Source organism: Mycolicibacterium vinylchloridicum, from assembly GCF_013404075.1.
Taxonomy (GTDB): Bacteria; Actinomycetota; Actinomycetes; order Mycobacteriales; family Mycobacteriaceae; genus Mycobacterium; species Mycobacterium vinylchloridicum.
In genome coordinates this window covers 55640-169346 of the sequence record NZ_JACBJQ010000005.1, presented here as the reverse complement: position 1 = coordinate 169346, position 113707 = coordinate 55640, and the positions used below count along the sequence as shown (strand labels likewise).

Here is a 113707-nt window from a genome sequence, read left to right as displayed (position 1 = left end):
CGGAGACACCGCGGATGAAGTCGATGTTGACCCCCAGCGCGGCCGCCCCGCGGGCCACCACGCCGAAGGCCGCCGCGGTGATGGGCCGCCCGAGCACCACGATGGTGTGGGTGGACGGCTCGCGGATGATCGGCATGTCGTCGCTGCGCTCGATCGTGACGTCCAGCCCGACCCGATGGATGGCGTCAGTGACGTCTTCGCGTAGTTGGACACCGTCGGCGACGTCGGCACGACCGGAAACCAGCACCCCCAGTGTCAGACGCCCCCGGATCACCACCTGCTCGACGTTGAGCAGATCCACCTCGTGACGGGCCAGCACCTCGAAGAGCGCTGAGGTGACCCCCGGCTGGTCGACACCGGTGACGGTGATCAGCACCGACACCTTGGACATGGTCATACCAGGAAGACTGCGTTATCCCGCGCTAGGTGCGGACGTGCTCGTCGTCGAGGCGCGTGACGTCCCCGTCGTCGGGACCGTGCGCCCGGCCGACGTGAGCCTCCCTGCGCATCCGCTCGATCATGTGCGGGTAGTGCAGCTCGAAAGCGGGCCGCTCCGAACGGATCCGGGGCAGTTCGGTGAAGTTGTGCCGGGGCGGCGGGCAGGAGGTCGCCCACTCCAGCGAGTTGCCGTAGCCCCACGGATCGTCGACCGTGACGACCTCGCCGTAACGCCAGCTCTTGAAGACGTTCCAGGTGAACGGCAGCACCGAGACGCCGAGGGTGAAGGCACCGATGGTCGACACGATGTTCAGCGTCTCGAAGCCGTCGGACGGCAGGTAGTCGGCGTAGCGGCGGGGCATGCCCTCGTCACCCAGCCAGTGCTGCACCAGGAACGTGGTGTGGAAGCCGATGAAGGTCAGCCAGAAGTGGACCTTGCCCAGCCGCTCGTCGAGCAGCCGGCCGGTCATCTTCGGGAACCAGAAGTAGATTCCGGCGTAGGTCGCGAACACGATGGTGCCGAAGAGCACGTAGTGGAAGTGCGCGATCACGAAATAGCTGTCGCTGACGTGGAAGTCGATGGGCGGGCTGGCCAGCAGAACACCGGACAGACCACCGAGCAGGAACGTCACCAGGAAGCCGATGGAGAACAGCATCGGCGTCTCGAACGTGAGCCGGCCCTTCCACATCGTGCCGATCCAGTTGAAGAACTTGATGCCGGTGGGCACCGCGATCAGGAACGTCATGAAGCTGAAGAACGGCAGCAGCACCGCACCCGTGACGTACATGTGGTGCGCCCAGACCGCCACCGACAGCGCCGCGATGCTGATCGTGGCGTAGATCAAGGTGGTGTAGCCGAAGATCGGCTTGCGGGAGAACACCGGGAAGATCTCCGAGACGATGCCGAAGAACGGCAGCGCGATGATGTACACCTCGGGGTGCCCGAAGAACCAGAACAGGTGCTGGAAGAGCATGGTGCCGCCGTTGGCGGGGTCGTAGATGTGCGCACCGAGGTGGCGGTCGGCGGCCAGGCCGAACAGCGCCGCGGTCAGCAGCGGGAAGGCCACCAGCACCAGGATCGACGTGACGAAGATGTTCCAGGTGAAGATCGGCATCCGGAACATGGTCATGCCGGGGCAGCGCATACAAACGACAGTGGTGATCATGTTGACCGCACCCAGAATCGTGCCGAGACCACCGACGGCCAGGCCGAGGATCCACAGGTCACCGCCGGCACCGGGGCTGTGCATGGCGTCCGAGAGCGGGGTGTAGGCGGTCCAGCCGAAGTCGGCGGCACCGCCGGGGGTGATGAAGCCGGCCAGCGCGATCATCGCGCCGAACACGAACAGCCAGAACGACAGCGCGTTCAGCCGGGGGAAGGCGACGTCGGGGGCGCCGATCTGCAGCGGCAGCACCAGGTTGGCGAAGCCGAACACGATCGGGGTCGCGTAGAACAGCAGCATCGCCGTGCCGTGCATGGTGAACAGCTGGTTGTACTGCTCGTTGGACAGGAACTGCAGGCCGGGCACGGCCAGCTCGGCGCGGATGAACAGCGCCATCAAGCCGCCGAGGAAGAAGAAGATGAAGCAGGCGACGCAGTACATGATGCCGATCAGCTTGTGATCGGTCGTGGTCACCAGCTTGTAGATCAGATTGCCCTTGGGACCCATCCGTGCAGGCATGGGCCGAGTGGCCTCGAGTTCTCCCTGCGAAGGCACAACGGCAGTCAACGGTCCTCCAAAATCAGTAATCGCACCCGAGAACGTGCTCTTGATCCTAACCGCCCGTCGGCGCCGATGGGGTGTGGGTCCTACATTCTGTCGTAATTGACAGCTCGACGCCCTGCCCTGCAGCTCAGCGGCCCTCTCGTGGCCGGATGTTACGGTCGGCGTCGTGTTGATCGGCGGGAAGCGTTCGGGTGTCGCGATGGCGGTCGGAGCGGTGCTCGCAGCGGTCGCCATGACGGTTGCGAGCGGGTGCTCCGGCTCGTCCAAGGATCCCGCGCCGGCGGCGCGCAGCGTTGTCACGAGCACCACCAAGATCGCGGGCGCCGGCGTGCTGGGCAATCAGCGCCGCCCCGACGAATCGTGCGCACCCGAACCGGCCCGGCTCGACGCGGGGGGCCCCGACCCGCAGCGGATCGTGGTGCTGGCCGGTGACGAGCTCGACGCGTTGTGCGCGCTGGGGCTGCAGTCGAGGATCGTGGCAGCCGCACTGCCCGATGGTTCGGCCAGCCAGCCGTCGTATCTGGGCACGGTCATCCACAACGTGCCCGGCGCCGGGACCCGCAGCGCACCCGACCTGAGCGCGATCGCAGCCGCCAAACCCGACCTCATCCTCGGCTCGCAGGCGCTGACGCCGCAGTCTTATCCGGCGCTGGCAGCGATCGCCCCGACGGTGTTCACCGACGCGCCCGGCGCCAAGTGGCAGGACAACCTGCGCACCGTGGGCGCGGCGACCGGTCGAAGCGAGGCCGCCGACGATCTGGTCGGCGGTTTCACCGAGCTGGCCAAGCAGAAGGGCGTGGCCAACGACGCCCCGCACTTCCAGGCGTCCATCGTGCAGTTCACCGACACCACGATGCGGGTATATGGCGCCGAGAACTTCCCGGCCTCGGTACTGGCGGACGTGGGCGTGGATCGCCCTGCCGCACAACGTTTTACCGACAAGCCGTATATCGAGATCGGGATATCCGATGCCGATCTCGACCGCTCGCCAGACCTGTCGGCCGCCGACGGCGACATCGTGTATCTGTCGTTCGCATCGCCGGCGGCCAAGGACCGGGCGCCGGCCGTCCTGGACGGCCCGGCGTGGCGCAAGCTGTCGGCCAACCGCGACAACCGCGTCTTCGTCGTCAACAACGAGGTGTGGCAGACCGGCCAGGGCATCGTCGCCGCGCGTGGCATTGTCGACGACCTGCGCTGGCTCAACGCCCCGATCAACTAGTTCTCTGCCGCCGAATTTCACGTTTCACAGGAGAACTGCGAGTGCGGCGCGACAAAACGTGAAACTCGAGGGCCCGTGTAGCGTTCGTCACTGTGTTCCATGTGTTGATCGGCACGTATACCCAGCCCGCCGAAGTTGTCGAGAAGACCCGTCCCGCCCATCTGGCGTGGCTGCAGGAAGAGGTCGACGCCGGGCGACTGCTGATCGCCGGCCGTCAGGAGTCCGGTGCTGGTGGCCTGCTGTTCACGGCGGACATAGATACCGAAGCCGTCCAGGACATCATCGACCACGATCCCTACACGCTGGCCGGGGTCGCCACCTATCAGCGGGTGTCTTTCAACGGCGCAATTCGCGCAGCCGGGTTATAAATCTCCTCAAGCGGGATTAGGCACCCGCCGCGCCGGGTTGTACCCACTGGTCGCAGCGTCGCGACACTTCCTTATGACCAGAACGCTGAACCAATCAGTGCTGCCTAAACGCGAATTCGAGGACACCGATGAGCACAGTCACCGCTTACGCCGCCACATCCGCCAAGGATCCCCTGACCAAGACCACCATCAACCGCCGCGATGTCGGCCCCCACGACGTCATGCTCGACATCCACTTCGCGGGTATCTGTCACTCCGACATTCACACCGTGCGCGGCGAATGGGGTGAAGTCGAGTACCCGATGGTGCCCGGACATGAAATCGCTGGTGTGGTAACGGAAGTCGGCCCCGAGGTTACGAAATACAAAGTGGGCGATCGTGTTGGCGTTGGCTGCTTCGTCGATTCCTGCCGCGAGTGCGCGGCCTGCCTCGCCGGTGTAGAACAGTACTGCACCAACCCGGGCATGGTCGGTACCTACAACGGTGTCGGCAGCGACGGGCAGCCCACTCAGGGCGGCTACAGCGGCGCGATCGTCGTCGACGAGAACTACGTGCTGCGCATCCCGGACAGCATCGCGTTGGACGACGCCGCTCCCCTGCTGTGCGCGGGCATCACGCTCTACTCGCCGTTGCGGCACTGGAATGCCGGGCCAGACAAGCAGATTGCCGTCATCGGCCTCGGTGGTCTCGGTCACGTCGGCGTGAAGCTCGCAAAGGCGATGGGTGCCCACGTGACGGTGCTGAGCCAGTCTCTGAAGAAGATGGAGGACGGTCTGCGGCTGGGCGCCGACGAGTACTACGCCACCAGTGACGCAGCGACTTTCTCGAAGCTCAAGGGCAAGTTCGACCTGATCCTCAACACGGTCTCGGCCAACCTCGACCTCGAGGCGTACCTCGGCCTGCTCGCGCTGGACGGCACACTGGTCGAGCTCGGCATGCCCGAACACCCGATGGAGGTGCCGGCGGCCGCCCTGATCTTCGGTCGGCACAGCTTGTCCGGCTCCTTGATCGGCGGTATCGCCGAGACGCAGGAAATGCTGGATTTCTGCGCCGAGCACGGTGTGACACCCGAGATCGAGGTCATCGCGCCGGACTACATCAACGAGGCCTACGAGCGGGTGCTGGCCAGCGACGTGCGGTACCGCTTCGTCATCGACACCGAATCGCTGCGCACCGCCTAACGGCTAGTTGACCGTGTCCTCGGTCACGCCGGCCAGCGGCCAACCGGCCGCGGCCAGCGTGGCGGCCACCCGCTTGATGTTCTCCGGGCCCGCGTCGTGGTGACTGACGTCCTTGATGAACTCGGCGATCTCGTCCTCGTCGATTCCGCCCGCCAGCGCCGGTGAGTCCTTCGCCGTGAGATGGGCGACCACCTCTTTGATCTGGTCCTCGGTCAGCGGAGTCGAGCGAAGCAGCGCCAACAGCGGGACCCGGTCCGGACCGGGAACACCGTTGGGGTAGCCGGCCCGCAGCCAGTTGAGGATCGAATGCAGAAGCGACGTAGCGGTCACCTGGCAAGTCTCTCGGTTGCGCCGAAACTACGCCAGCACCGGTAGGACAGTTCGCCGCCGGTTCACACCACGTTCACCGTCGCTCGGGGCACCGGTCGAGCGGGTCATTGAGCGCCGGCGCCGGCCACGCCGCGCGGCCGTCCGCGCGCCACCCACACCCGCCACAGGTAGGTCGCCACCGCCGCAGACGCCAATAATGCGACCAGTCCTTCGACACGACTGGCGTTGATGACCAACACCGCGGCCACCAAGACCGCTGCGACGACGTTGAGTATCAGAGCCGTCCACCGATGGTCGCGGTAGGACAGCCGTGCACAAGCGATCGTGGCGGCCAGGAAGCTGGCGAAGACCGCCACGGCGTAGAAGCCGACCAGCCGTTGCTCCCGGCCGCTGGCCCCGATCAGCATCGCCGCCGCCGCAAGGACCAGACCGACCCCCCACTCGGGTATCAGGAATCGGTTCATGCGGCCGAACCGGCTCGGGACCAATCCGACGCCGTCCGCACCGATCGTGGCCAGCGCCTTGAGTACCCCCGAACCGGCAAGGTAGGACGACGCCGCGGCGGCCAACAAGAGCAGAGCACTGACCGCCTGGAAGGCGGTGAACAGGACGCTGTTCCCCGTGGCGCGTTTCGCCAGCTCAGCGATGAGGGTCGAGTCTTGCGGTGGGATATCGATCCTCAACCTGACCGCCAGGACGGTGAAGCAGATCGTCAATGTCCCGACGATGGCGACCATCAACCACAGGGTCAACCTGCCGAGCCGCCGTCGGGCGCGATCACCGAGTTGGGGCAACTGGGCGATCGCATTCGACGGCGATTCGACGCCCGTCGCCAACGCCATCCCGAGCGGGATGGCGAACAGTACCGACGCCAACCCGGCGCCTGCCAGCAGCGGGTTGCCACCCGCGGAGTGGCTCACGGCGCTGTCCGGGGCCGGCACTGCGGAGACACCCGCCACGATGACGCAGATGGACAGGACCACGAAGGCAACGGTCGCCGCGGCGAAGACCACCCGGCCACCCTGACCGAGCAGGACCACTCCGGCCACCAAGGCCACGAGCCCCAGCCCGATCGGGGTGCGATACGACTCGAGCGGCGGCAGATACGCGATCAGCGCCGAGGCACCGGCCGCGCAGCTGACCGCAACCGTCAGGGTGAAGTCGACCAGGAGCGCGCCCAGTGGAATGAATGCCCACCCTTCGCCGAAGGCGGACGCGATGCCCTCGGGACCACCACCTCCGCCGGGGAACCGCCCGATCAGCTCGTGATACGTCGCCGAGATCACGGCGATGATCGCAACCACGGCCCCCATGGTCGGAAGCAGGGAGCTGAGGTCACCTGCCAGTCCGCGCAGTGCAGCCTCGATCGCGTACGCCACCGACGAAACCGGATCGGCCATCACCGTGAAGGCGAACGCCAGGCCGAGCACCGCTGTCCGGAACTTCACCCCAGGCCAGCTCACTGGATGCCGGCATGCCTGGCCAGGAACTCCACGACCGCCTCGGCGAAGATGTCGTTGCGATCACCGGCGACCATGTGTCCGGCCCCGGCGACGTCGACGAACTCGATCTGCGGGAACCGTTCGAGGAATGCGTCAGCACGTTCCTGAGTGACAAGGTCACTCATCTGACCACGCACCAGCAGCATCGGGACACCGGCCGCCAGGATCGATTCGACCGCCGCGTTGATGCGCTCGACCTCGGTCACCTCGATGGGCGGGCTGGCCGCAGTCCCGTCGATGAACTTGGGGTCCCAGTGCCAATACCAGCGGCCGTCTCGGTGGCGCAGGTTCGTGCGAAGGCCGTCAAGATCGGACGGCCGGCTGCGGTGCGGGTTGTACTCCTGGATCATGTCGGCCACCTCGTCGAGGGACTCGAAGCCCGTCTCCATCCGGTCGTACATGAATTGGTGGATGCGCTCGGCCCCGGTCGGATTCATATCGGGGACGATGTCGACCAGTACCAGCGCACGTAGCGCCGCCGGTTCCAGCTCTCCGGCGAGCAGCATGCCGGTGAACCCGCCCAGTGACGCACCGACGAGCACGGGGCGCCCCGGCAGCTGACGGATCAGTTGCAGTACGTCGCCGGCGAAGCTGACGACCCGGTAGTCCCCTTCTTCCGACCAGTCGGACTCACCGTGTCCGCGCAGGTCAACGGTGATCGCCTGCCAGCCGCGCGCAGCCACTGCGGTCGCGGCCCGGCCCCAGGAGCGACGAGTCTGGCCGCCGCCGTGGAGGAAGACGACGCTCGGCGCGTCCGGATCGCCGATGCGGTCGGCCGCGATGCGGATGCCGTCCACGCCCAGCGCACTGAACGGTTCGGGTGTGGTCACGCCATTCAGCATCCGCGATATGGGCGCGGGCTCAAAGCACCGGTCCCACCCGAATGAAGCCCTTCTGCGTCGATAGGTGGGACAAAGGGCCCTACAACGCGGTCGGACAGGCGCGGACCGTGAGTGGGTGAATCGGGAACCGTTGTGACGCACCGCAGCGTCTATCCCCGGCTGGCCCGGGCCGCGGAGCGACCGTGGTACGTGTTGGGCCGGATCGGCGATCAGGCGCTGTTCTATGCCAGGGCCATCGCGGGTATCCCGACCGCGGTGCGCTGCTACCGCGTCGAGATCGTCCGGCTGGTCGCCGAAATCAGCATGGGCGCAGGGGTTTTGGCGATGATTGGCGGGACGTTGGTGGTCGTCGGATTCCTCACCGTCGCGACCGGCGGAACGCTGGCGGTGCAAGGCTACAGCTCGCTGGGTGACATCGGCATCGAGGCGCTCACGGGTTTCTTGGCCGCGTTCATCAACGTGCGGATCTCGGCGCCGGTCGTCGCCGGGATCGGTTTAGCGGCAACGTTCGGTGCCGGCGTGACCGCACAGCTGGGCGCGATGCGGGTCAACCAGGAAGTCGACGCACTGGAAGCCATGGCTATCCCGCCGCTGGTGTTTCTGGTGAGCACCAGGATCGTCGCCGGGATGATGTCCATCGCGCCGCTGTATGCCGTCGCGGTCATCCTGTCGTTCCTGGCCAGCCGGTTCACCACAGTGGCCCTGCTCGGCCAGTCGGCGGGCCTGTACGACCACTATTTTTCGACGTTTCTGAGCCCGACGGATTTGCTGTGGTCGTTCGTCCAGGCGATCCTCATGGCGTTGGCAATCCTGCTGATCCACACCTATTTTGGCTTCTATGCCTCAGGCGGACCCTCTGGAGTGGGTGTCGCGACGGGCGACGCCGTGCGGACCTCGCTCGTCGTCGTGGTCTCGGTGACACTGCTCATTTCGTTGGCGATCTACGGCAGCCAGGGTCGATTCAACCTCGCCAGCTAGGCCTCCTGGCCCGACCGTTTCCTGATTGCGGTAGGGCGCTACTGAGTTCCTGTCCGCGGCCCGGAGTGACGATTGCTTCGGTGGACCACAGGGTTGGGGGCAAGCGATGGGCATTTCACGGCACATTGGCATTTCGATCGGCACCGCCGTCCTGGCAGCGGCCGCCACGGTGACGCCGGTGGCGATAGCTGACGAACCGCCGCTGGAGAGAACAGCCCTGGTCCTGTGCGGGACGACGTGCCCGACGCCCGACGACACCTACATCGACATCGTCAAGAACCAGTACATCGAGCCAACACATCCGGGCGAGAACATCGCCTATGTCCCGGTGACCGCTCCCCAGCAGATGTGGCCCATCACCGGATTCACGCGCCTGCTCGGGCTCGCATTCGGGGATCCGCGGCTCTTCGCACCCGGCGGACCCGCGTGGCCGAACGAGCCGTGGTGGAAACTGTCGGGATTCTTCGACGTCACAGCCGCACAATCGCTTCGGATCGGGGCAGCCGATCTCGACTCGGCGATAGCCGCGCACGACGATGACCATCTGGTGGTCTACGGATTGTCGCAGGGCGCCGGCATCGCGAATGTGGTGAAGAAGCGGCTGGCCGGGCAATATCCGGCGGGAACCAGTGCCCCTGACATCGATTTCGTCTTGGGCGGTGACCCCAATCTGCCCAACGGTGGCTTGATGTCCCGGTTCGACGGCGCCTACATCCCGCTCCTCGATTTTCCGTTCAACGGCCCCGCAGTGACTGACACTCAGTTCGATACGGTCGAGATAAACCGGCAGTACGACGGATTCACCGACTTCCCGTTGTATCCGCTGAACGTCATCGCCGATCTCAATGCGGTGATGGGCATCGTGTACCTGCACACCAATTCGTTCGACGTCAGCCTGCCCGCGGATCCGACAACGTCGCCGGCATACCAGGGCACCCACGGCGACACCAGCTACTACTTCTTCCAGACCCAGGACCTACCGCTGTTCGCGCCACTGCGCAGCATCGGCGTGCCGGAGAAGTTCATCGACGTGGTCGAACCGTTCTTCCGGGTGATCGTGGAGGCGGGCTATGACCGGACGATCAAGCCGTGGGTACCCACGCCGGCGCGGTTGTTGCCGTCGTCACTCAACCCAGGACAGCTGGCCGCGGATGTGGCCACCGCGGTCGAGGAGGGCATGAACAACGCCAAGGCCCTTGTCAACCCGTCACCGAAGCTCGCAGCCTTCCGCACCTCGCCACTCAAGGCAGCCAATCATGCTCCGGTAGTGCGTGATTCGCTCGGATCGAACCGCCGGACTCCCGACCGGCCCGGCAACCGCAACATCAATAAGCCGACCAGCCGGACCACCGCGCCGTCGTCGACCGGCAACTCCGCGCGTTCGTCGTGACCAGTCCTGCATGGGGCCGTGGCATCTCGGCTGTCGCAGGCGTGATTGCACTGGGGCTGACGTCGATAACGGGTCTTGCAGACGCGAACGCCTCAGACACGGCCCTGATCTTGGGTGGCAGCGGGGTACCAGTCCCGCCGCCGAGGTACATCGACGCGGTCGGGCAGCTCTACCTCACCCCGAGCGGATTCGGCACCTACACCCCACAAGCCGTGATCGCGCCCGAGCAGTTCTATCCGATCACCGGCGTCAACAGCCTTCCCGTCGACCTGTCCGTCGCCCAGGGCGTGGCCATTCTTGACGGCGCGATCGCCCAGCAATTCGCTGCGGGCAACCGAGTCGTTGTGTTCGGCTACTCCCAAAGCGCGATCATCGCCGCGCGAGAAATGGCCTACTTGGCGACCTCGGATAATCCCCCCAGTCCCGACCAGCTGAGCTTCGTCATGATCGGCGACACGGGTCTCCCCAACGGGGGCATGTTCCAACGTTTCGACGTGCCAGGGGCTCCGTTGTCCCTGCCCAGCCTGGGCCAGTCGTTCAATTACGGCCCCACGACGAGCGACACCTACCCCACTGTCGTCTACACCAAGGAATACGACGGATTCGCCGACTTCCCGCAGTATCCGCTCAATTTCCTGGCCGTTCTCAACGCATTGATCGGCATGTTCACCGAGCACTTTTCGTACACGGGCCTCACTCCGGAACTCGTGAATACGGCGATCGCGCTCCCGACGACCGCCAACACCACCACCCGGTACTTCATGATCCCGACCGAAAATCTGCCGCTGCTGATTCCGCTGCGATTGCTCCCCCTCATCGGCAATCCGCTGGCCGATCTGTTGGAGCCGACCATGCGCGTGCTGGTGAACTTGGGCTACGGCAGCATCACCAACGGATGGAGCCCGGGGCCGGCGGACGTGTCCACTCCGTTCGGGGTCTTCCCCGCCGATGTCGCCCTGGTCGATGTCCTCAACGCGCTGGCCCATGGTGTAGTTCAAGGTATCAACGATGCCCTCGATGACCTGAAACACCCTACTGTGTTTGACATCTCGTCGCTGTCGGGGTTCTTTGCCGGTCTTCACGCGGCGGGCGGCACCGCCACCGCACACCCGTCGCCATTGGAATTCCTGACAGCGTTCGCGGCTCTGGGCAACGGGGGCATGCCGGTCTCCTCCCCTGGCGGCATCGTCAACACGCTCGTCGATGCGGTGTCCGGGGCCGTCGCGGTTGCGAACCCAGTCGTGGACACAGCGCTGTCCATCGCTGTCACGCTCCCGGCATACAACGCGCACCTGTTCGTCAGCCAACTGCGGGAGGGTCATCTGCTCAACGCAATCGGGATGCCGATCGCTGCCGACGTCGCACTGGTCCCCTATTTACTCGTCGCCGATGTGGTTTGCCCATCCTCGAGGCGGCGGCGACGACCGTGACCCATCTCGCCCAACTCGTGGGCTTGCAGCCCAACCCCGCTCCTGATGCCGCCAAAATTGCTGGGCCACAGTTCAAATCACCGAGGCCGCCACGCCATTCAGTACCCGTTTCGAGCGTCGCAGCACCGAGGGTCACCGCGACCGGTCACACCCAACGACGGCCCGTCACAGCATCGCGTCAGCCCGCGCGAGATGTCCCTCGAAACCAAGCGATCTCGCCATCGCACGGTAACGATCACGCTAGTCGCGGTACGTCGCTTCGTCGCCATGGAACCGGGCCAGCAGCGCGCGCATCCGCAGCAGGGTGACATCCCAAATTGCCGAATATCCGGGCAGTTTCGGCACCGTATCGATCACCATCTGCGCTTCGGCCCGGTCGGCGTCAGCGCCATGTCCACATGGTGTCACCGCCGGTCGGCTGTGTCCGGCCTTTCGTCCGGTCAGGTCACCCCCCGGCGGCGAAGTAACGCTGACCCTCGGTCACGACGCGCCCGAGAGCCAATTTCAAGACAGGGGCAAATACTCTGAACGGCAATGCGAATCGGGCTTTCGGTTCTATTGCAACGGTAAAGGTGAACAAGGTCGAGTCACCACTGGGCTGCAGCACGAAATCCTCGGCGTAGCGCGTGAAAACCGGGGCGGTGGACTCGTAGACATACATCGAGTAACCCTTGTCGACATCCCAACGGAAATAGCGGCTACGCCCCCGCGCGCCAAGAGCCACGGATTCTCGCGTGGTGCCGACCCCGTGCGGAGGAGGGGACGTGAACGAGACCTCCTTGACCGTGCGGCCCCATGCCGCGGCAGAGTCCGCCGAGGCCAGAGATTCCCAGACCTGTTCGGGCGCCGCCGCGAACGGCTTCTGGTAGCGGAACACGTACGGCGCCGAGGCGAAGAACCCGGCATCGACTGCCTCGAGCGGATACCAACGGGTCATGGCTCATCAGCATGCGCGCCGACGCGCACCCGTGGGCCGATATCGTCACCAAAATTGGCGCCCGGGTCGCGTTACGGGTGCCGCCGTACGGGTTTCCCCTCGCAGCCACGGCCCAGGTCGTCTACGTTCATGGTTTCAGGCGTTCGCTGCCAACTCGAAGGTCCCGATGACCCTTGACGGCGACCATGACGAACCGGAGATTCCATGCAGATTGAATTCGCTCTGTGTGCCGCAGCGGCGCTTGTCCTCGCCGGGTGCGCCGGCAAGCCGTCTGATGGACATGCCTCGGAGGGGCCCGCTTCGTCGGCGACCTCGGCTTCGTCGGCGACCTCGGCCCCAGCCACCTCGACGGCGGCCGCGACAAGTCCGCAGGCCGCCCCGGCCGGAGGCGGCCAGCCGACCAAGGAGTTCCTGGTCGGAAAATGGGGCACCGATGGCGACTGCACGCTGGCGATAGATCTGCGAGCGGACGGCACCAGTGACGGTCCGTTCGGCAACTGGTCCTACACCGACGGCGCGATCAGTTTCACCGAGGCGCCGGAGTTGAAGATCAACGTCACGGTCATTGATGACCAGACCATGGAATCGCGCACGGACCTCGGCAAAACCGCCAAGATGACTCGCTGTCCGTGAGGTCGTCGCGGGCGCTGCCGCCGAACCCCTACGCGATCAGAAGTCCCAATCCTCGTCTTCGGTGACGACGGCCTTGCCGATGACGTAGCTGGAGCCCGACCCGGAGAAGAAGTCGTGGTTCTCGTCGGCGTTCGGCGAGAGCGCCGACAGGATCGCGGGATTCACGTCGGTCTCGTCGCGCGGGAACAACGCCTCGAAGCCCATGTTCATCAACGCCTTGTTCGCGTTGTAGCGCAGGTACTTCTTGACGTCCTCGGTCAGCCCGACCGCGTCGTAGAGATCCTGGGTGTACTCAATCTCGTTCTCGTACAACGCATACAGCAGTTCGTAGGCGTAGTCCTTGAGGTCCTGCTTGCGCTCCTCGGTCTGGACCGCATAACCCTTCTGGAACTTGTAGCCGATGTAGTAGGCGTGCACGGCCTCGTCGCGGATGATCAGCCGGATCAGGTCGGCGGTGTTGGTGAGTTTGGCCCGGCTCGACCAGTACATCGGCAGATAGAAGCCGGAGTAGAACAGGAACGCCTCGAGGAACACCGACGCGATCTTGCGCTTGAGCGGATCGTCACCGCGGTAGTAGTCGAGGATGATCTGCGCCTTGCGCTGCAGGTTGACGTTCTCCTCCGACCAGCGGAAGGCCTCGTCGATCTCGGTCGTCGAGCACAGCGTCGAGAAGATCGAGCTGTAGCTCTTCGCGTGCACCGACTCCATGAACGTGATGTTGGTCAGCACCGCTTCCTCGTGCGGGGTGAGCGCGTCGGGGATCATGCTGACCGAGCCGACCGTGCTCTGGATGGTGTCCAGCAGCGTCAGCCCGGTGAACACCCGCATGGTCAGCTGCTTCTCGTCGGCGGTCAGCGTGCCCCACGACGGGATGTCGTTGGATACCGGAACCTTCTCCGGCAGCCAGAAGTTACCGGTCAAGCGATCCCAGACTTCCGCGTCCTTTTCGTCAATGACACGGTTCCAGTTGATCGCCGTTGCCCGGTCGATCAGCTTCGTTCCATCGCTCACCGAAACCCCACTTCACCACGCTGTTTGCCCCGTTTCCGGCTGACCATCAAAACACTACCCCTGGGGTCCGACAACACGCCGCAACACAACAACTTGTGTTTCGCGCGGACCGAATCCACAGGTCCGCCGCGCGTGTCGAAATACCCCCGGCGTGTCGGGGCGGTCAGCCCGCGGCTGCCCGCGGCGACGACCCGACCGGCGCCCCGGACGCCACTCCGGAGAAGCGGTACTCCGACCGTTTCAGCGAACGCGTGGTCAGCCAGTACTGCCATGTCATGCCACTCCACAGCGTGCGGTTCTTGCCGTGCTCGTCCAGATACCAACTGCTGCACCCGCCGGTGCTCCACACCGCACCGGTAAGCCGTTGCTGCAGTTCGGCATTGAAGGTGTCCTGGGCCCAGCGGCTGGGCGCCAGCGCCTGCGCGCGGGCCTTGTCGACGGCCTCGATCGCCTGGCCGACGTAGCGGATCTGCGACTCGATCATGAACACCACCGAGTTGTGGCCCAGCCCGGTGTTCGGCCCGAGCAGGAAGAACAGGTTCGGCATGTCCGCGACGGCGATGCCGCGATGAGCCTGCACGCCCTCACGGTTCCAACGGTCCACCAGGTCCTCGCCGCCGGGGCCCTTGATGCCGACGTAGGTGTAGGAGTCGGTGACGTGGAAGCCGGTCGCGAACACGATGACGTCGACCGCGCGCTCGGTGCCGTCCGCGGTGACGATCCCGGTCGGGGTGATCCGGGTGATCGAGTCGGTGACCAGCTCCGAGTGGGGACGGTCGATGGCACGGAAATATTTGTCGGAGAACAGGACTCGCTTGCAGCCCAGCCGATACTTCGGCGTCAGCCGTTGCCGCAGGTCACGGTCGCGGACCTGACGCCGAATGTTCCACTTCCCCGCTTTCTCCCCCAGCGTGAGCAACTCGGGCCGCTGGGTCATGGCGAATCCGAGCGCCTCCTGAAACCAGTAGATGCCGGTGCGCAACGCCGCGCGGGCGCCGGGGACCGTCCCGAACGCCTCGCGCATCCGCGCCGGGATCGGGTTGTTGCTCCGCGGCAACACCCACGCCGGGGTGCGCTGATAGAGCTGCAGACCGCCGACCTTGTCGACGATCTCCGGGACGATCTGGATGGCGCTGGCGCCGGTGCCGACGACCGCGACCTTCTTGCCGGTGAGGTCGACGCTGTGGTCCCACTGCGCGGAATGAAACGCCTCGCCGGTGAACTCGGCCAGCCCCTCGATGTCGGGCACGGCCGGGATGTGCAGCGCGCCGGCGCCGGAGATCAGGAATTGAGCGACGTACTCACGGCCGTCCTTGGTGAAGACGTGCCAGCGGTACTCGGCATCGTCCCAGTGGGCGCGGTCGACGTGCGCACCGAAGTGGATGTAGCGGCGCAGCCCGTGCTTGTCGGTCACGCCCTTGAGATAGTCGAGGATCTCCGGCTGCAGGGACCACATGTAGGTCCAGTCCGGCTTCGGCTCGAACGAGAAGGAGTACAGGTGCGCCGGGATGTCGCAGGCGCAACCGGGGTAGCTGTTGTCACGCCAGGTTCCGCCGACGTCGTCGGCCTTCTCCAGGATCAGGAAGTCAACGCCGCGGCGTTGGAGTTCGATCCCCATCCCCAGCCCGGAGAATCCCGTGCCGATGACCAGCGCCCGGGTGTGGACGGGCTCGGTGGCGATGTCGGCGACGGTCGGTTCGGCAACAGTCATCCCACCAAAGTACCCAATACCGCCGGTATCGGGTAGATGGATTAGGGGCTCAGCCGGCGGCGGCGCGTCGCTGCATGGCGTCGTGGATCGGCCGGTCGGGATCGAGGTGGACGCCGAGGACGTCGGCGGTGCCGTTGACCGTGCCCAGCATGATCGTGGTCAGGTGGTTGACGAACTCGTCGGTCGGCATCCGCCGCTGGCTGTCCGGTTCGGGGCCCAGCCACCAGTCGGTGGCCGCCGAGGCCGCGCCGAACGCTGCCGCGGCCGCCAGTTCCAGTGCTGCGGGGTCGAGTTGCATGCCGCTTAGCTCGTTGTTGAACGTCTCGGCCATCGCCATGGTGATCTCGCGGCCCTCGTTCAAGGCGCGCTGGGTGGATTCCGATTGTTCGGGGAAGCGGCCCTGCAGCATGAACCGCAGCACGTTGGGGTGCTGTTCGACGAGGTTGACATACTCGGCGACGCCGCGCCGGACGACCTCGCGGGTGGGATCGGTGGCGGCATCGATATTCGAGAAGATGGCGGCCCACAACATGTCGCGCAGCCGCTTGCCGATCGCCTGGAACAGGTCGGACTTGTCGGTGAAGTGCCGGTAGATCTTCGGCTTCGCGGTGCCGGCCTCTTCGGCGATCTCACGCAGGCTGACGTCGGGCCCGTGCTTGTCGATCGAGCGGAACGCGGCGTCGACGATTTCGGCGCGCACCTTCTTGCGGTGCTCGCGCCAGCGCTCACTGCGCGCGTCGACCTTGCCCGGTTCCGCGCCGGATCGCGATCGGGACACTCTGCGCACGTCAAGCACTGTACCTGGGCCCGGCCCGGCGTTCGGCGAGGACGATCACACCCGCCCCGCGCCGCAGCGAGCGATCCACGGTTCTCCGATAGCATCGAGGCAATCCGATTACCGAAGTGAGACGAGACTAGTGACCGAGCGATTCGACCTGGTGATAGCCGGCGGGGGGCCCTCAGGGGCCGCCGCTGCGTGGCAGGCCGTGCAGACTGGCGCCAAAGTGGTGGTCCTCGACAAGGCGGAGTTTCCCCGGGATAAACCCTGCGGTGACGGCTTGACCGCCCGGGCCGTGAGCTACCTGCAGAAGATGGGCCTGGCCCATGAGGTATCGCAGTTCCACAAGATCAGCGGGGTGACCGTCTTCAGCCCGTCGGAGTGGGAGCTGTCATTCCCCAAGCGCCCCGGCATGCCCGACTACGGGCGCACGGCGAGCCGCACCGAACTCGACACGATGCTGCTCAAGCACGCCGAGTCGGCCGGCGCGGTGGTCCGCCAGGGTAGCGAGGTCGCCGGTCCCGAGTTCGACGAGCGCGGCCGGGTGGTCGGTGTGGTGCTCAAGAGCGGCGAGAAGGTTTTCGGTGACGCGGTGATCGCCGCCGACGGCGCCTACTCCCCCATCAAGCGGGCGCTGAAGATCGACTCGGACTACAACGGCTACTCGGCGATCGCGATCCGCTCGGAGATGCACGCCAACCGCGCGGACTCCGACCGCTTCGAGATCTATCTCAAGCTGCTGTTCCAGGGCGACCAACTGCCGGGCTACGGCTGGATCTTCCCGATGGGCGGCGGCCGGTTCAACATCGGCCTGGGCTACGTCAACAGCTACAAGAACTGGCAGGCCATCAACGCCACCCACTTCTTCGGCGACTTCCTGCGCACCCTGCCCGCCGAGTGGGAACTGCCGTCGGTCGAGGAACTGAAGAAGAACAAGACGGTTCGGGCCTGGCGGCTGCCGATGGGCTTCACCGCCTGGCCGCCGTGGCGTCCCGGCGTCCTGTTCGCCGGCGACTCGCTGGGCGCCGGTAAGCCGGTGTCGGGAGCGGGCATTTCGAAGGCACTGGAATCCGGCCTGGCCGCCGGCGAGTGCGCGATCGCGGCGCTGGAGAACGGCGGACCCGACGACTTCACCAACTACGAGCAGCGCATGGAGGCCGCGTGGGGGCGCGAGTACAAGCGCGGACGCTTCTTCAACAAGCTGGCCGGCTACCCGAAGGTGTCGGAAACCGGGCTAAAACTGCTCGATAACCACACCTTCCGTGATCTGCTGCTGAAGTCGTTGTACAAGAAGGCGCAGAGCCCCCAACACACCTGACGAGGTGCCCAGTGCACAGCGCGCTCACCCGGATATCGCTCTCGGTGATCGCGGCGCTTCTGCTGGGCTATACGGCGGCGTTGGCGATCTCGCCGCCCCTGCGCGAGCGGTGGCCCACGCAGTGGCAGTGGTTCGGAAATCCCGGCTCCTGGCAGACACTGCTCATTCTGGTGGCGGTGCTCGTGGCGCTGGGCTGGGTCGCGTTCTATTCACCGGGCGCCGGGCGGACGGGCGCGCCAGTGGCGATCGTCGCGAGTCTGCTGCTGATCACCGCCGTGTTGGGCCTGGCGTCGTACTGGCATTGCTTCGACGACGACAACCCGAAGATCTTCACTCCGCTGATCTGGACCGCCGGGCTCGTCAAGGGAAGTACCGGCGACCACGACCTCGCCTTTGGCGCGGTGTGCCCCTACCCCACCCCCATCGCCTTGGACCTGGGCCGGCTGACCGGCACCGCTGCGATATTCCTCAGCGTCGTCGGCATTGCGACGGCGCTGTTCCAATCCCGCATGGACCGGCTGAGGATCTCACTGGCTCGCTCGGTCACGGCGGTGGTTGACATCGACGACGACGCGGCGTCGCTGGTCGACGCCGTTCGGACAACGCTGGATCGCCGGAGCACGCTGGCCGTGATCACGAATTCACCCGAGCGTGAATGCGTCCGCGACGCACGCAACATGGGCGCGCGCATCGTGACGGTGGACTTCACCAAGCCCGAAACGTTGACGGCATTGCCGTTGTGGCGCAAGTTGAACAAGCTCTACCTTCTCTCGCCGGATCCGTCCGCGAACATCCGACGCCTGGCCCTCATCACCGAGCGGCTCGCAACGGTCAGCCGCAGGCAGCGCCTGCCACTGATTGTCCGTATCGACGACCCGTGGCAGGCGGCCGCTTGGCGGGCACAACATTTCGGGGGTGTGGAGACACGCTGGGCCGCAGACACGGTCGGCAAGTACGAGGTGACCGCGCGACGGCTACTTGACGACGTTCTCGGCCCCGCCCCCGTCGACCGCATTCTGGTATGCGGCGCATCGCAACTGACGCTGGCGCTGTGCGCAGAGATGGTCCAGCGGCAACTGGAGTGGGACTACTACTCCGCACCCGACCGGCAGCCGCTGCCTCCGCTGACACTGGTCGCGGAAAGCGCCGAGGAGTTCAAGCAGGACCATCTCTACGCCCACCGGCATCTGGGCCCGTCAACCGAGCATCGGGAACTTGCCACAATGGCCGAAAAGCCTACGGTGCCACTGCTGATGTCACTCATCGACGCCGCACCGAGCAGCACCGCGGTCATCCTTGTCGATGATCTACACGTCGAGGCCAGCACGGGCACGCGGTTGGCCGCCCGCTACCCGAAGACGCCGATCTATGCGTGGCACCCTGACGCGCAGGCGACCGATGACCGGACGCCACTGGTGGGGCAGCTGTACATCTATCAGCTGAGCATGCACATGCCCGCGGGCAAGGCACATGACACGTGGGAACGGGCGGCCCGGCTGATTCACGATCGTTACGTCGCAGACATCGAAACACCCTCGGCCGCAACACTACCGTGGGATCAGCTCAGCGAGTTCTATCGCGGTTCCAACAGACGCCAAGTACAGAACGCGCTCTGGATGGTCGAGGCCATCGGCGGTCATACGTGGAATACGTTCGGCGATGCCGCACAGTCGGTGCCGGCGGTGAGACTTCATGATCTCGCACCCGTGGAGCGGCTGCGGGTGATGGGATTCGACGAGGACACCGCCATCGCCATGGCCCGCAGCGAGCATGAGGATTGGTGCCGCTACTACCGCGCGGCGGGGTGGAAGTACGGGCCCGTTCGCAATGACGCCAACAAGATTCACGACAAGCTGGTCGACTGGGACACCATTGCGGCCGATCCGGCCCTCCTGTCCACCGCGCTGGCCAGCCTGGCCGACACGCTGTCCAAGCTTCGGGAACTCGGCTACATTTCGCGGCGCGTGCCGGACGGCTCAGCTGCCTAGATGTCGAAGCTTGCCGGAAAGTGCCCGGGTTCGATCTGCACCTTCGACGCAGCTCGACCCAAGCGCGTCAGCTCCGGAAGATTCTTCGCGTTGTCCATTGCGTAGAGCGCATCGCATTGGCGGTCACTGCGTTCGATGCCGAGCGTTTTCGACAGCCAATGCGGTTGCAGGGCAAGCTCGTAGCGCAAATAAGACATCATCGCCGGTCCGCCACCGAGTACATCAGCGCTCAGATCGCCGACTTCGGCATCGATCTCCCAGGGCGTCGGGCTGCGCGACATCCATTGCAGCACAGCCTGACCCAGCCAGTTGGCATCCTGCATGATGGACACGACCGACTCCGCGGCCAGCTTGATCGCAGGCATCTTCACCACGTCGGCGGCCGGGACGGACACGGGGCGAAATCCTGTTCCCACCGAGACCAGGAGTAGTTGGTCCTCACCGAATGGCCACTGGAGCCCGTAGCCGCTGCAGGTACCCATCATCAGCACTTGCATCGACGGATTGTTGTACGGGCTGATCCCACCGTCGACAAAGGCGCCCATGATATGCGGGGCCACATTCAGCAGCTCCGGCTCGAAATAATGCGGCGCGGCCGTGCTGGCACGGATGACATTGCGGAGCAGGAAGTGTCGGTTTCCCGTCGCGGCCGCCCCGTCGGGCCCGTCGTAGAACTTGCCGCGGGGATTGTTGTGCAGCAGCCAGGGACTCCCGGTGTCGAGGCGCTTGGTCATCACCATCAAGCCGGTCCTCAGCTTCTTGCTGCCCAGCGTCTCGTCCTTGAAAAATCTCGACAATGCGCGCATCAGTGGCTCTTTGGGAAACTTCGCGCCGAGCACCCCGAACCGCAGAAAACTCTCCTCGAACACTTCGACCCCGAGGGTGTGGTAGACCTCGATCAGTTCCTCCACGGACATCCCCGTTGCCAGACCCGCGGCGATGATGGAGCCGGTTGAGGTTCCGCCGATCAGGTCGAAGTAGTCGCACAGGCGGAAATCCGGATCGTTGCCGAACCGCGCGCGGAGGATGTCTTCGATCCTCGCCAAATAGCCCAGGCTCAGCGCACCCCGAACACCGCCACCGTCCAGGGAGAGCATGCGTTTCGGGCCGTCGCCGAACAGATGATCATCGAGGGTCTTGTAGGCCATGATCGCGCCCGGCCGCTATTGGTCCGTGGCCATTGGCAGGCCGGGGCATGTTGTCCGGTAATCGATGTCGGGCGACACCCACTCATCCCACTGGGCGCGGCTCATGTTCGTGGTCAATTTGGAGCACAGGTCTCCCGCGGTGGCCTTTGTCGACCACAATCGCATCGCTCCGTCGTCACCGGCCGACACCACCAGGTGACGTTCGGAGTTGATCGCGACACCCACGACCAGGGCGGCGTGCCCTTGCAGCGGTGCACCGATAGGGCGTCCCGAGGCGGCATCCCACAAGCGAACATCGCCCTCGTAGCCGCCGGAGACGATCAACCGGCCGTCCTGTCCGTACACGACGGAACCGACGGCGTCAGTGTGGCCGATCAGCGGCTTGCCGATGGGCGCACCGGTCTGGGCATTCCACAGTCGTACGAGTCCATCGCTGGCGCCGGACACAATCCGCGTTCCATCCGGGCTGTAGGCGACGCTGTCAACGGTGTTCGTGTGCCCCGTGATCGGCTTCCCGATCGGAGCCCCGGTGCTGGCATCCCACAGCCGAATCGTGCGGTCGACGCTGCCCGAGACGATGCGTGACCCGTCCGGGCTGAAGGCGACGCCATAGACGTCACTGGTGTGTCCGGTCATCGGATTACCGATCGGTGCACTGGAATTGACATCCCAGATCCGAATGGTCCGGTCCGCGCTGCCCGATACCAGCCTGGAACCGTCCGGGCTGAATCCGATGGCCCAGACGAGGTCCGTATGCCCGATCAGTGGCCGGCCCACCAGCTTTCCGGTGTCCGTGTCCCAGATGCGGATGGTCTTGTCGTCGCCGCCCTCGGCCAACCGGCGGCCGTCGGGGCTGAACGCGACCGCCTCGACCGCTTGCTTGGGCGTGCCGGGCAGCGGTGCGCCCACGATCATTCCGGACTCGGTGTCCCAGAGCCGCACCGACCCGTCGTCGCCGCCGCTGGCGATCAGTCTGCCGTCCGGGCTGAGCGCCACCGTCCACAGCTCGCCCTGCCCGGCCAGAATCATGTCGCCGACATCCCACAGCCGTACCGTCTGGTCGTAGCTGCCGGTGACGATGTAGCGACTGTCGGGGCTGAAGGCGAGGCTGTAGACGTCAAACTCGTGACCGGTCAACGGTTTACCGACGGCTGTGCCGGTTCCGGCATCCCACATCCACACGACATTGTCGCCACCGGCCGACGCGAGCATCCGCCCGTCGGGGCTGAAGGCGATCTCATGAACGATGTCGTCGTGGCCAACCATCGGCCCGACGATCGGCCGGCGGGCATCCGCATCCCAGAGAAACACGTTCTTGTCCTTCGACCCTGATGCGAGCCGGTGCCCGTCGGGGCTGAAGGCCACAGCCGTCACCGCGTCTTTGTGCCCGGTCATCGGCTCACCGATCGGAGTCAGCGCGTTGGCATCCCACAGCCGAACGGTGTTGTCATTGGTACCCGAGGCGATCCGGTGTCCGTCGGGGCTGAACGCAATCGAATTGACGGCGTCCTCGGGACCCACCAGAACTTGCGCCAGTTGCGTGCCGGTGCCCGCATCCCACATCTCGATCATGCCGTCCGAGGACGCGGTGGCGAGCCGGCTCCCGTCGGGGCTGAAGATCACCTGCTTGACGTTGACCGCGTCGATCCGCATGGGTGCGCCACTTGCGGACGCGGCATCGGCATTCCAGACCAGAACGAATTGTTCGCTGGCCGCGGCCAACTGTCGGCCATCGGGGCTGTAGGTGACACTGAACGCCGAGTCCGTCAGCCCGGTGAGGGGTTGTCCGACGAGCGTGCCGGTCACCCTGTCCCAGATCCGCACCAGGTGGTCGTCGCTGGCACTGGCGACCCGGCTCCCGTCGGGGCTGAAGGCCACGCTGTACACCGGAGACCCGGCGGGAATGATCTTGACCAGGTCGTGCCGGCTGACCGCAGCACTGTAGATCGCGTCGTCATCCGGATCGTTGTCGATGAGTCGAGCGGCGAGCACCTGTTGTAACGCCCGCTGGTCGCCCCCGGGCCGCACCTGCTCGAGCATGCCCTGGGCTTCCGATTCCAATCTGGCCGCTGTCGCCTGCCGAAACCGGGCCTGGGCCTGGCTGTGTGCCGATGTGGCCCACACCGACGCCGCGATCGCGAGCACAGCAACGGTTGCCGTACATGCGACCACTACGCGCAGCACTCGGGATCTCTTGCGCAGCACCGCAGAATGCTGCTCGGCGATGGCTTGCTTCTCCTGTGCGTGTTCGGCCCGCTCCTGCGCTGCACGCAGATCCGATTCGCGCTGATGCTCCTCGGCTGCGCGGCGCTGTTCCTCGCGTTCGCTTGATGCGGCAAGATATTCGCCGGCGCGGGCAAGACGCTCGTGAAAGCCCGGCTTGTCCAAGAGCACAACCGCTTCGTCCAGCCGGGTGCCTTCCAGCAGCCAGGCCGGATCCCGATCATTGGCCTCCCAGGCGTGGGCATAGTGTTCGAGGTCGTCGGCGTCCTTGAGGTCTTGCCGTTCTTCACGCAACCAGTCGGCCAGTTCGTCCCATTGCCGGAGCAGGCTCTCCAGCGCCACCTCGACCACGGTCTGCCCGTCGCGGGTGTCCTTCAACATCAGGCGCTTTGCCACCAGCGCGTCGATGAGGGGGCGGCTTGTCTCGGGCAGATCCGACCAGCGTGCCACCCGCCGCATCGGTTGATCATTGTTGGGATTGATCGTGGCCAGCCACGGGATGAACGCCGCGCGCAGCGCTTGGAGCTCTTCTTCCTGTTGCTGCGGATGCGCGGCCAGCACCTCGTCGATTTCGGTTTGCACCACTCGGTGCATGCCGCCAAGCGCCTGGTAGTGCTCGAGGCTGAGCTCGCCCGTATCGCCGTAATCGGTGTAGAGCCGCGAGAGTGTCAGAGCCAGGATGGGCAATGTGTCCGCGCCATCGGCGGCGTCGAGCAGCAAGCGCTCGACGAGATCCGGAGCCACTTTCAACGGCCGGCCCGCGTCGGTCGAACGTTGCGCCGGCCCGGTGATCACTTCCTTGAACTCGGTGGGAGGCATGGGTTTCAGTTCGTCGAACAGCACGGTGCCGATATCGGCCATCGCCGGATGGGTCTGCATCAGCTCATAGCGATCGGTGCGGATGGTGGCCGCCACAACCAGCCCGGTCTGTGTGGTGTTCAGTTGCCGCCCCGCACCTTCCAGCAGCCGCAGGAACCTATCGGCCTGCTCGCCGGCATCGGCGGAGAACAGCTCTTCGGCTTGATCCAAGGGCAGCAACAGCGTTGGCGCTACGGGTGCATCCCCGCGCTCCAGTAGCCGCGCTGCGGCCTCATTGCGAATATCGTTTAGCCACAACACTACTCGGTCGACATCTCCGCTCGAGCAGGCCGCCTTGATCTCGCCGAGGCTCGGCTTGCCAAGCCCGAACGACCGCCGCCCGGCGAAGATCGCCGCGGCCAAGCCGGACTGTCCGGTCAACGCGCTGCGCTCAGGACGAACGATGTCGAGCACCGCGAAACGGCGGTCTTCGCGTCGCAGACGAGGCAGCAGGCCGGCACGCAGGAAGGACGACTTTCCCGTCCCCGACGGGCCGAGCACCACGAACCAGGCGTTCACTCCGGACATGCGCATGCCGCGCAGGGCATCCAGCGCGCGCACGATTTGCGCGTCCCGCCCGAAGAACACTGCCGCGTCGGCGGATTCCAACGGCTCCCATCCGCGATACGGTGCCCGCCCCGGATCATCGCGTGGTGGCCAGGCGAAAGACTCGGCTCCGATTCCGGCGCCACGGAGTCCTTCGCGCAGGCGATCGAGTCCGTCTGTCGCGAACGTCACGGGCGGTCCGGACCCGATATCGATCTGCGTCGTCGGGCCGTCGCCGAACAGGTCACACCGTTGCCACTCCAACGTCAGATCGTCGCCGGCGGACGACTCCAGCCGAGCAACGAAAATCTGCTTGTTCAGGTTCTCCGCGGTGCGATATTCCACCTTGCACTCGTGCGAGGCTTCCCAGTTTCGCGAGAGCAGGCACACAACGGCTTCACAGCGCGCATTGGCTTGGCGCAATGCGTCCTTCCACCGTGTCCCGGCCTTCAACCCGGTGTGATGGTCGACATCGAGAAAGATGTCGTCGGGCAGCGAAGCATCCTGCTCGATCAGCCACTGCTTCAACGCGATCGCTTCGCGGGAGTCCACGCTCGAGTGGCTGAGGAAGATGCGGGACATGGCGTCACCCCCAGCGGCGAATTAACGACCGTGTCACGGTATGTCACGAAACGCCAGCGTGTAGGTAGTTTCGGATGAAAGAACCAGCTTCGACCGTCATACGACCCAACCACGTTCGCCATTGACCCGATCGCCCTGCCGACTACAGTCACTCTGTGGGGTCTGCATCGTTGTCACAAACGCGTCTGAACGGTACCGCCGCGTGAACACCACCCCGCACTCTCCTGGTGGCTCCAATGACGATGAATGGCAGCTATTTCGGCGGATCGGCACCGTGGTGGCCGAACGGCGGACCGAAGACTGGACGTGGACGCTGCGGTCCGGGCAAACCATGGCGGCCGGCGCCGGCGACTGGGCTGTCCACGACACCACCACCGGGCACACATGGTCGGTGCGCGACGACATCTTCCGCTCTCGCTACGAGAACATCGGCGGTCGCATCTGGCGACGGCGAGGCATGGTCAAAGCGCGGCCCACGCACGATGGCGAAGTGGTCGACACCCTCGAAGGCCGCGTAACCACCTCGGCCGGCGAATGGTTGGTGCTCGGCGAGCACGGCGATCGGTGGCCGGTCCCGGGCGACGAGTTCGCGCAGCGATATGACGGGCCCGTTCGCGACTAGGATTTCTCACATGCTCGACGACGGCGCTCGGATCGGCGTTGCGGCCTCCCGCCGGCTCGCGGAACTCAGCGCGGTGACCATGGCCCCCGGTCTCACCGACGATGAGCTGGCACGTATCGAGGGTGATTTCGGTTTCGAATTCGCCGACGACCATCGGTCTTTTCTGTCCTGTGCTCTACCCCTTGGCGAATCGTGGCCGGACTGGCGGTCGGCACCGCGACGGAGCCTGCACCAGCGATTGAGGCTGCCGACGGACGGAATCCTCTTCGCCGTTGAGTGGCAGGAATTCTGGGGTGCCGGGTGGGGCGTCCGCCCGGCTCGGATGAAAGATGCGCTCCGTAGCGCGAACTACCAGCTGGCACGCGTGCCACAGCTGGTGCCGGTCCATTCACATCACTACCTGCCCGCCGGCCGCGGCCGCCACGGCCATCCCGTGTTATCGGTGTATCAAGCCGACGTAAAATGTTGTGGCAGTGACCTTTTCGACTACATCGAGTGCGAGTTCGGACGTGTCGAGCCCGGCCCGGCGCCGCCGACACCGACGGTGGAGTTCTGGTCCGACCTGACATAGTGAATGATCGACTGATGCCCCAGCCACGGTTGAGCCGAATCCTGGAGTGGCTCACCCATCAGAGCGTCCAGTCCCGAGATGCACCCGAATACGGCTCGTGGCTGTTGGGGAGCGTCTCGGAAAGCCAGCAGCGCCGCCGTGTGCGTCTTCAGATCATCCTCACCGTGTTCGTCGTGGTCGCCAACCTCATCGGCGTTGCCGTCGCGATGACGGTCATCACCGTCGCCATCCCGGTCCCCAACATCTTCGAGGGCCGCGCGCACACCGTTACGACCGTCATCGCCCCGGCCTACGTCGTCATCGCCGTGGGGCTGGGCTGGGCGTGGGCCACCCAGCGCATCATGGACACCCTGCGGTGGGCGATCGAGCAGCGCCCGCCCACACTGCGCGATCAGCGCAACACCTTTCGGGCACCCTGGCGGCTGACCGTCATCCCCCTGGTGCTGTGGGGCGTCGGCGCCGCGCTGCTGACCACCCTGTACGGGGTCATCGACACCGGCTACATCCCGAAGCTGCTGTTCGGGATCAGCTTCAGCGGGGTCGTGGTTTCAGCGAGTTGCTACTTCTTCGCCGAATTCGCGTTGCGGCCCATTGCCGCCCAGGCGCTCGCGGCCGGGAAGCGCGAGCATCGCACCGGAGCGGGAGTCTCCGGGCGCACTCTCGCCGCCTGGCTGCTGGGTTCCTGCGTCCCGGTCGTCGGCATCGCGTTGGTAGCCGCGTTCACGCTCACGCTGCGCAACATGACGGTCACGCAACTCGCCGTCGCCGTGTTGTTGTTGTCAGGCGCTGCAGTGCTTTTCGGATTCATTCTCATCCTCATCTCGTCGTCGTTGGTCGCCTCGCCGGTACAAGCGGTCCGGGCCGCGATGCAGCGGGTCGAAGACGGCGATCTCGACGCCCATGTGGTCGTGTTCGACGGCACGGAACTCGGCGAGTTGCAGCGCGGCTTCAACACCATGGTTCAGGGACTACGTGAACGAGACCGTGTGCGGGACCTGTTCGGGCGCCATGTCGGTCGCGACGTGGCCGCCGCTGCGGAGAAGCAGAACATCAACCTCGGCGGCGAAGAATGCCACGCGGCAGTCATGTTCGTCGACATCGTCGGCTCCACACAGGTCGTGGGCAGCCGTCCCCCGGTGCAAGTCGTCGAATTGCTCAACCGATTCTTCGCTGTCGTCGTCGACGAGGTCGAGCAGCAACGCGGCCTCGTCAACAAATTCGAGGGCGACGGCGCACTGGCGATTTTCGGCGCCCCTGTGGCACTGGACAGCCCCGAAACCTCTGCGCTGCGTGCCGCGCGCCGTATCGCCGAACGCCTCCGCGTCGAGATTCCTGAGCTTTCGGCCGGCATCGGTGTGGCTTCCGGTGTCGTGGTGGCCGGCAATGTCGGCGCGCATCAGCGCTTCGAGTACACCGTCATCGGCGACCCTGTTCACGAAGCGTCCCGCCTGTGCGAGGCGGCCAAGAAGACCACCGATCGGGTGCTGGCATCCGCCATCACCGTCGAGGGCGCCGCCGCCGACGAGCAAGGCAACTGGCGCGTCGAGGACGAAGTCGTCCTGCGGGGCCGTCAGGAACCCACGCGACTGGCCGCCCCCAGGGTGTACGACGTCATCGACAGCGAGCCGTAGGCGCAGCCATCGACCAGCACGTCGACGCCACCACCGCCGGCTGCCGCAAGTCCCGCGAAGTACAGCAGCGGCAGAAAATGATCCGGGGTCGGCACCGCGGTGGCGTAGTCCGGGTGTTCGCGCAGCCCGACGGAATCGTGTGGAGCGTTCAACAGCTGTGCCCTCGCCTCGTCGTCGAAGCGTTGAGCCCAGTCGAAGCCCTTGTCCGCCAACGCCGGATCCATCCCGGCTAGGTTATGCACGACGTTGCCGCTGCCGAGGATCAGCACGCCGCGTTCCCGCAGCGCCGCCAGCTTGGCGCCGAGGGCGAGGTGGTACTCCAGCGGTTCGAAGGCGTTGATGGCCAACTGCACCACGGGTACTGAGGCATCCGGGAAAGCGTGCACCAGTACCGACCAGGTGCCGTGGTCGATCCCCCAGCTGTCGACGTCGGCACCCACCCAGGTCGGCTCGACGACATCGGCGATCTCCTCGGCGAGCTCTGGCAACCCCGGAGCCGGGTACTGCACGTCGAACAGCTCGGTGGGAAAACCGAAGAAGTCGTGGATAGTTCGCGGCAGGGCCATGGCGGTGACGGCGGTCGCGTTGATGTACCAGTGTGCGCTGATGACGAGGATGGCGCGGGGACGCGGCACCGCATGGCCGAAACTCCGCCACGTCGCGGTGTAGCGGTTGAGCTCCAGGGCGTTCATCGGACTGCCGTGCCCGATGAACGCCGCCGGCATGAGTTCGGCCATAGACTCCAGTGTTACTCGCTATGGGTGAGCTGGTCGGCGAACGCCGCGCCCGAGTTGCCGTTGAGCTTGGCCGCGTCGAAGCCGTAGGCGACCACGTCGCCGCGGATCGCGCGCAGGGGATCCTCGAAATCGCGGAAGTAGCCCATCGCCCACGCGCCCTCCTGGTAGCCGATCAGCTTCAGCAGGTCGTCGTCGAGTGTGCGCGCGACTTCGGGTGGCACCGACAGGAATTGGTTTTCCTCCTGGCGGACCCAGCCGACGCAGTAGTTGACGTTGATGGCGCGCCGGACGAGGTCGCTGCGATTGGCCGCACCGCTGTGCACGATCTTGCCGGAGTACAACAGCACCGACCCGCGCGACATCTCGGCCTGCAGGCACTCGTCGTCGGCGTAGTCGGTCGGCTTCTTGTCGCCGACCTGACTTCCCGGAACGACACGGGTGGCGCCCATCTCGGCGGTGTAGTCGGTCATCGCCCACAACGTGTTGCACTGCACGTGGTAGTCGTCGGGAAACGGGTAGAAGTCGAAGGCGTTCTGGTCGCGGTGCAAAGCCTGATCGGATTCGCCCGGTTCGATCGAGATGACCTGGGTCAGCATCAGCTGGAATGCGCTGGCGTGGCCCAGGAAGTCCTTGCACACGCCGAGGATGGTCGGATCCTGAATCAGAGTGCGGCAGGCCGGCGAACGGGCGACGAGCGCGCCGGTGCGCCGGGTCTTGCGACCGATCATCGCGTTGTAGCCCATGGGCGTCGCGTCGAGGTAGGGCGCCAACTCGTCGCTGATGGTGTCCATCAACGCGTTCGGCACCAGATCGTCGACGATGACGTAGCCGTCGCGGCGGAGGTGGTCGGCGAGGTCGGCCGGCGACGTGGAGGCCGGAACGTGCGTCAGCGCGGTCATGGCTTCGAGTATCGCGGAGCATGTGTGTTGACCAGGTAAAACAGCGTCACACCGCCGTTACGGTTGTCTCCTGCGGGCCGGCTTACGCGCTGGCTTCCCTGCAGCGGCGCGGGCGGCCTGCTTGGCCAGCGTCTTCTCGCGTGCGGTGCGCTTGGGTGTCGGCTGGGTCTGCCCGCGTGACGAACCGGGCTTACGCCCGCGCACGATGCCGGTGAATTCTTCGACCAGTGCCGACGGCGGACCCTCCGGGAACGCGAGCGCCACCGAGCATGTCGGTGCGTCGGCGATCGGACGAAACGTGAGGTCCTTGCGGTGATACAGCCGGGCCAGCGACTGAGGAACGATGAGCGCGCCCATTCCCGCGGCGACGAGTTCTATTGCATCCTCGGTGGTTTCCGGCCGGTGATCGACCGGGTTGCCGGGCGGATCCGTCCAGGCGACGACGTCATCGAGCGGCAGCAGCGTCGGCTCACCGGTGAGGTCCGCAGCGGTGATCTCGTCGGCTGCGCTGAGTAGGTGGCCGGTTGGCACCACGACGACCGTCGTTTCCTCATAGAGCGGGATGACGGCCAACGCCGAGGTATCGGTGGGGAGCCGGAGCAGCGCGACGTCGACGGTTCCGGCCCGAACCTCGGCCGCCGCGTCTTTGGCAGCGACGACGCTCAATGTCAGCGGAACGTCCCGGTGGCGTTCTGCCCAGATCCGTGCCCACTTCGCGGGTGTCGCCCCGGGGACGTACCCGAGGGTGAGCGAGGGCTGGGTCACCGCCCCAGGTTATAGGCTGATGGGCATGAGCAGGCCTGATGCGCAGTCCATGAAACCCGCCACGGCGGCCAAAAAGCTGGACGTGTACCTGCCCGCGACCCCGGCGGAGTTCCAGGCCAGCACGATCACTCGCGACGAGCTCGCCGCGCTGCAGGCGGACCCGCCGCAGTGGCTCAAGGACCTCCGCAAGAACGGGCCGCACCCGAAGAACCTCGTTGCGGCCAAGCTGGGCGTGTCGATCTCCGGTCTCGCTCGCGGTGGTGTGGTGGATGCACTCACCACCGAGCAGATCGAGGCACTACTAGCCGAGAAGCCGGACTGGCTGATCGCCGAGCGCGAGAGCTATCAGAACGTGCTGGCCGAGGAACGTCGGTTGAAGGCTGCCCGCGCCGAGAAGGCTCGTTGAGTCGACCTCGAGCGCGCGGTTTCATACGCAACTCGCCGTATGTGGCGTATCAGATGGCACAACCGGCGAATGCACAGCTAGTGCAGCCGGTTTCGCGATACCCGTGCAATGACTGGACACGTTCGACATGCATAAGGTCTGAGCAGTCCGCTAAATTACTCCGTCCGGAAAGTCATGCCAGCACCATGGGCCCGGATAAGCTCAGCCCGAGTCTTCCATGCAGTATCGACAGCCCTCTTTCTTGATTCCCCGATTCGTGTGATGTCGGGTGTGCGCGTTTCGTTTACTTGACGGCATGGGACGCCCCTTGCGCACAGCGGACATCTTCGCGCGCGTCGCATCGCTCGCCCGACGTCCGTAATTCGGATTGCCCGCGCCGCGCCGCTGCTCGGCCAGCGCTTCACGCGCCTCTTGCGACATGACCCGACCGAAACCGGGGTGATCAATTCCGAACTTTCCGAAATTGGGGTTAGCAGGGCCCGCGTTCTGCCCCTTTCGCATCTTTGACCATTTCGCACGTTGTTCCGCCGCATGAGTCCGTCCGTAGAAAGGGTTGTCTGCCGCGTATCTGCTGATGCCCTTGCGCCCCGTCGATCGGATTCGCGCGGCCTCTCGCATCTCGGCCGTCCACTCTATTCCCATGGGGCCAAGTCCGCCCTCTGACAGATTGAGTAGCGGGAATCCCTGCCGCCGAAGCGACTTGATCCAGTCGATTTCTGCCTGGCCAAGTTCACCGAGATCTTCTATGCAGTCGAGAAGGTCAACGTCAATGGCTTCGCCCTCATGCGCCCGAAGCCGATCGTAAAACGGCGTCTTTCTACCCGAACGAGCAACTTGCAGATGCTGCCGCAGGCGAGTCTCCGCGGACTTCGTCGTTAGACCTATATAGCGATAGACGAACTCCGACCGCAGCCTGATCCCATAGATCACGCCTCCGGTCGGACGTTCAGCAGCCATGCGGCGACGATAGGCCTGAGGACTGACATGTACGGGTGACCCGACCCGTTGACATAGAACTGAGGGCGAAGATTCCGCGGAATCTTCGCCCTCAATTCTGAATCAATGCGCTACAGCATGCAGCTGACGCAATTTTCCACCTGCGTCCCTTCCAAAGCCATCTGGCGAAGACGGATGTAGTACAGCGTCTTGATTCCCTTGCGCCAGGCGTAGATCTGCGCCTTGTTGACCTCGCGGGTATCGGCGGTGTCCTTGAAGAACAGCGTCAGGCTCAAGCCCTGGTCCACATGCTGGGTGGCCGCGGCGTAGGTGTCGATGATCTTCTCGTAGCCGATTTCGTACGCGTCCTGGTAGTACTCCAGGTTGTCGTTGGTCATGTAGGGCGCCGGGTAGTAGACGCGGCCGATCTTGCCTTCCTTGCGGATCTCGACCTTGCTCGCCACCGGGTGAATCGAACTGGTGGAGTGGTTGATGTAGGAGATCGACCCGGTCGGCGGCACCGCCTGAAGGTTCTGGTTGTAGATGCCGTTCTTCTGCACCGACTCCTTGAGCCGCAGCCAATCCTCTTGCGTCGGAATGCGAATGCCCGCCTTGTCGAACAGCTCGCGCACCCGCTCGGTCGCCGGCTCCCACACCTGCTCGGTGTACTTGTCGAAGAACTCCCCCGAGGCGTACTTCGACTTCTCGAAGCCCTTGAACGCCGACCCACGCTCGATGGCGATCTTGTTCGACGCCCGCAGCGCGTGATAGAGCACCGTGTAGAAGTACATGTTCGTGAAGTCGATGCCCTCTTCGGATCCGTAGAAGATCCGTTCGCGCGCAAGGTATCCGTGCAGGTTCATCTGCCCGAGCCCGATCGCATGCGAGTCGTTGTTGCCCTGCTCGATCGAAGGCACCGACCAGATGTGCGTCTGATCGCTCACCGCGGTCAAACCGCGGATGGCCACCTCAATGGTCTGCGCGAAGTCCGGCGAATCCATCGCCTTGGCGATGTTCAGCGAACCGAGGTTGCAGGAAATGTCCTTGCCCACCTTGGCATACGACAGGTCCTCGTTGAACAGCGAGGGCGTCGACACCTGCAGGATCTCCGAGCACAGGTTGGAATGGGTGATCTTGCCGTCAATCGGGTTGGCCCGGTTCACCGTGTCCTCGAACATGATGTACGGGTAGCCCGACTCGAACTGCAGCTCGGCCAGCGTCTGGAAGAACTCGCGAGCCTTGATCTTGGTCTTGCGGATCCGGCCGTCGTTGACCATCTCGTGGTACTTCTCGGTGACCGAAATGTCCGCGAACGGAACGCCATACACCCGCTCGACGTCGTAGGGCGAGAACAGGTACATGTCCTCGTTCTTCTTCGCCAGCTCGAACGTGATGTCGGGAATCACCACACCCAGCGAAAGGGTCTTGATGCGGATCTTCTCGTCGGCGTTCTCCCGCTTGGTGTCCAGGAAACGGTAGATGTCGGGGTGATGCGCGTGCAGGTAGACCGCACCCGCACCCTGCCGGGCACCGAGCTGGTTGGCGTAGGAGAACGAGTCCTCCAGCAGCTTCATGATCGGGATGACGCCCGAGCTCTGGTTCTCGATGTTCTTGATCGGGGCGCCGTGCTCACGAATATTGGTCAGCAGCAACGCCACCCCGCCGCCGCGCTTGGACAGCTGCAGCGCCGAGTTGATCGAGCGGCCGATCGACTCCATGTTGTCCTCGATGCGCAGCAGGAAGCAGCTGACCGGCTCGCCGCGCTGCTTCTTGCCCGAGTTGAGGAACGTCGGGGTGGCCGGCTGGAAGCGACCGTCGATGATCTCGTCGACCAGCTTCTCGGCCAGGACGGTGTCACCGGCGGCCAGCGTGAGTGCCACCATCACCACGCGGTCCTCGAAGCGCTCCAGGTAGCGCTTCCCGTCGAACGTCTTCAGCGTGTAGGAGGTGTAGTACTTGAACGCGCCGAGGAAGGTCGGGAAGCGGAACTTCTTGGCGTAGGCGCGGTCGGTCAACGTCTTGACGAAGTTGCGCGAGTACTGGTCGAGAACCTCACGCTCGTAGTAGTTCTCGCGAATCAGGTAGTCGAGCTTCTCGTCCTGATTGTGAAAGAACACCGTGTTCTGGTTGACATGCTCGAGGAAGTACTGGCGCGCGGCCAGCACATCCATGTCGAACTGGATCTTGCCGTCCGCGTCGTACAGATTCAGCATCGCGTTGAGCGCGTGGTAATCGGTCTCCCCGGGCAGCGCGTGCCCGGACGTCATTACAGGCTCAGCAGCTGTGACTGTAGGTGCCACGTGTCCTCGTCCTCCCAGAATTTCGCCAATTCCGCACGAACGGCTTCCACGTCCTCTGCGGTTCCCATCATTTCGAAGCGGTACAGCAGCCGAACCTTGCACTTGTGCGAAACCAGTTTGGCCGCAAAGCAGTACTCGGCACCGAATTGTGTGTTGCCGGCCCCGACCACCGCGCGGATGTGGGACCTATTGTGTGGATTGTTCAAAAACGCGATGACCTGCTTGGGCACATACCCCTTGGCGTCGAGTGTCGGGCTGTCCCCTCGACCCCTGCCATAGGTGGGCAGAAGCAGGACGTAAGGCCCCGCTACCTCGATCCGCTCGTGCAGAGGAATCCGGATGGCCGGCACGCCCAGCTTCTGCACGAAGCGGTGGGTGTTCTCCGAAACGCTGGAGAAGTACACCAACCGCTCCGGGCCGACCTGGCTGCCATCCGGATTCATCACTCGCTCCTCGTGGCGCCCGGACTGCTAAGCGCTCAGAACGGCACCGGAGAGGGCCTTGATCCGCTCCGGCCGGAAGCCGGACCAGTGATCACCGCCGGCGACGACGACAGGCGCCTGCAGGTAACCCATCGACATCACGTAGTCGCGGGCGTCCGCGTCCTCCGAGATGTCGACGACGTCATAGACCAGCCCTTCCCGGTCCAGGGCCTTGTAGGTCATGTTGCACTGCACGCACGCGGGCTTGGTGTAGACGGTGATGGTCATCTTCGGTATGGCTCCTCAGCGAAACATGGCGATGGACTCAAGACGGTCACGGGACGGACTGTGCGCAGGCACTCATGTACTTTCAGCGAGCTTTCGGACCGTGGAATTCCTGACCGGCGGGGCCGCTCGGACCGACATCTCAGCTTCGGTTCCGGCGTTCCGGCGGCCCTGTGACTCTCGGGTCTGTCGGCCTCACGAACACTACACCTAGTGGCCGACAGCGAGAAGAGATACAACATGTTCTGAATAACAATTCTGAAATTCCCTGGTCGTAAGCCTCACGATGCCGACCCGCCCGGCGTGTCGCATGTCACAACACGCCGACCGACACCGGTTGCGTCTAGATCTACCAGGAGGCACCGACATCTTCGGCCGAGCGCGGCGACGAACACCCGCCGATAGCAAAACCGCCGGCGCAATCGCACCGGCGGCTCGACAAGCTGGACAGACGCGCTCAGCTCACCTCGGCGGCGAGCTTGCCGACCACATCGCGAACGGCGGCGGCGACCTCGGCGTTCTCCCGCGGATGCTTACCGTCGAGAGCGCTGGCCGGCAATGACAACTTCACCGACTCCACCACCCGCGGCCCGGCGATCCCGAACGACTTGCGCGTCTCATCGTGTGCCCACACCCCGCCGTACTGTCCGAGCGCGGCCCCGATGACGGCCAGTGGCTTGTCCTTGAGCGCGCTATTGCCGTACGGCCGCGACAACCAGTCGATGGCGTTCTTCAACACACCCGGGATGCTGCCGTTGTATTCGGGCGTCACCACCAGCGCGGCATCGGCCTGTGCGGCGGCCGCCCGCAATGCCACCACCGGGGCGGGTGCGTCGTCGGTGTCGATGTCCTCGTTGTAGAACGGCAGGTCACCGAGGCCGTCATAGACGGTCACCGTGACGCCATCGGGCGCCGACTCTGCCGCAAGCTCGGCCAGCTGGCGATTGACCGATGCCACCCGCAAGCTGCCTACCAGCGTCAGCACGTTGATATCCGCCATGTCCGCAATCCTTTCAATCGTCCGAAGATCCTCGCACGACACAACCGGACTGCGGTCCGGTTTATTTCCGGCTGAGCTAAAGTATGGGAGTGAGCGTGATCGGGCCGGCCAATGAGCTGCCGGTTTCCGCGCCACAAGAACGGGGCGATGCAGCCCGCAACAGACTCCTCCTACTCGACGCCGCCCGCACCCTGATTGCCGAACGCGGCGCCGACGGCGTCTCCATGGACGATATTGCCGCAGCGGCAGGCGTGGGCAAGGGCACCTTGTTCCGCCGCTTCGGCAGCCGCGCCGGCCTGATGATGGTCCTGCTCGACGAGGACGAGCGCGCCATCCAGCAGGCTTTCCTGTTCGGCCCGCCGCCGCTGGGACCCGACGCCCCTCCCCTGCAGCGACTTCTGGCCTTCGGCCGCGAGCGGCTGCGCTTCGTGCAGACCCACCGCGACCTACTGCTCGATGCCAACCGTGACCCTGACTCCCGCTACAGCGCACCCTTCGCAGTCATGCACACCCACGTCCGGGTGCTGCTGCAAGCGGCAGGCACCACCGGCGATCTCGGCGCGCAGGCCGATGCACTGCTGGCACTGCTGGACGCCGACTACGTCACCCGTCAGCTCGTCGAGCGCGGCCGCACCATCGACGAGCAGGGCGACGCCTGGGACAGCGTCGCGCGCAAGTTGTGCGGACGGTGAGCACCCCCGAATCCCGCCCCTGGGTCCTGCACGTGGACCTCGATCAATTCCTGGCCTCCGTCGAACTGCGCCGCCACCCCGAGTTGGTCGGCCTGCCGGTGATCGTCGGCGGCAGCGGCGATCCCACCGAGCCCCGCAAGGTGGTGACGTGCGCGTCCTATGAGGCCCGTGGGTTCGGGGTGCACGCCGGGATGCCGTTGCGCAGTGCCGCGCGCAAGTGCCCGGACGCGACGTTCCTGCCGTCCGACCCGGCCGCCTACGACGAGGCATCCGACCAAGTGATGGGTCTTCTGAGGGATCTCGGCCATCCCGTCGAGGTGTGGGGCTGGGACGAGGCGTACATCGGCGCCGATGTCACCGACCCGATGGAGCTGGCCGACCGGATCCGCACGACGATCGCGGCCGAAACCGGGCTGGCCTGTTCGGTTGGCATCAGCGACAACAAGCAGCGCGCCAAGGTGGCGACCGGCTTCGCCAAGCCCGACGGGGTCTACACCCTGACCGACGCCAACTGGATGGAGGTGATGGGCTCCCGCCCGGTCGACGCACTGTGGGGCGTGGGACCCAAGACTGCGAAAAAGCTTGACAGCATGGGTATTACATCCGTTCGACAGCTCGCACACACCGATGCCGAGCTGCTGACGGCCACCTTTGGACCGCGCACCGGCCTGTGGCTGCTGTTGCTGGCCAAGGGCGGCGGAGACGCCGCGGTCAGCGCCGAGCCGTGGATCCCCCGATCACGCAGCCACGTGATGACCTTCCCGCGGGACTTGACCGAGCGCGCCGAGATGGACGCCGCCGTCGTCGATCTCGCCCGCCAAGCCCTCACCGACGTGGTGGCACAGTCGCGCATCGTCACGCGCGTTGCAGTCACTGTGCGCACCAACACTTTCTATACGCGAACCAAGATTCGCAAGCTCGACCAGTCGAGCGTCGACGCCGACGTGATCACGGCCGCGGCGCTACGGGTGCTGGATCTCTTCGAACTCGACCGCCCGGTGCGTCTGCTCGGCGTGCGCTTGGAACTGGCCCCACCGCACTAGCGATTTCGGCGCGCAAACCGCCGCTGAGCGAACGAAAACGCGCCGAAATCGCTCAGGACGGCGGGCTAAATGTCGCGCCGCGGGGTCGCAAAGCGCGCGTGAAGAACACGTTGACCCGCGTCATCGCCACGCTGTAGGGCCACCACGCCAATCGCTTGAATGCGTAGAGCGCGCGGATATCCGGCGAGGTGTAGATCAGGAAGCGGTTCTTGGTGATCCCGGCCAGAATCGCATCAGCGACCTTCTCGGGCGTCACCGCGTGTCCACTGAACCGCTCGACCCAACGCTGCACCTTCGGATGGTCGCGATCGACGCCGGCGATCTGCACGGTCTTAACCAGTGGCGTGTCGACGGCGCCCGGCACCACCAGCGAGACGCCGATGTCGTGGCGGGCCAGATCAAAGCGTAGTACTTCCGAAAGTCCCCGCAGCCCATACTTACTCGCGCTGTAGGCGGCATGCCAGGGCAGCGCGACCAGACCGGCCGCTGAGGAGACATTGACCAGCTGACCGCCACGGCCCGCGGCGAGCATCGGCGGCAGGAACGTCTCGATGACGTGGATCGGGCCCATCAGGTTGACGTCGATCATCGATCGCCAATGCCGGTGGGTCAACTGTTCGACGGTGCCCCACGCCGAAATTCCGGCGATGTTCATCACGATGTCCATCGCCGGATGGTGGGTGTGGACATCGGCGGCGAACCTGGCGACCGCGTCATAGTCCGCGATATCCAGGGCACGGTGTTCGCCGACAACAGCGCCCAGCGCACGGGCATCGGCCACGGTCTGCTCCAGCCCGTCGGCGTTGACGTCGGTGAGATACAGTTCGGCGCCGTCGCGCGCCAGCCGTAGTGCGGTGGACCGGCCGATACCGCTGGCGGCGCCGGTGATGAGCACCCTCTTGCCCGCGAAGCCATCAGCCATGGATCAGGCGCCGACCTGTCCGCCCCAAAGCGCGTGCAGCCAAAGCTTTTCCAGGACCAGCACGGCCTCGTCCATCTTCCGGTCGGGGCCGACGAACGCGGAATCGCCGGACAGCGTGAACGCGGTCGTCGCCGCCAGGGTTCGGACCAATCCCCGGATGTCATCGCTGATCGGGGATGCGGTCCGGTTGCGGAGTTCGGCCTCGACGATCGGCACGATCTGGTTGACGACGGCCTCGTTGTAGGCGTCGAGAATCTCCCGGATCTCGGCATCGGTGTGACGGGCGGCATTGCAGGCCGACATCACCGGGTCGTTGTGGGCGTAGACCGCGGCGGCACTGCGCACCATCCGCTCGGCGAACGCTGTCGGCGTCTCGTCGGCGCCGCGCGGCGCGAACGAATGGGTGAGTTCCTCGAGTTCGTGGGCGGCCTCGCCGACGATGTGGGCCAGCACGGCGTATTTGGAGTCGAAGTAGAAGTAGAAGCCGGAGCGAGCAACCCCCGCCCGGTCGCTGATCGTGCTGACCGAGAGTTCGGCGAATGGTTTTTCTTCGAGCAATTCGCGCACGGCCGCGACGATGGCGTGCCGCTGCTTGTCGCCCCGGCGACGGGGCGCCTCGAAGGGTTCCTGCTGCGCGGTCACCCGTTTACCTTGCACCACGCCGGGGCCGAAACGAAACTTGACATGCGTCAAGAAAGTTGGCCAGGATGGAGGAACCTGTGGCCCTGGCCACACTCCGGGCCCGGCCCGGATGCCTGTCCCCCCGTTTCCGAGGAGCGCCGATGCCCACGATCAGCACCCCGCACTACCTGCTGGACCAGGCGAAGCGCCGCGTCACCACGTCGCCGATGCTGACCCTGCCGGGCATGGGTGTCCTGGAACGGCGGCTCAACGCCCGCGACTGGCCGCAGCACGCCATGGCCCAGCCGCCCGCCGATAGCGACCTCAAAGCCGTGATGGGTGACGCCGGACTGCCGATCATCGGCCACATGGTCGAGATGTTCCGCGGCGGGCCGGACTTCTGGCTGCAGAAATACCGCAAGCACGGCCCGATCATGCTGCTTGACTCGCCGATCATCCCGACGGTCGCGGCACTGGGGCCCGACGCCGGGCAGGCCATCTACTCCAACCGCAACAAGGACTTCTCACAGCAGGGCTGGACCCCCATGATCGGGGCCTTCTTCCACCGCGGCCTGATGCTGATGGACTTCGACGAGCACATGTTCCACCGCCGGATCATGCAGGAGGCGTTCGTCCGGAGTCGGCTGGTCGGCTACACCGAGCAGGTCGACAAGGTCGTCTCGCAGGTCGTCGCCAACGACTGGGTGACCAACGACCCGCGGTTCCTGCTCTACCCGGCGATGAAGGAGCTGACGCTCGACATCGCCTCGATGGTGTTCATGGGCCATGAGCCGGGCACCGACCGCGAACTGGTGACCAAGGTGAATAAGGCCTTCACGGTCACCACCCGGGCCGGCAACGCGATCATCCGCACCGGCATCCCGCCGTTCACGTGGTGGCGCGGTCTGAAGGCCCGCGAATACCTCGAGAACTACTTCGAGGAGCGGGTGCGAGAACGCCGCGGCAAGGACGGCTCGGATCTGTTGTCTGTGCTGTGCCAGACCGAGGATGAGGACGGCAACAAGTTCTCCGACGAAGACATCGTCAATCACATGATCTTCTTGATGATGGCCGCCCACGACACCTCGACGTCGACGGCGACGACGATGTCGTACTACCTGGCCGCCAATCCCGAGTGGCAGGAGCGTTGTCGCGACGAGTCCGACCGGCTCGGCGACGGGCCGCTCGATATCGAGGCGCTGGAGAAGCTGGAATCCCTCGACCTCGTCATGAACGAATCGATCCGGCTGGTGTCGCCCGTGCAGTGGGCGATGCGCCGGACCGTGCGGGACACCGAGCTGCTGGGCTACTACCTGCCCAAGGACACCAACGTCATCTACTACCCGGGCATGACCCACCGGCTCGAGGAGATCTATCCCGACCCGTACAAGTTCGACCCGGCCCGCTTCGCCGAGCCGCGCAACGAGCACAAGAAGCACCGCTACGGTTTCACCCCGTTCGGCGGCGGCGCCCACAAGTGCATCGGGATGGTGTTCGGCCAGCTGGAGATCAAGACGATCATGCACCGGCTGCTGCGCCGCTACCGGCTCGAACTGCCGCGCCCGGGCTATGAGCCGCGCCAGGACTACGGCGGCATGCCGGTGCCGATGGACGGCATGCCGATCGTGCTGCGCCCGCTGCACTGACTTCTGCGGCCAGACGCAAAAACCCCCAGAAAGCCGGCTTTTTGAGGGTTTTTGCGTCTGCTCGCGGTAACTCAGCCGGTGGACAGTAGCCGGTTGGCGCAGGCGATGACGGCGCGCAGCGCCGACTCGGTCGGGTCCTCCGACCAGCCCATCGCCCATTTCCGGCGCCGACCGTCGCTGCCCTGACCTTCCACGAACGTCGCGGTGTGCGCACCGGCGCCCAGCTGGTGGAAGTGGGTCACCTCGACGCCGATCCCGCGCTCGTAGAGCATCGCCGTCAATGCGGCGACCGGGCCGCTGGCGTGCGCGGTGGCCGTCTCGATGCGGTCGCCGACGGCGAGTGTGGCGCGGAAGCAGCGCGGCTGCGGACCGCGCCGGGACACGTCGTCGCATTCCCACGCGCCCAGGCGAATCGGTCCACCGGCCGGGCTGTAGGTGGCGGTGAAGGCACTCCACGGCATCGTGGCGGCATGTTCGCGCAGCCCGGCGGGAAGCGGTGCGCAGAACTGTGGTGAAGGTTCAGAGATTGTGGTGCTGTGCGGAGCCATGAATCGGTCTTCTCGTCGAACGGAGGCTGACCGACGTCGTAGTTTCGACCCACAGCGGGGGGTCGGTCTGGATCAGACCCCGCTGCGGGTAGCTACTACGACGAGCGCACTATGCACGGTGGCGATGGTAGTCCTCGCCGCGCCGGCTAGGCAAACGAGATCAGGAGTTCCAGCGCGACGGCCGCCACCGCCCCGACAGCGCGTCGTTGACTTCGGCGACGCCGCGGTCGAGGCGCGCACGCTCGGTCGCGTCGAATTCTTCGGCTGCTTGCACCCGCTGGAGTTGCGCCTGGACCACACTTCTGTCGGCCGCGCGCCGCGATCGCCACGCCACCTCACGCAGCACCCACAGCAGCCGCGCCAGAACCTCGACGTCTCCGGCCGATTGACGATGACGCGCACGGTGCCCTCGTCGTCGCACAGCGCGGTCGGGCCGAGCCCGTACCACCAGTTCGCCCAGCAGCGCCGCACTGTGATCGAGCACATGGATCGCCGGTGGTGATCGCCGAGGCCAGGCACCGCTGCAGGGTGTCGAACTGATCGTCGTCGAGTTCGGGCGCGTCGCCGGACGGCCAGGCGAAGGCGACCGGCGAGCCGTCGAGGAGGTAGGTACGCCGGCGCCGCAGCGATGACCACACGCCGATCGAACCTCCTGACTGGGCCGCCTTAGTTACTGAGCGCGTCGATCGCCGACCGCAACTTCGCCGTCACCTCATCGGCGACCGGCTGCAGATCCGCCTGACCGGTGACTCCCACCAATAATTGCGGATTCATCGCCTCCACGTACACGGTGTCCGGTTGGTCCGGGTTGCTGCGCACGACCACATTGCAGGGCAACAGCAACCCGATCTGCCGATCGATCATCACTGCCCGCTGTGCCAGCGGCGGATTACAGGCGCCCAGGATCACGTAGTCACCGAGGGCGTCGCCGGCGTCCTGTCCCAGTTTGCCCGCCATCGTCGCCTTCATGTCGATCTCGGTCAGTACGCCGAAACCGTTCTCCGCCAGGGCTTCCCGGGTGCGTTTGACGGCGTCGTCGAAAGTGCCGTTCACGGTTGTCGACAGCGCGATATCCATGCTCACCAGTCTTCCCCCTAAGCGAGGGCGAGGAACAGCTTTTCCAGCTCGGCTTCACTCATCGGAGCGTCACCGTTGGCCGCGGTGCCGGTGACACACTCGCGCAGCCCGGTCGCAACAATCTTGAAGCCGGCCCGGTCCAGCGCTCGCGATACCGCGGCGAGCTGGGTGACCACGTCCTTGCAGTCTCGACCCTGCTCGATCATCGAGATCACGCCCGTCAACTGACCCTGTGCGCGGCGCAGCCGGTTGAGAACCGCTGCGATGGCGTCTTCATCACCAACCATGGTGAACCTCCTCAGGTCTATTGGGTGAAGCTTACCCGCGGGGGTATAACGCGACATCCTGGGGTTTCATGCCCTCACCTCGGCGCCGATGCCACGAGCTGGGCGACGATCTCGTCCGCGTCACACTTCGGTCCGCGGTTGTACGGCAACTTGGCCAGCATCATGCCCATCACACAGGTGTTGGTGGCCGCCGCGGCGGCCAGCCCGGCGCCCATCACGAAGGCGATCCACTGCGCTCCTGGGACGACCACACCGACCAGAACACTCACCGCGACGATCAGACCGGCGATCAGCCGGACCTGTCGCTCCAACTCCCAGCGCTGCGCCCCCCGGTTGACGCCGAATCCACCGGCCTCCCAGGAGTTCATGCCGCCCTCGAGGATGTGGACGTTGGCGAGTCCGGCGGTGCGCAGCGCCTCCTCGGCCTGCGCGGCGCGTTGACCCGAGCGGCACACCAGTACGACCTCCTCGGTGAGGTGGCCACGGATTTCGTCGCGGTGCTCGCGCAACAGGTCCAACGGGACGTTGTAGGCGCCGGGAATGTGGACGGTCTCGAACTCACCGGGCGTGCGGACATCGAGCACGCGGGGCGGGTGCGCGGCACTCAGTTGAGCCTGCAGCGCGGGGGCGGTGATCATCGTCGGCGATGGCGCGGTCATGTCGGATTTCCCTTCCTTCGGGTTGATACCCTATGGGGTATATATCTGCCATGGTAGCAATACCCCGAGAGGTATTAGGCGGTTGAGGAATATATACCCCTAGGGGTATGTTCCCATGAACGTAACCACATCCCCGACGGCACCGAGCCAAGGAGTACAGGCAATGATCCTCGAGCAGTACTACATCGAGTGCTTGTCGCACGCGTCCTATCTGATCGGCGACCAGACCACCGGCCGCGCCGTCGTCGTGGACCCGCGTCGCGACATCGCCGAGTACCTGGCGGACGCCCGGAAATACGGCCTTCGGATCGAAGGCGTCATCAACACCCACTTCCACGCCGACTTCGTCTCCGGGCACCTGGAGCTGGTGGAGGCCACCGGCGCGTGGATCGGATTCGGTGAGGCCGCTGAGACCGACTACCCGATTCGCCGGCTGGGCCATGGCGAGCACATCTCGCTCGGCGAAGTGGATCTGGAGATCCTCTCGACTCCGGGCCACACCTGGGAATCGATCAGCGTGGTAGTGCGGGAGCATCCCGAGTCGGTGCCGACCGCCGTGTTGACCGGCGACTCGCTGTTCATCGGCGATGTCGGGCGGCCCGACCTGGTCAACATCGGCGACAGCTCGACCAGTGACCTGGCCCGCGCCATGTATCACTCGATTCACGACACGCTGTTCGCGTTGCCCGATTCGGTGACGGTGATGCCGGCCCACGGGGCCGGGTCTTCGTGCGGCAAGAACCTGTCGACGGAACTCACCTCGACGATCGGCGAGCAGCGCCGCACGAACCCGTCGGTGCAGCCGATGAGTATCGACGAGTTCGTCGGGCTGATCACCAACGGTCAACCCGCAGCGCCCGCCTACTTCTCGGTCAACGCCGCGATGAACAAGGGGGTCCATCCGCTGCTGAGCGGGTCTCGCGCCATCCCCGCGATGTCCCCGGCACAGCTGCGCGAGGCGTTGGCAGCCGGAATCCGGGTGGTCGACGCGCGGTCGGTCGATGACTTCGCCGCCGGTCACCTGCGCGGTTCGGTGAACGTCGGCTTCGACGGCCGCTTCGCCGAGACCGGCGGCATGGTCGCCGAGGTCGGCGACACGATCGCACTGGTGACCTACCCCGGCGAGGAACAGGATGCTGCGCTGCGGCTGGCCCGGATCGGCTCGGACAATGCCGTGGGCTATCTCAACGTCGAGCACGGTGAACAATTCCCGTCCGAGCTGCGCGACCTGATCCGCACCGCCCAGCGCGCCAGCGTCGCCGACCTGGACCGCCTGATGGCGCAGGATGCGGTCACCGTGATCGACATTCGCAACCCCGGCGAACGGGAAAACGGCGTGATCCCCGGTGCGCTACCGATCCCGCTGGCACAGTTGCGGGTTCGGCTCGATGACGTCCCTGTCGACCGGCCGATTGTCGTGCACTGCGCCGGCGGTTGGCGCTCGAGTGTCGCCGCATCCCTGCTGCGGGCCAACGGCTTCGACAACGTGACCGACTTGGCGGGCGGCTACAACGCGTGGGCGCAAGCCCACGTCGCCGCCTGACGTCCCGACAACCCGAAAGAATAAGAGGAGAATCATGACAACCGTCAATCTGACGTTCGACGATTTCGAGTCGACCATCACCGACAACCCCGTGGTCATCGTCGATTTCTGGGCGTCCTGGTGCGGCCCCTGCCGCGCCTTCGCACCGGTCTTCGACAAGTCTGCGCAGCGCCACCCCGACGTCGTCCACGCAAAGGTCGATACCGAGGCCGAGCAAGAGTTGGCCGCCGCCCTGCAGATCCGTTCGATTCCGACCATCATGGCCTTCCGCGAGGGCGTTCTCGTCTACAGCCAGCCGGGGGCGATGCCACCGCAGTCGTTCGAGGAGCTGGTCACCAAGGTCAAGGCACTCGACATGGCCGAGGTTCGTGCGACTATTGCCGCGCGCAAAGCCGCAGCCGACGCATAGTTAGTCAACGCGAAGGAGTTTGATCATGTGCTATCCCGTTGAGTGCCCGCACTGCCACAAGACGACCTGGGCAGGATGTGGCGAGCACGTCGACCAGGTGATGCGCGACGTGCCGCCTGCTCAGCAGTGCACTTGCGGTCAGGGTGATCAGCCGCGCCGCTGACCCTCCCTCGCGAGCAGACGCAGAATCGCATGAATCGGCCCCGGCCAGTGCGATGCTGCGTCTGCTCGACAATCAGCTGAAGGGGTTGTCGCCCACCGCGACACGCATACCGAGTCCGATCAACCGGGCCGCCGAATCATGCAGGCGTTCACCGGCTTCGCGATGCGCCTGCCCGGCCAGAAACCTCGAGTACGTCCCCTCGATGACGATTGCCAGCTTGAAGCACGCCATCGCGATGTACCAGTCCAGGTTTCGTGTGGACCTGCCGCCGGCATCGGTATAGGCCGCGATCAGTTCGGGTCGGGTCGGCAGGCCGCCGAGGGCGGCCAGTTCACGGCCGGCATTGATCGGGTCGGGATCATCGGGCCAGCACACCAGGATCCAGCCCAGATCCAGCAGCGGGTCGCCGATGGTGCACATCTCCCAGTCGACGAACGCCGCGACCTCGGGTACATCGCGGCGCAGCAACACATTGTTGAGGTGCGCGTCGCCGTGCATGATGCCCGGCTCACCATCGGGTGGGCGATGCTCGTCGAGCCAGCCCGCGAGACGGCCCGCGTCGAGTATCTCGGGCCGGTAGCGGTCGTGCCGGTAGCTCTCGAGTAGTCCGAGGAAGTTCGGAACCTGGCGCGCCAGAAACGATCCCGGGCGGTGCAGCTGCTGCAGCGGGCGGCCCCGCCACTGCGTCGAGCTCAGCCGGGCCAAGTCTGCGGCATAGTTCAGCCCGACCTGATGCCGCATCCGCGGATCGGCGGCATACGCCGGCGCGATCTCGGTCAGCGGATTGAAGCCGTCGACGTCCTCCATGAGATAGAAGACGACGCCGAGCACGTCGAGATCCTCACAGCCGGCGATGAATTCGGGATGCGGCACCGAACTGCCGGCCAGGGTCTGCAGCACCGCGATCTCGCGCTGCATGGTGCGGTTGCTGTTGGGGCGCGGGTGCGGCGGTGGCCGGCGCAACACGACGCGGCGACCGTCGACACGTAGCCGCACGACCACATTCTGGGTGCCGCCGGGCAGCGGTTCGACATCGCTTACCGCTGATCCGATTCCGCGCCGGCGTACCCAGCTGCTCAGCGCCGCCACCGCGGCGTCATCGAGCGTCAACGCTCAGCACACCCCTCGGGTCTCGAACGCGCCGAAGCGCACCGCGACCACGCAGACGTCGTCGTCGCGAGGCGGCGGGGCCAGGGTGTGGGTCAGTTCGCGGCAGGCCTGCGGCAGGGATTCGTCCCCGCTCCATTCGGCGACGAGGTCCTGCACGCGTGCCATGCCGGATTCGATGTCCTGGCCGCGCCGTTCGATGAGCCCGTCGGTGTACATCACCAGGATGTCCCCCTCGCACACCTGCACGTGACCCTCGCTGTAGGAGGCTCGCTCGACCGGGCCCAGCACCGGGCCGTGCGCACCGGCCAGGCGCATGACCGTCCCGGTCGCCGCTCGTCGCAGCAACGGCGGCGGATGACCGGCCGACGCGTAGGACAGGGTGGCCGACGCGGGGTCCAGCACCGCGACACCCATCGTCGCGAACTTGCCATTGCTGGCATGCCGGGTGAACGTGTTGAGCGAGACGAGCAGTTGCGCCGGCGGCAGACCCTGCAACGCCAACGCCCGTCCGGCGCTGCGCAGCTGCGCCATGTCCTCGACGGCGGGCAACCCATGTCCCACGACATCGCCGACCGCGAAATACCGGTACCCGCGCGACAATTCGAGTGCGTCGTACCAGTCACCACCGAGCCCCTGCACCACATCGGCGGGCTCGTAGCTCACCCCAACGTCCACGCCGGCGATCACGGTGGGGCTGGTCGGCAGCACCGCCGCCTGCAACACCGCCGCACGGGCATGCTCGTCGGCGTACACCCGGGCACGGACCAGCGCCTGGCCGATCATCGTGGCGACAGCCGAGGTGTACGCGAGCTGCGCGGTATCCAGCGGCTGCGGATCGGCCCACGCCAGCACCAGGGCCCCAATTGCCTTGCCGCCCACGGTCAACGGCCAGCTCGCTACCGCCGCGCCACCACTGGCGAACATCCACTTGGCGTTGTCGGGGTATCGCCGGCGATACTCGGCGACCGTGCGGATCACCACCGGCTGCCCGGTACGGACCGTGTCGGTGGCCGCGGTGGCGTCACCCAACGCCACCCCCTCGGCGACCTGATTGGCGACGAACTCGGGGTATCCGCCCATCGCCACCCACTCGAGTTTGGTGCCCTCGTCGTTGACCAGCCCGACCGCGAGTGCTTGCGCACCTGCATCGTTGATCACCTGACCGAGGACGGCATCACCGATCTGGTTCTGGGTGAACGCACCCGAGAGCAACTGTCCGAGGTTCGACAGCGTCTCCAGCCGAGCCCGTTCGCGGCGTTCGGCCTGGCGTTGTTGCACCGCGGTGACCCGCCCGGCGGCCTCCTGCGCGGTCAACATGGCGACCAGCACCACGACGGCGATGAAGGCCTGGCCGATCGCCAGCTGCCCAGGCGCACGCAGATCCAGACTCTCGAACGTCGTGTATCCGGCGTTGGCCATGGCGTTGGCGGTGAAGGCCAGCACCCCGCCACCCAGAACGGCTCCGATCATGTCGAGCCGCAACGCCGCCCACGCCATCACCGGCAACAGGAACAACGCGGGCGGCAATTCGAGGCGGAACGACACCACCGTCAGCCCACCCATGGCCACCAGAACCCCGACGGTATCCAAGATCCGGGCGCGCAGCAGGTGAGATTGGAAGCGCCACAGCAGAATCGGTGCGCCGATCAACAGCACACCGACCCCGTCGCCGGCCCACCAGTGCAATACCGCGATCGTCGACCAGACGTCATTGGTGATTGCGGCGGTCACCCCACCGATGACGCCACCGACCAGCGGGCCAAGGATCATCGCCCCGGCGACAAAGCGGGCCAGGTCGGCTCGCTCACGCAGGTCCGGCGGTCCCTTGCACCAGGCCAGCACCAGCGATGCACCGACCAGAGGTTCCACCGAATTGGCCACCGCGAAGCCGATCGACGTCCCCAGAGCCGCCCCGTAGCGCATGTCGACGGCCAGTTCGGCCACCACGATCGCGGCCACGATCACCGGCCACAGCGCGCGCCGGTTCAGCAGCATGGCCGCGACGGTCACGCCGGCAGGCGGGAAGAACGCAGGCCCGATACCGGCGCCGAACGTCTGCCACGACAACACCGAGCCGGCCAGATAGGGCAAGGCCACCCAGCCGAACAGGCCAGCCGCGTATCCGATTCGATCGCGCACGCTCGGCTCGTTCATGAGTGCCGTCCACGTGATCGGTGGATGAACCGGCCCGCGCGCACGTGACGAGCGTAGTCACCCGCCGCTCAACCGGCGGGCTTCTCAGTGATCGCGAGCAAACCCGTCGTGGTCACGTCGGCGTTGGACAAAGAATTCAGCGGCCTCCCGGATCGACTCGTGCACGTCGCGCGGCTGCCAGCCCAGTTCCCGGACCGCCTTGCTGTGATCCATCGGTGCCATGATGTCCATCAGCCGCACCGTCGTGGGATTCAACGGCAAATCACGACGACTGACGGCAGCGACAATTCCGCCGAGGACCCCGAGGGCCTTCATCACCGGCTTCGGGATGCCCAACCGGGGCGCCGGCCGGCCGGCCGCGCGTGCTGCCGTCTCGTAGAGCTCGCGGTAGGTCAGGTAGCGCTCGGAGACGATGTAGCGTTCCCCCACCCGGCCGTGATCGGCGGCCAGCAGCAACGCCCGGGCGGCATCGGAGATTCCGACCACCTCGGTGGCCATCCCGGCCATGTAGAACGGCAGCTTGCCGGCCGCCGCGGCGGCGACCAGCGAGCCGTGCGGGGTCGGCTGCCAGTCACGTGCGCCGTAGGTGTTGGACACGCACATCGCCACCGCGGGCAGCCCCTTGTCGCGGCTGTAGTCCAGGACCAGCTTCTCGGCCGCGACCCGCGACCCGATGTAGCCGCCGGCGTTGGCGCCCCAGTCGAACGGTGTGTCCTCGTTGACGACTCCGCCGGTGCCGAGCCCGATGGTTCCGATGGTGCTGGTGAAGACGAACCGGCTCAGGTCAGCGTTCACTGCGGCGTCCAAGACGTGCCGCAGCCCCTCGACGTTGGTCCGGTAGAGCGGTGCGGGATCGCGCAGGTTCGCGCGCGTGTCGACGACGCAGTAGTAGACGACATCGCAGCCGTCCATTGCCTCTTTGAGGGCGGCATCATCGAAGATGTCGCCGTAGAAGCGATGCACCGGCAGGTCGTCGATGCCGCGGGTCGAACTGCTGGCACGCAGCATCACGCGCACCGCGTCGCCGCGTTCGACCAGCTGCCGCGTCACGTGCGAGCCGAGGAATCCGCTCGCTCCCAGAACCAGTTTGTCTGTGCCTGCCACGCCCGCAGCATGCCCGATGACAAGGGAGAAGACAAGATTGCCAAAGTGTTCACAGCTGTTTTTCGGGCAGCGTGGTTAGGATCGCCGCCGAACTGGAAAATCCGGAGGTCAAGCGACAGAGATGGACACGACAAGAGGGCCTGCCGCCATCGCGAATCGGAACTGGTTTTCGGCGGTTCTGGGTGCGCTCGGCATCGTCGCCCTGGGTGTCCTGGTCGCCGCCGTCGTCAGCATGTCCCACGAGTCGGCGCACCCCGTGGGACAGCCTCGGCCCGCAGCGACGACGACCGCCTCGGCAGTGCCGGTACACAGTGCCGCGCCCGTCCCGTCGCCTTCGGCGCGGCCGCCCACCTCATGGAGCGCGACGGCCGTCGCCTCCACTCTCTCGACACCGCCGCCCGCGGCGCAACCGCGTGAACCCAGTGTGCGACAACGCCTTCACGACATGTTCCCGCGGCTGATTCCTGCCCGCTGACGGCGCGGCCCGCGAAATCGACGTCATGGTCGTGAATTCGACTCGATCGCGACCATACGGTCGATCTCGATACAAGCAAGATCGTGACCGGTATCGCTCGCATCAGTCCTTGAGGCAGGCTTCGGCGCCGTTGAGGACGCCGTTGCGGTAGTGGCGGATCCGCTCGAAACCGGCACCCTGGCGTTCCACGTCACCGTCGCCGCGGAACACCAACAGCGCAGTGATGGCCTCGTCGAGGTCGCCGGGCGAGATACCGAAGCTGCTGGTGTCCTTGCGGTTCTGCAGCAGGACGCTGGCCGTGTAGGCCCCAGCGAAGCAGTCCCCGCGCAGTGACTGGGTCTTGTCGTCGGAGTCGTCTTGGGCCCGGGTCATCGCGGCCAGCCCGAACTGCGTGGCCAGCAACGTGGCGACCGCGAAATCGCCGCCCTTGCGGTACACCGTCGGCATCGCGTCGACGTTGTCCCATCCGATGTAATCGTCTGGGACACAATAGAACAGCGCGTAGCCCTCGGCACGAGTGCCGCCGCACATCGGCGGGTTGGACGGGTCAAACGGCTCCAGGCCCTTCACCGGCACCCAGAGCTCCCCGTTGGTCAGCTCGGGATACACGTGGGCCCAATAGTCCTCGATGTCATAGGGCACGTCGTTGACCATCGCGTCGTAGGGCATATCGCCGCCGGCGGCCTCGTCCTCGGCATTCTGGAACGGAAGCTCGAGGACCACCGGGTCGTCGTCGCGGTAGGCCTTGCACGCCGCGGTCCCGTTGTCGTAACCGTCCTGGAACGCGCTGACCCGGTCGAAGCCGCTGCCATGCGCCGAGGTGTCGATCTTGCTGGTACCCGGGGAATCCCGCAGTTCCAGGATGCCCGCCAGGGCGTTGTCCATCTCGGCGGCGTTGACCTTGTACACCCCCGCGTCCTTGGCATGCTTGGCCCAGCCGCCGGCGAAGCAGTCGGCCTGCAGTTCCTTGGTCACCGTGCGCGCGGTGAAGTTGGACCGGGCCTGAATCGCGTGCCCCCACTCATGAGCCAGCACGATCGGGATGACGAAATCGCCGAATTTGGACTGCAATTCGGGCAGCAGGGTCTCGGCGTCCCAGGCCACCACGTCCTTGCTGGCGCAGTAGAAGGCGTTGTGGTCGATGTCGCTGGCGCTTTCGGCGCACGGCGGCAGCTCCCCCGAGGACGGGATTACCGCGTAGAAGCCACCCGAGACCGGCTCGTAGTCGCTGCCGTAGAGCTTCGGATATTCCTCGGCCCAGTACTTCTGTAGGTCCTCGATCGCCGCGATCGCCAGCTTGTTGACCTCCGCGGACGAATCGCCGGTGATCGTGACGTCGCCGGGTGCCGGCTTGGCGGTACCCGGGTTGGCGATATTCGTCGGGGTGGGGACGACGGGCTTCGGGCCCCCGCAGGCCGCCAGGGCGACGGCCAGCGCAGCCACTACCAGACCTCTTGTTCGCATGGACGAACATTAGCCAACAACCGCTGCGCCTGCGGTGTATAGCTCAAAAACAGTTTGCCAACTGTGCAAACGCTGGGTGAGCTACCTGATCAGCGGATCGCGCGGCATGCCCAGGATGCGCTCGGCGATCTGGTTGCGGGTGATCTCCGAGGTGCCGCCGGCGATGGACAGAGCGCGCGATCCCAGTGCCGTCCGGCCCGCCATTTCGCCCTCGCCGCCATCGAGCGCGACATCGGGACCGACCAGCGCGGCAGCAATCGTGCCCTGCTCCTGGAACTGCTCGGCCAGGATCAGTTTGGTGATGTTGCCTTCCGGGCCGGGCCCCGCACCTTCGAGGGCACGGACCACGCGGCGCAGGTTCAACAGTCGCAGCGCCTGGTCCCGGGCGAGGAACTTGCCGACCCACTGAACCGCGCCCGCGTGCCGGTCACCGTGCTTCTTGGCCAGCGACACCAACCACGCCGCGGCAGGCGCGATGGTGCCTGCGCCACCGCCGATGCTGACCCGCTCGTTGCCCAGCGTGGCCCGCGCGACGGTCCAGCCGGAGTTCGGCTCCCCCACAACGTCTTCGTCGGGGACGAACACGTCGTTGAAGAACACCTCGTTGAAGTCGGCGCCGCCGGTGATCTGGCGCAGCGGCCGCACCTCGACGCCGGGCGCCTCCATGTCCAGGATCACCGTCGTGATGCCGGCATGCTTGGGCACGTCGAAATCGGTGCGGACGGTGGCCAGCCCGCGCTTGCAGTAGTGTGCCCCGCTGGTCCACACCTTCTGGCCGGTGATCTTCCAGCCGCCGTCCACCCGAACCGCGCGGGTCTTGACCGCCGCGGCATCCGAGCCCGCCGACGGTTCGGAGAACAGCTGGCACCAGATCTCGTCTTTACGCAACGCCTTCTCGACGAATCGTTCGATCTGAGAGGGAGTTCCGTGCTGGATCAGGGTCAGGATCACCCAGCCGGTGATGCCGTAGTCGGGCCGCTTGACGCCGGCGGCGGCGAATTCCTCTTCGATCAGCAGCTGCTCGACGGCACCCGCGGCACGGCCCCACGGCTTGGGCCAGTGCGGCATGACGTAGCCGGTCGCGATCAGCTCGTCGAGCTGCGCCTTCTCGTCGAGCGCGGCGAGTTGATGCGCGTCGGCTCGGATCTGCGTGCGCACCTCGTCGGCCTCGGCCGGCAGGTCCAGACTGTTGGCCCTGCTGACACCCGACTGCGTCAGGTCGAACACGTCGGTGACCGGGCCGTCTCCGCCGAGTAGCGCCTGCACGGTCAGCGCCCGCCGCAGGTGCAGATGCGCGTCGTGTTCCCAGGTGAACCCGATGCCACCGTGCACCTGAATGTTCAACTCCGCGTTGCCGACATAGGCGGGGAAGGCCAGCGCCGCCGCAGCAGCGGCCACCAATTCGAACTGCTTCCCGTCATCCCCGAATGCACGGGCGGCGTCCCACACCACCGCGACCGCCGACTCCGAGGCGACGATCATGTTGGCGCAGTGGTGCTTGACCGCCTGGAATGTCGCGATCGTGCGACCGAATTGCTCACGGACCTTGGCGTATTCGACGGCGGTGTCGACGCAGTCCGAGGCCCCGCCGGCAGCCTCGGCACCGAATAGCGTGCGGGCCAACGCAACTGCCACCGGCCGCGCTCCGGCCAGCACATTGCCGGCTACCGACACGTCACGAAGCGACACCCGAGCCGAGCGCCGAGCGCGGTCGAGGCTTCCCGGCGCGTCGACCGACACCCCGTCGGCACCCCGCTCCACCAGCAACACGTCTGCCCCGCTGGTCAATACCAGCAGATCGGCCAGCCCGGCACCGAGCACCACACCGGCATCGCCGGTCGCCGCATCTCCGGAAACCGTGATGTCACAGGCGAATCCGACCGCGGCAGTGACTGATCCGTCGACAAGGCCGGGCAACAGGCGCGCCTTCTGCTCGTCGCTACCGGCCGCAGACACCAGGGCGGAGGCGACGACGGTCGGCACGAACAGGCCGGGCGCGATCGCCCGGCCGAGCTCGTCGATCACCACCACAAGCTCCGGCAGGCCGAAACCCGAACCGCCGTACTGCTCGTCGACGTGCAGCCCGAGCCAGCCCAGCTCGGCCAGCTCCGACCAGAACGGCGGGCGGGTCTCCTCGACATCGTCGGCGAGGAGGTCCCGCGTTGCCGCCCTGGCCTTCTGCGCAGCCAGGAACGAGCGCGCTATCTCGCTGAGTTCGCGGTGGTCGTCGGTCAGTGCGATACCCATCGGGTCCTCCTCGAGGCGGCGGTGCCTATTCCTCTAATGCCTTACCACAGAACGGATTACTTGGGGGCAAAGCGCTGTCCGGCGTCCAGACGGATGCACTGGCCGTTGAGCATCGGGTTCTCGACGATCGCGGACACCAGCTTGGCGAACTCCTCGGGCCGGCCCAGGCGCTTCGGGAACGCGGCGTCCTTGGTCAGCGCCTTGGCGAACTCGTCGGGAATGCCCTTGGTCAGGCCGGTGGCGAACAGGCTGGGCGCGATCGCCAACGCGCGGATCCCGACCGGACCCAGATCGCGGGCCATGGTCAGGCACATGCCCGCGATACCGGCCTTGGCGGCGGTGTAGGCAACCTGGCCGATCTGGCCTTCGAAGGCGGCGATCGACGCGGTGTTGATGATGACGCCGCGCTCTTCGTCCTCGGGCTCGTTGTTGGCCATGTGCGCGGCCGCCAGCCGGCTGATGTTGAAGCTGGCGATCAGATTGAGGTTGATCGTGCTCTGGAAGGTCTCCAGGGCGTGCGGGCCGTTCTTGCCGAACGTCTTCTCCGCGACACCGCCGCCGGCGGTGGTCAGCACGACGTGCAGGCCCCCCAGCTTCTCGACGGCTTCGGCCAGCACCTTCTCGGTGCCCGCGAAGTCGGTGACGTCAACCGGAAGGAACGGGCCGCCGACAGCCGCCGCGACCTCGGGGCCGTCGGTGCCCTCGCGGTCGAGAATCGCCACCTGAGCCCCGCGGGAGGCCAGCAGTTCCGCACTTGCCCGCCCGAAGCCCGATGCGCCGCCCACGACGACTACCTTCTTGCCCGAGATCTCCATCCGATACTCCTGTCGGTTGATGCCGCAGCCACGCTAACCGTGCGGCTTACAGTTCGCTGTTCCATTCGCGGGACACCCCGGTGGCGCCCGAGCCGGTACGCACGTTACCGGCCGTCATGAATCGGTAATGACCAAGGGTGTCCACCGGGCGGTACTTTGGGCCTCATGGCCCGATCCACCACCGGTCTGCACATGGGGTCCGGGGTGGCCGCAGCGGCCGCCGCCGTCGGCGTCGTCGAGCTGGCCGCCGCCTTCTTCTCACCGGCCGCCGACGCTCGCACCGCGGTGGGCACCGCCGTCATCAACCTCACTCCGGGGCCGGTCAAGGAATGGGCGATCCAGACCTTCGGCACCGCCGACAAGCTGTTCCTGTCGGTATCCGTGCTTGCCGTCATCGGCGTGCTGGCCGCCGTCGCCGCGATCTGGGAACGCTCCCGCATCCCGGTGGGCACGCTGGCGTTCGTGGCCGCCGCGGTGGCCGGCTGCGTCGCGGTGTTGGCGATTCCCGGTGCGCGCGGCGTCGACATCATCCCGACCCTTCTCGGCGCCGTGTGTGGGATCGCGGTGTTGCGTTTCCTCACCGGCCGCATCGCCGCGAGCGAAGCGCCCGAGACGACCGACGACGCCGACGTCGATCCGGGACGCCGGCTCTCGCTGCTGACGTTCGGCATCGGCGGGCTCGGGCTGTTGAGCGGCGTCGCCGGTGCGGTGATCAGCCGCCGGCTGCACTCGGTGTCCGGCGACCGCGAGAGCTTCGCCCTACCGTCGGCGCCGCCGCCGTCGCCGATTCCCGCCGACGTCACGCCCGCGGGCGTGCAGCTACCCAGCTTCATCACGCCCAACAAGGAGTTCTACCGCATCGACACCGCGCTGAGCGTCCCGCAGCTCGCGCGTGCCGACTTCCGGCTGCGGATCCACGGCATGGTCGACCGTGAAGTGACCTACACCTTCGACGACCTGGCGAAGTTCGAGCCGATCACCAAGGTCGTCACGCTGACCTGTGTGTCCAACCCCGTCGGCGGCGACCTGATCTCCAACGCCAGCTGGACCGGATACCGGGTCGCGGACCTGTTGCGCGCCAGCGGGATCCACCCCGATGCCGACATGGTGCTCTCCACCTCCATCGACGGGTTCACCGCGGGCACCCCGGTGGAGGCGCTCACCGACGCCCGCGGATCGATGCTGGCGATCGGCATGAACGGCACGCCGCTGCCCGTCGAGCACGGGTATCCCGCCCGGCTGGTGGTGCCCGGGCTGTACGGCTATGTGTCAGCCACCAAATGGGTGGTGGACCTGGAGCTGACCCGCTTCGACCGGGCGCAGGCCTACTGGACCAAGCTCGGGTGGTCCGAGCGCGGCCCGATCAAGACCGAGTCGCGTATCGACGTCCCGCGCGACGGCCAGAAGGTGGCCAAGGGCCCGGTCACCTTCGGCGGGGTGGCGTGGGCGCAGAACCGCGGCGTGAAGGCCGTCGAGGTGCGCATCGACGACGGACCCTGGCAGGCCGCCCAGCTCGGGGCGGCTTACTCCGACGACACCTGGCGGCTGTGGAGCTTCCCGTGGACCGCCACTCAGGGCGGCTTTCACACGATCACCGCTCGCGCGACCGACAACACCGGCGCGGTGCAGACCGAAGACCAGGCGCCACCCGCCCCCGACGGCGCGACCGGCTGGCCCTCGGTGTCGTTCGAAGTCGGCTGACGCCTGCCGGTTTGTCGGTGTCGCGTGCCAACCTGGAGTCATGTTGCTTGGCGATGTCGCGGCGGCCTCGGTCGATGTGTCGGCGACGTCCTCACGGCTGGCCAAGGTGGCACGGATCGCCGAACTGCTGACCGGAGTGGGCGACCCGCGGCTGGTGGCTGTCGTGGTGTCGTGGCTGTCCGGTGAGCTGCCGCAGCGCCAGATCGGGGTCGGCTGGGCATCGTTGCGCTCGCTCCCGGGTCCGGCGACCGGGCCGACGCTGACGGTGTCGCAGGTCGACACGACGTTCACCGAGATCGGTGCGGTTGCGGGCAAAGGCTCACAGGCCCGCCGTGCCGATCTGCTCGCCGGCCTGTTCGGCGCGGCCACCGAGACCGAGCAGGTGTTCCTGCGGCGGTTGCTGGGCGGCGAACTGCGCCAAGGGGCGCTGGCCGGGGTGATGGCCGACGCGGTTGCCAAGGCGGCCGGCCTGCCCGCCCCGGCGGTCCGCCGGGCCGCCATGCTCGGCGGTGCCCTGCCCGCGGTGGCGGCCACAGCGCTGACCGGCGGAGCCGAGGCGCTGAGCGCGTTCACGTTGACGGTGGGCCGTCCGGTCGGGCCGATGTTGGCACAAACCGCCACGGGCGTGGCCGATGCCCTCGAACGCCTTAGCGGCGACGCCATTTTCGAGGCCAAGCTCGACGGCGCCCGAGTCCAGATCCACCGCAACGGCGATGATGTCACTGTCTACACCCGCAGTCTCGACGACGTGACGGCCCGGCTGCCGGAGGTGGTGGACGCCGCGCTGGCGCTGCCGGTCACCACCCTGATCGCCGACGGCGAGGCCATCGCGCTTCGCCCCGACCTGCGTCCGCACCGGTTCCAGGTGACCGCATCGCGATTCGGCAAGAGCACCGACGTGGCAGCAGCCCGGGCGGCACAACCACTTTCGGTGTTCTTCTTCGACATCCTGCATCTCGACGGTGCCGATCTGCTCGACGAGCCGACGCACGCCCGGCTCGCGGCACTGGACTCGATCGTGCCCGCCGGGCAGCGCGTCGACCGGCTGGTCACCACTGATGCCGCTGCGGCACAGGGCTTTCTGGATATCACGCTGGCCGCCGGCCACGAGGGTGTGATGGCCAAATCATCCACCTCGCCGTACGAAGCGGGCCGCCGCGGCGCGGGCTGGCTGAAGGTCAAGCCGGTGCACACCCTGGATCTGGTGGTGCTGGCCGTGGAGTGGGGATCGGGGCGGCGCACCGGCAAGCTGTCCAATATCCATCTGGGAGCGCTGGATCCGCAGACGGGCGGGTTCGTGATGCTGGGCAAGACGTTCAAGGGCATGACCGACGCGATGCTGGACTGGCAGACAACGCGATTCACCGAACTCGCAACGAGCCCGCTCGACCAATACGTGGTGCAGGTGCGCCCCGAGCAGGTCGTGGAGATCGCGTTCGACGGAGTGCAGGGGTCCAGCCGCTATCCCGCGGGCATGGCGCTGCGGTTCGCCCGGGTGCTGCGCTATCGCGACGACAAGAGCCCGGCCGAAGCCGACACCATCGACACCGTGCGGGCGTTCTACGAGCGGGACTAGCGGGCCGGCACGGGCTGATCATCGACACGCGTGCCGAAGACTCCGAATCCGTGCAGCATCTCCTCGGTGGGCGCCGGCGTCCATTCCCAATCACCGATCTGATTCAACGAGCGGCGACTCAGGTTGGCGCGCAATAGTTCATAGCCGTCGACTCGCAGCAGCGTCATTGGTTCCCCTGAGCCGCAACTCCACTGCTGGTCTTGGTCATCCACGATGAGCAGGGTCGTGCCGCGCCGCAGTTGCCTGCCGAGATAGAGCATCGTCACGTCGAGGAATGGTTGCCAGTGCTCGCGGTCGACGCGGGGAAGTCCCAGTGCCTCATGCAAGTCCGACTCGTGGCAGATGGTGTCGATGGCGAGGTTGGGCCCGTAGAGCTGCTCGTCGCTCAAGGTGGCGTCGGCGGCGGCACCGATGCGGTCCCATTCGCCCATCAGTTCTTCGATCGAGTTGCTCCGACGTTCCCGGACGTGTCGTGCTGTCCACTGATCGCTCGTCACTCCGTCCAAGCGTCCGCTGATGGCATCGGAAGCGCAGCCGACGAGGTGGGCTAGCAGCTCGTGCACCGTCCATCGCGGGGTCGCGGGCACCTGCACTCGACGCTGTTCGTCGCTGAGCGTGGCGGCGAGTTCACTCACCCGAGCGCGGGCGGCGCGATACGTCGTCTCAAGCATGGGTGAACCTCCACGACGCGGTGTTCTGCGAGAAGGCCAGCTGCCAGCCGTCGTCGGTGCGCACCGCGACGCTGGTGTTACGGCGGGTCATCCGGTGCAACCGCCCCGCTATCGCCGCGCGGGCCTGGATCAGCACCACGTCGGGCGTCAGATGCCGCAGACGGGTGATCTCGGTGCGCCCTCTGCGACGATGAGCCTGGCGATCGACCAGCGCGCGGATCGCCTGCTCGTCGGAGTGGCTGATCGTCGAGTGCACCGGTGCGGAAGTGAGACGGGGGGTGGGCCGCAGGTTGGCCAGCAGGACCCGCACGAACAGTGCCGGGTCCCGTAGCCGATCGGGCGGATCGACCAGGCCGCGAACCCGCATAATCCGCTCGGCCACAACGATATCGGTTGCCGCGGCTTTCAACACCGCACGCTGAGTCCATGCGGCCGTCCGCCGGTGCCCGTCGTCGGCAGACGGTGGCCGATCGTTCGTCCGGTTGGCCGACCACACCGGTCCGATGCGTTCGGCGGCGGCGAGAAAGAAACGCCGCGAGATATCGGCATCATCGGCGCGCAGGCAGTCGCGCAGCGCGAGTGCTTGCAGGGCTGCCATCGTCATGCCTTGTCCGTACAGCGGATTGAGGCTGCACAGCGCGTCACCCAGGATCACCAGACCGGACGGCAGGCGCGCCATCCGGTCATAACGTCGCCAGACGGCGGCGGTATTGCGCGAGACGGAGATCTCCCCGACCGGTACCGCATGCCGCATCCCGGCCATGATTCCCTGTGGCAGCAGCTGCGCCGCCGCGTCCATCATCTCGGTGAAATCGACTGGTGGCCTGCCCAACTCGGTTGGACGGGAGATCGCCAGCATCCAGGTGTCGTCCTCGTAGGCGACAAGCAGCGCCCCCGGCGCGCGGGGACCCTGGTTGATGAACGCCATCCGCTCACGGATCCGTCCCGGCGGGATACGCAACAACTGGCTGCTGTAGCCGGTGATCGAGGCGACCTGTTCCTCGGGCACCACGCCATAGCCCTGACTCGCCAAGAAGTGCGCGGTGCGCCCGGCACGTCCGGTTGCATCGACCACCAGCCCGGCCGCGAGAGTCGACGAGATACCGGTGTCGCGGTTGATGATTCGCACTCCGGTCACGGTGTCGCCGGTCAGCACTGGTGCCACGATGTTCCGGCGGTCCAGGATGGTGACGTTCTCCAGCGCGCCCACCCGCCGCCGGAGATGGAACTCGAGGAAAGGGCGGCTGGATTGATATGCCGCCAGCGATTCCGGATCGGCCAGGCGGCCGGTGCGATTCAGTTCATGACGTCCGACGCGCACGTAGAGCCTTGACAGATCGTCGCCGTCGTCGACAACGGCGCCCGCCGCGGCCAGCTCACCCAGGATTCCGGGAAACAACTCGGCGATCACCTGCGTGCCGCGGCTCAGCAGACTGTGCAGATGGCGACCCTGCGGTACCCCGGTCCGCTGCACGGCGTGGCCGGGCAACGCGTCACGTTCCACGACGGTGACCGATCCGTAGAACTCCGAAAGCACCCTGGCCGCCAGCAACCCCGCAAGCCCCGCGCCCAAAACCACCGCTTGTGAATCACGTTCGGCCATGCCGCGACCGTACATCAAAATTAAGAAAATTAAGAGAAACTTGTGGTAACACTAAGACCCGCGCTGAATCGCGGCGCGGCGTTTCGCGTTCCCCTTACTGGCGAACCTGTGAATGAAAGGATCACCGCACCGCCTGACATGACACGTCTCGTCAAGGGAGAAACACCGTGGCTGCACCGACCGCCGAGCCGTCGGAACACATCGAGGAAACCAAGGGCGACGTCACCTATATCCGCACCGAGAAGGATCTGCCGCCGGTTTCGATCATCGACCGCTCGCCCATCACGACCAGGCACAAATTGATCTTCGGCGCCATCGCCGTCGTCGGGGCCATCGCGTGGGCGGTCATCGCCTTCGTCCGCGGCGAGACCGTCAACGCCGTGTGGTTCGTGATCGCGGCGATCTGCACCTACGTCATCGGCTACCGGTTCTACGCCCGGCTGATCGAGATGAAGATCGTCCGCCCGCGCGACGACCACGCCACGCCCGCCGAGATCTTCGAGAACGGCACCGACTACATGCCCACCGACCGACGAGTGCTGTTCGGTCACCACTTCGCCGCCATCGCCGGCGCCGGCCCGCTGGTCGGCCCGGTCCTGGCCATGCAGATGGGCTATCTGCCCGGCACGATCTGGATCATCGTCGGCGCGGTGTTCGCCGGCTGCGTTCAGGACTACCTGGTGCTGTCCATCTCCACCCGGCGGCGCGGCCGCTCGCTGGGGCAAATGGCCCGCGACGAGCTCGGTGCCGTCGGCGGGGTCGCCGCGATCGTCGCCGTGCTGGTCATCATGGTCATCCTGCTCGCGGTGCTGGCGCTGGTCGTGGTCGGCGCGCTCGCCGAAAGCCCATGGGGCGTCTTCTCCATCGCGATGACGATCCCGATCGCGATCTTCATGGGCCTGTATCTGCGGTTCCTGCGGCCCGGCCGGGTCTCCGAGGTTTCCCTCATCGGCGTCGTCCTGCTACTGCTGGCGGTGGCCAGTGGCGGCTGGGTTGCCGGAACCGATTGGGGCACAGACTGGTTCACGCTGTCCAAGGTCACCCTGTCGTGGTGCATCATCGTCTACGGGCTCGCGGCATCGGTGCTGCCGGTGTGGTTCCTGCTCGCGCCGCGCGACTATTTGTCGACGTTCATGAAGGTCGGCACCATCGCGCTGCTGGCGGTCGGCATCCTGCTGGCCCGGCCAATCATGGAGGCGCCGGCGATCTCGAAGTTCGCCGAGAGCGGCTCCGGCCCGGTCTTCGCCGGCTCGCTGTTCCCCTTCCTGTTCATCACGATCGCCTGCGGCGCCCTGTCGGGCTTCCACTCCCTGATCTCCTCGGGCACCACGCCCAAGCTTCTGGAGAAGGAAAGCCAGATGCGGCTGATCGGTTACGGCGGCATGCTCACCGAATCGTTCGTGGCGATCATGGCGTTGGTCACCGCGGCGATCCTCAACCAGCATCTGTACTTCGCCATCAACGCACCTTCAGCCCAGACCGGCGCCACCGCCGAGACGGCCGCCAAATACGTCAACGGCCTTGGCTTGTCGGGCGCCCCGATCACCGGGGCCGAAATCGCCGACGCCGCCAAGAGCGTCGGTGAGGAGTCGATCGTTTCCCGGACCGGTGGCGCGCCGACGCTGGCATTCGGCATGTCCGAGGTGCTGCACCAGGTTTTCGGCGGCGCCTCACTGAAGGCGTTCTGGTACCACTTCGCGATCATGTTCGAGGCGCTATTCATCCTGACCACCGTCGACGCCGGAACCCGCGTCGCCCGGTTCATGCTCTCCGACGCCCTGGCCAATCTCGGCGGCCCGTTGAAGCGGCTCCGCAACCCGAGCTGGCGGGTCGGGGCCTGGATCTGCAGCCTGGTGGTGGTCGCCGGCTGGGGTTCCATCCTGTTGATGGGCGTCACCGATCCGCTCGGCGGCATCAACACCCTCTTCCCGCTGTTCGGTATCGCCAACCAGCTGCTGGCCGCGATCGCCCTGACGGTCGTCACCGTCGTGGTGATCAAGAAGGGTCTGCTGAAATGGGCGTGGATACCCGGCATTCCGCTGCTATGGGATCTGACGGTCACACTCACCGCGTCGTGGCAGAAGATCTTCTCCGGCGATCCCAAACTCGGCTACTGGACGCAGCACTTCGCCTACCGTGCGGCCGCCGAGGCCGGCAAGACCTCGTTCGGCTCAGCCAAGAACGCCGACCAGCTGCACGCCGTCATCCGCAACACGTTCATCCAGGGCACGCTGTCGGTGGTCTTCGCCGTCCTGGTCATCATCGTGTTCCTCGCCGGCGTGACCATGGCGCTGCGGGCGATCCGCGGCGGTGGCCGGGAGTTGACCGAGGACGCGCCGGTGCCCTCGAAGATCTTCGGGCCATCCAGCCTGATCTCGACCTCCGCGGAGAAGGAGGTGCAGAAGCAATGGGACGCACTACCCACATCGCCCGCCAGATCCGTTGGTACATCCGCACATTGATGGGCGACAACCACTACGGCCGCTACGTCGAGCACCGGGCACGCACCCATCCCGGCGAGCCGGTGCTCAGCGAGGCTCAGTACTGGCGGATGCGCCACGACCAGCAGGACGCCAACCCCACCGCCCGCTGCTGCTGATCCTCTCGCCCAAACCGACGATTGGCAGCCAAAGTCCGAGTGGTTTACCACATTTCGTCGATCTCGACGACCCGGTCGCAGTACTGTCGCGTCGTCGCGATCAGCCTGGCATTCACTTCGTCGACCTCGTCGGCCCACGCCCGGGCCGCCGCCGGTGAACGACCACCCTCAATGTGCCGCGCCACCAACCGTTCTCGCCGCACCGGCGCCGGGCAGTCGACGTAGTACAACCGGTCCAGCAGCGGACGCACCGCGGCCCACTGGCCGTCGGGCACACCCAGGTAATTGCCCTCGGTGACCACCAGCGAGCACTCGGCGGGGATGACGTGCCCGGCCGCGAGAGGCTCATCGAGGCTGCGGTCGAACGCGGGCACGTACACATCTCCGCGGACATACTCGGTGCGCACCCGACGCAGCGCGGCGACATAACCCGCGGCATCGAAGGTGTCGATCGCCCCCTTGCGGCCGCGGCGCCCCTGCCGGTCCAGCTCCGCGTTGGACAGGTGGAAACCGTCCATCGGCAGATACGACGCACCGTCGAATGCCGCCACCATCGCCCGCGCCGACGTCGACTTGCCCGCCCCGGGCGGTCCGGTGATGCCGACGACGACGCGCCCGGGCGCGCGAGAGAGCAGATCGGCCACGTCATCGGCGAGGAGGCGCAGAGAACTGTCGGGGTCGTAACTGATGGCTCGCCGCCTCCGATACGTCGGGTAGGTCCGGGGGATGACTGCAGAACAGGACCTCTCATGAATCCATGTCGAAAGATACGCAGTCGGGGGATCATTCGGGCGGCCGCCGCCGCCTTCGCTTCACTTCTGGTGATCGGCGCCATCGCGGCCACGCCGCCGACCGCCAACGCCGCCGAGGTCGAGTACCTGCGCGTCCCGTCGCCGTCGATGGGACGTGACATCGTCGTCCAGTTCCAGGGCGGCGGCCCCAAGGCGCTGTATCTGCTCGACGGCCTGCGTGCCCAGGACGACCGCAGCGGCTGGGACATCAACACCGGTGCGTTCTCGTGGTTCAACGACTCCGGTGTCTCCGTCGTCATGCCCGTCGGCGGCATGTCGAGCTTCTACACCGACTGGTATCGACCGGCAGTCGGCAACGGCACCACCCAGACCTACAAGTGGGAGACCTTCCTGACCTCCGAGCTACCGGCCTGGCTCTCGGCCAACAAAGGGATCAGCCCCAGCGGCAACGCCGTGGTCGGACTGTCGATGTCGGGAAGCGCAGCACTGATCCTGGCCGCCTACCATCCCGGACAGTTCGTCTATGCCAGCTCGCTGTCGGGCTTCTTGCACCTGTCGGCTCAGAGCTGGCCGCTGCTGGTGTCGATCGCGATGGCCGACGCCGGTGGATTCAATGCGCTCGACATGTGGGGCGTGTTCGGCGGGCCGGCGTGGCAACGCAACGACCCGATGCTTCACGTCGGACAACTGGTCGCCAACAACACTCGGGTCTGGGTCTACAGCGGCAACGGCAACCCGACCGACCTCGACGCCGGCCTGGGCAACGCGCAGATTTCCGCGCAGTTCCTCGAGGGCCTGACCAATCGGACCAACCACGAGTTCCAGAGCCGCTATGAAGCCGCTGGCGGACGCAACGGTGTCTTCAACTTCCCGTCCAACGGCACACACAGCTGGGGCTATTGGGGTGGCCAGTTGCAGGCCATGAAGCCTGACATCCAGCGCGTGCTGGGCGCCGCTCCGAGCGCCTGACCTCAGACGAAAGGCCCGGTCCCTTGTGCAGGGACCGGGCCTCTCAGTGTCACGTGTGGGGGCCGCCGCAGGCGGCCTCCAGCACTATTCCCCAGCCCTTGGCTCCTCAAACCCGGCCGCGCAGAATAAGTTCAGACAACACCCCCGGCAGGCCGGCAACCGCAGACGGGCTATGGTCACTTCTGAAAACGGCCGTGCGCAGATAAGGGGACGCCAGATGGACCTGTCATGGTCGGCGAAAGATCTCGAGTTCCAAGACGAGGTCCGGGCGTTCCTCGACGAGAAGCTCACACCGGACCTTCGCCGGGCCGGCCGGCTGATGACCAGCGTCTACGCCGACCATGAGGCCAGCATGGCGTGGCAGGCGATCCTGCACGAGCGTGGCTGGGCCGCCCCGGCCTGGCCGGTCGAGCACGGCGGGTGCGGCTGGACGCTGACCCAGCACTACATCTTCAGCCGTGAATCCACGTTGGCCGGTGCGCCGTCGCTGTCGCCGATGGGGATCCGGATGGTCGCCCACGCGATCATCGCCTACGGCACGCCAGAGCAGAAGGACTACTTTCTGCCGCGCATCCTCACCGGCGAGGTGTTCTTCTGCCAGGGCTATTCCGAGCCCGAGGCGGGCTCGGACCTGGCCGCGCTGACGATGTCGGCGATCGATGACGGTGACGACCTCATCTGTACCGGCAGCAAGATCTGGACCACCCATGCCACGGAGGCCAACTGGATCTTCGCCCTCGTGCGCACGTCGCGCTCGGCCAAGAAGCAACAGGGCATCACCTTCGTCCTGATCGACATGAGCACGCCCGGTATCGAGATTCGCCCACTGGTGATGACGTCCGGCGAGAAGGTGCAAAATCAGATCTTCTTCGACGCCGTCCGGGTGCCCAAGGCGAATGTGATCGGCGAGATCGATGACGGCTGGACGGTGGCCAAGTACCTCCTGGAGTTCGAACGCGGGGGCGGTGCAACAGCACCCGCGCTACAGGCGTTGGCCGGGTCGATCGCCACCGAGGCAGCCGAACAACCGGGTCCGGCCGGCGGCGCACTGATCGACGATCCGACGTTCGCGGCCAAACTCGCCGACATCCGCATCCGCGCCGACGTGCTCGAGATCCTCGAATACCGGGTTCTGACAACGGTTGCCGAGGGTGGCAACCCCGGTGCCGCCTCGTCGATGCTGAAGGTCCTGTCCACCGAACTCTCGCAGGCCATCACCGAACTCGCCATGGAGGCCGCCGGACCCCGCGGCCGGGCTTATCAGCCGCACGCGACCTACCCCGGGGGTCCGGTCTCGGACTTCGAACCACCGACCGACGGCTACGTCAGCGGCGAGCCGTGGCAGGCGGTCGCGGCGCTGCGCTACTTCAACGACCGCGCCGGTTCGATCTACGCGGGCAGCAACGAGATTCAACGCAACATCCTGGCCAAGGCGACATTGGGGCTGTAATGGACTTCAATCTGAACAAAGAACAAGAGCTCCTGCGCGACGGGCTCGGCAAGTTCCTGGCCACCCGCTACGACCTCGAGAAGAGCCGCACGGCGGCCAAGCTCGGGCCGGGCTGGCAGCCCGACATCTGGCGCGGCCTGGCCGACAAACTGGGCATCCTCGGCGCCGCGTTCCCTGAGTCGGTCGGCGGAATCGGCGGGGGCCCAGTCGAAATCATGGTCATCGCCGAAGAGCTCGGTCGGGCGCTGGTGATCGAACCGTTCATCGACACCGTCGTCGTCGCCGGTGGCCTGCTGCAGCGGACCGACAACCCGGCTGCCGCAGCACTTTTGGAGCACATAGCCGACGGCAGCGCCATCGTCGCCCTGGCGAGCACCGAGCCCGGTGGCGCCCACTCGGTGTCGACCACGGCCGTCCACACCGGCGGCGACTGGGTGCTCACGGGCGAGAAGATCGTCGTCACGGCCGCACCACTGGCAACCCATCTGCTGATCACGGCCAAGACAAGCCCCGACTCACAAGGGGTTTCGCTGTTCCTCACCGAGTTCGACCCGGCGGCACCGCCGGCAGGCCTGGAGGTACACGGCTACCGCACCATCGACGATCGGCGCGCCGCCGACCTGACGATGGACCAGCTGCGCCTCCCCGCCGATACGCTGCTCACCGACGACGCGACCGCGTCGTTGGCGCAGGCCAGTGACGAGGGCGCGGCCGCGGTGTGCGCTGAGGCGGTCGGTGCGATGCGAAAGGTGTTGTCCGACACTGTCGAATACTGCAAGCAGCGACAGCAGTTCGGGCAGCCGATCGGCAACTTCCAGGTTCTGCAGCACCGCATGGTCGACATGTACATGGAACTCGAACAGGCGGTGGCCGCCGTGTATCTGGCGGTGCTGAACCTGGAGGCCGAGCCGCACGTCCGGGCCCGAGCGGTTTCCGCGGCCAAGGCGACCATCGGACGGGCCGCCCGATTCGTGGGCCAGAACTCCGTGCAGCTGCATGGCGGCATGGGCATGACCGAGGAACTGGCGATCGGTCACTACTTCAAGCGGCTCACCGCGCTGCAGTACGAGTTCGGTTCCACCGACTCCCACCGCATGCGGTATGCGAAACTGACTCGTCCCTAGCCGTTTTCGGCGACCCGGGCCCGTTCCCGCATCGAGGCGATCACGCCGCCGTCGTTGAGGAGGTCGGTTCCGGTCAGATAGCCGGCCCGGTCACTGGCGCAGAAGGCGAACAACTCGGCCATCTCCTCGGCCTTCCCCCACCGCGGCACCGCGGCGTTGGCGACCATTGCCCCGGCACCGGCATCGGCCTCCAGCAGACCCATCTCGGTATCGACCGACCCCGGGGAGACCGAGACGATGCGCAGGCCCTTGCCGTTGAACCGTTCGGCCTGCGACGAGCTGTACCAGCGCACAAAGGTCTTGCTGATGCCGTAGGCCAGCCCGGAGCGCATCTCCTCCCCCGCGATATCGCAGGCCGCCAGCAGTTCGGCGAGGAAGCGCTTCTGGTCGGTGAAGACGAGGTCGAAATGCTGCGAAGGGACGAGCTCCTCGGGCAGCATGTGCGAGGCCATCGACGCCACGTTGACGATCGCGGCGCCTTCGCCGGCCGAGGTGAAGAACTCCTCGTTGACGTTGAGCGTGCCGATCGCATTGGTTGTCATCACGTAATCGGCGTCGCCCATGCTCGGGCTGACGCCGGCGGTGTGGATCACCGACGCGATCGGCCCGAGGCCGGCCGCCGTCTCGAACAGCCGCCCGACGGCGTCGCGATCGGTGACGTCGCAGTTGACCGCCGTAGCCGTGATCCCCAACTCGCTCAGCTCGGCCGATGCGGCGTCCAGGCGATCCTGCCTGACGTCGCACAGCACCAGCGTGCGGTCCTGACCAACGATCTTCGCCGTGGCCCGGCCCATGCCGCCCGCGCCACCTGTGATTATCGAAACCCGAGTCATCACCGGACGATATACGGGTATCTGATGGGATGACGAAGGAGGGCTGACACATGCTGAAGACGATCGCCGGCGCGGTGGTGCAAGTCGCCGAAGGTGTGGGCAACATCGTGGGCATCCGGCTCGGCACCGAAGAGCCCGAGTACACGGTGGAACAGAAGATCGACGGGGTCGAAATTCGCCGGTACGGCCCCCGCGTCGCAGCCGAGACGGCGATCGGGGCCGACGAGGAATCGGCGCGCAATCAGGGCTTCAGGCTGCTGGCTCGCTACATTTTCGGCGCCAACGCCGGCGGCGACAAGATCGCCATGACGGCTCCGGTGGCCCAACAGCCCAGCGAGAAGATCGCGATGACCGCGCCGGTCGCCACCCAACGGCGCCCCTCCGGCGAATGGGTGATCCGCTTCTTCATGCCGTCGAAATACACACTGGACACGCTGCCGACTCCCGACGACGACCGGGTCCGTCTGGTGGCAGTTCCCGAGGAGACTGTTGCGGTCCTCCGGTTCACCGGGAGCATCGGCCCCGCTGCGGTCTCCGAGCGCACCGAGCAGCTCTTGAAGGTCCTGTACCGCAACGGGATCGAACCAACCGGTGACCCGTTGGCCTGGTTCTATGATCCGCCGTGGACGCTGCCGTGCCGGCGGCGGAACGAAGTCGTGATAGGCCTTGCCGAGGATCGGTGATTCGCTGACCCCGCTCGCGGCTCAGCAATGGTCCGCTATGCGGATCCCCTATCGCAGAATGGGATCCGCATAGCTGGATAACCGGAACGTGAAGGTAAACAGCTGGCCACATCGCGCGCACCAAGCGCGATTGAGGTGTCACAATTCCGCTCGTGTCCACCACCGCGCACGCCTGGCTGGCCCCGGGAATCCGCCCGTATCACGCGAGTTGGTTGCGGGCCGACGTGGTGGCCGGCCTGAGCACCGGGGCCGTGGTCATCCCGTTGGCGATGGCCTACGCGACGGTGGCCAACATGCCCGTGCAGATGGGCTTGTACACCTGCATCATCCCGGTGATGGTGTACGCCTTCATCGGCGGTTCCCGGATCGCCAGCGTCACCACTTCGTCGACGGTCTCCACGCTGACGGCCTCGACGATGCTCGCGAGCGGGGTTCTCATCGGCTCGGACGATCAGCGCGGCGATCTGGTGACCCTGACGCTGCTGGTGGGCCTGTTCTTGTTGGCAGCCAGGGTGTTTCGCCTCGGCATGCTCGTCGACAACATCAGCGATATGACGCTCATCGGTATCAAGGTCGCCGTCGGCCTGACTGTCATGGCCGCACAGCTGCCCAAGCTGCTCGGTGTGGCGCCCCACCCCCACACGACCGGGTTCTTCAAGGTGGCCTGGGCCGCGCTCTCGGACGTCCCCCACGCCAGCCCGGCTACCGTCGCGGTGTCGGCGATGTGTCTGGTCGTGCTGTTCTCGCTGACCAAGTTCACACCCCGTGTTCCGGGACCACTCGTCGTGATCGTCATCGCCATCGCGGTCAGCGCCGCCGTGGCGCTTCCGGCGCTTGGCGTGGCGTTGATCCCGACCGTGCCGTCTGGCTTTCCGGCACCCGCTATGCCCCATCTCGATCGCCACATCCTGTCGTTGCTTCCGGGCGCCTTCGCGATCGCGGTGATGGCGTTCCTGGAAACAATTGCCGTAGCCCGTACCTCGAGGCGCGCCGAAGACAGCCCGATCGAGCCGGACCGCGAGCTGACCGCGTTGGGGCTCGCTGCGGTCGCGGGCGCGTTCTTCCATTCGCTGCCGCCGGCGGGTGGATTCGCGCAGACATCGGTGAACCTGCGCTCCGGTGCGCGCAGCCAGATCAGCGGTCTGGTGTTGGTGGTCCTCGCTGTCCTCGTCGCGTTGTTCGTCGCCCCTGTTCTGAGCCTGCTGCCCCAGGCGGTACTCGGTGCGGTCGTCGTCGTTGCGGTCACCCGGCTCGTCGACGTCGGCGGGCTGCGCCGGCTCTACCGCCTCAATCCCCGCGAGGGTTTCGGCGCCATCGGCGTGGCACTGATCGGGTTGGCATTCGGACTCATCCCCGCGGTGGCCGTCGCGGTGGCGGTCACCCTGTTGGTGGTCCTGCACGTGGTGAACTCCCCGCACGTCGTTCAAGTCGTGCGTCATGAGACCGGCGCCTGGATCGAACAGCCCGAGAACGCGTCGCTGATTCCGGCCGAACCGCTGGTGCTGCGCTGCCTCGTCCCGCTCTACGCCGCCAATGTGCGCCCGAACATCGCCGCCGTCCGCGCGGCCGCGCTCGAAGCCGACACGAAGCCGGCGACGGTGGTGCTGGACCTCGTTCGGCAGACCGTGCTGGAGTCGACGGTGCTGCACATTCTGGTCGACCTCGACCTCGAACTGTCCGGCGCCGGGATACGGCTGATAATCAGCGCGTTACCGCACAGGGCATTGCGGACAGTGCAGCGCACCGAATGGTGGCAGGAGTTCGAGGCGGAAGGTCGCTACCAACCCGACCTCGATGCCGCGGTCGAGGCCGTCGAAAAGACCTAGCCCACGGGAACGGGCGCTTCCGCATCGACGGCCGGCGGTACTGCAGATGTTCCGACCGGCCCGGTCGGGCCGGCCGGCACACCGGGCGGCGGCGCAGTACTGGCGTCGAGTGGACGTTGCGTGAGCAGCAACAGCGCATCACTGCCGGATACTTCCTGGGTGCGCATGGCGTGCAGAAGGTCGCGCCAATAGCCCAGCCGGCCCTGCGGCGGCGTGTCCTCAGACGTCGTACCCGGCGGCAGGTTGTCGGGGCTCGACAAGTGCTCGACGGGGGCCGGTGCGGCCACCGGCGCCGGGATGGTGGGGTCGGCGGTCACCGGTGTCGGGATGGCCGGTTCGGCGGGATCGGTCGGATCGGCCCATGCCGTGGGTGTCGCCAGGATCGCCGCCGAAACCGCCAGCATCCCGAGCCCCAGACGGGCATTCATCGTGATCGTCACCGTCGTGTCCTCCGCGTTTGCAGGGCGGCGTCCCCGTGCCGTGAACGCCCTGTACAGGTGATGTCGACCGCGAACGCAATTCGTTACATCCGTCACTGCAGTCACCACAGCCTCAGGAGACCTCACCTACTCGACGACATCGGCGATACCCCTTGAAAACACGGTGGCCGACGGTGTAAATAACTTTTGCCCGCAGAACCTGGGATGGCGATGGGTTCTGCCTTCATGGCACTCTTCGTCGTCGCGGGTACCTGCGGTCTGATGAACTACGGACAACCGAAAGGTTGTCGGGGCCGAGGGGTGTCGATGATTCCGGATCAGGACCCGGCGTTGAGAAACGGCGACGGAGCGACCGGCGTGCGTCCAGAACAGGTGGGCTGGTTTCGGTTCTTCTTCGACGACGAACGCTGGGAATGGTCGGACGAGGTCCAGATCATGCACGGCTATGAGCCCGGCACGGTGTCGCCGACCACCGAGCTGGTGCTGTCGCACAAGCATCCCGACGATTATCAGCAGGTCGCGACCACCCTCGACAACGTCCGGCGGCAGCATCAGGCGTTCAGCACGCGGCATCGCATCATCGACACCACGGGCCGAATCCATCACGTCATCGTCGTGGCCGACAAGCTGCAGGACGAGGTCGGGACGGTAATCGGCACCAGCGGCTTCTATGTCGATGTCACGCCGAACGAGGACCGCACGCAGAAGCAACTCAGCGAGGCCATCGCCGAGATCGCCGAGAACCGGGCGACCATCGAGCAGGCCAAGGGCATGTTGATGGTCGTCTACGGCATCGACTCCGAGGCGGCGTTCGACCTGTTGCGCTGGCGTTCCCAGGAAGCCAACATCAAGCTTCGGCTGCTGGCCGAGCGGGTGGTCGCCGACTTCGTCGGTCTGTCCCAGGTCGAGCCGGCGCCCGCCCGCTCGGCCTTCGACAACTTGCTGCTGACCGCCGATCAGCGCATCGTTAGCCCGCATGAGACCAACGCGGGCTGACCTGAGCGTTCTGGCGGCCGCGGCGGCGATGGTGGTCACGGCGGTACCGGTCGCAGCGGCTCCGGGCGACGTTCCGCCGGTCAGCCCGCAAGCCAGCGCGGCCGACTTCGTCGATGTGCGGACCGTGGTGCCCGACGCGGTGATCGACCTGCGTTACGCGACACCGCACAACTTCGTCGGCGTCCCGCTGTATCCCGCCGATGCCCGCTGCCTGGTGCACGAATCGATGGCACCGGGGCTGGCGAAGGCCGCCGACGAACTCCGAACCCAGGGTGATGTGCTGGTGTTCTGGGATTGCTACCGCCCGCACGACGTCCAGGTACGGATGTTCGACGCGGTGCCCGACCCGGCCTGGGTGGCCAAGCCCGGGCCGTATGCGCGCAGCCACGAGGCCGGCCGGTCGGTCGACGTGACCATCGCCGAGCGCGGCCGACTGGTCGATATGGGCACCGATTTCGACGATTTCTCCGCGCGCGCCCAGGCATATGCCACCGACGGGGTGAGCGCCGCCGCCCAGGCCAACCGGGCGCGGCTGCGGGCCGCGATGGGCGCCGGCGGGATGGCCGTCTACTCCGGTGAGTGGTGGCATTTCGACGGGCCCGGCGCGGGCGTCCAACGCCCGATCCTCGACGTCCCGGTCAACTAGACGCGCGATCGCGAACGCTGCAGCACCACCAGCCCAGCCACCAGCAGCGGTGCGGCGACGACCGCCAGGATCATGGCGATCCCACTTCCGGATCCGAAACCATTGCCCTGCAACGCTTCCAGGGTGGTCCCCGCCACCGCCACCCCGATACCGGCGATCGTGACGAGGAACGTCAGCGTAACGCCGGCGGCTCCCCCGGCGCGCTCCGGTGGGACGACAGCCTGCGTCGCGACCGTGGTGAACGCATAGACGAAACCCATGGTGAGCCCGCACGCGGTCAGCGCGACCACGTAGATCACCGGATCACCCGCGGCGGCCAGCAGTCCCAGCGCCAGCGCGGCTGCAGTGCATCCGGCGCCCATCACCGCGATCGGAGAATGACCGGCCGGAGCCGCCGGGCCGGCGACGTCGGAGGTGGCCAGCCGACCCGACAGCACTCCGCCGAGGGCCGCACCCGCCGACGGGCCGAGGAACAACAGACCCGCAGCGAGTGGCGTGAGTGCGCGGACCTGTTGCAGATTCAGCGTCGACAAGAACACCGTCACCGCGTAGGCGACGTTGGCCACGGTGCCCGCGGCCACCAGGACGACGAAGCGGCCGTTGCCCAGGAGCGACAGATCCAGTAGCGGCCAGCGCGTGCGTCTCTCGACGGCGACGAATGCGGCCAGCAGCGCCACCGCTGCGGCGAACGCGCCGATCGTGGCCGCCGACGTCCACCCCCAGGACGGTGCGCGGTCGACGGTCAACGTGAAAAGCCCGACGCCCGTGACGATCAACCCGAGACCGGTAAGGTCCAGGCGGCGCGCAACGGTGTGGTCGAACGTCTCGGGAATCGCCAGCATGCCCAGGATCAGTGACACCACGGCGAACGGGACCAGGAGCCAGAACACCGCCCGCCAGCCCAGGGTATCGGTCAATATGCCACCCACCACCGGCCCGGCCGCGTTCCCCAAACCGGCGATGCCGTAAGCCAAACCGATTGCCCGGCTTGACTCTTCGGCGGAGTAGGCATTCGTCAGCACACTGACCGACACGGGGAAGATCAACGCCGCGCCGATGCCCTGCGCCGCGCGGGCGGCGATCAGCACCCCGGCATCCGGGGCGATCGCGCAGCAGACCGACGCGGCGCCGAACAGCGCGATGCCGGCCAGCAGCGCACGGCGGCGGCCGAAGATGTCTCCGATGCGGCCGGCGGGCACCATGAACGCGCCGAGGGTCAGCATGTACACGCTGATCACCCATTGCAGGTCTGTGGTGGCGGCGTGCAGATCGGCGGCAATCCGCGGCAGCGCCAGGTTCACCGCGAAGTAGTCGATCTGCACGCAGAACAGAGCGATCGAGACAGCGGCCAGGATCCATTTCGAACCCCATCGGTCGCCGGTCACCGGATCACGATACGGGGCGCGAGTGCGTCGAGGTAGCGTCGTTGACTCGAGGAGGACATCACGTGCAAGGCAATGTGCCCGACGGCGTCAGCGCGGGTGGAGGCGAACCGGAGCTGGTGCCCCCACTGCCAGTTCATCATTTTGACCACGAATCGTTGGCGCGCTATCTGCGACCACGGCTGCCCGGCTTCGACGAGCCGTTCGAGGTCATGCAATTTCAAGGCGGCCAGAGCAACCCGACCTTCCACCTGCACACCACCGAAGGTGACTACGTATTGCGCAAGAAGCCGCCCGGCACGCTGCTGCCCCGCGCACACGACGTAGAGCGCGAACACCGGGTCATCTCCGCCCTGGCCGCAAGTGAGGTGCCCGTCCCGAAAACTCGGTTGCTCTGCACCGACGATTCGGTCATCGGCACACCGTTCTTCGTCATGGACCACGTCCGCGGACGGATGTACCCCGACCGGGTGATGCTCGAGGGTACACCCGACGAGCGCCGCGCGATCTACGAAGAACTGGCGCGGGTGCTCGGGCTGCTTCACCGTGTCGACTGGCGCGGATGCGGGCTGGACGGATTCGGGAAGCCCGGCGGCTACATGCAACGCCAGCTCGCGCTCTGGACCAGGCAATGGGACGCCGTGCGCGCCGAGGACAACCCGGATATGGACCGGCTGGCCGAGTGGTTGGCCCGGCACCTCCCCGCCGAAGAAGAGGATTCGCGCATCGCGCACGGCGACTACCGGCTGGGCAACGTGCTGATCCACCCGGATGAGCCGCGTATCGTCGCGGTGCTGGACTGGGAACTCTCCACCATCGGCCACCCACTCGCAGATCTCGGATATGCCTGTATCACTTATCATTTCGCACCCGGCATCTCCGGGAGGTCGGGTCTGCTGGGTGAGGACTTCAGCAAGTCGGGCATCCCCGACCAGGAGACTTTTGTGGCGGACTACGCCCGATACGCCGGGATCGAGCCGCCCGACGGGCTGACGCCCTTCGTGGTGTTCTCGATGTTTCGGCTGGCCGCGATCACCGCAGGGGTCTGGCGACGCGGCCTCGACGGCAACGCGGCCGACGCGCGAGCGGCGTCGTCGGAATTCCGCGACCGGTACCGAGAGATGGCCGGCACAGCCTGGGCGCTGGCGAATTCGGGCTCGGCGAACCCTACCGTCAGATAGCAGCGTTGGACAGGTCGAGGGCGATGTCGACCAGCATGTCCTCTTGCCCCCCGACCATTCCTCGTCGACCCGCTTCTTCCAAGATCGCCCGGGCATCGACCGCGTAACGGCAGGCGGCCGCCTCCGCATGGCGTAGGAAGCTCGAATAGACCCCGGCGTACCCGAGCGTCAGGGTTTCCCGGTCGACACGTACCGGGCGGTCCTGCAGCGGACGCACCAGGTCGTCGGCCGCGTCTTGGAGCGCGTGCAGATCGCACCCGTGGTTCCACCCCATGCGGTCGGCGGCGGCGATGACGACTTCCAGGGGCGCGTTTCCCGCTCCAGCGCCCATGCCGGCCAACGACGCGTCGACCCGGGTCGCGCCATGTTCCACCGCCGCAATCGAATTCGCCACCCCGAGGGATAGATTGTGATGAGCATGTATCCCGACCTCCGTGGTGGGGAGCAGCGTTTCCCGAAGCGCGTCGACCCGCTCGGCGACGTCTCTCATGAGCATGGCGCCCCCAGAGTCCACCACGTAAACGGATGTCGCGCCGTAACCCTCCATGAGTTTGGCTTGCGCGCCAAGCGCACCGGGTGTCGTCATGTGACTCATCATCAGGAAGCCGACGGTGTCCATGCCCAACTCCCGGGCTGCGGCAATGTGCTCGGCGGCGATGTCGGCTTCGGTGCAGTGGGTGGCCACGCGCACGACCGTGGCACCTGCCCGGTGTGCGTCTTTCAGGTTGTGCACGGTGCCGATCCCGGGCAGCAGCAGTGTCGCCACTCGGGCCGACTTGACTACCGATGCGACGGTCTCTATCCACTCCAGGTCGGTGTGAGCGCCGAAGCCATAGTTACATGTCGATCCGGCGAGGCCGTCGCCGTGGGCCACTTCGATCGAGTCGACCCCGGCGGCATCGAGGGCCATGGCAATCGCCGCCACCTGTTGGGTCGTGTATTGGTGCGCAACGGCGTGCATGCCGTCGCGCAGTGTGACGTCACTGATGTACAGGTCGGGGCTCATCGGAGTGCCCCGGCGGCTCGGCTCGCGTGATGGGCGATCCGCTCCGCGGTCGTCTTGGCCGCCGAGGTCATGATGTCCAGGTTGCCGGCGTAGGCGGGCAAGTAGTCGGCCGCACCGACGACCTCGAGCAGCACGGTCACCCGGGTGCCGATGAACTTGCCGGTCTCCGGGATGAAGAGCGGGTTCTCACCGGTGAACGTCTCGAACTGCACCCGCTGCTTGAGTCGGTAGCCGGGCACGTACCCCTGCACCTTGTTCACCATCGCCTCGATGGATTGTTCGATCGCACCGTGGTCGGGTTGACCGTCGACCAGGCAATAGATGGTGTTGCGCATCATGATTGGCGGAACCGCAGGGTTGAGTATCATCACCGCCCGGCTGCGTTCGGCACCGCCGACCGTCCGGAGCGCCGCTGCGGTGGTCTCGGTGAACTCATCGATGTTCGCGCGCGTTCCCGGTCCGGCCGAACTCGACGATATCGACGAGACGATCTCCGCGTACGACACGAAGCCGAGTTCGCCGACGGCGGCCACGATCGGCACCGTGGCCTGCCCGCCACAGGTGACCATGTTGAGGTTCGGGGCGTCGATGTGGTCGTCGATGTTGACCACGGGGATGCACAGGGGGCCGGCGGCGGCAGGTGTCAGGTCCAGCACGCGCACACCGGTGTGTTCGAGCTTGCGCCAGTTGGCCCGATGCGCGCCGGCCGAGGTTGCGTCGAACACGAGCTTGATATTCGCGAATTCCGGCATCGCGAGTAGGCCGTCGATTCCATCGGCCGTGGTGGGAACACCCATCTTCCTGGCACGCCCGAGGCCGTCGGAATTCGGGTCGATGCCGACCATCGCACCCATGACCAGCGGCCCCTCGCCGCGCAGCACCTTGATCATCAGATCGGTGCCGATGTTGCCGGAGCCGATGATCGCGACCGGCCAATCTTGTTGTGCTGACATGATTTCCTCAGGCGAATGTCAGCGAGGCTGTGCCGAGACCACCGATGGTGGCCGGCACAACATCACCGGGGTGGATGTATTGCATATGCGTCACGCAGGTCCATGAGCGGATCGCCGCGTCAACTGCTCAACCGGTGCAACGGTCTCATCGGCGACGGCCAGCATGTCGGCAGCTGCCTGGATTTCGTTGTCCGTCAGAGTCATCGGGCTCGATTCTCCTCGACCATCCGCATCGCGGTGTCGTACAGCGCCTGACCATGAAGGGTGAACAGGGAGATGAGATCCACCGCGTCGCCACCGATTTCCTTGGCGATGAACAGACCATCGGCGCCGGCGACCGCATACGTGGCGAGCTGTCCGACCTGGGCTTCGTCGAGGCCGAGCTCCATATCTCGGATGCTGTTGGACAGCGCGTCGAATGCCTGCCGCCGAACCTGGACGAACATCGCGCGGGCCCGGGGCTCCTCGGGCCTGCGCTCGAGCGCGAGCATCAGGCCGAGCCGGAGAAAGTCAGGCGATTCCAACAGCGCCTTTGCCGTACCGACCGCCACCTCCAGTAAATGGTCTCGCGCCATGCCGTCTGCGGGGAGCTGCCACACCTTGAGCCAGTTCTCGAAACTGCGCTCGATGACCGCGGCGATGAGGTCGTCCTTGTCTTTGAAATGCCAGTAGATGGAACTTGCCGGCAGCCCGCATTTGGCGCTCACCGCACCGATGCTCGTCCCCTCATAACCCCGCTCGGCAGCAATCTCGGTGGCGGCATCGAGGATCTTCGTGCGTGACAACTCTCCATCGACTCGCCGCGTTCGGCGCTTCGGTTTGTCCGCTGTGGCCATCTTCTCTCCACCTCTTGACTCTGTAGTGATCGCTACATTACCGTAGCGATCACTACAGAACAAGTCCCCGACAACGCGGACATCGGCAGACGAAGAGAGCCAGCCATGAGTGACGCAGCCACCTACGACGTAGCAATCGTCGGCTACGGCCCGGTCGGAGCCACCGCCGCCAATCTGCTGGGCCAGATGGGCCTGAATGTCGTTGTGATCGAACGAGATCCGGACATCTACTTCCGCGCCCGCGCCATCTCGACCGACGAGGAAGTGGTGCGGATCTGGCAGCAGGTCGGACTGGCCGACCAGCTCAACGCCGATATGCAGCCCGGCGCGGGAGCCACGTTCGTCGACGCGGACGGTGTGCCCATCGCCAAACTGCTCCCCGCCGATCGGGGTAACGGCCACCCGCCACAGCAGTTCATCTACCAACCGGCGGTCGACCGGGTCCTACGGGAGGGCGTCGACCGCTTTCCCAATGTCGCACTCCTCCTCGAGCACGAGTGCCTGCGTCTCATCCAGCACTCCGACTCGGTCGAGTTGCTACTCGCCGATCTCACCCGCGACGAGTTCAAGCGGATCCGGGCGACCTACGTCATTGCCGCCGACGGCGGGTCGAGCGCCATTCGCGGACAGCTGGGTATCGGCTTCACCGGCCGGACCTACTCGGAACGCTGGATCGTCATCGATACCAAAGTGCTCCAGGAGTGGCCCGGCCACGATCGCCTGCGCTTCCACTGCAACCCCGCGCGGCCGACCGTTGACTGCCCCACTCCACTGGGTCACCATCGCTGGGAGTTCCCGGTGCGCGACCACGAGGACGAGAAGGACCTCCTCACCGATGAGGCCATCTGGAAAGTCCTTGCCCACCAGGGCATCACGAAGGACAACGTCGAGATCATCGGTTTCGCCTGTTACAACCATCACGTCCGGTTCGCCGACCGATGGCGGGTCGGCCGGATCTTCCTCGCCGGCGATGCCGCTCATGCGATGCCGCCGTGGATCGGCCAGGGTATGTGCGCCGGGGTGCGGGATGTCGCGAACCTGTGCTGGAAACTGCACGCGGTCATCGCCGGGTCGCTTCCGGAATCGGTGCTCGACACGTATCAGGCCGAGCGGCTGCCGCACGTCAAGGAAGTCACCAAGCGCGCCGTGAAAGTCGGCGAGATCATCATCGAGCGCAGTCCCATCCGTGCGGCCGCGCGCAACCGACTTCTCCGTGTGGCCACCACGATTCCCGCCTTCACGACATGGCTGCGTGATCACCGCTGGCTCCCCGATGCGCGCTATGACGCCGGCCTGCTCGTACGCAACGGCAACCCGGCGGCGGGCTGGCTGATCCCCCAGCCGTGGGTGATCGACGAAAAGGGCGACCGGGTGCGCTTCGATGATGTGGTCGGCAGCAGATGGGCCGTGCTGCACACCGGCACTGGGCGCCCATGGCACGAGTGGCGCTCGGCCGGCGTACCTGCCTACCGAGTCGTTGCATCCGGCGGCACCCCGGGCGCTGACCGCATCGTCGACCGGGACGGCGCACTGACCGCCTGGCTCGAGACCAAGAAGGCCGCGGTCGTGGTCGTCCGGCCCGACGGATTCATCTACGCCGCCGCCGGCGCCGACCAACCGCTACCCCCACCACCAGCCGGGTTCACCAGCCCAGCCGTCCGAGCGAAGGACCTCGCATGACCGTAACCTCCGATTACATCGTCCGCGTCAACGGCAAAGACATCTTCGTCGCCGAAAAAGGCAAGGGCCCAGCGGTTGTCATGCTGCACGGCGGCGGACCCGGCGCCTCGGGAGTGTCGAACTACGCGCGCAATATCGACGCCCTGTCGGGCCGGTACCGAGTCATCGTGCCCGACATGCCCGGGTATGGCCGGTCGAGCAAGCACGTCGATCACAGCGATCCGTTCGGTTATCTCGCCGACACCATCCGTGGCCTGCTCGACGAGCTAGGTCTGCTGTCAGCGCATCTGGTCGGTAACTCCTACGGCGGGGCCGCGGCGTTGCGGCTGGCACTGGACACCCCGCAGCGAGTCGGGAAGCTCGTTCTGATGGGCCCGGGTGGGATCGGTACCACCCGGGGTCTGCCCACCGAGGGGCTGAAAAGCCTTCTGTCGTACTACGGCGGCGACGGGCCGAGCCGCGAGAAGCTGGCCGCGTTCATCCGCACCTACCTGGTTTACGACGGCGCCGCGGTGCCCGACGAGCTGATCGAGCTGCGCTACCAGGCATCCCTCGACCCGGAGGTGGTGGCCGATCCGCCGCTACAGCGCCCGTCAGGGCTGCGCACGCTGTGGCGGATGGACCTCACCCGCGACAACCGCCTCGCGACGCTACTCAACCCCACCCTGGTGCTGTGGGGCCGCGACGACAAGGTCAACCGGCCCTCCGGCGGCCCGCTACTGCAGCGCCTGATGCCCAATGCCGAGCTGGTCATGACCTCCCACACCGGACACTGGATGCAGTGGGAACGAGCGGAGTTGTTCAACCGCCTGGTCGCCGAGTTCCTCTCCCCTGAATCGGATTGGGCCATCGCGTGAACGTCTTCGGCAAGGTCCACCTGGGCTATCTCGTCATCGAAACCGAGAAGTTCGCCGACTGGCGTAGGTTCGGTCGCGACGCTATCGGCATGCACGTCGACGAAACCTCGAGCGAAGCCATGCGATTTCGGCTCGACGACAACACCTGCCGCTTCCTGCTGCGCAAGGGCCCCGCCGAGGACACCACCGCACTGGGCTGGGAGCTCGACGACCACAACACCTTCGAGGCCATCGAGGCAAGGGTGCGCAGCCACGGAGTGACGGTGAACGAAGGCTCCGCCGAGGAGGCCGCCTTGCGCGGGGTCGAGCGATTCGCGCGGTTCCCCGGTCCGAATGGGCTGACGCAGGAGATCTACGTGAATCCGCGCGCCGCCGCCGAGCCGTTACGACTGGCCGGCAGTGGATTCGTCACCGGTGAGGGCGGTCTAGGCCACGTGGCCATCACCACCAAGAAGCCGTACCAGATGCGCGGCTACTACAGCACGGTGTTCGACGCGCGGCTGTCCGACTACATCGACGAGACGATCAGCGGACTGAAGTGCAAGATCCGGTTCCTGCGGGTCAACGAGCGCCATCACACCGTGGCGATCCTCTCCGTGAACCGGTTGCCGCTCAACCCGATTCGCACGAGAATCCAACACTGCAATATCCAGGTCGCCGAACTCGATGACATGACCTCGGCCTACCAGAGGGTGAAAGACCTCGGCTTCGACATGGCGCTATCGGTCGGCCAACACCCGAACGACAAGACACTGTCGTTCTACGCCGTCAGCCCGTCAGGGTTCGAATGGGAGGTCGGCTGGAATCCGATCGTCGTCGATGAATCGACCTGGGAGCCAACCACTCACCAAGGCATCAGCATCTGGGGTCACACACCCGAGGGGCAGGCGATCGTCGAGACGTTCGAGCGATTCAAGACCGGCGTGCACTCAGTGCTATACCGCGAACCCACCGTGCCCGCTCTGGCCGGAGCCGGCATCGCCGATGACTGAACAGGAAGCCCACCTCATCAGCACCCATCAGATCGACTCGACCACCCCGGGCCCGTCGCGGCGCCGGTTCCTGGCACTCGCCGCCGGTGGCGCCGCGGCTGTCCCCTTGCTGGCATCCTGCGGTTCGAGCACCACGACGACACCCGCCGCGTCAACGCCGTGGATCACGAAACCAGCTGCTCCGCAACGTGGTTCACATCCCAACATCGTGTTTGTGTTCACCGACCAGGAACGCTACTTCGCGAACTGGCCGTCCGGAATGTCCCTTCCGGCCCGGGAGCGGCTGGCCGAGGAAGGCGTGACATTCCACAACCACTACAGCTCGGCAGTGATGTGTACCAGCTCGCGCGCGGTGTTGCTGACAGGACTGCAAACTCCCGACAACGGGATGTTCGAGAATGCCGACCTGCCCTACGTGAAGGCCATGAACACCGCTGTTCCTACTATCGGGCACCTGCTGCGTAAAGCCGGCTATTACACCGCCTATCAAGGAAAATGGCACCTCGACGCCGCTTTCGACCGGGATCCGGTTCAGCATGTTCTGACCGACCGCATGGACGCTTATGGCTTCTCGGACTTCGGATTACCGGTCGACTCGCTGGCCCATGACCTGGGCGGCTACACCTCGGACTCAGTGATCGCCGCCGGCGCGCAGTCATGGCTGCGCAACACGGGGCGGCCGATGGCCGATGACGGCAAACCGTGGGCGTTGTTCGTAAGTCTGATCAATCCGCACGACATTATGTATTTCAACACCGACAAGCCCGGTGAGAACGTGCAGGACACCGGCAAGCTGCTGATGCACGCCGCACGGGCGCCCGAGCACGCCCTGTATCAGCAGCACTGGAACGTCGCCCTTCCTGCGAGCCTCGAGCAACCGATGGACGAATCGGGGCGCCCCCGGGCCCACGGCGAATTCCTGAAAGCCTGGGGTTACACCCTGGGTGCCATTCCGCCCGAACCGGACCGCTGGCAACGCTTCACCGACTTCTACCTGAACAGCATCCGCTCCGTTGACCAGCAGATGTCCCTGCTGCTCGGCGAACTCGACGATCTCGCATTGCGCGACAACACCATCGTGGTCTTCACCTCCGACCACGGCGAGATGGCCGGTGCGCACGGACTGCGCGGCAAGGGCCCGTTCGCCTACGAGGAGTCGATTCACCTGCCCATGCACGTCGTGCACCCGGACGTGACAGGCGGACAGCACCTGAACACACTGACCAGTCACATCGATCTGGTGCCGAGTCTGCTGGCGATGGTGGGCGTGGCCCCGGCCAAAGCCGACGAGTTGGCCGGTCGAGCACTGCCGGGCAAGGACTTCAGCGCGGCGCTGTCCAATCCGGGCAACGCCGACGTCCATTCCGTTCGGGACAGCGTGCTCTTCACCTACAGCGGCTTGGCGACCAACGACAGCGACGCGGTGAAGCTGTTCGCCGAGGCGAAAGCCGCGGGCCAGGATCCACGACAGCTGATGCAGACCAGTGGATTCCGGCCGGATCTCACCAAGCGCGGCAGCCTACGGACGATGTTCGATGGCCGATACAAGTTCAGCCGATACTTCACACCCGCCCAGCGCAACGTGCCGACCAATCTCGACGACCTGTACCGGTTCAACGACGTCGAGTTGTTCGATCTGAAGTCCGATCCCGCAGAGATGACCAACCTTGCCGCGACCAAGGGTGAGCATAGCGATCTGGTGCTGTCGGCCAGTGCGAAGCTCGAGGCGGTGATCAAAACCGAAATCGGTGTGGACGACGGACGCGAGATGCCCCAGTTCGGCGACATCGATTGGCAAATCGACCGAATGGATCTCTGAGCCGCACCCGCTGATCAGCCCGCGGCACGCGCCAGGAACGGCAGCAGAAGGTCGGCGAACCGCGTCGGGCATTCGATCTGCGGCATGTGGCCGACCCCGTTGAGCAGATGCACCTCGGCGTGCGGATACACCCGCATCGCCTCGTCGATGTGGCGGGCGGGCAGGATGCGGTCCTGCGAACCCCACATGATCAGCGTCGGCCGGGGTGTTCGCGCCACCGCAGCGGCGAGTTCGCGCCGCCATTGCGGCTTCACCCCGCGCGGTGTGCCTAGGGCGAGTGCGGTTTCCCGCAGAGCAGCACCAACCCCGGGTTGAGCCCCGATGGCCAGCGCGTGGTCGATGCGCTCCTTGGTGGCCACCGCCTTGTCGGCGTGGATGGCGCGCTCGAACGCCCGAGCACTCATCCGGGTAGGCCGGCGAGTGCCAAGCGCGCCGAGTCCCGGCACGGTGAGCATCCGTAGCAGCGGGGTGACCTCGCTGCCGAATCCGGCGCTGTTGATCAGCGCCAGGCTGGCGACCCGCTCGGGCTGTGTGGCCAGCAGCTGCTGGCTGATCGCCCCGCCGAGCGAGTTGCCGACGAGGTGGACCGGCCGGGTCTCGCCCATCGCGTCGAGGGTGGCGGCGACTCCACGCGCCAGGGTCGGCAATGTGATTGCCTCCCTGGGGCGTTCGGAGAAGCCGAAGCCGGGCACGTCGAGGGCGATGGTCCGGTACGTCTGCGCCAGCCGTTCGTACTGGGGCGCCCAGTCGTCCATGCTGCGTCCGATCCCGTGCACCAGCAGGACCGGTGGATTGTCCGGATCGCCGTCGACCCGAACGCGAGTACGTCGACCGTCAACATCGATGAACGCGGTGCGACTCACGCTGAGGCCAGCCCCGACACCGCCTTCACCGGAACCGCGGTGCTGAACCGCAGCGCCGGGTCGGCGACGGCACCCTTGCGTAGCCGGGCGTGGTCCGACCAGTAGTCCATCTCGACGGTCCACGGCCCGGTCGTGCCCTGCTGCGGGAACAGGTCCACCGCCCGCTGGACGTAGCCGGCGGAGAAGTCCAGCATCGGGCGCTTCTCGATCAGCGGGTTGTCGACGACGGGGACGACCGTGGTGTAGCCGTGCCGGTCCAGGTAACCCAGCATGCGGCAGAGGTGTTCGCACACCAGGCCGACCTTGAGGGTCCACGACGAATTGGTATAGCCGAAGGCGAACGCCAGGTTCGGGATGCCGGAGAGCATGAAGCTCTTGTAGACCAGCGACTGGTGCAGGTCCTTGACCTCGCCGTCGACCGCGATCTGGATGCCGCCGAGCGGAAGCAGCTTCAAACCGGTTGCGGTGACGATGATGTCGGCCTCGAGCGTCGTGCCCGACTCCAGCAGGATGCCGTTCTTGGTGAAGCGCACGATGCGGTCGGTGACCACCTCGGCCTTCCCCCGGCCGACCGACCGGAACAGGTCGGCGTCGGGCACCGCGCACAGGCGTTGATCCCACGGGTTGTACGAGGGCTTGAAGTGCGTATCGACGTCGTAGCCCTCAGGCAGCGCCTTGACGTTGATCGAGTGGATGATGCGTTTGGCCAGCTTGGGATGACGTTGGCACAGGTTGTAGATGAACCGTCCCTTGCCGATGTTGAAGCGGCGGGTCGCGGCGTAGGCAGCCTTGGCCGGCAACACCTTTCGCAACGTGTTGGCGATCGGATCCTTCCGCGGCAGCGGCATCACATAGGTCGGCGAACGCTGGAGCATGGTGATGTGTTCGACGTCGTCGGCCATCGCGGGAATCAACGTGACCGCGGTCGCGCCGCTGCCGATGACGACGACCTTCTTGCCCTTGTAGTCGAGGTCTTCCGGCCAGGCCTGCGGGTGGACGATCACCCCTTCGAAGTCCTCTTCGCCGTCGAATACCGGCCGGTGCCCGCCGGCGTAGTCGTAGTACCCGGTAGCGCCGAACAGCCAGTCGCACGTCACCTCGAACTGCTCACCGGCGCGTTCGAGGGTGACGGTCCACTGCGCGTCAGCGGAGTCGAAATCAGCTCGGATCACCTTGTGTTGCAGGTAGATCCGGCGTGCCAGATCGTCCTCGTCGATGACTTCGTGCAGGTAGTCGAGAATCTCGTGCGCGTCGGCGATCGCGTTGTCGGACGTCCACGGCTTGAACTCGTAACCGAACGTGTGCAGGTCGGAGTCCGAGCGGATGCCGGGATACCGGAACAGGTCCCAGGTGCCACCGATGGCCTCGCGGCTGTCGACGATCGCGAAGGTCTTACCGGGCTGGCCGGTCACCAGATAGTGCCCCATCCCGAGGCCGGAGATTCCGGCACCGACGATCAGGACGTCGACGTGGCCGCGCAGCGGCTGGGTCGGGCGGGCCTGGTTGAGCGAGTTCACGGTCATCGGGCATTCTCCGGTTCGAGCGTAGAAACTATAACGTGAATAGTGTTATAGTTTTGCCCACAGCTGTCAAGGCTTCCCAGGAGGTATGTGATGACCACGGCGTCGATCCCGCGTCGGGCCCCAGTTCAGGCCCGCAGCCGGCAGACCGTGGCCCGCATTCTCGATGCCGCGGCCGCCATCGCCGACGAGGACGGCGTGGACGCTGTCACCACCCGCTCGATCGCCGACCGCGCCGGGGTGTCCTATCCCTCGCTGTACCGGTTCTTCGCCGATCGCGACGCCATCCTCGACGAGCTGATGGAGCGGCACTGCGCCGAGATCGACGCCCAATGCGTGGCAGCCGAGCAGACCTGGACGATCACCTCGATCGCGCAACTGCTCAACAACGAGCTCGACCTGCACGTCGACTACTACCGCAAGCATCCCGGCGCAGCCGGGCTGTGGATGGGTGGGCGCACCTCACCGACTGTCACCAAACATGTGCACGCCCGGATGCAGACCCTGGCCGATCGGCTGCACGACATCCTGCTCGCCGCCGGGCTGATCCCCGTCGACACCGATCGGCGGGCCATGCTGGTGGCCGTCGAGATGGCCGACCGCATGCTGGAGCTGTCCTACCGGGACAACAACGACTTCGACGAGGCGATTCTGGGCATCGGCAAGGTGGGGCTGGTCGCGTTCGGCGAGGCCATGGCGTCCGGGTTGTCGGCCTGAGCGATCACGACACCGCCTATGGCGGCGCCATCGTCGAGTTCGGCGCACGCCAGTCGGTCGAGACGAACCGGTGGGCGATCAACCAGGCGTCACCGACCGGGGTGAAGACGTCGCGGTAGCGCCCATAGTGGTCCAGACCGACCTCGGTGAACACCGTGAAATACGACGAGACCTGCGCACGCTCTTGAGTCAGTTCGGTGAACCGGATGTTGGTCAGGGTGTGCCGGACGATCCGCTTGACCGCGGGCTTCGATGCGGTTCCCGCCGGAGCCCAAGCGACGCCACCGAGGAACTCCGCGATCGCGGCCCGGCCCGTCGCGGCAGCGGTGCCGCGGACCTCGAGTTCGCCGTCCGGGCAGAAAGATTGGGTCAACTCTTCGACACGCCCCGCGTCACCGGACCAGTTGTACAACGCGAGGGTGTCGCGAATTCGCTCACGCGCCACCAATTCCCACAGGTCCATCGCTACTCCCCATTCACCGGTGCTCGAAATGTTGATAGTCGATCGGGTCGTGCCAGTCGCCGACCCAGGTCCCCTCGGTGAACGCCCACCGGGCCACCGGCGCGCAGGACGGCGGCACGCGCCACCACAGCTGCTGCGCGCGCCGAAATTCCGCTGGTGCTACCCGGTCCTGCCCGCCGAACCTACGCAGCTACCTCAGGCGCAGGCTTGCGGCGGCGCGTCGCGCCCCACAGGCCGACACCGATGCCCACCACCGCACCGCCGAGTCCGATGATCTGCTGCCCGCGAGTCAGGTCGCTGTGCACGCTCGAGCCGCCCAGCAGGTCAGCCGCATCGGCTCCGCCGGAAGCCAGGAACCAGCCGCGGGTATTGCGGCCGCGAAGCCCCGCCGACAGCAGAAGTCCGCCGATCAGCGCGTCGCGGTAGCCCATCGACCGCAGCAACAGCCGCGCCGACGGGCCGGGGTCGTTCGGCTCGCCCCACAGTTTGTTGGCGCCCATCGGGTCCACGAGGAAATGCACACCCGAGGCCAGTCGGATCCCGCCCGCGACAACCGCGGCCTTGTCGATCGCCATGGTCGTCCTAGAGAGTCGCGTTGAGCGGGCCGAGGATCTGGCAGTCGGGTGCGACGTTCTGTCCGAGCCAGACCGGGCAGCCGCGGCCGGTCGCAATGTAGGTCGTACCGGGCTGGTACGGGACCGAGATCACGGCGGGATCCGAGCCGCGGGCCTGGGCGCAGTGCGTGACCCCGTCGGCGCCGAGCAGGCAGGCGACTGCCGAATACCCGCCACCGGCCGGGCCGCAGCCGGCCAGTTCGGCGGTGGCGGTGACCCCGCTGGGCCCGACCTCGGGCGGCGAGAGTGTGTACGTGCATGGTGGCAGTGGGCCGGCGTGCGCAACCGCACCTCCGGTCAGGCCGGCAAACACCAGCGCGACAGCCATCGACACCACATAGGTCGGCCGAATCATGGCCGAATACTAGATCACCGGGGGGTGCGTCGATGTATATTCCGCGGATCGCCAGTACTCCCCGACCTGCGCCGATCAACCATGGGACAATATGGGAATGCCTAGCTCAAAAACCCGCCTGCTGATTGCCGGCACCGTGGCCGCCGTGGGCACGGTGGGCGTGCTGACCACCGCGCAACCTGCCCATGCCGACAACATCGGCTATCTGATCAACGTCACCGTCCGGCCGGGTTACAACTTTCCCAATGCCGACGCCGCGCTGGCCTACGGCAATGGCGTCTGCGACCAGATCAACTCCGGGGTGAGCTACGGCCAGTTGGTCAACACCATCAAGGCCGACTTCAACACCAGCGACGAATTCCAGGCGTCGTATCTGATCAGCCAGTCCGCTCAGGAACTGTGCCCGGCCGCGATCTGGCAGCTCCGTCAGTCCGCGGGCGGCTACGTACCGTCCGCATAGGAAGGAAAGACGTTGCTAGGAAAAGCTATCCAAGCCGCGGGCGCGGTTGGCGCGACGACGCTGCTGGCAGTTGCCGGCGCACCGGTTGCACACGCTGACAACACCCGCCTCAACAACGGGGTGGTCGCCAACGTCTACACCGTCCAGCACCAGGCCGGGTGTTCCACGGACATCAAGAAGAATCCCGCCCTGACGCTGGCCGCGGAGTGGCACGCCAACGATGTCCTGGGCAACCGGGAGTTGGACGGCGATCTCGGATCCGACGGCTCCACCCCGCAGAGCCGTGCTGCCGCAGCCGGTTTCAACGGCAAGGTCGCCCAGACCGTGGCCATCAACCCGGCACTGGCGATCAACAACATGGACGTCATCAACCAGTGGTATTACGACCCCGCGGATTTCGCGATCATGTCCGACTGCGCGAACACCGCGATCGGTGTCTGGTCGGTGAACAGCCTCGACCGCTCGGTTCTGGTGGCGGTTTACGGCCAGCCGGCCTGATAACGATCGATTATGCGACCGCCCGCGTCGCAGCTGGCCCTATCATGTTGCGATGGCCAGGCGGACCTCTTCTTCACGGCATGCCGCCGCCGCTGCGACCGATGATGCCGGCGCCGAATCCAAGTCGGCACTGACTCGAGCCCGGATACTGGATTCCGCGGCGCACGTGTTGTCCAGCAAGGGATACGCGGGGCTGCGCCTCACCGATGTCGCCGCCAGCGCCGAACTGCAGGCGCCGGCAATCTATTACTACTTCCCCTCCCGCGACGAGCTCATCGAAGAAGTCATGTGGGCCGGCATCGCCAACATGCGCGAACACGTCATCGCGGCGCTGGATGCGTTGCCCGACGGAACCGCGCCCTTGGATCGCCTTCTGGCTGCGGCCGAAGCCCACCTGCGCCACGAGCTGGAGATCTCCGACTACACGACCGCCGCGATCCGCAACGCCGGCCAGGTTCCGCTGGAGATCCGCAAACGCCAGATCCGCGAGGAGGAACGCTACGGCGAGGTGTGGCGTGGTCTGCTCAATGATCTGTCTCGAGAAGGCGGTCTGCGCCGCGAGTTCGACCCCTACGTGGCTCAGATGCTGGTCCTCGGCGCGTTGAATTGGGCGGTCGAATGGTGGGATCCCCGTCGGGGCTCGATCGAGGCCGTCGTGGCCAACGCCCAATGCCTTATCCGGCATGGCCTTTCCACTGGGCCGACGCCTGGGCAATATCATTGAACGATGCCTAGAAAATCCGCGGCGAGTGCTTCTGCCGACTCCGAGGGCGAGTCGAAGTCTCAACGCACGCGCCAGCGCATTCTCGACGCCGCGGCGCACGTGCTCAGCGTCAAGGGCTTCGCCGGGACGCGCCTGTCCGACGTCGCCGAATACGCCGAGCTGCAGGCGCCGGCGATCTATTACTACTTCCCCTCCCGCGAGGACCTCATCGAAGAGGTGATGTTCTGCGGCATCAGCGATATGCGCCGGCACCTTCAGGAGACCCTCGACGCGTTGCCGGCCGGCACCCCGCCATTGGACCGGATCATGGCGGCGGTGGAAGCTCACCTGCGCCATGAGCTGGAGCTTTCGGACTATGCGACGGCCACGATTCGCAACTCAGGTCAGATTCCCGAGCACCTCCGCGCCCGGCAGCAGAAGGAAAGTGCGGCCTACGGGCGAATCTGGCAACGCCTGTTCGACGACGCAACGGCCGACGGCGAGATGCGCGCCGACCTCGATCCGAGGGTTGTGCGGGGTCTTGTTCTGGGCGCATTGAACTGGGCGGCGGAATGGTGGGACCCGAAACGCGGATCTCTCGACACCATTGTCGCCAACGCCCAGGCGATCGTGCGCAGTGGCATCAGCCCGACCGCCGGAAGCACCGCCCGGAGCAAGCGCTCCTCTCGCTAGCCGCTCCTCTGCACGTCGAGCGTGCGGATCATCGGTGAAGCCATTGACGATCGTCGACGGGACGTCGCACGCTGGGCAGCCGATTCCCGTGTTTTTTGATTCTATGTTAAATTAATCGGGTGACTGAGGCATTCATCATCGACGCTGTCCGCACCCCTGTCGGCAAGCGCAAGGGCGGGTTGGCCGGCGTGCACCCAGCCGACATGGCAGCACACGTGATCAAGACGCTCGTCGGGCGTCACGACATCGATCCGGCGGCCATCGACGACGTCATTCTCGGCTGCCTGGACAACATCGGCTCCCAGGCCGGCGACATCGCCCGCACGGCCGCTCTGGCCGCGGGTCTGCCCGAGTCCGTGCCCGGTGTGACGATCGACCGCCAGTGCGGATCCGCCCAGCAGGCAGTGCATTTCGCCGCTCAAGGCGTGATGAGCGGTACGGCCGATCTCATTGTCGCCGGCGGCGTGCAGAAGATGAGCCAGTACCCGATCCTCAGCGCCTTCGGCGCCGGGGAGCCGTTCGGATCGGTGGATCCCTGGACCGGTTGCCAGGGCTGGCTGGACCGCTACGGCGATCAGGAGATCTCCCAGTTCCGCGGCGCGGAACTGATCGCGCAACAGTGGAAGCTGTCGCGCGAGGATAACGAACGTTTCGCTTTCGCCAGCCACCAGCGTGCACTCGCCGCGATCGCCGAGGGCCGTTTCGAGCGGGAGATCACCCCGTACGCCGGCCTCAGCGTCGACGAGGGCCCCCGGGCCGACACCTCGCTGGAGAAGATGGCCGGCCTGCCCACGCTGGTTGAAGGCGGCGTGCTGACGGCCGCTGTGGCCAGCCAGATCTCCGACGGTGCAGCCGGACTGCTGATCGCCTCGCAGGCGGCCGTCGACCGCTTCGATCTGACTCCCCGGGCCCGGATTCACCACATGTCGGTGCGCGGTGCGGATCCGGTGATGATGCTCACCGCCCCCATCCCGGCGACCCAGCATGCCTTGAAGCGCACCGGAATGTCGATCGCCGACATCGACGCCGTCGAGATCAACGAGGCCTTCGCACCGGTGGTGCTGGCGTGGCTGGCCGAGACCGAGGCAGACCCCGATACCGTCAATCCCAATGGCGGCGCCATCGCACTGGGCCACCCGATCGGCTGCACCGGCGCACGACTGATGACGTCCCTGCTGCACGAGCTGGAGCGCACCGGCGGTCGCTACGGTCTGCAGACGATGTGTGAGGGCGGCGGACAGGCCAACGTCACCATCATCGAACGGCTCTGAGATGCAACGTTCGCTGTACGGCCCCGACCATGAGGCGTATCGAGAGACCGTGCGGGAGTTCTTGGCCCGTGAAGTCGTTCCACACCAACAGGACTGGGACGAGAATCGGTGGATCGATCGTTCGGTGTTCGCGCGTGCGGCCAAGGCCGGCATCTATGCGCTGCAGATCGGTGAGCAGTACGGCGGAGCAGGCGAACCCGACTACCGCTACCGCATGGTGGTGTGCGAGGAGATCGCCAGGGTCAACGCCCTGTCCTTCGGCGTGACGATCAGTCTGCAGGACGATCTCGTGCTGCACTACCTGCTCGATCTCACCAACGACGAGCAGAAGCAGCGTTGGCTGCCCGGGTTCGTCGCCGGTGAGGTCGTCGGCGCGCTGGCGATGACCGAGCCCGGTGCGGGCAGCGACCTGCGCGGCATCCGTACCACCGCCCAACGCGACGGCGATCACTGGATCCTCAACGGCCAGAAGACCTTCATCTCGAGCGGAATCATGGCCGACGTCGTCGTCGTGGCCGCCCGCACCGACAGCACCGGCGGCTCCCGCGATCTCAGCCTGTTCGTGGTCGAACGTGACACGCCCGGCTTCGAACGCGGACGCAAGCTCGACAAGATCGGCCTGCCCGGACAGGACACCGCGGAGCTGTTCTTCCACGACGCGGTCGTCCCGGCGGCCAACCTGCTCGGCGAGCCCGGTCGCGGCCTGCAGTACCTGATGAGTCATCTGCCGCGCGAGCGCCTCGGGGTGACCGCGGAGGCGATCGCCACCACACGCGCGATCTTCGAGCTGACCGTGGACTACTGCCAATCCCGCCAGGCGTTCGGCGGCCCGCTGACCGACAAGCAGCATGTGCGCTTCGAACTGGCCGAGATGGGTACCGAGATCGACATCGTGCAGGCCTACGTCGACACTTCGGTGCTGGCCTACAACGCAGGCGAGTTGACACCGGTGGATGCCGCCAAGGGCAAGTGGTATGTCAGCGAGCTGCAGAAGCGCGTGATCGACCGCTGCCTGCAGTTGCACGGCGGCTATGGCTACATGACCGAATATCCGGTCGCGCGAGCGTATCTGGACACCCGGGTCAAGACGATCTACGGCGGAACCACCGAGATCATGAAGGAAATCATCGGCCGCGAGATCGCCGGCTCTACGCGCTGACCACTTTCACCGCTCGGCGCATGGTGGCGAACATGATGAAGAACCAGGCCACGAAGACCGCCACCGGGATCCAGAACGCCAGGACCCCGTTCCAGGCCATCGGCCCGGTCTTGAAGAACGGGATCGCGCACGCCGGAATCAGGAGCAGGCCTACCCAGAGGTTGGCGTAGCCGACCCAACGCGCGAACAGTGGTCGCGGCGAGGTGTCCTGCAGGATTGCCACACCAACGGCGAAGTACTGGAAGGTGAACGGCGCGACCGGCGAGAACGTCATGATGAAGCCGAGGTCATGCAGCGGCTGGAGCACCTGCGGCGGGAGGTCGGGGCGGTAGGCGACCGCGGACAGGATCACAAAGTTCAGTGTGAAGAACACCGTCCCGAAGGTACCGAGGGCCGTCTGCGCGGTGGCCAGCACCGAATGCTCGGACTGACTGCGGCGCAACAGAATTCCGACCGCAACTGTGAACGGGACATACATGCTCCCACCCCAGATGCACAGAACCATGCCGGCGCGCTTGAGGTTACTGTGATCCGACCACAGCTCGGTGAGGCCCCCGCCGGTGATCGTCGGCGACGGTGGCGGCAGGAATCCGGCGAAAATCATCCACCCGAGCAGGACCAACACGATGCCGATTGGCCCGGTCCAGACCAGCAGCATGAGGTTGCGGGTGGGGGTCATCACTGTCTCCGGGCCACGGCCACCAATTCTGCTGGGTCGCAGTACTTCACCCGCGGACGCCCACTGTCGGCGGCTCGGTCGCGCTCGGCGGCGTCGATCGCCCGCCAGCCTAGCCAGTCGACGACGGGAACGTTCCGCTCGGCCAATAGCGCGTCCACGTCACTATTCGGGCCGACCTGTCGCGCGAGCCGGCCGGCGGTGAAATCCTCGAACAACGCGTTGACCGTCTCGTGCGCACACCCGCGGTTGGTGCCGATGACCCCACGGGGCCCGCGTTTGATCCAGCCGGTGACGTACACGCCGGTCACCGCCTGCCCGTCGGCCACCACCCGGCCACCCGCGTTGGGTACCACCCCACGGGAGGGGTCGAAGGGCAGGTCCGCAACCGGGGTCCCGCGGTAGCCGATCGACCGCAGCACGAGGGTGGTGTCGATGGTCTCCTCGCGCTCCCCCTCCCGCACACGCAGGCCCTGCACGCGCTTCGTCCCGATGAGCTCGACGGGCGTGGTGGAGAACCGGAAGACCAGTCGCTTGTTTCCGAACGTGGCGGGCCTGTCGCGGTACTCGGCGGCCAGGTCGTATTTGAGCGCAGCCTCGAAGTCGTCGTCGGGACGATGACCGAGTTCGCCTTCGACGGCGACGTCGACGCCGTCGAGTTCACCGAGCGCCAGGAACTCACCGACCGAGAACGCCGCGTCGGCGGCCCCGCGACGAGCGAGGATGACGACCTCTTCGATGGATCCAGCAGCCAAGCGGCGTAACGCGTGATCGGCGATATCGGTGTGTGCGAGGGTATCCGGTGTCATGAGCAAGACGCGGGCCACGTCGAGCGCCACGTTGCCGTTGCCGACGATCACCACGCGAGGTGAGTCGAGGTCCACGTCGTCGTCGGCGTGGTCGGGATGGCCGTTGTACCACGCCACGATGTCGGCGGCGGCGTGATGACCCCGCAGTTGCTCGCCCGGGATGCCCAGACTGCTGCTGGCTGTGGCGCCGACGGCGTAGATAACGGCGTGGTGGTGGGCCAAGAGCTCGTCGTGGCTGATGTCGGGGCCGACCGCGACATTGAAGTAGCACCCTGCACCCGGTCCACCCAGCGCCGGTTCGAAGATGCCGACGACGTCTTTGGTGCGCTGGTGGTCCGGAGCCACGCCAGACCTGATGAGCCCGAACGGTGTAGGCAGTCGCTCAAAGACATTCACCTCGACGCCGTCGTTCTCCAACAGCTCGGCAGCGGCGTAGCAGGCCGCCGGGCCAGATCCGACGATCGCGACCCGCAGTGCACCGGACTCGACGGCCGGCCGGATCGCCACGGGCGGCGCTGCACGGGTCTCCAGTGGCCGCCGGTCGAAGAACTCGGCGTTGATGTCCCGAAACTTCGTCTGCCCCTCGGGCAGGTCGTCCTCGTAGTAGATGGCACCGACGGGGCACACCTGCAGACAGGCCCCGCAGTCCACGCATGCGGCGGGATCGATGTACAGCATCTGGTTGCCCACACCCGAGGGATCCGGCACCGGCCGTATGCAGTCGACGGGACACGCCGGCACGCAACTGGCGTCGGTGCAGCAGTTCTGGGTGATCACGAATGCCACGACATACTCCTGGGTGGTGGTGCGCGAAACGGGGTCGATCAGTTCTCGATCGACAAGGCTCCGGTCGGACAGTTCGAAACCGCCTCCTCGGCAGCGCTCCGCTCGGATTCGGGTGGATCGGGGTCGATCACGTGCGACTGGCCGTCGTCGCCGATCTCGAAGATCGCCGGGGCGGTCAGCTCGCACAATCCGATTCCCGAACACTTGGTCCGGTCGACGTGCACCCGCATCAGAACAACTTCCTCATGAGCTTGAGCGCGCGATTGCTGTACGGCGGGTAGACGATCGACGGATCCGGCCGGCTCGGTTTGGCGAGCACCGCGCGCCGGTGCGACAGCGCCTCGAACCCCCACTTGCCGTGGTAGGCACCCATTCCGCTGGCTCCGACACCGCCGAAAGGCAGCTGGGGAACGAGGCAGTGCATCATCGCATGATTGACCACAGCCCCACCCGATGGCGTGCGGTCAATGATGTCACGCGCCGCCCCCGAGTCCTTGGTGAACACATACAGCGCCAATGGCTTCGGCCGCGAGTTGACGAATTCGACAGCGGTGTCGACGGATTCGACACGCATGACCGGCAGGATGGGACCGAATATCTCGTCGGCCATCACGGGGTCGCCGGGCGACGGATCGACGATGACGGTGGGCTCGATGCGCAGCCCGGTACGGTCGGACCCGCCGCCGGCGACCACGGTGCCGCTGGTGGTCTCGATCAGCGTTGTGAGCCGGTCGAATTGCCGTTCGTTGACGATGGGTAGCGACGGCGCATTGCGGAACTCCGCGATGTTGGCGACGATCTTGGCCACCAGTTCGTCGGCGATGGTTGCATCGGCGAGAACATAGTCCGGGGCGATGCAGGTTTGTCCGGAGTTGATCAGCTTGGTGTACGCCAGCCGTCGGGCGGTGACGTCCACATCGGCATCCCCGGCGACGATGGCCGGGCTCTTGCCACCCAACTCGAGGGTGACCGGGGTGAGGGTCGAGGCGGCCGCGGTCATGATCTTGCGGCCGATCTCGGTACCACCGGTGAAGAACGCGTGGTCGAATCCCGAGGCCAACAGATCCTGGGTGGTCTGGGCGTCGCCCTCCACGACTCGGATCGCTTCTGGATCAAGGTATTGCGGCACCAGACGCGCAACCAGCGCAGAGGTCGCCGGAGCGAGTTCGGACGGCTTGATGACAACGCCGTTGCCTGCCGCAACCGCGGCGACGACGGGACCCATCAGCAGGTAGAACGGATAGTTCCACGGTCCGATCACCAGCACCACGCCCAGCGGGTCGTACTGGATCCAGCCGCGGCCCGGCAGCTGCGCTATCGGCAACGAAACCCGCTGGCGGGTCATCCATTTCCGCAGGTGCTTGCGCGCGAACGCCGCTTCGGCTTTCGTCGACGCGACGTCACCCAGCCACGCTTCCACCGGGGTGCGGCCGAGGTCGGCCGCCAGCGCCTCGGCGATGTCGGCTTCACGTTCGTCGCACAGCCGCTCGATGCCCTGCAATTGCCTCAGCCGCCAGTCCAGCGAGCGGGTGCGCCCGGCAGCAAAGACACGGCGGACATCCGTGAGAACCTGACCGGTGGTGCGCGGTGCGACCTCGTGAATCATCAAGGCCGTACTCAGATTTCGGGCGCAGGAACGACGCCGGAGGCGACCGCCCCGCTGATTCCGCCATCAACGGCGATCGCCTGCCCGTTGACCCAACGCGCGGCATCGGAGGCCAGGAACAGCACCACCTCGGCGATGTCACCGGGCTGCGCGTGTCGGCCGAGCAGCTCTTCGAGCCCGTCGAGGGTGTCCTTGCCCATGGACTCCTCGAAGTCCACCAGGATCGGGGTGTGCACCGGACCGGGCAGGACGGCGTTGATCCGGAAGCCCATCTGCGCCATGGCCAGACCCATCGACAGCGTGTAGACGGTGGTGACTTCCTTGGAGAAGTTGTACGCATTGCCCTGCTGCGGGTTGGCCTTGAACCAGGCGGCGCCCTCCTCGAAGGTGTCGGTGGCCAGCAGGTCGCGGATCGGCCCCAGACGCTCGGGCCAGCCGAATCCGGCGGTCGAGGACACGATCGTCACCGAACCGCCGGGCGCCAGCCGTTCGAAGAACGCTTCGGTGAGATGGCGCACCGCAAGCGAATTGACGGCGAATACCAGCTCTCCGGCCGCGGTGCCCGGAATGCCTGCGACGTTCATCAATCCGTCGTACTCGCCGTGCAGCTGTTCCAGGGCGGCGTCGATGCTGCGCGGGTTGGCCAGGTCCACCTCGATGTGGGTGTGCACGGCTGCGGTCGGGGTGTTGCGGTCCAGGCTCGTCACCTCGGCGCCGAGCGCCAGCAGTTGTTCGGCGACGGCGTGGCCGATCCCGGAGGCGGCGCCGGTGACGACGTAGCGTCGCCCGGAAAAGTCAGCCATGTCGGTGTCTCCTAGTCGAGGGTGTAGGGCAGATGCTTGACGGCGGTGATGAAGTTTCCGGTCAGGTATTCCGGTTCACCGACCCGCAGATTCGGTGCGCGCACGATCAACTCGCGGAAGATCGACTCCAGCTGCATCTTCGCCATGAAGGCACCCATGCAGTAGTGCGGCCCGCCCCCGCCGTATCCGACGTGCGGATTGGGCGTGCGGGTGATGTCGAACTCGTAGGGATTGGTGAACACCCGCTCGTCGCGGTTGGCCGACGAATACGCCATCGTCACCCAGTCGCCTTTGCGGATGTGTTGACCGTGCAGCTCGGTGTCCTGGGTCGCGGTGCGCCGGAACGTCATGACCGGGGTGGTCCACCGGACGAACTCCTCCATTGCAGTCTTGATGTGACCATCGAAGTCCCTCTGCAGCAACGCTTTCTGCTCGGGGAACCGGTCCAGCGCGATGGTGGTGAAGGTGGTGGTGGTCTTGGTGGTGTCGTTGCCGGCCACCGACAGCAGCACGAAGTACGGGCCGAGTTCGTCGTCGGTGAGCTTCCTGCCGTCCACCTCGGCCTGCACCAACGACGTCATCAGGTCGTTCTCGGGCTTCTCCCGCCGGGCCTGGGCCAGGCCGATGCCGATCTCGAGCAACCCGACCATCGAATCGGTGAGCACCTCGGCCGGTTCGCGTCCCGCCGCGACGGCGGGGTCGGCCCAGGCCACCATGCCCTCGGCCAGCTGCGCTGCCTCGTCACGCTGCTCTTCAGGGAGCCCGAGCATGTCGTAGATCGTCCACATCGGCAGTCGCTTGGAGACCTGCTCGACGAAGTCGCCCTCTTTCGTGGTGAGCAGGTCGTCGACGATCGTTTTGGCCTGGTGCTCGATCTGGTCCTTGATCTTGGTGACCTGACGCGGGGTGAAGACGGAGCTGACGAGCCTGCGCAGGCTCGAGTGCTTCGCACCGTCCATGCCGAGGAACGACTGGATGGCGTCCAGCATCTCTTCGGGAACCGCTTCGAAGGTGATGCCCTGCCCGGAGCAGAAGATCTCGGGATTCTTGCTGACGTAGCAGACGTCCTCGTGCCGGGTGACCACCCAGACACCGTCGATCTCGGGCTCCATCATGGAGCCCTCGATCGGGCGGTGCCAGCTGACCGGACGTTCGTCGCGCAGGATCTTGAACGATTTCTCCCGATCGTCGAAACTCTGCGCCCAGAACTCCAGCGACGAAATGCTCACCGGGTCATACGGCGGCCGTGTGGTGTCGGTCGACGGCGCGGTGTCGGGTTGGACGGTCATGCTGATGCCTCCACGTAGCGGGCTTTCAAAATTCTCTTCACGAGTTTTCCTGTCTCCGAGCGCGGTAGCTGGTCGACAAAGTCGACCGAGCGTGGCGCCTTGAAGTGCGCGAGGCGATCCCGTACATAGCCGATGATCTCGGCGGCCAGCTCGTCGGACGGGCTGATCCCGTCGCGCAGCTGGACGACGGCCTTGACCTGTTCACCCATCTCGGCGTCGGGTACCCCGATCACCGCGGCGTCGAAGATCTTGGGGTGCAACGCCAGAACATTCTCGACCTCTTGCGGATAGATGTTCACGCCGCCGGAGATGATCATGAAGGACTTGCGATCGGTCAGATACAGGTAGCCGTCCTCGTCGAGGTAGCCCATATCCCCCACCGTGGCCCAGTTCTCGTGTGCCGGATGCCGCGACCCCGCGGTCTTCTCCGGGTCGTTGTGGTAACTGAACGAGGGTTGATCGCGTTCGAAGTAGACCAGTCCGACCTCGCCGGAGGGCAATTCGTGGCCGTCGTCGTCGCAGATGTGCGCGACCCCGAGCACTGCCCTGCCCACCGATCCCCGCTTGTTCTGCCATTCGGCACTCGACATCACGGTCGTGCCGTGGCTCTCGGTGGCTCCGTAGTACTCGGTGAAAATCGGTCCCCACCAACCGATCATCGCGTCCTTGACCTCGGGCGGGCAGGGCGCTCCGGCGTGGACGGCCAGCCGCAGCGAGGAGACGTCGTAACCCAACCGCCGTTCCTCGGGGAGCTGCAGCAGGCGCACGAACATGGTGGGGACCATCTGGGTGACGGTGACTCGGTAGCGCTCGATGGCGGCCAGTGCCGCGGCGGGGTCGAACTTCTCCATCATGACCACCGTGCCACCGATGGCGTGTACCGCGGCCGACCACTTCAGCGGCGCCGCATGGTAAATCGGCGCCGGCGAGAGGTAGACGTCGGCGCTGGTGACAGCGAAGACGTGCTGGAGCATCAAGGCGATCAGATCGGCGCCCGGCTCGTCGATGGCCACCGCGGGCAGGGCCAGTTTGATCCCCTTGGGATGACCCGTCGTGCCCGACGAGTACAGCATCTCCGCCCCGCGCGGCTGCTCCTCCAGTGAGATCCGATCTGCCGATTCGTAGAGCTCACGGTAAGAGTCGAAACCACTGATCGCGCCGCCAAATGCATAGCGGTGCTGCAGGTCCGGGACCTCGGCGGCGGCGCTGCGGGCCAGCGTGTCGAGGGCTGCCGAGGCGAACAGCACTTGTGCGCCACTGTCGGCCAGGATGTGAGCCACCTCCGGGGCCGTAAGGTGCCGATTGACCGGGGTGATGTAGAGCCCCGATCGCAAAGCCGCCCAGTAGGTCTCGAATACCTCGGTGGTGTTGTCACTGAGCACGGCGATCACGTCGCCTGGTCGTAGTCCCAGCTCACGCAACGCCGACGCCAGCCGGGCCGAGCGCTCATCAAGTTCGCCATAGCTCAACGTGCGGCCGGTGCCGGCCATGATGACCGCGGGCCGGCTGGGGTCGGTGGCTGCGTGGGTTCCCGGATACATGGCGCTAGACGATCAGGTCGGTGCGGCCGTCGCCTTGGAGCCGAGCGATATAGGTCGGATAGAGCTTCTTGCCCAGCGGCGCAAGCTTGAGCAGGCTCGCCACATTGCCCTCGACCGTGATCTTCTTCTTGGCCATGGCCAGCGGCAGGTTCACTTTGCCCTGCCAGTAGGCGTTTCCGGTGTCGGCGGTCATGAACATGGTGGCCATCGGCGCGGTGCCGCCCGCCACACCCTCACGGGTCGTCTTGTTGGCCATGTCGATCACGACGACAGCCTTTGGGTCGGTGAAGTCGAACGCGACCACCAGACCGGTCGCTTCGAGCTTCGGACCGATCTCAGGGTCTTCGAATGCGGCCTCGAAGATGCCGCCGATGTACTTCGCTACCTCGGCAGAGTCGGTGAACCCCATCGTTCTCCTTAATTTATTTTCGATTCAAAACTGTACCTCAAAGAGTACAACATCGACAGGATCTGATATGCGCATCGTCACATCCCGCCGCCCGCCAGTCAACTTGCGGAAGGCCATCTGCGTCGACACCGCGGCCGCGGTAGTGAACAGTCTTTCATCATTGAATTTTGATTTATTGCGGCGGTAGGGTCAGGTCGTGAGTACCGCCACTACCCCAGCAGACCTGCGCGGCGACATCGACAAGTCCCGTCGGATCCAAGTCTTCTGCACCTGGTGCGGCCCGGTGTTCGTGCTGTGCCTGTTCGGCGGCTGGGGTCTGCTCGGCGGATTCATCCCACTGATCCCGCCCGGCGACTCAGCCGCCGAGGTCGCGGCGGCCTACAGCACCAATCCGACACTGCACCGCATCGGGCTGATCATCGCGATGGCAGGCGCCTTTCTGACCCTGCCGTTCGCCCTGGCGATCAGCATGCAGATGCGCCGCACCGAACTGCGAACCCCGATCCTGTCCGTCCTGCAGTTCGCCTCCGGACTGATCGTCACGGTCGTGCTGATCATCCCGATCCTGTTGTTCGCCGGCAATGCCTTTCGCCCCGAGCGCGCGGCTGAACTGACCCAACTCGTCAACGACTTGTCCTACGAGATGCTGATCCTGCCGTGGCCACCACTCATCGGCCAGCTGGGCGCCCTGGCACTGGCGGTGTTCACCGACCGGCGAGCCGAACCGGTGTTCCCGCGCTGGTTAGGCTATTACAACGTGTGGGTCGCGGTGTTGCTGCTGCCGGCCAGCATGATCCTGTTCTTCAAGTCCGGACCGTTCGCCTGGACCGGAGTGATCGGATTCTGGATTCCCGCAGCCGTTTTCGGGATCTGGTATCTGGTCATGACGGTGTTTCTTCTGCGGGCCATCAAGCAGGAAGCCGACGAAGACCTCACGGCGATTGCGGATACCGCGCCCGGCACCTAGACCGGTGTGTAGGTGAGCTCAAGAGACGACAGCGCCCTTGAGAGCACCCCCGTCCATTGGGGTCGGTAGCCGTCGGCCAACCGAAGATCCGATGTGTTGTCCAGCAGCAGGTTCACGGCGGTTTCCAGCTCGAGCTTGGTCGTCTGCATACCCAGGCACACGTGCGGACCGCCTCCGAATCCGAGATGTTCGGCGTTACCGCCGAAGGCTTTGGTGACGTCGTTGTCGGTGCGGAACATGTCGAACGTATCGGGGTCGGCGAACCGGCGGGGATCGCGATTGCCTGAAGCGAAGAACAGGGTCACCATCGCACCTTCCGGAACGGTGACCCCGTCGACATCGACGTCCTCGACCGCCAGCCGCTGAATGAATTGCACGATGCCGTTGTAGCGCAACCCTTCAGCGATTGCGGCGGACATCAGGCTGCGGTCATCCCTGAGCGCCTGCAGCTGTTCCGGGTGCTCCACTAGTGCGTGGACGAGCTGGGCCAGCTGGTGATCGGTGTTCTCGGCTCCCCCAAGCAGCATCAGCGCCGCCATCGTGCGGATCTCCTCATCGTCCATCGGCACACCGTCGCCATCGGGTTCGGCCCGGCACAGTGCCGAAATCAGATCCTCGCCGTCGCCTCCGCGACGCGATGCGATCAGCGGCAGCATGTACTCGCCGAATTCCCGCTTGGCCCGCATGCCGTCCTCGAACAACTGCGGATCACCCTGAATGTTGCCCAGGCAGAGGATGAACGCGTTGTACCAGTCCTCGAACTTGTGGTGATCCTCCGGCGGCAACGCCATCAGATCGCACATCACCGAGACCGGAAAGACCCGCGAGAACTCCGTGACGAAATCCATCCCGCCGCGCTCCCGTGAACCTGCGGCGACCGCGGCCCGCTCGCGCTCCAAGACCGGCTCCAACGTGGTCCGCGCCTGCCGTTCGATCGTCGCGGCGAAGGCGTCGAGTCCCTTACCGTTCAGGAACGGACCGACCAGCTTGCGGCGCGACGCATGCTGGCGGCCCTCCATCGCCACCATCACCGGTGCGTCGCCCAGGAATACACCGAGGATGTCCTGGAGGTACTCATGGGTCAGCCGTGGGTCTTTGACGAGCGGCTTGATGTGCTCATAACGGCTGATCACCCAGCTCTGGCTGGGCTCATGCCAGAAGACCGGATAGTGGTCGCGCAGGATCTGGTAGCCGGGCCACGGATTCGCGAGATTCTCCGCGGACAGTAGATCCGGAATGGCCGGTGCGCTCGTCATCGGCCTAGTCCGCGTGCCCGGCTTTGGCCTCGTCCTCGCGCGTGAGGCCGGAGGCGCCGATCAGCTCTTCATGCAACTCGAACCAGACGGTGTGGTACGAGTCGATGATCGGCCGGGCGAACCACGAGGTGTCGCCGGCCTTCACCTTCGCCAAGGCCGCGCCCAGCTTTTCGGCATACGCACCAATGCGTGGCACCAACGATGCAACCGAAGCAAGGACCGGTGACACCCGCTGATGGACAGCGTCCAGGCGGTCAAGGATCGCGGCGTCATAGTCGGCATCGTCGTGCAGATTGGGTTGGCCGTCCCTGAGCTGCCAGGCTGCCACCAAGGCCTTGAATTCGTTATTGACGGTGCGGAAGTCACCGTAGCTGTGTGCCAATGCGCCCTGGTCGATACCCGATCGCTCCTGCGCCAGTAGAGCGTTGAGCCGGTCCCGTCCCGCGGGGTTGAGCCGCAGCACCTTGCCCTCGACCAGGAGCCCCGCCGCGGTCAGTTCCGCCACAGTGGCCGCCACCTCGGCCGGGTCTTCACCCAGCGTGGTCACCAGATCCTGTTCGCCGACCCGGCCCTTGAGCCGAACACCCTGTAGCACAGTCAACTCAGACATTGACCTTCCCCTTCTCGCCATCGTGAAGGCGTAACGCAATCAGCATGGTGATCAGCGGATGCGGTGAGACAACGTCGGTGTGACCGGCCGCCACAGCGTCGGCGACGGCTGGTGGTGAGGCGTCAGCGAGCACATGGTGGTCACCGCTGGCGTACGCGCGGATCGGGCTGACGCGGCGCGCGATCTCGGCGAGTTCGGTCAGATCCGGCGACGCGGTCTCCGACCAGGCAGTGCATTCGAGAATCCCTTCACGGACCTCACCTTCGTCGCCGTCGACAGTGACCAGCTTGCCGGCGAGTGTCGCCGCCACGCCCGCGCCGCAGCCGACCACCGCCGGTGTGCCGATCTCGCGGCTGACGACGGCGGCATGCGAGGTGGCCCCACCGATCTCGGTGACGATGGCCTGGGCGGCGATCATGCCGGCCACGTCGTCGGGGCTCGTCGCGGTACGCACCAAGATCACGTCCTCCCCCGCGTCGGCCGCATCCAGCGCCGCATCGACGTCGGTGTACACCCGGCCCGATGCGACTCCAGGGCACGACGGTAGGCCGCTGGCCAGAAGTGGTGCTGCAAGACGTGTTTCGGGCTGTAGAGACGGCGCGAGCAGTGTGTCGATGTGTGCCGGCGTCACCCGGCGCAGCGCCTCCGCATCATCGATCAATCCCTCAGCGTGTAGCTGCAGGGCCAGGCGCACCGCGGCTTGTGCTGATCGCTTGGCCGAGCGGGTCTGCAGCAACCAGAGCTTGCCCTCCTCGACGGTGAATTCGATGTCCTGCACGTCGGCGGAGATGTGCTCCAACGTTCGTGCGGTGGCCATCAGCTGCTCGTAGACCGCCGGTTGCTCGACGCTCAGTGCGGCGATCGGTTCGACGTCCACGCTGCCCGACACGACATCCTCGCCCTGCCCACCGGCGAGCCACTCGCCGAACGGTGCGTTGGCCCCGGTAATTGGATTGCGAGAGAACAGAACCCCGGTGCCGGAGTTGCACAACAGATTGCCGAAGACCATGGCCTGCACGATGACCGCCGTTCCGGCGTCGCCGTCCAGTCCGTGATGTGACCGGTAGTGCAGTGCTCGGGGGCTGTTCCACGACGCGAATACGGCTTCGACCGCTCCGCGCAGCTGCGCCCACGGGTCAGCAGGTACCTCGATGGATTCGTCACCGACCAGGACGATGCGGCGATACATCTCGGTGAACCGGATTCGGGTGTCGCGGGCGAACTCCACGCTTGCGCCGTGGGCAAGGGCATCTTCGACCGCGTCATCGATACCCAGGTCGAGGACGGTGTCCATCATCCCGGGCATCGATTGCGCCGCCCCGCTGCGCACACTGACCAGCAGCGGCCGCGGTCCGCGACCGAAGCTGCGTGACGTCTCGTCCTCGAGCCGATGCATGTTCTGCCGGACATCGGGCCAGATGTCATCGAGGCAAGCGCCCGCATCGGCGAATACCCGAGCACAGACCGCAGTGGTGATGCAGAACGCCGGTGGCACCGGCAAACCCTCACGACGCATGGCATCGATGCCATAGCCCTTGTTGCCCAACAGGTTCCGCGGAAGACCAGCCCGGCCGTCCAGCATTACGACGGAACTAATGCCGCACCTCCAACCATGTCGACAGTGCGTTCCCGGCCGGCCGCGACGATCACGAGGTAGGCGCTGACGCAGATCCAGATGAAGAAGATCGCCACACCGATTCCCCAGACGATGATCCCGTTCCAGGCCAGCGGCCCCTCCTTGAAGAACACCACGAGCCGGGCCGGGAAGACTCCCATCACGGCGAAGAAGTTCAGGTACGCATACCACCGCGGATAGACCGGATTCGGGCTCTTGTCCTGCAGGACGATCACCCCGATGATGGCGTTCTGCACCAGCACTGTCGTCGTGGTGCCGATGAACGTCAACCACGCCACGTCGTTGAGGGCCTGGGTGATCGCCGGATCGCGGTCGGGCCGGTAGAGGATGCCCTGCCAGAGCATCAGCGGCAGGATGATCTCCAGCGTCGTACACGCCGCCGCGGCCAACTGGGCGTAAACCAAGGTGCGCGACACCCCCTCGATGCGGCGCATCTGCTGCGAAATCACCGCGTAAAACGGTGCAAGCAGACCGGTTCCGATCATCGCGATGAACACACCCAGTCGCTTGGCGACGGTGCCGTCCTGGAAGAACGCCGCTATCTGTGCCGCGCTCTCCGACGGCGCCGGTGGCCAGATGAAGTGGGCCAACGGCAGCAGCCCGATGAAGAACAGCAGCGTCATCAACGGCCCGCACCATGCGCAGACCACCTGATTGCGATAGTTCATCGCACGTGCTCCTTCCGGTCCGGTTGATCGGCAACGGTATTCGGCTGCGCACCCTCGGCGGCGACGGCACGCAGCACCAGGATCGACATGACCACCATCCACACCGCGAATGCCGTCAGCGGCAAGTACCACACCAGGATCCCGTTCCACGCGAAGGGACCGGTATGGAAGAACACGGTGATCGACCCGGGTAGGAAGAGCATCGCCACCCAGAAATTCAGGTAACCCGCCCAGCGCGGCAGCACCGGATTCGGGTTGTTGTCGGCGGTGTCGAGGAAGATCGCGGTGCCGATGGACAGCGTCTGCAGGATTGGCGTCGAGGTGATCGCCACGAACAGCAGCCAGGCCGTGTCGTTCATTGCCAGCAGTACCTGCGGATCGCGGGGCCGAAACGTCATGGACTGCCAGATGATCAGGGAGATGATGAACTCCAGTACGAACAGCGCGCCGACGGCGAGGTTGGTGTAGGCCAGTGCCGCGACCCGCCGCGTCATGCGCATCATCTGAGCGGTGACCGCCGCGCTCCACGACGCCAGCAGAGCCGACGCCATCAGCGAGATGATCATCCCCAGCCGGATGCGCACGGCATCCTCGGCAAACAGCTGGGCGAGTTGTTCACCGGTGAGTGTCGGAGGCGGGGGCGGGATGAAACCCGCGACCAACCAGAAGCCGACGAAAAAGACGACGATGCATGCGATCCCGCTCCACGCGCACAAACGTTGGGCCGTGGTGTTCATCGGTGAAACCTCCTCGTCGAGGTATTAGTTCTCGGCCCGCTTGAGTAGCTGCACGGTGCCGGCAGACCCGTCCACCCGCACCAGGTCGCCGTCGCGCAGGACCCGAGTTCCGTTTCCGGTGTTGACCACACACGGCAACCCGAGTTCGCGCGCCACGACGGCGGCGTGGCTCAGTACGCTGCCGATGTCGACGACGAGTGCCGCGGACACGAACATGATCGAGGCCCAACTGGGGTCGGTGGTCGGCGCGACCAGCACCTCACCGGGTTCGACCTCGACCACCGCAGGATCGTGGACGATGCGCACCGGGCCTTCGACAATCCCGCTGCCGGCACCGATCCCGGTCAGCAGCGCGTCGTCGGTGATGTCGGGCTGCTTGTCGGCGACGGGCGTCGGCTCGGGTGTACCCCGCCACCACGTCGGCAGTTCGAGCTGCTGGTACTGCGCACGCCGCTCCCGGCGAAGCGTCACCAGCTCGCGTGCCGCCACAGGCACTCCCCCGACGATCTCGTCGACGGTCAGGAAGAAGACGTCCTCTGGGTCGGCCAGCACGCCGGCCCCGGCAAGGTGCTCACCCACTCGGCGGGCCGCCGCTCGCGCGACGTCGAGCGCCTGCAGGAACGACACCTTTCCGACGCCGCGCAGCGGGATCGTGCGCGCGGCATGATTCAGCAGCAGCTTGACCGCGGGCCGGGCCGGCACTGGAAGTTCGGCCAACAGCTCCGCCTGCATTCGCGGCAACCGATCACGCGCCGCTCGCTCCCGCGCAACAGGACTCGCGCTGTCGTCGGTGACGGCGTAGCGCTCGATGACCGCCGCCAGCGGAGTCGAGTCCTCGCGCCACACCCGCGACGAAATCTCACCCTCGAGGGGGCCGTGGTAGCCGTAGCCGGCGACCACCTCATCGAGGGTGAGTTCGCCGCGTGAGGCCTTCCAGATGTCGTCGATCATCCGCAGCTCGGCTCCGCCGGCACCCGATAGCACGCCCACGTCACCGACCCCGGTGCGCGCCACCAGCGAGGTCAGCGCGTTGATCAACGGCGTGATCGCCGCAAACAGTGCGATGCCGTGCAGGGTCATCGCCGTGGAGAAGCGGCGGCTCGCGTCGGCGAACGTGGACACCGCACCGGCCAGGTCGGCGTGTGCCACCCGAGTGGTCTCCGCGCGCCACCAGGCATCGATCTGGGGCGCAAGCCGGCGTACCTTGCCGGGCATGCCCAGCGCGGCGCGCGGCAGCCGGTGGGCGATGACGGGATAGCGCCGAATCGTGGGGGCAAATCTCATCGTGGACGGCGCTTCGCCCAGCATGCCGGTGATCGCGACTTCACCTGTGGTGCCTGGCATTCGGTCACCTACGGCGGCCAGCCATTCGGTGCGCATGGCGATGCGCCCGAAGAAGACGGTGATGATCCGGTCCGGGCCTGGCGGTGGTTGCTTGCGCTCGCCGGCGCCGAAAACACCGAGTGCATACGACAGATCCCGGCACATCTGATCGCCGATATCCGACCAGATCGACCAGCCCAACGGGGTGGTGACACCGGGGACGGCCTCACCGACGTTGACGGTTGACCAATGCGAGTCAGGACCACCCGGCTGGTGCAGGGGATCCCACGCGTCGATCGGATAGTGCGTCACGTGAGCCTGATCGATCGTTCGGTGTGCCCGTAGCCGGTCTCCCCGTCCCACTCGAATTGGGAGAGGTTTTCGAAGTTCGCCGTGGCGGTGACCGCGGGGTCGAAACCGATGCAGATGTCGTTCGGGCCGTCGAAGCCATTGGGGAAGGGATGCAGGATCTCGCCGCGGATGTGGTGGTCGCCGAGCTCGAGCACGTAGGGGTCGGCGTGCTGAGCACGATTGGTCAGCACCGGTGAATTGTGCATCTCAACCGCCGTCAACACGCCGTCCTCCTGGATCACCGCTCGGGTGAGCAGGTTTCCGTCGACGACCAGTTGCAGCAGGATGAAACCCCGTCCGCTGGGAAAATTCGCCCATGCCCAGATGTGGCTGGAGAAGACGGTGAAATCGCGTGGCCCGCTGGTGTGATCGCGCAAACCCTGCCCGTCGAAAGGGATGGGCTCCCCGTCGACGGTGACGGTGCCACGGACATTGACCAGCTGCTCATAGTGCAGCTTGCCCCACTGGTGCGCGTCCTCGACCTCGCCCCAGTCCCAGACCGCGCCATGACATTCCAGACTCAGATCGAAGCTGAGCCGTTCATGGCGCTGGTCACCGGCCATGCCGTTGTAGAGCCGTTCTACGGTGGTGCGGATCGCTCCGCCATCTCGGCTCATCCGCCACGATCGGAACGGGTCAAGGCACTGGAAGGCCATCGTGGCTCCGCCGGGACCGCGGGGCGTCTCCGAACGGCCGTACCCCTTGCTGACCAAGCGTTGCCCGTCGGGCAGGTAGAGGAACGACAGCTCCCGCCACAGTGTCGGATCGAAGGGGGCGCGACCGAGGTGCGTCCACAATCCGATCTGGGCGGCGGGGTCGTAGGCGACGAAGCAATAGTTCTCCGTCCACAGCGGGATGTCGGGATAGGACTGGATCGGGAATTCCGATTCGGGGGTCAGACCCGTGCGGGTAATGGCGCCGCTCATGCGCGCGAACGGCTTTCGTTCCAGGACAGCACCAACCGCGCCGGGCCGCGGAACAACAAGGCATCGGTGTCCCATTCAAGTTCTTCCAAACGCAACCCACGCAGCCGGCTCAGCAGGGCTTCCACCGCGATATCGATCACCGCTCGGGCCATGTGTTGGCCGGGACACTTGTGGGGTCCATGGCCGAACGTCAGGTGGTCGGGCGGTACGTCGCGGGTGATGTCGAACTGCTCGGCGTGCGGACACCAGCTCTCGTCATGATTGGCCGCCGAGAGATAAACCATGATGGGGGTATCGGCCGGGATGTGATGGCCGCCCAGCTCGATGTCCTCGCTCAGCAGCCGATGGGTGCCGTGCACGGTACCGATGTGACGCAGAATCTCTTGAACTGCGTTGGGGAGCAATGACATATCTTCCTGCAACGCGCGCAGCTGATCGGGATGGCGCAGAAGGGTCACCATCGCATTGCAGATCGACAGTGCACTGGTGTCGTGCCCGCCGACATAGATGCTCCACAGGTTGGCGATCAGCTCGTCCTCGGTGAGCGTGCCATCGTCGGTGTCGGTGATCATCTTGTTGACCAGGTCGTCCACTGGCTCCTCTCGCCGGCGTGCGACCAGTTGCCGAAAATAGGTGTCCAGCGCCGACATCGAGTCGTTGGCCACCTTCAGCTGGTCGGCATCGAGCGGAAGCATCTGAACGGCCAGCTTGAAACCGTGCATCCACTGATAGATGTCGGCCTCGTCCTCGTGCGGCACCGCCAGCAGCTGGCTGATCGCCGACAGCGGCAGCGGAGACGCGAAGGCCGCCATCAGCTCAACGCGGCCGGGCCCGCCCGAGGGGTCGACGAAAGCGTCGATCAGCTGGTGGGCACGATCGATGATCGCGGGCCGCAGGGTGTCGACCAGACCCGGGCGGAAGTTGCGCTGGAAGGTCTGCCGCACCCGGCGATGGTCCTCCCCCGCCTTCATCAGCACACTGTCCGCCATGATCGTGAAATAAGGCTGGTTCACCACATCGTCGCCGTGGCGCATCCGCTGGAACTGCTCCCAGCGCAGATCGCCATCCTTGCGCGCCAGCACCTCTCGCGCCGGATCATGTCCGGTCACGACGAACGAGCCCAACGCCTCTGCGGCGAACACTGGGTCGATGGCGCGAAGTCGCGCCAAGATCGGGAAGGGATCGACGGCTAGCTCCGGATCGAGAGGATTGAAGACGTAGTCGTTTTCGGCAGTGGTCATGCGATGCTCCGAGCCTTCCAGGCTTCGATCAACTTGGCGTTCTGGGCGGGAGTACTTCCATATGTCGCGATTTCATCGGCGCCGGCATCGCGGAACCGCTGCAACGAGGCGACACACTCGTCGACCGACCCGATCGCACACGTATCGATCATCCACTCGTCGGGCACGATTTTCGCCGGTTCGAGCAACTGGTGACGATGGAAGAGCCGATCGGCCACCTTCTCGTTGGCGGCCAGCTGCTTGTGAGCCCGCAACTCGTGGACCACCGACATGTCCCAGCCGTTTTCCTCGACCAGGGTCTCCCCATAGCCGGGGTATTGCAAATAGCCGACCGCACGACCGTGCGCCAGCGAGCGGGTCTCGATGTCGTCGAGGCCTGGGGCGGTGATGACCGCCTGACAGATGTGGATCTCGGCCGGATCTCTACCGATTCGCTCGCACGCCAAGCGAATTCGCTCAACTGCCTTGGCAGTGGCTTCCGGAGTGAGCACTGGCGGCAGCAGGACTCCGTCGAAGGACGACGCAAGCAGCTCGGCGCCCCTCTTCTTCGCGAACGTTCCGAACCAGACCGGCGGCGGCGGGCCAGGCACGATCTCGGAGAAGGCCAGCGCTGGAAACGTGCCCACCGGCCCGTCGTACGAGACTGTCTCGCCACGCCAGAGTCGGCGCAGGATGTCGACATAGTCGGCCATCTCGGTGAACGTCGGCATCCGAAGACCCATACCGTGCCAGATCGCATCGGTGCCGCGACCCAATCCGAGCGTGAACCGCGGGCCGTAGCAGGCCTGCATGGTCGCCGCGAGCGCGGCCATCAGCCACGGCTGACGGGTCGGTGGGCACACCATTGCCGTGCCCACCTCGATCCGGGACGTGCGCGCGGCGGCGCCGGAGAGGATCACGTCGGCCTGCTTGATGTCCCACCGTTCGGAGAGGAAGGCCGCGCGAAAGCCCAGCTTTTCGGCTTCGACGACGTCGTCGATGCCCTGTGCCGGGGTCCGCATATCAGATTCGTAGTCGACGTCGCCTTGCACCGCGCTCACTGCTCCGGAGATGACGTACGCGCTCAGGTCATCGACGACATCGACGGGCTCACCTTGGGACATTCGGTCTTCCGTTCGATGTCTGGCCCGCCATTGGGCTACTCTTACGCTTGTAAGAGAAATCTAGGTTCCATTTTTACATTTGTAAAGGAATTCCTTGATGGCGAGTCAGGACCAGCCCCGTCGCGGCCGGAAGTCGACGCTGAGCCGCGAGATCGTCATCGAGGCCGCTCTCGATCTCATCGACAGCGACGGGCTCGGCGCGCTGAACCTGCGCAAGCTCGCCGACCGGATGAACATCAGTGCGATGACGCCCTACCACTACTTCGACGACAAGGCGGACCTGCTGTCCGCGATGATCGAGTACGCGATGACGCCGCTCGCCAACGATCTCGATCCGAAGCTGTCCTCGGACAAGCAGATTGGCGCCGCGATGCTCGATCTGCACCGGATCCTCGATCGCCACCCCGGCGTCGTAGACCTGATCATCGCCGAGTCCGACACGCTGCGGCTCGACGAGTTCCGCCAGAGCCTGATCGCCACTTTGCAGAAGGCGGGGCTCGCCCGCGCACGCAGTGCCGACATCCTGCGCTCACTGACCAGTTACGTGCTGGGCTATACGATGCTCAACCGGCTGCGCCCGGAACAGCCGAACCGAAGCGCCCCGCCGGATTCGTTCGGCGTCGGCCTCGAAATGATGATGCGCTCGCTGCGTGAGGAACTCGGCGGCTGACGATTACTCGCGTTCAAGTCGGCGCAACGCGCGGAATGCATACGGCGTCAGCACCGCGATGAGGACGAAGAACATCACGAAGACGGCCCAGAAGTTGAGCACTCCATGCCAGGCAAAGGGTCCGGTCCGGACGAAGGGCACCAGGCTCAACGGAATGTAGACCGCTGCGGTCAAGAAGCACACATAGGCCACCCAGCGCGGGAACAGCGGTTCGGCGCGGCGGTCGATCAGGATGGCGATGCCGAGCGCCACGCTCTGCAGGAATGAGAACATGAACGTCAGGTCGAAGAACAACCAGCCGAAGTCGTAGAGCATCTGAACCGTTTCCGGAGAACGACTTTCGGATCGGAATGTCGCGGTCTGCCACACGACGGCGGGCATTGCCGTGACCAGTGCAGTCATCAAGCCACCGACCAGCTCGGTCATCGACAGCGGTCCCATCGGACCTTCCATGCGGCTGATGATCTTGGACAGCGCCACGCTCCACGTGTAATAGCAGGGCGCGCCGACCACCATCAACACCATGCCGATCCTGATTGCGGTGCCGTGGGTTTGGAAGTACTCGGTGATGGCGGCGGCGTCGAGGTCCTGACCTGGGGGCGGCCAAAACCCGGCGAACACCGCGAAGCCCAGCAGCCCGAGCCCCACATAGATGCAGACAGACCACAGCGCTGCGCGGAGCATCGTGAAATCCGTACTCGCATGGGACCGCAGTTCCGGTGAAACGCGTCCGGTTGTTGCTGTCACGGGTGCCTCCTAGATCGGCATGCCCTCCGCACTCGCGCGGGCACCAGCCACCTAGACGGATAGTAATCAAATTCGGATTAAAAACAAGAGCGGGTCCAGCACCGACCGAATCGGGCCAGTTGCCGCCCACACCGCGCGACAGGAAAGAAGGAGATTGAGCAGGCTTTCTACCTGCCGTTAAACGTGCGATGGCGCGTGCGTCGTGAGCTCTTTCGCCTCGCTCCTGATGGCCTTCAGCAGGTAGTACGTCACCACGTTGTACCAAGCAGCGAAGATGGTCAGCGGCAGGTACAGGGCGAAGACGCCATTCCACGCCAGCGGTCCGCTATAGAAGAACACCATCGCGCTGGCGGGAAACATGCTCACCGCGAACCAGACACTGAGGTAACCCACCCAGCGTGGAATATCCGAGCCTCGAGCCATCAATACGCACAAGCCCAGTGCCCCGGCTTGCACGAAGAAGAACGGCCAGCTGACAATCCAGGAGATCCACGCGAAGTCGTTCAGAACCTGCACCGTGTCACTGACGTGCTCGGATCGGTAGGCGATAGCCAGCCAGAGCAGTGGTGAGATCGCGAAGAACACTCCACCGAGCCCAGCCGAAATGACCTGCAGGATGCTCAGCGCAGGGAATCGTGACTTCTCCATCCGCAGCATCTGGCCGGTGATCGCCACGCCCCATGGCAAGTAGAGCGCCGAGGCAAACGCGCAGATGGACATGCCGACCAGAATTCGTCCGCGGCGCTCACTGAAGAACGCCGCCATGGTGTCTGGGCCCCAGCTCGGTGCGGGAGGCGGGATGAAACCGGCGACGACGACGATTCCGAGCAGATAGAGGATGAAGAACGCGTAGCCGCTGCACAAGCAGACCAGCTGCCCCCGCACACGCACGCTAGAGATCCCATTCGAATTCGAGGCGCTCCGGTCGATGAAAGATCATCCCGTCCTGCACCCGGATCTCCTGGCCCTCG

At 65.9% G+C, this 113707-nt stretch carries 110 protein-coding genes (2 of these 110 cut by a window edge); 44 read left to right on the top strand and 66 right to left on the bottom strand.

Annotation, left to right across the window (positions count from 1 at the left end):
• Together serB and ctaD are read right to left on the bottom strand one after the other, a co-directional pair.
• Window positions 1–397, bottom strand: partial view of a phosphoserine phosphatase SerB gene (serB, locus tag HPC46_RS06910; RefSeq protein WP_179468154.1) — the start only. Its footprint begins 836 nt before the window's first position; the window shows 397 of its 1233 coding nt (coding positions 1–397); the start codon lies at window positions 395–397; its stop codon lies beyond the left edge, outside the window.
• A 25-nt stretch (window positions 398–422) separates the two neighbouring features.
• Window positions 423–2120, bottom strand: a complete 1698-nt coding sequence (ctaD, locus tag HPC46_RS06905; RefSeq protein ID WP_179468152.1) for an aa3-type cytochrome oxidase subunit I — start codon at window positions 2118–2120, stop codon at window positions 423–425.
• A gap of 211 nt (window positions 2121–2331) precedes the next feature.
• Between ctaD and HPC46_RS06900 the strand changes: the two genes are divergently transcribed.
• From HPC46_RS06900 to HPC46_RS06890, 3 genes are all read left to right on the top strand, one after another.
• Window positions 2332–3384, top strand: a complete 1053-nt coding sequence (locus HPC46_RS06900) for an iron-siderophore ABC transporter substrate-binding protein (RefSeq protein ID WP_179468150.1) — start codon at window positions 2332–2334, stop codon at window positions 3382–3384.
• A 92-nt stretch (window positions 3385–3476) separates the two neighbouring features.
• The gene (locus HPC46_RS06895; RefSeq protein WP_179468148.1) at window positions 3477–3752 is read left to right on the top strand and encodes a YciI family protein; all 276 of its coding nucleotides are present in this window, start codon (window positions 3477–3479) and stop codon (window positions 3750–3752) included.
• Between the two features lie 128 nt (window positions 3753–3880).
• Entirely contained in the window at window positions 3881–4933 is a 1053-nt protein-coding gene (locus tag HPC46_RS06890) for an NAD(P)-dependent alcohol dehydrogenase (protein ID WP_179468146.1), read from the top strand.
• Window positions 4934–4936: 3 nt separating this feature from the next.
• Here the strand turns inward: HPC46_RS06890 and HPC46_RS06885 are convergent, their stop codons facing one another.
• The 3 genes from HPC46_RS06885 to HPC46_RS06875 all read right to left on the bottom strand — a co-directional run bounded on the left by HPC46_RS06885 (window position 4937) and on the right by HPC46_RS06875 (window position 7607).
• The gene (locus HPC46_RS06885; RefSeq protein ID WP_179468144.1) at window positions 4937–5263 is read right to left on the bottom strand and encodes a DUF3349 domain-containing protein; all 327 of its coding nucleotides are present in this window, start codon (window positions 5261–5263) and stop codon (window positions 4937–4939) included.
• Between the two features lie 104 nt (window positions 5264–5367).
• Entirely contained in the window at window positions 5368–6711 is a 1344-nt protein-coding gene (locus HPC46_RS06880) for an APC family permease (protein WP_325096586.1), read from the bottom strand.
• A gap of 11 nt (window positions 6712–6722) precedes the next feature.
• Window positions 6723–7607, bottom strand: coding sequence for an alpha/beta fold hydrolase (locus tag HPC46_RS06875; protein ID WP_179468142.1), 885 nt, complete (start codon window positions 7605–7607; stop codon window positions 6723–6725).
• 111 nt (window positions 7608–7718) lie between these two features.
• On the opposite strand from HPC46_RS06875, the gene HPC46_RS06870 reads away from it, so the two are divergent.
• From HPC46_RS06870 to HPC46_RS06860, 3 genes are all read left to right on the top strand, one after another.
• Complete coding sequence (locus tag HPC46_RS06870; protein ID WP_325096585.1) at window positions 7719–8585, top strand: MlaE family ABC transporter permease; 867 nt, start codon at window positions 7719–7721, stop codon at window positions 8583–8585.
• Window positions 8586–8691: 106 nt separating this feature from the next.
• Window positions 8692–9975, top strand: coding sequence for a PE-PPE domain-containing protein (locus HPC46_RS06865; RefSeq protein ID WP_218893805.1), 1284 nt, complete (start codon window positions 8692–8694; stop codon window positions 9973–9975).
• Window positions 9972–11405: a PE-PPE domain-containing protein gene (locus HPC46_RS06860; RefSeq protein WP_179468140.1), complete on the top strand. Its 1434-nt coding sequence runs from the start codon at window positions 9972–9974 to the stop codon at window positions 11403–11405. Before HPC46_RS06865 ends, HPC46_RS06860 begins: the two co-directional genes overlap by 4 nt.
• 445 nt (window positions 11406–11850) lie before the next feature.
• Here the strand turns inward: HPC46_RS06860 and HPC46_RS06855 are convergent, their stop codons facing one another.
• Entirely contained in the window at window positions 11851–12342 is a 492-nt protein-coding gene (locus HPC46_RS06855) for an SRPBCC family protein (protein ID WP_179468138.1), read from the bottom strand.
• Window positions 12343–12546: 204 nt separating this feature from the next.
• Between HPC46_RS06855 and HPC46_RS06850 the strand changes: the two genes are divergently transcribed.
• On the top strand, window positions 12547–12975 hold the full coding sequence (locus HPC46_RS06850) for a hypothetical protein (protein WP_179468136.1): 429 nt from the start codon (window positions 12547–12549) through the stop codon (window positions 12973–12975).
• Window positions 12976–13011: 36 nt separating this feature from the next.
• Here HPC46_RS06850 and nrdF read toward each other — a convergent pair whose 3' ends face one another.
• From nrdF to HPC46_RS06835, 3 genes are all read right to left on the bottom strand, one after another.
• Window positions 13012–13986, bottom strand: coding sequence for a class 1b ribonucleoside-diphosphate reductase subunit beta (nrdF, locus tag HPC46_RS06845; RefSeq protein WP_005141592.1), 975 nt, complete (start codon window positions 13984–13986; stop codon window positions 13012–13014).
• Window positions 13987–14149: 163 nt separating this feature from the next.
• On the bottom strand, window positions 14150–15697 hold the full coding sequence (locus HPC46_RS06840; protein WP_179468134.1) for a flavin-containing monooxygenase: 1548 nt from the start codon (window positions 15695–15697) through the stop codon (window positions 14150–14152).
• A gap of 49 nt (window positions 15698–15746) precedes the next feature.
• The gene (locus HPC46_RS06835) at window positions 15747–16484 is read right to left on the bottom strand and encodes a TetR/AcrR family transcriptional regulator (RefSeq protein WP_179468132.1); all 738 of its coding nucleotides are present in this window, start codon (window positions 16482–16484) and stop codon (window positions 15747–15749) included.
• 130 nt (window positions 16485–16614) lie between these two features.
• On the opposite strand from HPC46_RS06835, the gene HPC46_RS06830 reads away from it, so the two are divergent.
• Together HPC46_RS06830 and HPC46_RS06825 are read left to right on the top strand one after the other, a co-directional pair.
• On the top strand, window positions 16615–17793 hold the full coding sequence (locus HPC46_RS06830) for an NAD(P)/FAD-dependent oxidoreductase (RefSeq protein WP_179468130.1): 1179 nt from the start codon (window positions 16615–16617) through the stop codon (window positions 17791–17793).
• A gap of 11 nt (window positions 17794–17804) precedes the next feature.
• The gene (locus HPC46_RS06825) at window positions 17805–19781 is read left to right on the top strand and encodes a RyR domain-containing protein (RefSeq protein ID WP_179468128.1); all 1977 of its coding nucleotides are present in this window, start codon (window positions 17805–17807) and stop codon (window positions 19779–19781) included.
• On the opposite strand, the gene HPC46_RS06820 is transcribed toward HPC46_RS06825, so the two are convergent.
• Together HPC46_RS06820 and HPC46_RS06815 are read right to left on the bottom strand one after the other, a co-directional pair.
• The gene (locus HPC46_RS06820) at window positions 19778–20929 is read right to left on the bottom strand and encodes a patatin-like phospholipase family protein (protein WP_179468126.1); all 1152 of its coding nucleotides are present in this window, start codon (window positions 20927–20929) and stop codon (window positions 19778–19780) included. The two genes, HPC46_RS06825 and HPC46_RS06820, sit on opposite strands and share 4 nt — an antisense overlap.
• A gap of 15 nt (window positions 20930–20944) precedes the next feature.
• On the bottom strand, window positions 20945–25138 hold the full coding sequence (locus HPC46_RS06815; protein ID WP_179468124.1) for an nSTAND1 domain-containing NTPase: 4194 nt from the start codon (window positions 25136–25138) through the stop codon (window positions 20945–20947).
• Window positions 25139–25340: 202 nt separating this feature from the next.
• Between HPC46_RS06815 and HPC46_RS06810 the strand changes: the two genes are divergently transcribed.
• The 3 genes from HPC46_RS06810 to HPC46_RS06800 are packed head-to-tail and all read left to right on the top strand — an operon-like array spanning window position 25341 to window position 27962.
• On the top strand, window positions 25341–25760 hold the full coding sequence (locus tag HPC46_RS06810) for a hypothetical protein (RefSeq protein ID WP_179468122.1): 420 nt from the start codon (window positions 25341–25343) through the stop codon (window positions 25758–25760).
• 10 nt (window positions 25761–25770) lie between these two features.
• Entirely contained in the window at window positions 25771–26331 is a 561-nt protein-coding gene (locus tag HPC46_RS06805) for a hypothetical protein (protein WP_179468120.1), read from the top strand.
• A gap of 14 nt (window positions 26332–26345) precedes the next feature.
• Window positions 26346–27962 (top strand): adenylate/guanylate cyclase domain-containing protein, encoded by a 1617-nt coding sequence (locus HPC46_RS06800; RefSeq protein ID WP_179468118.1) that lies wholly within the window; start codon window positions 26346–26348, stop codon window positions 27960–27962.
• On the opposite strand, the gene ygiD is transcribed toward HPC46_RS06800, so the two are convergent.
• The 3 genes from ygiD to HPC46_RS06785 are packed head-to-tail and all read right to left on the bottom strand — an operon-like array spanning window position 27902 to window position 30363.
• Entirely contained in the window at window positions 27902–28687 is a 786-nt protein-coding gene (gene ygiD, locus HPC46_RS06795; protein ID WP_179468243.1) for a 4,5-DOPA-extradiol-dioxygenase, read from the bottom strand. The genes HPC46_RS06800 and ygiD overlap by 61 nt on opposite strands.
• A gap of 23 nt (window positions 28688–28710) precedes the next feature.
• Window positions 28711–29598: a phytanoyl-CoA dioxygenase family protein gene (locus HPC46_RS06790; RefSeq protein ID WP_179468116.1), complete on the bottom strand. Its 888-nt coding sequence runs from the start codon at window positions 29596–29598 to the stop codon at window positions 28711–28713.
• Window positions 29599–29655: 57 nt separating this feature from the next.
• Window positions 29656–30363 (bottom strand): LysR family transcriptional regulator substrate-binding protein, encoded by a 708-nt coding sequence (locus HPC46_RS06785; protein WP_179468114.1) that lies wholly within the window; start codon window positions 30361–30363, stop codon window positions 29656–29658.
• 25 nt (window positions 30364–30388) lie between these two features.
• Between HPC46_RS06785 and HPC46_RS06780 the strand changes: the two genes are divergently transcribed.
• Window positions 30389–30769, top strand: a complete 381-nt coding sequence (locus HPC46_RS06780; RefSeq protein WP_179468112.1) for a DUF5997 family protein — start codon at window positions 30389–30391, stop codon at window positions 30767–30769.
• 201 nt (window positions 30770–30970) lie between these two features.
• Here HPC46_RS06780 and HPC46_RS06775 read toward each other — a convergent pair whose 3' ends face one another.
• The 5 genes from HPC46_RS06775 to HPC46_RS06755 all read right to left on the bottom strand — a co-directional run bounded on the left by HPC46_RS06775 (window position 30971) and on the right by HPC46_RS06755 (window position 35712).
• The gene (locus tag HPC46_RS06775; protein ID WP_179468110.1) at window positions 30971–31726 is read right to left on the bottom strand and encodes an NUMOD3 domain-containing DNA-binding protein; all 756 of its coding nucleotides are present in this window, start codon (window positions 31724–31726) and stop codon (window positions 30971–30973) included.
• Window positions 31727–31836: 110 nt separating this feature from the next.
• The gene (gene nrdE, locus HPC46_RS06770; protein ID WP_179468108.1) at window positions 31837–33972 is read right to left on the bottom strand and encodes a class 1b ribonucleoside-diphosphate reductase subunit alpha; all 2136 of its coding nucleotides are present in this window, start codon (window positions 33970–33972) and stop codon (window positions 31837–31839) included.
• Window positions 33972–34448, bottom strand: coding sequence for a class Ib ribonucleoside-diphosphate reductase assembly flavoprotein NrdI (gene nrdI, locus HPC46_RS06765; protein WP_005141571.1), 477 nt, complete (start codon window positions 34446–34448; stop codon window positions 33972–33974). Before nrdI ends, nrdE begins: the two co-directional genes overlap by 1 nt.
• 27 nt (window positions 34449–34475) lie before the next feature.
• Window positions 34476–34715, bottom strand: a complete 240-nt coding sequence (gene nrdH / locus HPC46_RS06760) for a glutaredoxin-like protein NrdH (RefSeq protein WP_179468106.1) — start codon at window positions 34713–34715, stop codon at window positions 34476–34478.
• 454 nt (window positions 34716–35169) lie between these two features.
• Entirely contained in the window at window positions 35170–35712 is a 543-nt protein-coding gene (locus tag HPC46_RS06755) for an NADPH-dependent FMN reductase (RefSeq protein ID WP_179468104.1), read from the bottom strand.
• An 83-nt stretch (window positions 35713–35795) separates the two neighbouring features.
• Here HPC46_RS06755 and HPC46_RS06750 point away from each other — a divergent pair, with 83 nt between their 5' ends.
• Together HPC46_RS06750 and HPC46_RS06745 are read left to right on the top strand one after the other, a co-directional pair.
• Window positions 35796–36404: a TetR/AcrR family transcriptional regulator gene (locus HPC46_RS06750; protein WP_179468102.1), complete on the top strand. Its 609-nt coding sequence runs from the start codon at window positions 35796–35798 to the stop codon at window positions 36402–36404.
• Complete coding sequence (locus HPC46_RS06745) at window positions 36401–37447, top strand: DNA polymerase IV (protein WP_179468100.1); 1047 nt, start codon at window positions 36401–36403, stop codon at window positions 37445–37447. Before HPC46_RS06750 ends, HPC46_RS06745 begins: the two co-directional genes overlap by 4 nt.
• A 52-nt stretch (window positions 37448–37499) precedes the next feature.
• On the opposite strand, the gene HPC46_RS06740 is transcribed toward HPC46_RS06745, so the two are convergent.
• Together HPC46_RS06740 and HPC46_RS06735 are read right to left on the bottom strand one after the other, a co-directional pair.
• Complete coding sequence (locus HPC46_RS06740) at window positions 37500–38369, bottom strand: SDR family oxidoreductase (protein WP_179468098.1); 870 nt, start codon at window positions 38367–38369, stop codon at window positions 37500–37502.
• A gap of 3 nt (window positions 38370–38372) precedes the next feature.
• Window positions 38373–39011 (bottom strand): TetR/AcrR family transcriptional regulator, encoded by a 639-nt coding sequence (locus HPC46_RS06735; RefSeq protein WP_179468095.1) that lies wholly within the window; start codon window positions 39009–39011, stop codon window positions 38373–38375.
• Window positions 39012–39151: 140 nt separating this feature from the next.
• Here HPC46_RS06735 and HPC46_RS06730 point away from each other — a divergent pair, with 140 nt between their 5' ends.
• Window positions 39152–40636 carry a cytochrome P450 gene (locus HPC46_RS06730; protein ID WP_179468093.1) on the top strand — a complete coding sequence of 495 codons (1485 nt, stop codon included), beginning with the start codon at window positions 39152–39154 and terminating at the stop codon, window positions 40634–40636.
• Window positions 40637–40707: 71 nt separating this feature from the next.
• On the opposite strand, the gene HPC46_RS06725 is transcribed toward HPC46_RS06730, so the two are convergent.
• The 5 genes from HPC46_RS06725 to HPC46_RS06705 form a co-directional block, all read right to left on the bottom strand.
• Window positions 40708–41184, bottom strand: a complete 477-nt coding sequence (locus HPC46_RS06725) for an alpha-isopropylmalate synthase regulatory domain-containing protein (RefSeq protein ID WP_179468091.1) — start codon at window positions 41182–41184, stop codon at window positions 40708–40710.
• 160 nt (window positions 41185–41344) lie between these two features.
• Window positions 41345–41668 (bottom strand): hypothetical protein, encoded by a 324-nt coding sequence (locus tag HPC46_RS06720; RefSeq protein WP_179468089.1) that lies wholly within the window; start codon window positions 41666–41668, stop codon window positions 41345–41347.
• A 182-nt stretch (window positions 41669–41850) separates the two neighbouring features.
• Window positions 41851–42261 carry a DUF302 domain-containing protein gene (locus HPC46_RS06715; protein WP_179468241.1) on the bottom strand — a complete coding sequence of 137 codons (411 nt, stop codon included), beginning with the start codon at window positions 42259–42261 and terminating at the stop codon, window positions 41851–41853.
• 17 nt (window positions 42262–42278) lie between these two features.
• Entirely contained in the window at window positions 42279–42548 is a 270-nt protein-coding gene (locus tag HPC46_RS06710; RefSeq protein ID WP_179468087.1) for a metal-sensitive transcriptional regulator, read from the bottom strand.
• Between the two features lie 74 nt (window positions 42549–42622).
• Window positions 42623–43207, bottom strand: coding sequence for a rhodanese-like domain-containing protein (locus HPC46_RS06705; protein ID WP_179468085.1), 585 nt, complete (start codon window positions 43205–43207; stop codon window positions 42623–42625).
• A 163-nt stretch (window positions 43208–43370) separates the two neighbouring features.
• Between HPC46_RS06705 and HPC46_RS06700 the strand changes: the two genes are divergently transcribed.
• Together HPC46_RS06700 and trxA are read left to right on the top strand one after the other, a co-directional pair.
• On the top strand, window positions 43371–44750 hold the full coding sequence (locus tag HPC46_RS06700; RefSeq protein WP_179468083.1) for an MBL fold metallo-hydrolase: 1380 nt from the start codon (window positions 43371–43373) through the stop codon (window positions 44748–44750).
• Window positions 44751–44784: 34 nt separating this feature from the next.
• Complete coding sequence (trxA, locus tag HPC46_RS06695) at window positions 44785–45159, top strand: thioredoxin (protein ID WP_179468081.1); 375 nt, start codon at window positions 44785–44787, stop codon at window positions 45157–45159.
• Window positions 45160–45394: 235 nt separating this feature from the next.
• Here trxA and HPC46_RS06690 read toward each other — a convergent pair whose 3' ends face one another.
• The 3 genes from HPC46_RS06690 to HPC46_RS06680 all read right to left on the bottom strand — a co-directional run bounded on the left by HPC46_RS06690 (window position 45395) and on the right by HPC46_RS06680 (window position 49690).
• Window positions 45395–46432 carry a phosphotransferase family protein gene (locus HPC46_RS06690; protein WP_179468079.1) on the bottom strand — a complete coding sequence of 346 codons (1038 nt, stop codon included), beginning with the start codon at window positions 46430–46432 and terminating at the stop codon, window positions 45395–45397.
• Window positions 46433–46435: 3 nt separating this feature from the next.
• The gene (locus HPC46_RS06685; RefSeq protein ID WP_179468077.1) at window positions 46436–48586 is read right to left on the bottom strand and encodes a SpoIIE family protein phosphatase; all 2151 of its coding nucleotides are present in this window, start codon (window positions 48584–48586) and stop codon (window positions 46436–46438) included.
• Between the two features lie 84 nt (window positions 48587–48670).
• Complete coding sequence (locus HPC46_RS06680) at window positions 48671–49690, bottom strand: NAD-dependent epimerase/dehydratase family protein (RefSeq protein WP_179468075.1); 1020 nt, start codon at window positions 49688–49690, stop codon at window positions 48671–48673.
• 121 nt (window positions 49691–49811) lie between these two features.
• Between HPC46_RS06680 and HPC46_RS06675 the strand changes: the two genes are divergently transcribed.
• A complete protein-coding gene (locus HPC46_RS06675; protein WP_179468073.1) occupies window positions 49812–50165 on the top strand; it encodes a hypothetical protein in 354 nt (117 codons plus the stop codon).
• Between the two features lie 102 nt (window positions 50166–50267).
• Here HPC46_RS06675 and HPC46_RS06670 read toward each other — a convergent pair whose 3' ends face one another.
• From HPC46_RS06670 to HPC46_RS06660, 3 genes are all read right to left on the bottom strand, one after another.
• Complete coding sequence (locus tag HPC46_RS06670) at window positions 50268–51629, bottom strand: neutral zinc metallopeptidase (protein ID WP_179468071.1); 1362 nt, start codon at window positions 51627–51629, stop codon at window positions 50268–50270.
• An 81-nt stretch (window positions 51630–51710) separates the two neighbouring features.
• Window positions 51711–53876 carry an acyl-CoA dehydrogenase family protein gene (locus HPC46_RS06665; RefSeq protein ID WP_179468069.1) on the bottom strand — a complete coding sequence of 722 codons (2166 nt, stop codon included), beginning with the start codon at window positions 53874–53876 and terminating at the stop codon, window positions 51711–51713.
• Window positions 53877–53932: 56 nt separating this feature from the next.
• Entirely contained in the window at window positions 53933–54691 is a 759-nt protein-coding gene (locus HPC46_RS06660; protein WP_179468067.1) for an SDR family NAD(P)-dependent oxidoreductase, read from the bottom strand.
• A 165-nt stretch (window positions 54692–54856) separates the two neighbouring features.
• Between HPC46_RS06660 and HPC46_RS06655 the strand changes: the two genes are divergently transcribed.
• Complete coding sequence (locus HPC46_RS06655) at window positions 54857–56392, top strand: molybdopterin-dependent oxidoreductase (RefSeq protein ID WP_179468065.1); 1536 nt, start codon at window positions 54857–54859, stop codon at window positions 56390–56392.
• A 40-nt stretch (window positions 56393–56432) separates the two neighbouring features.
• Complete coding sequence (locus tag HPC46_RS06650) at window positions 56433–57968, top strand: ATP-dependent DNA ligase (protein ID WP_179468063.1); 1536 nt, start codon at window positions 56433–56435, stop codon at window positions 57966–57968.
• Here HPC46_RS06650 and HPC46_RS06645 read toward each other — a convergent pair.
• Together HPC46_RS06645 and HPC46_RS06640 are read right to left on the bottom strand one after the other, a co-directional pair.
• Window positions 57965–58639, bottom strand: a complete 675-nt coding sequence (locus tag HPC46_RS06645; RefSeq protein ID WP_179468061.1) for a maleylpyruvate isomerase family mycothiol-dependent enzyme — start codon at window positions 58637–58639, stop codon at window positions 57965–57967. The two genes, HPC46_RS06650 and HPC46_RS06645, sit on opposite strands and share 4 nt — an antisense overlap.
• The gene (locus HPC46_RS06640) at window positions 58632–60242 is read right to left on the bottom strand and encodes an NAD(P)/FAD-dependent oxidoreductase (RefSeq protein WP_233716265.1); all 1611 of its coding nucleotides are present in this window, start codon (window positions 60240–60242) and stop codon (window positions 58632–58634) included. Before HPC46_RS06640 ends, HPC46_RS06645 begins: the two co-directional genes overlap by 8 nt.
• 167 nt (window positions 60243–60409) lie before the next feature.
• On the opposite strand from HPC46_RS06640, the gene HPC46_RS06635 reads away from it, so the two are divergent.
• Entirely contained in the window at window positions 60410–62704 is a 2295-nt protein-coding gene (locus HPC46_RS06635) for a carbon starvation CstA family protein (protein ID WP_179468057.1), read from the top strand.
• Window positions 62650–62841: a YbdD/YjiX family protein gene (locus HPC46_RS06630; RefSeq protein ID WP_179468055.1), complete on the top strand. Its 192-nt coding sequence runs from the start codon at window positions 62650–62652 to the stop codon at window positions 62839–62841. Before HPC46_RS06635 ends, HPC46_RS06630 begins: the two co-directional genes overlap by 55 nt.
• A gap of 44 nt (window positions 62842–62885) precedes the next feature.
• On the opposite strand, the gene HPC46_RS06625 is transcribed toward HPC46_RS06630, so the two are convergent.
• The gene (locus HPC46_RS06625) at window positions 62886–63506 is read right to left on the bottom strand and encodes a nucleoside/nucleotide kinase family protein (RefSeq protein WP_179468239.1); all 621 of its coding nucleotides are present in this window, start codon (window positions 63504–63506) and stop codon (window positions 62886–62888) included.
• 84 nt (window positions 63507–63590) lie between these two features.
• Here HPC46_RS06625 and HPC46_RS06620 point away from each other — a divergent pair, with 84 nt between their 5' ends.
• The 3 genes from HPC46_RS06620 (at window position 63591) to HPC46_RS06610 (ending at window position 67136) form a co-directional block, all read left to right on the top strand.
• The gene (locus HPC46_RS06620) at window positions 63591–64562 is read left to right on the top strand and encodes an esterase family protein (RefSeq protein ID WP_179468053.1); all 972 of its coding nucleotides are present in this window, start codon (window positions 63591–63593) and stop codon (window positions 64560–64562) included.
• Window positions 64563–64779: 217 nt separating this feature from the next.
• Entirely contained in the window at window positions 64780–66012 is a 1233-nt protein-coding gene (locus HPC46_RS06615) for an acyl-CoA dehydrogenase family protein (RefSeq protein ID WP_179468051.1), read from the top strand.
• Window positions 66012–67136: an acyl-CoA dehydrogenase family protein gene (locus HPC46_RS06610; RefSeq protein WP_179468049.1), complete on the top strand. Its 1125-nt coding sequence runs from the start codon at window positions 66012–66014 to the stop codon at window positions 67134–67136. Before HPC46_RS06615 ends, HPC46_RS06610 begins: the two co-directional genes overlap by 1 nt.
• On the opposite strand, the gene HPC46_RS06605 is transcribed toward HPC46_RS06610, so the two are convergent.
• Complete coding sequence (locus tag HPC46_RS06605; protein WP_179468047.1) at window positions 67133–67969, bottom strand: SDR family oxidoreductase; 837 nt, start codon at window positions 67967–67969, stop codon at window positions 67133–67135. The two genes, HPC46_RS06610 and HPC46_RS06605, sit on opposite strands and share 4 nt — an antisense overlap.
• A gap of 50 nt (window positions 67970–68019) precedes the next feature.
• Between HPC46_RS06605 and HPC46_RS06600 the strand changes: the two genes are divergently transcribed.
• Window positions 68020–68652, top strand: coding sequence for an SOUL family heme-binding protein (locus tag HPC46_RS06600; protein WP_179468045.1), 633 nt, complete (start codon window positions 68020–68022; stop codon window positions 68650–68652).
• Window positions 68653–68804: 152 nt separating this feature from the next.
• Window positions 68805–70478 (top strand): SulP family inorganic anion transporter, encoded by a 1674-nt coding sequence (locus HPC46_RS06595; protein WP_179468043.1) that lies wholly within the window; start codon window positions 68805–68807, stop codon window positions 70476–70478.
• On the opposite strand, the gene HPC46_RS06590 is transcribed toward HPC46_RS06595, so the two are convergent.
• Window positions 70475–70918, bottom strand: coding sequence for a hypothetical protein (locus HPC46_RS06590; protein WP_179468041.1), 444 nt, complete (start codon window positions 70916–70918; stop codon window positions 70475–70477). The two genes, HPC46_RS06595 and HPC46_RS06590, sit on opposite strands and share 4 nt — an antisense overlap.
• A gap of 306 nt (window positions 70919–71224) precedes the next feature.
• On the opposite strand from HPC46_RS06590, the gene HPC46_RS06585 reads away from it, so the two are divergent.
• Both HPC46_RS06585 and HPC46_RS06580 read left to right on the top strand, forming a co-directional pair.
• Entirely contained in the window at window positions 71225–71914 is a 690-nt protein-coding gene (locus HPC46_RS06585) for a PAS and ANTAR domain-containing protein (protein ID WP_179468039.1), read from the top strand.
• Between the two features lie 28 nt (window positions 71915–71942).
• A complete protein-coding gene (locus HPC46_RS06580; RefSeq protein WP_179468237.1) occupies window positions 71943–72560 on the top strand; it encodes a M15 family metallopeptidase in 618 nt (205 codons plus the stop codon).
• Here the strand turns inward: HPC46_RS06580 and HPC46_RS06575 are convergent.
• Window positions 72557–73945, bottom strand: a complete 1389-nt coding sequence (locus HPC46_RS06575; RefSeq protein ID WP_179468037.1) for an MFS transporter — start codon at window positions 73943–73945, stop codon at window positions 72557–72559. The two genes, HPC46_RS06580 and HPC46_RS06575, sit on opposite strands and share 4 nt — an antisense overlap.
• A 62-nt stretch (window positions 73946–74007) precedes the next feature.
• Here HPC46_RS06575 and HPC46_RS06570 point away from each other — a divergent pair, with 62 nt between their 5' ends.
• The gene (locus HPC46_RS06570) at window positions 74008–75123 is read left to right on the top strand and encodes a phosphotransferase family protein (protein ID WP_325096584.1); all 1116 of its coding nucleotides are present in this window, start codon (window positions 74008–74010) and stop codon (window positions 75121–75123) included.
• Here the strand turns inward: HPC46_RS06570 and dmpG are convergent.
• From dmpG to HPC46_RS06555, 3 genes are all read right to left on the bottom strand, one after another.
• On the bottom strand, window positions 75116–76129 hold the full coding sequence (gene dmpG, locus HPC46_RS06565) for a 4-hydroxy-2-oxovalerate aldolase (protein ID WP_179468035.1): 1014 nt from the start codon (window positions 76127–76129) through the stop codon (window positions 75116–75118). The genes HPC46_RS06570 and dmpG overlap by 8 nt on opposite strands.
• On the bottom strand, window positions 76126–77082 hold the full coding sequence (locus HPC46_RS06560; RefSeq protein ID WP_179468033.1) for an acetaldehyde dehydrogenase (acetylating): 957 nt from the start codon (window positions 77080–77082) through the stop codon (window positions 76126–76128). Before HPC46_RS06560 ends, dmpG begins: the two co-directional genes overlap by 4 nt.
• Before the next feature lie 200 nt (window positions 77083–77282).
• On the bottom strand, window positions 77283–77918 hold the full coding sequence (locus HPC46_RS06555; RefSeq protein ID WP_179468031.1) for a TetR/AcrR family transcriptional regulator: 636 nt from the start codon (window positions 77916–77918) through the stop codon (window positions 77283–77285).
• A 105-nt stretch (window positions 77919–78023) separates the two neighbouring features.
• Between HPC46_RS06555 and HPC46_RS06550 the strand changes: the two genes are divergently transcribed.
• Genes HPC46_RS06550 through HPC46_RS06535 form a run of 4 tightly spaced genes read left to right on the top strand, consistent with a single transcriptional unit; the run spans window position 78024 to window position 83266 of the window.
• Complete coding sequence (locus HPC46_RS06550; protein WP_179468029.1) at window positions 78024–79598, top strand: bifunctional 3-(3-hydroxy-phenyl)propionate/3-hydroxycinnamic acid hydroxylase; 1575 nt, start codon at window positions 78024–78026, stop codon at window positions 79596–79598.
• Window positions 79595–80455 carry an alpha/beta fold hydrolase gene (locus HPC46_RS06545; protein WP_179468027.1) on the top strand — a complete coding sequence of 287 codons (861 nt, stop codon included), beginning with the start codon at window positions 79595–79597 and terminating at the stop codon, window positions 80453–80455. Before HPC46_RS06550 ends, HPC46_RS06545 begins: the two co-directional genes overlap by 4 nt.
• On the top strand, window positions 80452–81447 hold the full coding sequence (locus HPC46_RS06540; protein ID WP_179468025.1) for a VOC family protein: 996 nt from the start codon (window positions 80452–80454) through the stop codon (window positions 81445–81447). Before HPC46_RS06545 ends, HPC46_RS06540 begins: the two co-directional genes overlap by 4 nt.
• Window positions 81440–83266: a sulfatase family protein gene (locus HPC46_RS06535; RefSeq protein ID WP_179468023.1), complete on the top strand. Its 1827-nt coding sequence runs from the start codon at window positions 81440–81442 to the stop codon at window positions 83264–83266. Before HPC46_RS06540 ends, HPC46_RS06535 begins: the two co-directional genes overlap by 8 nt.
• Window positions 83267–83280: 14 nt before the next feature.
• On the opposite strand, the gene HPC46_RS06530 is transcribed toward HPC46_RS06535, so the two are convergent.
• Window positions 83281–84129, bottom strand: a complete 849-nt coding sequence (locus HPC46_RS06530) for an alpha/beta fold hydrolase (RefSeq protein ID WP_179468021.1) — start codon at window positions 84127–84129, stop codon at window positions 83281–83283.
• On the bottom strand, window positions 84126–85652 hold the full coding sequence (locus HPC46_RS06525) for a flavin-containing monooxygenase (RefSeq protein WP_325096583.1): 1527 nt from the start codon (window positions 85650–85652) through the stop codon (window positions 84126–84128). The genes HPC46_RS06530 and HPC46_RS06525 overlap by 4 nt, the downstream gene beginning before the upstream one ends.
• Window positions 85653–85742: 90 nt before the next feature.
• Between HPC46_RS06525 and HPC46_RS06520 the strand changes: the two genes are divergently transcribed.
• Entirely contained in the window at window positions 85743–86366 is a 624-nt protein-coding gene (locus HPC46_RS06520; RefSeq protein WP_005141503.1) for a TetR/AcrR family transcriptional regulator, read from the top strand.
• Window positions 86367–86382: 16 nt separating this feature from the next.
• Here HPC46_RS06520 and HPC46_RS06515 read toward each other — a convergent pair whose 3' ends face one another.
• The 3 genes from HPC46_RS06515 to HPC46_RS06505 all read right to left on the bottom strand — a co-directional run bounded on the left by HPC46_RS06515 (window position 86383) and on the right by HPC46_RS06505 (window position 87798).
• Window positions 86383–86829: a nuclear transport factor 2 family protein gene (locus HPC46_RS06515; protein ID WP_179468019.1), complete on the bottom strand. Its 447-nt coding sequence runs from the start codon at window positions 86827–86829 to the stop codon at window positions 86383–86385.
• Between the two features lie 182 nt (window positions 86830–87011).
• Window positions 87012–87404, bottom strand: coding sequence for a DUF4267 domain-containing protein (locus HPC46_RS06510; protein WP_179468017.1), 393 nt, complete (start codon window positions 87402–87404; stop codon window positions 87012–87014).
• A gap of 7 nt (window positions 87405–87411) precedes the next feature.
• On the bottom strand, window positions 87412–87798 hold the full coding sequence (locus HPC46_RS06505; RefSeq protein WP_179468015.1) for a hypothetical protein: 387 nt from the start codon (window positions 87796–87798) through the stop codon (window positions 87412–87414).
• 97 nt (window positions 87799–87895) lie between these two features.
• On the opposite strand from HPC46_RS06505, the gene HPC46_RS06500 reads away from it, so the two are divergent.
• The 6 genes from HPC46_RS06500 (at window position 87896) to HPC46_RS06475 (ending at window position 92582) form a co-directional block, all read left to right on the top strand.
• Window positions 87896–88258, top strand: coding sequence for a DUF732 domain-containing protein (locus HPC46_RS06500; RefSeq protein WP_179468013.1), 363 nt, complete (start codon window positions 87896–87898; stop codon window positions 88256–88258).
• Window positions 88259–88270: 12 nt separating this feature from the next.
• The gene (locus HPC46_RS06495) at window positions 88271–88756 is read left to right on the top strand and encodes a CAP domain-containing protein (RefSeq protein ID WP_179468011.1); all 486 of its coding nucleotides are present in this window, start codon (window positions 88271–88273) and stop codon (window positions 88754–88756) included.
• A gap of 52 nt (window positions 88757–88808) precedes the next feature.
• Window positions 88809–89480: a TetR/AcrR family transcriptional regulator gene (locus HPC46_RS06490; protein ID WP_179468009.1), complete on the top strand. Its 672-nt coding sequence runs from the start codon at window positions 88809–88811 to the stop codon at window positions 89478–89480.
• 3 nt (window positions 89481–89483) lie between these two features.
• Window positions 89484–90152, top strand: coding sequence for a TetR/AcrR family transcriptional regulator (locus HPC46_RS06485; protein ID WP_218893801.1), 669 nt, complete (start codon window positions 89484–89486; stop codon window positions 90150–90152).
• Window positions 90153–90271: 119 nt separating this feature from the next.
• Window positions 90272–91423: an acetyl-CoA C-acetyltransferase gene (locus HPC46_RS06480; protein ID WP_179468007.1), complete on the top strand. Its 1152-nt coding sequence runs from the start codon at window positions 90272–90274 to the stop codon at window positions 91421–91423.
• Window position 91424: 1 nt separating this feature from the next.
• A complete protein-coding gene (locus tag HPC46_RS06475) occupies window positions 91425–92582 on the top strand; it encodes an acyl-CoA dehydrogenase family protein (protein ID WP_179468005.1) in 1158 nt (385 codons plus the stop codon).
• On the opposite strand, the gene HPC46_RS06470 is transcribed toward HPC46_RS06475, so the two are convergent.
• From HPC46_RS06470 to HPC46_RS06435, 8 genes are read right to left on the bottom strand one after another with little or no spacing between them, the layout of a single operon-like run.
• Window positions 92572–93261: a hypothetical protein gene (locus HPC46_RS06470; protein ID WP_179468003.1), complete on the bottom strand. Its 690-nt coding sequence runs from the start codon at window positions 93259–93261 to the stop codon at window positions 92572–92574. The genes HPC46_RS06475 and HPC46_RS06470 overlap by 11 nt on opposite strands.
• Window positions 93261–94853, bottom strand: a complete 1593-nt coding sequence (locus HPC46_RS06465; RefSeq protein WP_179468001.1) for a 4Fe-4S binding protein — start codon at window positions 94851–94853, stop codon at window positions 93261–93263. Before HPC46_RS06465 ends, HPC46_RS06470 begins: the two co-directional genes overlap by 1 nt.
• Window positions 94854–94891: 38 nt before the next feature.
• Complete coding sequence (locus HPC46_RS06460; RefSeq protein ID WP_179467999.1) at window positions 94892–95083, bottom strand: ferredoxin; 192 nt, start codon at window positions 95081–95083, stop codon at window positions 94892–94894.
• A complete protein-coding gene (locus HPC46_RS06455; protein ID WP_179467997.1) occupies window positions 95083–96459 on the bottom strand; it encodes an aldehyde dehydrogenase family protein in 1377 nt (458 codons plus the stop codon). The genes HPC46_RS06460 and HPC46_RS06455 overlap by 1 nt, the downstream gene beginning before the upstream one ends.
• An 11-nt stretch (window positions 96460–96470) precedes the next feature.
• On the bottom strand, window positions 96471–97262 hold the full coding sequence (locus tag HPC46_RS06450) for a coniferyl-alcohol dehydrogenase (RefSeq protein ID WP_179467995.1): 792 nt from the start codon (window positions 97260–97262) through the stop codon (window positions 96471–96473).
• Between the two features lie 11 nt (window positions 97263–97273).
• A complete protein-coding gene (locus tag HPC46_RS06445) occupies window positions 97274–98551 on the bottom strand; it encodes a cytochrome P450 (RefSeq protein ID WP_179467993.1) in 1278 nt (425 codons plus the stop codon).
• Complete coding sequence (locus HPC46_RS06440; protein WP_179467991.1) at window positions 98548–100092, bottom strand: acyl-CoA synthetase; 1545 nt, start codon at window positions 100090–100092, stop codon at window positions 98548–98550. Before HPC46_RS06440 ends, HPC46_RS06445 begins: the two co-directional genes overlap by 4 nt.
• A 4-nt stretch (window positions 100093–100096) precedes the next feature.
• Window positions 100097–100501 (bottom strand): SCP2 sterol-binding domain-containing protein, encoded by a 405-nt coding sequence (locus HPC46_RS06435; protein WP_179467989.1) that lies wholly within the window; start codon window positions 100499–100501, stop codon window positions 100097–100099.
• Window positions 100502–100697: 196 nt separating this feature from the next.
• Here HPC46_RS06435 and HPC46_RS06430 point away from each other — a divergent pair, with 196 nt between their 5' ends.
• The gene (locus tag HPC46_RS06430) at window positions 100698–101468 is read left to right on the top strand and encodes a hypothetical protein (RefSeq protein WP_179467987.1); all 771 of its coding nucleotides are present in this window, start codon (window positions 100698–100700) and stop codon (window positions 101466–101468) included.
• On the opposite strand, the gene HPC46_RS06425 is transcribed toward HPC46_RS06430, so the two are convergent.
• From HPC46_RS06425 to HPC46_RS06385, 9 genes are read right to left on the bottom strand one after another with little or no spacing between them, the layout of a single operon-like run.
• Entirely contained in the window at window positions 101465–102724 is a 1260-nt protein-coding gene (locus HPC46_RS06425; protein ID WP_179467985.1) for a cytochrome P450, read from the bottom strand. The genes HPC46_RS06430 and HPC46_RS06425 overlap by 4 nt on opposite strands.
• Before the next feature lie 4 nt (window positions 102725–102728).
• Window positions 102729–103334, bottom strand: a complete 606-nt coding sequence (locus tag HPC46_RS06420; protein WP_179467983.1) for a MarR family transcriptional regulator — start codon at window positions 103332–103334, stop codon at window positions 102729–102731.
• On the bottom strand, window positions 103327–104916 hold the full coding sequence (locus HPC46_RS06415; protein ID WP_179467981.1) for a pyruvate, phosphate dikinase: 1590 nt from the start codon (window positions 104914–104916) through the stop codon (window positions 103327–103329). The genes HPC46_RS06420 and HPC46_RS06415 overlap by 8 nt, the downstream gene beginning before the upstream one ends.
• The gene (locus HPC46_RS06410; protein WP_179467979.1) at window positions 104916–105638 is read right to left on the bottom strand and encodes a hypothetical protein; all 723 of its coding nucleotides are present in this window, start codon (window positions 105636–105638) and stop codon (window positions 104916–104918) included. Before HPC46_RS06410 ends, HPC46_RS06415 begins: the two co-directional genes overlap by 1 nt.
• Window positions 105635–106375 carry a hypothetical protein gene (locus tag HPC46_RS06405; RefSeq protein WP_179467977.1) on the bottom strand — a complete coding sequence of 247 codons (741 nt, stop codon included), beginning with the start codon at window positions 106373–106375 and terminating at the stop codon, window positions 105635–105637. The genes HPC46_RS06410 and HPC46_RS06405 overlap by 4 nt, the downstream gene beginning before the upstream one ends.
• A 24-nt stretch (window positions 106376–106399) precedes the next feature.
• Entirely contained in the window at window positions 106400–108010 is a 1611-nt protein-coding gene (locus HPC46_RS35725; RefSeq protein ID WP_179467975.1) for a PEP-utilizing enzyme, read from the bottom strand.
• Window positions 108007–108975, bottom strand: coding sequence for a DUF7064 domain-containing protein (locus tag HPC46_RS06395; RefSeq protein ID WP_179467973.1), 969 nt, complete (start codon window positions 108973–108975; stop codon window positions 108007–108009). Before HPC46_RS06395 ends, HPC46_RS35725 begins: the two co-directional genes overlap by 4 nt.
• Complete coding sequence (locus HPC46_RS06390; protein WP_179467971.1) at window positions 108972–110216, bottom strand: cytochrome P450; 1245 nt, start codon at window positions 110214–110216, stop codon at window positions 108972–108974. Before HPC46_RS06390 ends, HPC46_RS06395 begins: the two co-directional genes overlap by 4 nt.
• Window positions 110213–111319 (bottom strand): TIGR03857 family LLM class F420-dependent oxidoreductase, encoded by a 1107-nt coding sequence (locus HPC46_RS06385; RefSeq protein WP_179467969.1) that lies wholly within the window; start codon window positions 111317–111319, stop codon window positions 110213–110215. The genes HPC46_RS06390 and HPC46_RS06385 overlap by 4 nt, the downstream gene beginning before the upstream one ends.
• A gap of 97 nt (window positions 111320–111416) precedes the next feature.
• On the opposite strand from HPC46_RS06385, the gene HPC46_RS06380 reads away from it, so the two are divergent.
• Window positions 111417–111989, top strand: coding sequence for a TetR/AcrR family transcriptional regulator (locus tag HPC46_RS06380; RefSeq protein WP_179467967.1), 573 nt, complete (start codon window positions 111417–111419; stop codon window positions 111987–111989).
• Window positions 111990–111992: 3 nt separating this feature from the next.
• Here the strand turns inward: HPC46_RS06380 and HPC46_RS06375 are convergent, their stop codons facing one another.
• The 3 genes from HPC46_RS06375 to HPC46_RS06365 form a co-directional block, all read right to left on the bottom strand.
• On the bottom strand, window positions 111993–112673 hold the full coding sequence (locus HPC46_RS06375; protein WP_179467966.1) for a hypothetical protein: 681 nt from the start codon (window positions 112671–112673) through the stop codon (window positions 111993–111995).
• A 240-nt stretch (window positions 112674–112913) separates the two neighbouring features.
• A complete protein-coding gene (locus HPC46_RS06370; protein WP_325096582.1) occupies window positions 112914–113627 on the bottom strand; it encodes a hypothetical protein in 714 nt (237 codons plus the stop codon).
• Between the two features lies 1 nt (window position 113628).
• A protein-coding gene (locus HPC46_RS06365) for a cytochrome P450 (protein WP_233716264.1) crosses the window boundary here: on the bottom strand, window positions 113629–113707 show its 3' end. It continues 1166 nt past the right edge of the window; 79 of the gene's 1245 nt are visible here — the last part of the coding sequence; its start codon lies beyond the right edge, outside the window; its stop codon occupies window positions 113629–113631.

Excerpts from the sequence above, each read along its gene's own strand:
- ctaD (WP_179468152.1), bottom strand. The coding sequence starts at position 2,120 with ATGCCTGCACGGATGGGTCCCAAGGGCAATCTGATCTACAAGCTGGTG.
- HPC46_RS06890 (WP_179468146.1), top strand. The coding sequence starts at position 3,881 with ATGAGCACAGTCACCGCTTACGCCGCCACATCCGCCAAGGATCCCCTG.
- HPC46_RS06875 (WP_179468142.1), bottom strand. The coding sequence starts at position 7,607 with ATGCTGAATGGCGTGACCACACCCGAACCGTTCAGTGCGCTGGGCGTG.
- HPC46_RS06865 (WP_218893805.1), top strand. The coding sequence starts at position 8,692 with ATGGGCATTTCACGGCACATTGGCATTTCGATCGGCACCGCCGTCCTG.
- HPC46_RS06855 (WP_179468138.1), bottom strand. The coding sequence starts at position 12,342 with ATGACCCGTTGGTATCCGCTCGAGGCAGTCGATGCCGGGTTCTTCGCC.
- HPC46_RS06850 (WP_179468136.1), top strand. The coding sequence starts at position 12,547 with ATGCAGATTGAATTCGCTCTGTGTGCCGCAGCGGCGCTTGTCCTCGCC.
- HPC46_RS06840 (WP_179468134.1), bottom strand. The coding sequence starts at position 15,697 with ATGACTGTTGCCGAACCGACCGTCGCCGACATCGCCACCGAGCCCGTC.
- HPC46_RS06820 (WP_179468126.1), bottom strand. The coding sequence starts at position 20,929 with ATGGCCTACAAGACCCTCGATGATCATCTGTTCGGCGACGGCCCGAAA.
- HPC46_RS06815 (WP_179468124.1), bottom strand. The coding sequence starts at position 25,138 with ATGTCCCGCATCTTCCTCAGCCACTCGAGCGTGGACTCCCGCGAAGCG.
- HPC46_RS06805 (WP_179468120.1), top strand. The coding sequence starts at position 25,771 with ATGCTCGACGACGGCGCTCGGATCGGCGTTGCGGCCTCCCGCCGGCTC.
- HPC46_RS06800 (WP_179468118.1), top strand. The coding sequence starts at position 26,346 with ATGCCCCAGCCACGGTTGAGCCGAATCCTGGAGTGGCTCACCCATCAG.
- ygiD (WP_179468243.1), bottom strand. The coding sequence starts at position 28,687 with ATGCCGGCGGCGTTCATCGGGCACGGCAGTCCGATGAACGCCCTGGAG.
- HPC46_RS06790 (WP_179468116.1), bottom strand. The coding sequence starts at position 29,598 with ATGACCGCGCTGACGCACGTTCCGGCCTCCACGTCGCCGGCCGACCTC.
- HPC46_RS06780 (WP_179468112.1), top strand. The coding sequence starts at position 30,389 with ATGAGCAGGCCTGATGCGCAGTCCATGAAACCCGCCACGGCGGCCAAA.
- HPC46_RS06775 (WP_179468110.1), bottom strand. The coding sequence starts at position 31,726 with ATGGCTGCTGAACGTCCGACCGGAGGCGTGATCTATGGGATCAGGCTG.
- nrdE (WP_179468108.1), bottom strand. The coding sequence starts at position 33,972 with ATGACGTCCGGGCACGCGCTGCCCGGGGAGACCGATTACCACGCGCTC.
- nrdI (WP_005141571.1), bottom strand. The coding sequence starts at position 34,448 with ATGAATCCGGATGGCAGCCAGGTCGGCCCGGAGCGGTTGGTGTACTTC.
- nrdH (WP_179468106.1), bottom strand. The coding sequence starts at position 34,715 with ATGACCATCACCGTCTACACCAAGCCCGCGTGCGTGCAGTGCAACATG.
- HPC46_RS06755 (WP_179468104.1), bottom strand. The coding sequence starts at position 35,712 with ATGGCGGATATCAACGTGCTGACGCTGGTAGGCAGCTTGCGGGTGGCA.
- HPC46_RS06750 (WP_179468102.1), top strand. The coding sequence starts at position 35,796 with ATGGGAGTGAGCGTGATCGGGCCGGCCAATGAGCTGCCGGTTTCCGCG.
- HPC46_RS06740 (WP_179468098.1), bottom strand. The coding sequence starts at position 38,369 with ATGGCTGATGGCTTCGCGGGCAAGAGGGTGCTCATCACCGGCGCCGCC.
- HPC46_RS06730 (WP_179468093.1), top strand. The coding sequence starts at position 39,152 with ATGCCCACGATCAGCACCCCGCACTACCTGCTGGACCAGGCGAAGCGC.
- HPC46_RS06725 (WP_179468091.1), bottom strand. The coding sequence starts at position 41,184 with ATGGCTCCGCACAGCACCACAATCTCTGAACCTTCACCACAGTTCTGC.
- HPC46_RS06715 (WP_179468241.1), bottom strand. The coding sequence starts at position 42,261 with ATGGATATCGCGCTGTCGACAACCGTGAACGGCACTTTCGACGACGCC.
- HPC46_RS06710 (WP_179468087.1), bottom strand. The coding sequence starts at position 42,548 with ATGGTTGGTGATGAAGACGCCATCGCAGCGGTTCTCAACCGGCTGCGC.
- HPC46_RS06705 (WP_179468085.1), bottom strand. The coding sequence starts at position 43,207 with ATGACCGCGCCATCGCCGACGATGATCACCGCCCCCGCGCTGCAGGCT.
- HPC46_RS06700 (WP_179468083.1), top strand. The coding sequence starts at position 43,371 with ATGATCCTCGAGCAGTACTACATCGAGTGCTTGTCGCACGCGTCCTAT.
- trxA (WP_179468081.1), top strand. The coding sequence starts at position 44,785 with ATGACAACCGTCAATCTGACGTTCGACGATTTCGAGTCGACCATCACC.
- HPC46_RS06685 (WP_179468077.1), bottom strand. The coding sequence starts at position 48,586 with ATGAACGAGCCGAGCGTGCGCGATCGAATCGGATACGCGGCTGGCCTG.
- HPC46_RS06675 (WP_179468073.1), top strand. The coding sequence starts at position 49,812 with ATGGACACGACAAGAGGGCCTGCCGCCATCGCGAATCGGAACTGGTTT.
- HPC46_RS06670 (WP_179468071.1), bottom strand. The coding sequence starts at position 51,629 with ATGCGAACAAGAGGTCTGGTAGTGGCTGCGCTGGCCGTCGCCCTGGCG.
- HPC46_RS06665 (WP_179468069.1), bottom strand. The coding sequence starts at position 53,876 with ATGGGTATCGCACTGACCGACGACCACCGCGAACTCAGCGAGATAGCG.
- HPC46_RS06660 (WP_179468067.1), bottom strand. The coding sequence starts at position 54,691 with ATGGAGATCTCGGGCAAGAAGGTAGTCGTCGTGGGCGGCGCATCGGGC.
- HPC46_RS06655 (WP_179468065.1), top strand. The coding sequence starts at position 54,857 with ATGGCCCGATCCACCACCGGTCTGCACATGGGGTCCGGGGTGGCCGCA.
- HPC46_RS06650 (WP_179468063.1), top strand. The coding sequence starts at position 56,433 with ATGTTGCTTGGCGATGTCGCGGCGGCCTCGGTCGATGTGTCGGCGACG.
- HPC46_RS06645 (WP_179468061.1), bottom strand. The coding sequence starts at position 58,639 with ATGCTTGAGACGACGTATCGCGCCGCCCGCGCTCGGGTGAGTGAACTC.
- HPC46_RS06640 (WP_233716265.1), bottom strand. The coding sequence starts at position 60,242 with ATGGCCGAACGTGATTCACAAGCGGTGGTTTTGGGCGCGGGGCTTGCG.
- HPC46_RS06630 (WP_179468055.1), top strand. The coding sequence starts at position 62,650 with ATGGGACGCACTACCCACATCGCCCGCCAGATCCGTTGGTACATCCGC.
- HPC46_RS06620 (WP_179468053.1), top strand. The coding sequence starts at position 63,591 with ATGAATCCATGTCGAAAGATACGCAGTCGGGGGATCATTCGGGCGGCC.
- HPC46_RS06615 (WP_179468051.1), top strand. The coding sequence starts at position 64,780 with ATGGACCTGTCATGGTCGGCGAAAGATCTCGAGTTCCAAGACGAGGTC.
- HPC46_RS06610 (WP_179468049.1), top strand. The coding sequence starts at position 66,012 with ATGGACTTCAATCTGAACAAAGAACAAGAGCTCCTGCGCGACGGGCTC.
- HPC46_RS06605 (WP_179468047.1), bottom strand. The coding sequence starts at position 67,969 with ATGACTCGGGTTTCGATAATCACAGGTGGCGCGGGCGGCATGGGCCGG.
- HPC46_RS06600 (WP_179468045.1), top strand. The coding sequence starts at position 68,020 with ATGCTGAAGACGATCGCCGGCGCGGTGGTGCAAGTCGCCGAAGGTGTG.
- HPC46_RS06585 (WP_179468039.1), top strand. The coding sequence starts at position 71,225 with ATGATTCCGGATCAGGACCCGGCGTTGAGAAACGGCGACGGAGCGACC.
- HPC46_RS06580 (WP_179468237.1), top strand. The coding sequence starts at position 71,943 with ATGGTGGTCACGGCGGTACCGGTCGCAGCGGCTCCGGGCGACGTTCCG.
- dmpG (WP_179468035.1), bottom strand. The coding sequence starts at position 76,129 with ATGAGCCCCGACCTGTACATCAGTGACGTCACACTGCGCGACGGCATG.
- HPC46_RS06560 (WP_179468033.1), bottom strand. The coding sequence starts at position 77,082 with ATGTCAGCACAACAAGATTGGCCGGTCGCGATCATCGGCTCCGGCAAC.
- HPC46_RS06555 (WP_179468031.1), bottom strand. The coding sequence starts at position 77,918 with ATGGCCACAGCGGACAAACCGAAGCGCCGAACGCGGCGAGTCGATGGA.
- HPC46_RS06550 (WP_179468029.1), top strand. The coding sequence starts at position 78,024 with ATGAGTGACGCAGCCACCTACGACGTAGCAATCGTCGGCTACGGCCCG.
- HPC46_RS06545 (WP_179468027.1), top strand. The coding sequence starts at position 79,595 with ATGACCGTAACCTCCGATTACATCGTCCGCGTCAACGGCAAAGACATC.
- HPC46_RS06535 (WP_179468023.1), top strand. The coding sequence starts at position 81,440 with ATGACTGAACAGGAAGCCCACCTCATCAGCACCCATCAGATCGACTCG.
- HPC46_RS06525 (WP_325096583.1), bottom strand. The coding sequence starts at position 85,652 with ATGACCGTGAACTCGCTCAACCAGGCCCGCCCGACCCAGCCGCTGCGC.
- HPC46_RS06520 (WP_005141503.1), top strand. The coding sequence starts at position 85,743 with ATGACCACGGCGTCGATCCCGCGTCGGGCCCCAGTTCAGGCCCGCAGC.
- HPC46_RS06515 (WP_179468019.1), bottom strand. The coding sequence starts at position 86,829 with ATGGACCTGTGGGAATTGGTGGCGCGTGAGCGAATTCGCGACACCCTC.
- HPC46_RS06510 (WP_179468017.1), bottom strand. The coding sequence starts at position 87,404 with ATGGCGATCGACAAGGCCGCGGTTGTCGCGGGCGGGATCCGACTGGCC.
- HPC46_RS06505 (WP_179468015.1), bottom strand. The coding sequence starts at position 87,798 with ATGATTCGGCCGACCTATGTGGTGTCGATGGCTGTCGCGCTGGTGTTT.
- HPC46_RS06500 (WP_179468013.1), top strand. The coding sequence starts at position 87,896 with ATGCCTAGCTCAAAAACCCGCCTGCTGATTGCCGGCACCGTGGCCGCC.
- HPC46_RS06490 (WP_179468009.1), top strand. The coding sequence starts at position 88,809 with ATGGCCAGGCGGACCTCTTCTTCACGGCATGCCGCCGCCGCTGCGACC.
- HPC46_RS06485 (WP_218893801.1), top strand. The coding sequence starts at position 89,484 with ATGCCTAGAAAATCCGCGGCGAGTGCTTCTGCCGACTCCGAGGGCGAG.
- HPC46_RS06475 (WP_179468005.1), top strand. The coding sequence starts at position 91,425 with ATGCAACGTTCGCTGTACGGCCCCGACCATGAGGCGTATCGAGAGACC.
- HPC46_RS06470 (WP_179468003.1), bottom strand. The coding sequence starts at position 93,261 with ATGACCCCCACCCGCAACCTCATGCTGCTGGTCTGGACCGGGCCAATC.
- HPC46_RS06460 (WP_179467999.1), bottom strand. The coding sequence starts at position 95,083 with ATGCGGGTGCACGTCGACCGGACCAAGTGTTCGGGAATCGGATTGTGC.
- HPC46_RS06455 (WP_179467997.1), bottom strand. The coding sequence starts at position 96,459 with ATGATTCACGAGGTCGCACCGCGCACCACCGGTCAGGTTCTCACGGAT.
- HPC46_RS06450 (WP_179467995.1), bottom strand. The coding sequence starts at position 97,262 with ATGGCTGACTTTTCCGGGCGACGCTACGTCGTCACCGGCGCCGCCTCC.
- HPC46_RS06445 (WP_179467993.1), bottom strand. The coding sequence starts at position 98,551 with ATGACCGTCCAACCCGACACCGCGCCGTCGACCGACACCACACGGCCG.
- HPC46_RS06440 (WP_179467991.1), bottom strand. The coding sequence starts at position 100,092 with ATGTATCCGGGAACCCACGCAGCCACCGACCCCAGCCGGCCCGCGGTC.
- HPC46_RS06435 (WP_179467989.1), bottom strand. The coding sequence starts at position 100,501 with ATGGGGTTCACCGACTCTGCCGAGGTAGCGAAGTACATCGGCGGCATC.
- HPC46_RS06425 (WP_179467985.1), bottom strand. The coding sequence starts at position 102,724 with ATGACGAGCGCACCGGCCATTCCGGATCTACTGTCCGCGGAGAATCTC.
- HPC46_RS06420 (WP_179467983.1), bottom strand. The coding sequence starts at position 103,334 with ATGTCTGAGTTGACTGTGCTACAGGGTGTTCGGCTCAAGGGCCGGGTC.
- HPC46_RS06415 (WP_179467981.1), bottom strand. The coding sequence starts at position 104,916 with ATGCTGGACGGCCGGGCTGGTCTTCCGCGGAACCTGTTGGGCAACAAG.
- HPC46_RS06410 (WP_179467979.1), bottom strand. The coding sequence starts at position 105,638 with ATGAACTATCGCAATCAGGTGGTCTGCGCATGGTGCGGGCCGTTGATG.
- HPC46_RS06405 (WP_179467977.1), bottom strand. The coding sequence starts at position 106,375 with ATGAACACCACGGCCCAACGTTTGTGCGCGTGGAGCGGGATCGCATGC.
- HPC46_RS06395 (WP_179467973.1), bottom strand. The coding sequence starts at position 108,975 with ATGAGCGGCGCCATTACCCGCACGGGTCTGACCCCCGAATCGGAATTC.
- HPC46_RS06390 (WP_179467971.1), bottom strand. The coding sequence starts at position 110,216 with ATGACCACTGCCGAAAACGACTACGTCTTCAATCCTCTCGATCCGGAG.
- HPC46_RS06385 (WP_179467969.1), bottom strand. The coding sequence starts at position 111,319 with ATGTCCCAAGGTGAGCCCGTCGATGTCGTCGATGACCTGAGCGCGTAC.
- HPC46_RS06380 (WP_179467967.1), top strand. The coding sequence starts at position 111,417 with ATGGCGAGTCAGGACCAGCCCCGTCGCGGCCGGAAGTCGACGCTGAGC.
- HPC46_RS06375 (WP_179467966.1), bottom strand. The coding sequence starts at position 112,673 with ATGCTCCGCGCAGCGCTGTGGTCTGTCTGCATCTATGTGGGGCTCGGG.